Source organism: Desulfotomaculum sp. OF05-3, assembly GCF_003435535.1.
Taxonomy (GTDB): Bacteria; Bacillota; Clostridia; order Lachnospirales; family Lachnospiraceae; genus Pilosibacter; species Pilosibacter fragilis.
The window spans coordinates 57672-173014 of sequence record NZ_QWGO01000002.1 but is presented as its reverse complement, the minus strand read 5'-3'; the positions used below and the strand labels follow the sequence as shown (position 1 = coordinate 173014).

Below are 115343 nucleotides of genomic sequence, written 5' to 3'. Positions count from 1 at the left end.
AGCTTTAAGTTGACCTCATGGACTTTCGTCAGGTCAAAGGATTTTTCTCCGCTCACTGTAACAGCCCCTCTTTAATCACTTTTGCCATATAGTCGATCTTTTCGTCTGTCATTCCCGGATAAACGCCAACCCAGAAGGTGTCACTCATGATCCGGTCCGTATTTTCCAGGGATCCTACTACGCGGTAGCCCTTTTTCTCTGCTCTCATCTCGTCGAAGCACGGATGCTTGATGAGGTTTCCGGCAAACAGCATTCTCGTCTGGATACCTTTGCTCTCGATGTACTGGACGAGTTTATTTCTGTCAGTTCCCTCTTTACATGTGATCAGGAAGCCAAACCAGCTTGGTCTGGAATTCTCAGCCGGTACCGGAAGGATCAGACGGTCCTCTGTCTCAGCGAGAGCTGCTCTCAGGCGGTCGAAGTTGTGGCGTCTGCGCTCCACGAAGGTCGGGAATTTCTCGATCTGGGCACATCCGATGGCTGCCTGGAGGTCTGTGGCTTTCAGGTTATATCCGAAATGGGAATATACATATTTGTGGTCATAGCCAAGCGGAAGCTCACCGTACTGTCTGTCAAAGCGGTGTCCGCAGAGGTTGTCATGTCCGGACGGGCAGACACAGTCACGGCCCCAGTCGCGGAAGGAACGGATGATCTTGTTTAACAGCGGATTGTCCGTGTAAACGGCTCCGCCCTCACCCATGGTCATGTGGTGCGGCGGATAGAAGCTGGATGTTCCGATATCGCCTACGGTTCCGGTGAATTTCTCCTCACCGTTGATGGTGTATCTGGAGCCTAACGCGTCGCAGTTGTCCTCAACGAGCCACAGGTTATGTTTCTCACAGAATTCCTTCACTGCCTTTAAATCGAACGGGTTTCCGAGTGTATGGGCGATCATGACTGCCTTTGTCTTATCGGAAAGTGCCGCCTCTAACTTTGTGACATCGATATTGTACTGCGGGATCGTCACGTCAACGAACACCGGGACAGCGCCATACTGGATCGCCGGAGTTACGGTGGTCGGGAAACCTGCCGCAACAGTGATGATCTCGTCCCCGCGCTTTACACGGCGCCCGCCGAGAAGCGGGGATGTAAGTGTCATGAATGCGATCAGATTTGCGGAGGAACCGGAGTTTACGAGGGCGCAGTAGCGCACACGAAGGTACTCCGCGAGTTTTTTCTCGAACTCATCCGTGTAACGTCCGGATGTAAGCCAGAACTCCAGGGAGCTGTCCACAAGGTTTACCATCTCCCTGCTGTCGTACACACGGGACGCGTACGGAATACGGTCTCCCTCATGGAATTCCTTTTTCTGGTTATGGAATTTATCGGCATATTCGGCTACGAGGTCAAGGATCTCTTTTCTTGCCTCCGCCTCTGTCTTGTTTTCAAACATAACTTTTTCCTTTCCTGATGATACAGCAGACCAATTTCTGAACTCGTTCCTGCTGTATACAATGTTTCATTTGCCGGGAAGTTTCTGCACGCACCTCCAGGTTTCCTGTCTTTTTCAAATAGTGGACGATTTTCTTCTGTTCTACTGGAACATCTCCTTGATCTGTCTGTCCATGACAGCCACAACATCGCCGTTCTTCTCATACTCCTGGCACCACTCAACGGTGAGTCCGATGGCTTCCTTCACGCCATAACGCGGATGCCATCCAAATGTGGTCTTCAACTTGGAGCAGTCGAGTTTTAAGAAGTTTGCCTCGTGAGGACCTCCGTCGCTCTTGTTTTCCCAGGAAAGTCCATTTCCCCAGGCGCTGCAGAACATGTCCACAAGCTCACCCGTGGTCACGCAGTCCTTGTCATCCGGTCCCACGTTGTAGTATCCGGCGTATTTTCCGTCCTCATACTGGGCCTTCGCAACCATGAGATATGCCGCTAACGGCTCCAGCACATGCTGGTACGGGCGGGTAGAATGCGGATTGCGGACAACGATCGGCTTTTTCGCCATCGCCGCGCGGACGCAGTCCGGAACGATACGGTCATTCGCGAAGTCGCCGCCGCCGATGACATTTCCCGCACGGCAGGTTGAGATCGCGCAGTGTCCGTCCGCAAAGAAGGACTTCCTGTAGCTGTGTGTCACAAGCTCGGAACATGATTTGCTGTTGGAATACGGATCATAGCCGTCCAGGCGGTCCACCTCGCGGTAGCCGTACTCCCACTCCCTGTTCTCGTAGACCTTATCCGTCGTCACATTTAAGAAGGACTTCACGCACGGATTCAGGCGGACACACTCCAAAATATTGACGGTGCCAATGACGTTCGTCTCGTAGGTGTAGACCGGATCCTTATAGGAGTCCCGCACGATAGGCTGTGCCGCCAGATGTAAGACGATCTCCGGTTTTGTATCCTCGAATACCTGCTTTAAATGGGCGAGGTCCCTGATGTCACCGATGACAGAATTCATCTTACCCTCAAGACCTGCCATGTTGAACAGTGCCGGGTCTGTCGGCGGGTTTAAGGAATATCCTGTGACCTCCGCCCCCGCGTTTACAAGGATCCTGGAAAGCCAGGTTCCCTTAAAGCCGGTATGTCCGGTTACGAGGATCTTCTTTCCTTTATAAAAGTTAAATACTTCTTCCAAATTCATTTTCGTATCTCCATTTACGGATTTTTGCTCTCCGCGCAGCCGTTTTCTGCGATCCTCACAGCGGCTTCCGGAAAGCAGGCGTGTGAACCTATTCCCAGATCTTCCACGGCGCGTTTCCTGACTGCCACATCGCCTCTAACTGCTGTTTCTCGCGCTGGGTATCCATGCACTTCCAGAATCCCTCGTGGCGGTATGCCATGAGCTCGCCGTCCTTTGCGAGGTTTCTTAACGGTGCCTGCTCGAATACGGTGGAATCGCCCTCAATGTAGTCGAATACGCCCGGATTTAATACCATGTAACCGCCGTTGATCAGGCTGCCGTCATCGTCATTCTTCTCGCGGAAGGAATTGATCTTTCCGTTATCCTCGAGGTCGAGGACACCGAAGCGCTGTCCGATATTGACTGCCGTGATGGTTGCGAGCTTTCCATGGCTTCTGTGGAACTCTTCCAGTGCCTTTAAGTCGATGTTTGCGAGACCGTCGCCGTAGGTCAGCATAAACGGCTCATTTCCCACATACTCTTTGATCCTCTTTACGCGTCCGCCGGTCATGGTGTTGAGTCCTGTGTCGATCAGAGTCACCTTCCACGGCTCCGCATAGTTGTTGTGGACCTTCATGCTGTTGTTCGCAAGATCGAAGGTCACATCAGATGTGTGAAGGAAGTAATCCGCAAAGAACTCCTTTACCACATACTGTTTGTATCCCAGACAGATAATAAATTCGTTATACCCGAACTGGGAATAATATTTCATGATATGCCACATGATCGGCTTCTCACCGATCTCGATCATCGGCTTTGGTTTTAAATGACTCTCCTCGCTTATCCTTGTTCCGAATCCTCCTGCCAGGATTACTACTTTCATAGGTTTACCTCCATATATTCCAACCGTTTTCTTTGAGGACCGTAAGTGCTTCCCGGCATCCCGGTTTGTGATACTCCAGCGCGTCCTCCAGTGTTTTGTCTGACTCGTTTTCAAAATTTAATAAGATCTGTTTTACCTCGTCCCGGTTATGTTCTTTCCGGTACTTTCCGAAGCGGAATTCCTCCGCCGTCGTCATCACGTTTCCGATGAGGAACATGGCGGCGAGGGCGATCGATAATCTCTTTACCAGCTTTGGCAAAGGATCCTTTTCAGTCCTGCTGATATGCTGTGCCCCTTTCGGCTCTGTGCCTCTGCTTTCCCTGCATTCTTCCTTTTTACAGAATCCGCACTTCGCAGCCAGAGCGAACGTAAGAAAGATTCCGATCACACCGATCTGATACTGCAGCGCATACCGGGAACTCATCCCATACTTGTCATTCGGCATAAAGATATACCGGCTCACAAGCACCATCAGGTGGTTCATACCACCGCCTGCCAGGAGCATCAGCGGCAGGATCGTCTGTTTCTCGATCCGGTAATAAAAATTCATCCACAGCGCAAAGAAATACGCAAACAGGACGATCACGCCGACCGCGCACCAGACCTTCCCTGGAATCCCTGCAAAGCTCCTGTCAATCAATTCTACTCCAAAAACCATGGAAGCAAAAGACTTAAGAAGAAATTTAATAAAAAATTTCGGATCCTGTCGGAAAGCCGTAAAGAGCGGCACATTTACCGCTCCCGAATACTCGTAAACCGCCTGGGAGTTGCTCCAGAGGTAAATGAGAAACGGAATGACTGCCACTGCGATCAGGGCGATCACGCGGGCGGTTCCGATTCCGGCAAGATCATCTGAAATTACACCGATCACGCCAGCGTTTTCCCTGCCTTTGCCCGATACGTTTTTCCTATCCGTGCTGCTTAAATTCTGTCTGTCGGCCTTTGCCTGATATTTTCCAGATAAACTCTTTGCAATTACAATATCGCGCACGTAAATAAACAGGTACGCCATCACGATCGTTACCGTGTAGATCGCGCAGTACGGTCCCGCCGCCCCTATGGTGATCACAAACGGCAGTACAAAGAGAAGTACAAGCTCCGATTTCTTCGCGTTTCGGAATCCCTTTTCGTACACCTGATCCAGCAGGGCATAATTCCAGAAAAACAATCCGAATGCCAGGAAATGCGCCCATCCGGTTCCGTTGTACAGCATCTCCCACTTATTAAGGCTGAACATAACGATCATCATCGCCGCGTACCAGACCGGGCAGAGTTCCTTTTTCCTGCTGTACCGGCCGATGACCAGGGCGGAGAGTCCAAATCCGAGGATGCCCATGATCCGGTCCACAGTGACGCTGTATCCAAAGATCATGACATTCAGTCCGCGCTCTAAGAAGTTCACCGGAATTCTTGTGAGCAGATCCGCCACAAAAAACTTATCCGGGTTCCACACGTCCGGCAGATAGGAATTGATGAGCCGGATATAATCGGAATACACCATGTCAATGGCGGAGCGCCTGATATATGCCAGATAAAAAATCATCCCCAGAACTGGAAGTCCGATATAGACATAGCTTTTCTTATTCTTCATGATCTCCTCCGCCTGCTGCGGTTCTTCCTACGTTATTTCCTGCATGTTCCGCTGCCGGTCTTCTTTTCGGTCTGCGGCGGCGTCTCGCTGTCGGATCTGCTGCGCCTTCATTCTGTGTCTGCCTTGCTGCAATATTCCCCTGCGTCCGCTTTTCCGCTTCTCCACTCTTCCGCTTCAATTGCGGTGCTGTGTTCTTCTTTGACTTTTCTGACTTCACTGTCTCTTTCTTATCAGTTCCCGCTGTCCATCCGCCGGTTGGCTGACTGAGTGTCACGATCCTCATGGAAGTCTGGGGCTGTACCTGGCGCGGTTGGCGATCTGTCTCTTTCCCATGACACACAGTGCGTTTTTCTGTCGGCTTTACCGTTTTTTCTGTCGGCTCTGCTATTTTTTCTGTCGGCTTTGCTGCCTTACTCTGCGGTGCAGTCTCGCGAACCATTCCTGCTGCCTCAGCCTGCTCTCTGGCTGCTTTCGCGCGCTTTCTTCTCTGACGCCTCTTCGCGGAAGAACTCAGCTTCTCCGGCTGGGCATTCTCTGCGGTCTTCTCTACAATCTTTACTTCCCTGCTCTGCTGGGCTTTATTGACCGCTGTTTTTACTTCTCTCTTCTTCTGAGTTCTCTCCGACGTCTCATTCTTTCCAGCTGCCTTCCCATTGCTGCCGTTCTGCGGCTTTCTCAATGTCTGCTTATTCTCAGTGCTTTTCTGTTCCGCCGTTTTCTTTCCCTCGGTCTTCTGAACCACTCTCTGATTGCCGCTTACCTTTGCGTCCTGCCTCGCGTTCCCGCCACTGGTCTGCTTTCCGCCTTCACGCTTCCGGGCATGTCCCTGTCCGCTGTTCTTCGCCTGGCTTTTTCCTGCCTGACTCTGTCCTCCACTCTTTGACTGCCCCTGTCTGCGTCCTTTCATCTGTGCCACGGACGTCTTCTTCACGCTCGCCCCATGGCACCCCGTCTGGCTCTTTTTAACCGCCGGTCCTCTCTGTTTCCGCCGGTTTGCGTGGTGGTCAGCGACGATCCGCAGAACATCTTCCATATAATTGTACTGATTCCAGGCATCTTCCTTAGAAACATAGTTCTCATGAACCGCCTTGTTTCCGATCACGCGGATCTCGTTCAATTCCCACTTTCCGACCCGGTCCAGATACCCATTCTCGTCGAGCCACCATCCAAACTGCTGGAATGTCATGACTCTCTGACGCTTTCTCCCGTTCATCCGGTAAGTTTCGCGCTGTCCTCTTCCATCCGGACCGCTCTTGGCGTTCGCCATCGCCTGGGCAGAATTGTCGAGCTCGATCCCATTAAATTCCGCCACCAGCTTCAGAAACAGTTCCAGATTCTGGCGGCCCTTTACCATAGCCGCATTATACTCCCCGCGCCGCAGCCATTGCTTTTCCTTCTTGAGTTCCCGCTTTACGGGAGCAAGATGGGCAGTCATGTCCCTCTTCCTCAGGAAATACCCGAGTACAAGGAACAGGACCACAGCAACGGCAAAGCCCGCGCACATTGGAGCCCACTGCTGTCCATTCATTCTTCTGATTCTCCTTTTTTACTGTCGCAGCCTTCTCCGGCTGCCCTTTTGCAGAAAATTTCATTCCTGCGTTTTCCCGTTGGTCCGCAAAAATTTCTGCGGACCTGCCTCTTTTACTGGTCTACCACCTTCACGACCATCGCCAGATTTTCCTCCCCGCGGTGTTCCTTCGCCCCTTTCACATAGAAGTTGCAGGAAAATTCCACGGTAAATCTCTGATACGGCGCAGCCGGGATCTCGTAGTACATCGTGTTGTCCGTAAATACAAGATCAGCCATCTGCCGTCCGTTCACCTTGATCTTACAGGTCTCACCGCCTGTAAGCCTGCCCGGGTAGTAGCACTTTAAGGTCAGCTTGCTGCTCTCCCCGTTTGTCAGAACGATCTTCGCGTGCTCATCGATCCATCCGTCCGAATAGCTGCCGAAGGGCGTGTCGAACCTCTGCCTCTTCACGATCTCCGTCACATCGTTGTATGCGTTGTGCTCCGGATCCTCACACAGGAGCACCATGTCATCCGTGATCTCCTTGAGATCCATGTCACTGTCGATAAACTGGAGCTTCGGAACATTTGTTTTATCTTTTGCATATACTTTCAGGAATGTTTCAGCATTAAAATCACTGATCTCAAAATCCTTCCCGATGATGTAGATCTCCTTGTCGAAGATATCGTCCCCGTATGTTCCGTATGTCTTCTCCGCCAGGGAATTATACTGGCTCTGGGGCGCCCACAGATACAGGTTGTCCCAGTTGTCCCGGTAATATGTCTCCACCGGGAAGATCAGGCAGCCGTACAACAGCACCAGGATCCCCGCCTTCCCCATCACCCGTGACAGGTAGGCAAAGAACAGAAGCGCCGCCGCGTAAGCCACATAGACCCAGCGCATCTCCACACGGATCGTCACGCTGGAGCTGCCGATGCAGAGTGTGATAAACACAAGGAACAGCACCGCGTTCTTTAAATGGCAGACGATCTCATACCGCGCCCGGATCATACCGATCACAGCCGCCAGAACGCCGACACCCAGAATTGCCTCCGCCGCCAGGATTAGATTTTTGATTCTATCCGGGCTGTCCGCAAACGGTTCGATACAGAGGTGGAGCGGTCCGGAGTTTCTCCCAAACACGAGTCCCACCTGGTTCAGTGCCTGTCCAATGGCGTCCGTGAACTTAAAAGTATCTGCCACGTCAGTTCCGCCGGTTCCCGCCGGTGAAAGCGTTCCGATAGTGTAAAGGCGGATCATCTGGATCGCGCCGAACACGAAAAGCGTGATCACGAAAAGCAGGAGCTTCGGGAGATGGAAACCAACCTTCTCCTCAGCCGCTGCTGTGCGGGCCGCCGCCTCTTTTTTATTCTGCGCCCCGCGGCTCTGTCCTCTTCCGCGGCTTCGTCCCGGCTCCGCGGCGCGGTTCGGTTCACTATTTCTCCCTGTCTCCGCTGTCACAGTCTCCGGCGCCAGTCCCTTTCCAAATCCGAGGGCTACTGCCAGAAGCAACAATGGAAGAAGCGCCATATACCGTTCGTGAATGAAGCTGACCACGAAATACAGGAGGTTTGCCATGAGAAAGGCCCCCGTTTTTTTCTCATTCACATACCGGTACAGAAACCACAGTATCCCCAGCGCTGCCCAGAGCGCCAGGCTCTCCATCAGACCGTAAAACTGGCCGATCTGATAATATGCCATTCTGGATGACAGGTAGAGAATCCCCACAGCGAAGCTTATGATCCTTCGCCCGTCGCTGAATGACACCGCCATCCTGTAAATGCTGTATGCGATTCCCGTATTCAGGATGATGTTGAATGGAACCATCCATTCCACATGTCCCCCGATGAAGAAAAGCTCCAGCCAGGACGCCAGATAAAACAGGAAGCGGAAGCGGCTGCTGCCCATTGGGAATACATACTCCGTAAATGACTGGTTCCCGTAGCAGGACCAGAGATACAGGTCATCCATGTAAAGTCCCTTTAATTCCACTTCACGGTTGATCCAAAATCCAAATCCCAGAAAGATCGCAAAGATGAGGAGCTCCGGGCTCCACCTCCTCCACACTTTCAGGATCTTCTCCTGTAAATTCATGTCTTATCCCCTTACTGCTGTTCTCCGGGCCAGTATTTTTCAGTAAACTCCGCTAAAAGCGCCTCACTCTCCTCCTCGGTGAGGTTCTTCGGATCAGACGAGAATACCGCAAGCCCGTTTCCGTTTTCATACAGGAGATCCATAAGATACCCCTGTTTTAAGAGACCTGTCACGTTCCGGAATCCATCCGTTCCAGGCTTTAAGTATCCGCTTCCGAGATAGATGTAATCTACTCCCGCGAATGTAAAGAAGTCCGCCAGCGCCTCCGGGCTGGATGAGAGATTAAAGTTTCCACCGCTTCCCTCAATGTCCGTGTAACTCTGAGTGCTGCACGGGAACCTCAGCATTTCCGGCTGCTCACCGAATACGACGACGCGGGTTCTCGGGTTCTCCGCCAGGATATCCCATATCTTCTCATTTCCGTAGAAAGCAAGCAGTTCATGGGACTCTTCCATATGATCATAATATCCCTTGTGGATGAACTTCACCGGTGTCAGTCCCAGGGTTCCGCCCCAGTTGCTGACCGCCGTGATGGTCACATTAAAGAGAATAAACGGCACCAGCATCCTGCATATGGACCCGCGCAGGAAACCGCTCTTTAATTTTCCTACCACAATCACCGCCATGATCGCTGACAGCGCATAGAGAAGCAGGAAATAGTTGCCGTCCACCTGCCATAACAGGTAAAGTGCCACAAGACTCATGAGTCCATTCGTCACAAATACCAATGCCAGGCAGATCACGGTATTTTTCTCTTTCTGCCTCGATCTTCTCACATCCGCCAGCACCGGCAGACAGACGAGAAGAAGAAAGAGCAGAAGCAGCGGTGTGCCCCAGGCAATCCGCACATGGGCCATGTCCTCGCCCACAGGGGCCATGAGGACACCATAAATTCTCTTTAAAATGTGCTTTAGTCCCTCGATTGAGATCAGGGACCCTCCGTTCGACGGCAGACTTTCAAACCGGTACGGGTACCTCACGGTAAATCCGAGGGCCGCCCAGATCGAGTTAAACACGGATGTCAGCGGAAGTCCCGTATGCAGCCATGTCCGGTACCAGATGAGAAGCCACATCGGGATCATATAGATACAGGAAGGAAGAAAACTTTCCTTCAGTCGAAATTTCAGCTGTCTCGTGAGCAGGATATAAAGCCCCGCCGTTCCAGCGGCCACCGTTGAAAATACAAGTGCCGTTGGCTTTAACACAAGCGTCATCAGGTAGGCGTCCACCGCCAGCACGAGATACGCGCTCCTCTGTCTGCGGATATAGAGCAGAAGAAACAGCAGCAGTACAAGCTGCATAAACACCGTCATGGAATCCGTCTTTGCCGTGATGGACATGTTCATGATTCCCGGAATGCAGGAGAGAAGTGTCATGCATCTCACCGCATACCTTCTTCCGACAAACAGCTCCACGATCTGTCCCGCCGCGATCAGAGTGCCGACAGTCATCCAAATCTGGAAGCTCAGGAAAAATCCGTAGGACGGCAGCCCGGAGATCGGTAAAAGCAATGTCTCAAGGCCTTTCGAATAGGTGTACACCACATTGACCATTCCGAGATTTTCATAGATTCCGCCGCCGTTGTCCAGAACATACTCATTCCGCAGTCCGTAATGGAGGGAATCGTAGTCGGCACAGATATTCATTCGTCCCGCCTGCAAAAGGATCATGGCGAACATGAGCGCGATACAGATGGACATCTCCAGGGAGATCCTGGTTCTCTGCGGCACGCGTTTCCACGGCATTCCGCTATCTCCCGCCGCCCTCAATTCCATCATCCGGTACCCAGCCAGAAGTCCAGCGATGACCACTGTGAGAAACCGGAAGCTTGTGATCCCACATCCGAAAAACAGGGATCCCAGGCAGAACAGGCATATCATAAATCCACTTCCAAGAAGGAAGTCCGCCAGCCCTGTGATCACATGGTACTCCCTCCATCTGTGCTCACGGTCCATCCCTCTGCGGATCCGTGCGCCGAGCATCAAAAGCACCAGCACATACGCGCCTGACAGGATCATCGCCGTGAATGCCTGATGGATCCAGAGAAATCCGGCTGTGATGAGAAGTACCGCACCTGTCCGGATCCGGTTCGATTCAATTTTCCAGATCGTGAACAGATATAAAAAGAACAGCACCGCGATCTCCGTCAGAAGGTCGATGGTCTCCGTTCTTCTGAGCCTGATCCCGTCTACGCCTGTCACATAAACCTGTCCGATGGCAACTAACAGTGCGGGTACCGCCGCCAATGCCAGAATAATTAACGAGGCACATTCCCGTCTCTTCATAATTTTCCCCCGGTTGCGGTTCTTCTCCGGCATGATTCCTGCTGTCTGCCCATTCGCACATCCGGATATCGTCCGCAGGCATTCATAGGATTTTTCAACATCATGCAGACATGTATTATCATATCGGTACTATTCCGCATAAAATCTGTCTTCCAGCATCAGGCAGAGCGCATGGTAGATCGGCAGGTGGAGTTCCTGGATCTTATAGGTCTCCTGCTCCGGCACGATAATAGCGACATCTGCGAGCTTTGCGAGCTTTCCGCCTGTCTTTCCCGTAAGACCGACAACTTTAAGTCCCTTTGCCTTTGCGGTCACAGCGGCATACATCACATTCTCAGAGTTTCCGGAGGTGCTGATTCCGAGGAACACATCCCCTGCTTTTCCGTAGCCGTTTAACTGCTGTGCGTAAGAGAGCATTCCATCCACATCGTTTGCGAATGCTGAGGAGAGAGCCGCATGGTTTGTGAGGGCGATGGCCGGGAGCCCGCCCTGAAGCTTTTTCGCCAGTTCTTCCCCTCTCTCCGGGTCTGTCTGCTTTAACGCCTCGGCGAGTTCCGCAGATACCGGGCGACGCTTTACAAAACCTTTCATCAGCTCCCCGACGATATGGTCAGAGTCTGCGGCACTTCCGCCGTTTCCGGCGATCAGAAGCTTTCCTCCGTCCTCATAGCATGTCTCCAAGATCTTGTATGCATCCTCGATCTGCCCCTTTACGGATTCCAGAACCGGGTATCTCTTTACTAATTCTTCAATCATTTCTTTCTCCTTTTTGTCCCGCCCGATCATTGATACGCATAATGGGCAGGCAATGCCATTTTCATGCTATCCATTTTAACACATAAGCGCCTGTCTTTCCACCGCCAAATTACTTACAATCGCCCCAAAATGAAAAGAATGTGCCTTAGCACATTCTCGCGCCTCGCGCGGCCGCTTGCGACAATCTACATCTTTGCGCGAGTGTGCATCTTTGGCACGTCAGTGCCTTTTTATGTAACGGGGAATTCCTCGGAATTTCCTGTTACATGAAAAAATCCGCAGGAAGTCATCTTCCTGCGGATCAAAACATTCAAAGTATAAAAGTTGATTACTTAAGAGTAATCTTAGCGCCTTCAGCCTCAAGTTTTGTCTTGATGTCGTTAGCTTCGTCTTTGGATGCACCCTGCTTAAGAACCTTCGGAGCGCCGTCTACAACGTCCTTAGCTTCCTTGAGGCCAAGACCTGTTACTTCACGAACAACTTTGATAACTTTAACCTTGTTCGGGCCTACTTCTGTAAGCTCAACGTCGAACTCAGTCTTCTCTTCCTCTGCTGCTGCGCCAGCGCCTGCTGCTGCAACTACTACGCCTGCTGCTGCGGATACACCGAACTCTTCCTCACAAGCCTTTACTAATTCGTTTAACTCTAATACGGATAATTCCTTGATAGCTTCGATAAACTCAGCGGTTGTTAACTTTGCCATTATAATTTACCTCCATAATAATTTATATTTCACGTTTGTTTTTCACAACTTTTATACAGCATCTATGCTGCCTTTGACGGGATCACGCGATGCGTGTTTCCGCCTGCAGGACCGGGATGAGGATTAAGCCTCTGCCGGAGCTTCTGCGCCTTCGCCGTTCTTCTCTGCGATCTGGTTGAGAACGCGTGCGAAGTTTGTGATCGGGGACTGCATGCTTCCAAGAAGTCTTCCAAGAAGAACCTCTCTGGACGGGATGCTTGCGATCACACCGATACCTGCTGCATCGTAGTATGTTCCCTCTACAACGCCGCCTTTTAATTCAAGCTTGTCAGCTTTCTTTGCGAACTCAGCTAATACTCTGGCCGGAGCTGTTGCATCTTCTTTAGAAACAGCAAGTGCTGTCGGTCCTTCAAGATGCGGCTCAAGTGCTTCGAACTCAGTTCCCTTTGCAGCGAAGCGGATCATTGTGTTCTTATATACTTTATAAGAAACACCAGCTTCTCTTAACTGTTTACGAAGAGCAGTATCCTGCTCAACAGTTAATCCACGGTAGTCAACGACTACAGCAGACTTTGCTCCGTTGAGGACTTCAGCGATCTCAGCAACTACCGGCTGCTTTAATTCAACTTTTGCCATGAATGGTTTACCTCCTGTTTTATTTTAGTATTGGATTCGCCGTCACAGCATTTTATATCGCTTTTCGGAAAAAAACCTCTCCGTCCGCAGACAGAGAGGTTTACAAAATTCTGTGTGAGTTTTGTACGTTCCTCGGCAGGTGTTTTTACCTTACGCCTTACGGCACCTGCTGTCTTCGGCATTCAATACTCGAATACTTTATCATAATATATTCGGATTGTCAATCAATTTTTGCAAAAAAGTGTTGTCAAGCGACCATACAGACTGCGTGCTTGCACGCAAGGCTGAATGGGCATTTGACAACCAAGCCTGCATGAGTAAGCAGGGCGATAGCCCGGATTACGAATGCAGGCAACAACTGCGAGAGTGCCGCAGGCACGGAGCAGTTGTCTTTTTTATCAATAGGGGGATGTCACCGTCAGGTGACATTTCCGCTTAGTTTGTTAACTTAGCTACGTTTAACTTAACGCCCGGGCCCATTGTGGAAGTAAGAGTAACGCTCTTTAAGTAAGCGCCCTTTACTGTGCTCGGTTTTGCTTTGTTGATTGCATCCATAAGCGTCTGGAAGTTGTCCGCTAACTGTTCTTCTGTGAAAGAAGCCTTACCTACTGGCACGTGAATGATGTTTGTCTTATCGAGTCTGTACTCAATCTTACCAGCTTTGATCTCTTTGATAGCTTTTGTAACGTCCATTGTTACTGTACCAGCCTTCGGGTTCGGCATTAAGCCCTTCGGTCCGAGTACACGGCCAAGACGTCCAACAACGCCCATCATATCCGGTGTAGCAACAACTACATCAAAATCTAACCAGCCTTCGTTCTGGATCTTCGGAATTAAATCCTCTGCTCCAACGAAGTCAGCGCCTGCAGCCTGAGCCTCATCAGCCTTCGGTCCTTTTGCGAATACAAGGATACGAACAGTCTTACCTGTTCCGTGCGGCAGAACTACTGCACCACGGATCTGCTGATCAGCATGACGGCCATCACAGCCTGTTCTTAAGTGAGCCTCGATTGTTTCATCAAATTTAGCAACAGCAGACTTTTTAACTAATGCGATTGCATCTGCTGTATCATAAAGAGTAGCGCGGTCGATAGCTTTTGCCGCTTCTACGTATCTTTTTCCTCTTTTCATTATAAAAAACCTCCTGTGGTAGTGTCGGGAGTCCTCCCTCCCACGTGATTGTTGCTGTATATGGAGGTCCGTCCTCCATTCAGTTGCTTACGATCAGTCTGTTACGGTGATACCCATGGAACGAGCAGTACCAGCGATCATGCTTGTAGCAGCCTCGATGCTTGCAGCGTTTAAGTCTGGCATCTTGAGCTCAGCGATCTTCTGTACTTCAGCTCTTGTAAGAGTAGCTACCTTTGCTTTGTTCGGTGTTGCGGAACCGGATTTGATCTTTGCAGCCTTCTTTAATAATACAGCAGCCGGCGGAGTCTTTGTGATGAAGCTGAAGCTTCTGTCAGCGTAAACTGTGATAACAACCGGGATGATCATATCGCCCTGGTCAGCAGTTTTAGCGTTGAACTCCTTTGTGAACTGTACGATGTTTACACCGTGCTGTCCAAGAGCCGGTCCAACTGGCGGAGCCGGTGTTGCCTTGCCGGCAGGAATCTGTAATTTAATATAACCTGTAACTTTCTTTGCCATAATTAGGCACCTCCTAAATAATGTGGTAATGTCGGGGATTTCCCTCCCACGCGGGCACAAAGTCCGTTTTCCTAAAAAGGTACGGACGACCGGTCCGGATCTTAGTCCGTTTACGGTCACATCTTCTTGATTTCAGAAAAGCTCAGTTCCACCGGTGTTTCACGGCCGAACATCTCGACGTTGATTGTAATGGACTGCTTGGACTCATTGACGGTTCTAATGACACCGACGGTATCCTTCCATGCGCCGGCCGTAACAACGACGGTATCTCCGACGGCGAAATCTACAACGACATCCGGTGCCTTAAAGCCAAGACTCATCATCTCTTCTTCTGAAAGCGGCACCGGCTTGGATCCCGGTCCTACGAATCCGGTCACACCTCTGGTGTTCCGTACAACGTACCATGTATCATCATTCATGATCATATGAATCAGCACATAGCCCGGGAACATCTTACGCTCGACCTGCTTCTGAGCACCGTTTTTAAGCTCGATGACTTCTTCCAGCGGGACGGAGACCTCTAAGATCTGATCCTGAAGACCTCTGTTTTCGATTGTTTTCTCAATGTCAACCTTTACCTTATTCTCATATCCGGAATAAGTGTGTACAACATACCATTGTGCTTCTGACATATCTTCACCTCATCCTTAACCAAGTACAATATTGAGACCAAATTTGATGATCAGGTCAAGGGCTGCGATAACAATCCCCAGAATTACTGTTGATACGACTACTACAACGGTCTCTTTCGTAAGCGTATCCTTATCCGGCCAGATGATCTTATTGAATTCAGCTTTTAAGCCTTTGATAAAGTCCGTTTTAGGGGCTTTCTCATTACTTGCCGTTTCTCCCATAAATTCACGTCCTTCTTGCAAACCGGATTACTTAGTTTCTTTGTGCATCGTATGTCTCTTGCAGAATCTGCAGTACTTCTTTGTCTCCATGCGGTCCGGATGAGTCTTCTTATCCTTCGTCATGTTGTAGTTGCGCTGTTTGCATTCTGTGCATGCCAGTGTAATCTTAGTGCGCACGACTTCCACCTCCGTTTAATTTCTTTGTAAGGCGGCCTTTTCTCTATTCATTGCTATCGTTTTTTGAGCATAAAAAAAAGACCTATATCTTCCATTCGCCCGAACATTGTAACATAAGAATTGCGGCGCGTCAAGCATTTCCTTGAGAAATAAGAGTTTTCGTGGAGTTTTAGTTGATTGGCGGGGCAGGGAACTTTCAGAAAGCAGTGCTTGTGGGATTCAGGGAAGGTTCCTCTAGGCTTGCGGGCGACTGCTAGGGACGAAAAAAAGATGATGCAACTCGCTTCGCTCAGACAAGCATCATCTTTTTTTCCAACGCATTCACCTGCGAGCCAAGAGGAACCAGATCCCTGTATCCAGGCACTGCTTTCTGAAAGTTCCCTGCTGCTGTGTAGTTGGCACGCCAAGGAGAAGGGGCACTATTGAGAACAAGATTTTGCGCAAGAGCGGACTTTGGTCAGTTGTCGCGTAAATAAAAAAAGCCTCTCGTTTCCATCTTTCAGGCAACAAGAAGCTTTTCATTATTTAATATTTACAGGACCTTCGATAAAAATTCCTTTGTTCTCTCATTCTTCGGATGCGCGAAGAATTCTTCCGGTGGAGCTTCTTCGAGAATTTTTCCCTGATCCATAAACAGCACGCGGTTTGCAACCTCTCTCGCAAAGCCCATCTCGTGGGTTACAACGACCATGGTCATTCCTTCGTTTGCAAGCTCCTTCATGAGATCCAGTACCTCACCTACCATCTCCGGATCGAGAGCACTCGTCGGTTCATCGAAGAGGATCACATCCGGCTTCATCGCCAGAGCGCGGACGATGGCCACACGCTGCTTCTGTCCGCCGGAAAGAGTGGACGGGTAAACGTCTGCTTTATCCTCAAGACCGATGCGGCGTAACAGCCCAAGGGCTTCCTCTCTCGCCTGTGCCTTGATCTCCGCCTTTGTCTTCGGCGCATCAGGTGCCAGCGTTCCTTTTCTCTTTGCCTTCTTTAACTCTTTACAGCGCACATAGACCGGCGCCATCATGATATTCTCGATCACAGTCATATTGTTGAACAGGTTGAAGTGCTGGAATACCATGCCCATATGGCGGCGGTGGATATTGATGTCCACGCGCATATCGGCGATATCTACGCCGTTAAAAATGATGCTGCCGGAGGTCGGATCCTCCATACAGTTCAGGCATCTTAAAAATGTACTTTTTCCGGAGCCGGACGGGCCAATGACTACAACGATGTCACCTTTATTGATGGTCACATTGATTCCCTTCAGGACTTCCAGATCACCAAATGTTTTTTTCAGATCAATGACGTCTATCACTCTTCTTCAGGCTCCTTTCCATCAGTTTTACAAGAATTGAGATCACCAGCACGAGAACGATGTAGATCGCCGCCATGACAAGATACGGGACCATAAACTCGTAGCTGTTGCTTCCGATATAGTTGAAGGCAACGTAAAGATCCGCCGCGCCGACGAAGCTGACAACGGAGGTTTCCTTGATCAGGGCAATAAACTCATTGCCCAGAGTCGGAAGAATATTTTTCACTGCCTGCGGGATTACGATCCGGATCATCGCAGGACCAAAGCCAAGACCAACTGCACGTCCCGCCTCAAGCTGTCCCGGATCAACGGACTGGATACCGCTTCGCATGATCTCGGAAATATACGCACCGCTATTTAATCCAAAGACCACCATGGCAACACGGACACCCGGCAGCTTGATCCCCATAAGCGGCAGCATAACGTAGTAGAAGATCAGAAGCTGCACGACCATCGGGGTTCCGCGGAAGAGACCTACGTAGAAGCTGCAGACCGCGTTCAGCGCCCGCGGAAGTGTCTTATATTTCGGCAGGACGCGGACCGTCGCGATGATGGTACCGATCAAAACACCGATGAGCATGCCGACTACCGCGATCAGAAGCGTATTCTGAAGTCCCTGCACGACCTTGACGTAACCGTTTTTCTCAATAAATATCTGTACAAACTTGTTCCATTTGTTCCCGAAGTTTCCCATAATACCTCCAGATAGCAAAAACACAGCGTTTCCTGCCATGTTCCAGTACAGTCAAAAAGCGGGAGCGAACCGTATCTTGCCCCCGCTTTTCTGACCGGTGTTTCCAATATTTTTACTGCATTGCGTTGATCGCCTTTGTGATGCTTTCCGCCGGAGCCGCATCAATGATCACGTACTTCACGTTGCCGTTGATCATATCCTGAACTGCAAGAGATGCACTCTTATACGGTACCCACTCTGCCGGAAGTCCTTCAAAGCCCCAGTCATCACTGCCCTCAACAAAGTACTGTGCTGTGGTTCCCTGCTGTCCGCCAATCTTGTCGCTCGCGCTTAAGCCCTTAAGAACCTCTTCTACGGAAGCTGCATCCTTACAGTCATCAAAAGCCGTATCATCTGCCAGTGTAACCAGTCTCTGGGATGCTTTATAATACGGATCGGAGAAGGTTACATATTCTTCTCTCTCCTCGTTGATCGTTAAGCCGGCCATTGCGATGTCGCATTTGTGCTGACCAACAGATAAGCATACTGCATCAAAGTCCATGTTTTCAATTACAAGCTCCTTGCCAAGCTCCTGTGCGAACAAAGCTGCGATTTCCATATCGATTCCCTTGTAGCTGTCGCCGTCAACATACTCAAACGGCTCAAAGGACGCGTTTGTCGCAACAACCAGCTGATCCTTAGAAGCATCATACTCTGCGGATTCTACTGCAGCCGGCTCGCCGTCGCTGAAATACTTATCGCAGATCTCATTGAAGGTTCCGTCCTCCTGGATCTTTGCGATAAATGCATTTACCTGCTCAAGCAGCTCCGGCTGGTCTTTATCCACGCCGAATGCATACTGCTCATCTGTAAGATCATATTCGATCACCTTAACAACCCCAGCTGCCTCATCTTTCTTTTCTGCCGCAGCCTCACCTGCTGTTGTCTCTGTCTTGTTCTCTGCTGCTGCCGTTGTCTCTGTAGTCTTGCCGCCGCAGCCTGTAAGAAGTGATGCTGCCATCGCAGCAGTTAAACATAATGCAATCGCCTTTTTCATAATATGTTCCTCCTCTAACCCAATACGGATTTGCAACTTTTTCGATGAGACCCACTATACCACAGGCCTATACAAAAAGCAAGTGTTTATGCATGTATTTTTGCATGTTTATGCAGTCTCTCTCATTCTATAACCTGTATGCATATCACTTTTTTCCTGTCCTATCTGCCCCCGGTCATGCAGATCACAACGAAATAAACCCGGCTGATTCCCGATGCCCGCAGGGCTCTCGCACACGCCTCGATGGTGCTGCCTGTTGTATAAATATCATCCACAAGGATTACGCTCCTGATCCCCTCCGGGATCGCCCCCGCCGCAAAGGCACCGGAAAGGTTCTTAAGCCGCTCTGCCGCCGAGAGATCCTTCTGCGGCAGCGTCTTCTTATTTCTCACCAGCATTTCCGGTATCACCGGAATCCCCAGCTTCTTTCCGATGACCCGTGCCAGGATCTCTGCCTGATTGAATCCCCGGGTCTTTTTCCTCGTGGCATGGACCGGCACCGGAACCAGGGCATCTGCCTGCATCCGGCGGATCGTCCGTCCGTACCGTGCCGTCAGGGCTGTCCCGTAAAAATCCAGGTACTCTCTCTTATTATTGTACTTGATCTGCGCCATGGAATGCCTCGCCGTCTCATCGTAATTTAACAGGGCGATCCCGTACTCAAAGGCACGTGGATGGCGCATGCAGTCCGGACAGAACTCCAGACTCCCGTCTTCAATCTCTTTTCCGCATTTTTTACATACCGGCGATCTTACAAACGATAGTTTATGAAGGCAGTCCGGGCAGATCATCCGCCCGAAGCCGCCTGTGATATCCCCGCATACAGGACAGCGGCGGGGATATAGAACATCAAGAATTTTATTAAATTTCATATTAAATATAAATATTCGAACAAATAGTGCAGGTCTATTTCTGCATCATAGATGTATCAATCTCCAGAATCCGGTCCTTCAGCCCCGAGTACCGTTTCTGCTCCACCTCATTGTCCACCATCGCCTGGAACACCTCCGGGATCCCGACCAGGCAGACACACGATTTTGCTCTCGTGACCGCTGTATAGATCAGGTTTCTCGTCATCAACATCCTCGGACCGGAATGGACCGGGATCACCACTGCCGGATACTCGCTTCCCTGGGACTTGTGGATCGTGATCGCATAGGCAAGTTCCAGCTCCTCCAGCTGCTTAAAACTGTACTCCACCATCTTCCGCTCATCGAACTCCACCTCCAGAGTTTCCGCAAAGCTGTTGATGGACCGGATGATCCCCGTGTCTCCATTAAAGACGCCTTCCCCTTTTTCCACCGGGATCCCGTACCTGTTGCGGACCTCCCACTCGATCTGGTAATTGTTTTTGATCTGCATGACCTTATCGCCGACCCGGAAGATCGTTCCGCCGGACTCCTTTTCCGCTTTCTGCGGTGCAGGCGGATTAAACTTCTCCTGAAGCTGCTTATTTAATGCCTCGACTCCGAGAGCGCCTTTCCGCATCGGCGTCATGATCTGGATATCTGACATCTCGGCATGGACATAGTTCGGAAGCTTGTCCTGCACAAGGACCATCATATCCTTCACGATGTCCGCCGGATAGTCACGGCGAATAAAAAGGAAATCACGGCTCTTCTTATTTAAGGGAACCACCTCTCCGTCATTGATCTTATGGGCATTGACAATAATGTCACTCTGGGCCGCCTGGCGGAAGATCTTTGTAAGTTTTACAACAGGGAACGCCTCAGACGCGATCATATCCCGCAGGACATTTCCCGGTCCGACGCTCGGAAGCTGGTTAACATCTCCCACAAGGATCAGCCTCGTCCCCACATTTACTGCCTTTAAGAGCGAGTGGATCAGGCTGATGTCGACCATCGACATCTCATCGATGATGATCACATCCGCGTCGAGAGGATTTTCCTCGTTCCGCTCAAAATGCATGCCCTCCAGCCGGTTCTCGCCGGAATTGCCGTTGTTTTTCGGATCCGCGACAGGCGCTCCGGTCAGCTCCAGAAGGCGATGGATCGTCTTTGCCTCATATCCGGTCGCCTCCGTCATGCGCTTTGCCGCACGCCCCGTCGGGGCCGCCAGAAGGATCTCCATATCTTCCTGGTCAAAATAGTGGATGATCGTGTTGATCGTCGTTGTTTTACCAGTTCCAGGTCCTCCGGTGATAATAAGGAGACCATTGCTCACCGCCTCCATCACCGCCTGCTCCTGGAGCTCATCCAGCTCGATCTTCTCCGCCTCCGTGATCTTTTTGAGCCGTTTTTTCACGTCCTCCTCATTGATCTTCGAGTGAATATTCAGATCATGCAGCATTCTCGCCGTATTGAGTTCCATATAGTAGAACTGTGCCGGATAGACGATCCGCTTTCCGTCCTTTTCTTTCACCACCAGCTTCTTCTCCATCTGGAGATCCACCAGATGTTTTTCCATGTGCTCCGGTTCCACATTTAAGAGTGCCGATGCGTTGGCAAACAGCTCCTCCTCCGGCAGATATGTATGGCCATTTCCCGTCGCCTGGAGCAGTGCATAGAAGAGTCCGCTGCGGATCCGGTAATCGGAATCCGTAAAGATACCGACTTTCGCCGCGATCTCATCCGCGATCTTAAAGCCTACGCCCTGGATATCATCCGCGAGCTGATAAGGATTTTCCTGGATGACCGAGTACATCTTCGGACCGTAATGCTGGTAGATCTTCACCGCAAGGTTCATGGAAATCCCGTACTGCTGAAGGAAGACCATCGCCTGGCGCATATCCCGTTTTTCCTCCACCTGGCTGCAGATCTCCATCGCCATGCGCTCGCTGACGCCTTTGACCTCTGCGAGGCGCTCCGGCTCTTCTTCCATGATCCGGAATGTATCCGCCTTGAACTTTTTCACGATCCTTTTAGCTAAAGCAGCTCCGATGCCTTTGATAGCACCGGAGCCGAGATACCGTTCAATTGCCAGTGTGTCCTCGGGAGCCTTTATCTCATAGCTCTCCACCGCAAGCTGTTCACCGTAGATGGAGTGTTCCACCATCCGGCCCGTCGCCTCGATCCGCTCTCCCTCACTGATGTAGGGAAATGTGCCAACGAGGATATATTCTTCTCCCCCGTCCGCCACGCTTAAGACCGAGTAACCGTTATCCTCATTGCGGTATTTGATTCTTTCCACATAGCCTGTTACAGTTGCCATTTTTTATTTTTCTGCGCCTTTTCCGCCGTGTGCGAACTCGATAAACTTACCGGTTCCGATCGCAACCGCTGTAAGCGGCTCCTCCGCGATCATCGTCGTGATTCCTGTCTTCTCCTCGATCAGAGCGTCAAGTCCTGAGATCAGGGATCCGCCGCCGGTGAGAACGATTCCGCGGTCAAAGATATCTGCCGCAAGTTCCGGCGGTGTGCGCTCCAGTACGTTGTGTACGGCGTCAACGATCTGCATCGCCGGCTCTCTTAACGCCTCGAGTGTCTCGTCGGATGTGACAACGATGGTCTTCGGGAGACCGGTCACAAGGTTTCTTCCGCGGACTTCCATCGTCACAAGCTCCGGACGGCGGTAAGCCGCGCCGATATTGATCTTGATCTCCTCGGCGGTTCTCTCACCGATCAGAAGATTATGTTTCTTTCTCATATAGCGGACGAGAGCTTCATCGAAGTCATCTCCGGCAGTCTTGATAGAAGTACTTACGACCGTACCGCCGAGGGAGATCACCGCGATATCCGCAGTACCGCCTCCGATATCTACGATCATGTTTCCGCATGCCTTGGAAATATCGATTCCGGCACCGATCGCTGCGGCAACCGGCTCCTCGATAATGCAGACCTCGCGGGCACCTGCCTGGTATGTTGCATCCTCAACGGCCTTTCTCTCAACCTCTGTCGCTCCGCTCGGGATGCAGACAGCGATACGCGGTTTTCTTAAGGTTCTCTTTCCGACCGCCTTGTTAATGAAATATTTTAACATTTTTTCGGTTACGGTATAATCGGAAATTACACCTTTACGGAGCGGTCTTACCGCAACGATATTACCCGGAGTACGTCCGATCATCAGACGCGCCTCCTCACCGAAGGTAATTACTTTATTCGTCTCCCTGTCCAGTGCTACTACGGACGGCTCCTTTAAAACAACGCCTTTTCCCTTAATGTATACAAGGATGCTGGCGGTACCTAAGTCAATTCCAATGTCGTTGGACATCATCATTGTCGTCTTCCTCCTGTCTCTCTAACTGAAAATCTCCTGAATCCATTTCCACATCCCATCGGTGGGATGTGCCTCGCTTATCTCTCTATCAGAAAACCCTGCTTTATTCAGGGCGCGAAATATCAGTTTTTATTATATACGAAAGACCTTTGTTTTTAAAGGGGTTTTTGAAATTTTTATTCTACTGCACCCAGACGCCATTTTTATCAACATAATACTGTCCGCCGATCATCTGGCTCGTGAGCATCGCGCCGTCAGCTCCGCAGTAGTACCATGCGCCGTTGGTCTGTACCCACTGGCTCTTGACCAGCGCGCCGGACACTCCGCAGTAATACCACCGGTTGTTGTTCATTACCCACTGGTTCTCTGTCATATATCCGGACTGGTTGAAATAATACCATACGTTGTTGATCAGCTTCCAGTTCGCCACTGGGTAAGTCTTATCCGGGTTGCACCACCACCAGCCGTTGCCGTCGCGGAGCCATGCGCCGTCTGCGGTGCTGGAGGAGCTGGAGCTTGTCTGATTGTTTGATCCTGAGGAACCGCTGCCGTAATACTTCGCTGCTGCTGTGCGGTTCGCGTAGATTGCGGATGCCTCGCTGCTGTTTACATCTTTGGAGTCAGACTCCTGCCAGCTGGTCTCGTTGTTTCCCCGGATCGCTTTTACCTTAAATGTATAACTTCCACTTTTTGTGAAGGAACCACAGAAGTTGTAGTAATCATTCGTTGTCGTATATGTGGAGCCCACTGCGCTTCCGTCCCTATATAAACGAACCTGATATTTCTTTGCGGAATCAGATCCCTCCCAGCATGCAACTCCACCGTAGCTGTCATCCCAGAAAAGATCATATACTTCCAAATCATCATCAGAATCATAGTCCGTGTCGATATCTTCGATCTTCGGGAGTGTCACATAGACAGACAGCTTTGAAGTACTTCTCGAAACAGATGTCACCGTCTGATCATCATTTCCGAGATATACATCGGATCTACCGAGTCCGGTGGAGAACGTATATCCGCTCTCCGCGCCAAGAGTAACTTTTACCTTCGGCTTTGTGCTGTCGTTCCAGTCTCCGCTCGGTGTATTTGTGACTGTCACCTCATCCACATAACAGCCGTCATCCGACACTTCCGCCTCAACTTCAAGGTTGTCGGAATCTGTCAGGACTGCACTGATATCGATCGTGACCTCCTCGATTCTTTCCGATGCCATAACCGGAAATGCCAGCATTGCTGTCATAAGAAACGCTGCGGGTACTAATATCATTTTTTCTTTCTTCATTGTGAACCTCCCCGTTTTCTTTTTCTCTTATCTCAAGATGTTGGGATCAAAAGCTTTTGGCCTCTCTGATACCAATTTATTATATAGTATATCAGATATTTATGGACAATTTATGTTCAAATTTCCTGCCAAACTTCGGCAAAAATGCGGCAGATCTCCGGGAAATCCTCGGCGCAGGATTTGTTGTCTGTCTCTGTGCCAATTTTCGCCATATTTCGATACGGCTCTTCATTATTCGTTAAGTAATTTTACTTTCTTTTAATTTTTTACTCACAGTTTAGACACATTTTGTCTATATAATATAATTACGTTATCCGAAAGGATAACCTGCCTTTGTTTCAAGTGTTACACTTGAACACACAAAGCTTTTTCATACTCATACCTGTCGGAGGCAACTCTGGCAGGTCCCCCTAAAAAATTGATACTTTCCATACTCCCCTTAGGGACTGCAGGAACGGCTGCGGTCCCTATTTTTTGCTCTGCCAGCTTGCCAAAGTTCTTTTTTCCTATATCCTTGTTTTTAACTTTTATTTCCGGACATAATTGTTTCAATTTCAAATTCCGGCATTTTCCCCTTTTCACCAGTTTTACGTCCCTTTCCATTGACTTCTATTCCGCCTCACGGTATAGTAAATATATGAACATTGCCAACAGTGCGGAGGAATTATTTTCAGGAATCAATGCTCCGCAAAAAATGGCTCATTCCACAAAGGGGAAATCTTATGAATTCACTGAAGCGCATCGCAGCTGCCGCGCTGTCCGCAGCGCTCTGCTTTTCCATTGCCGTTCCGGCCTACGCCGACCACTACCAGACTCCAAAGTCCATCAAGGGCGTTCTGATCAATGAACATGCCCAGATCCCGGACGTTCTCGAGGTCGGTGCTTCTCAGGTCGTTTTAAATTTTCCGATGTCCTGGGCATTCAGCAGCCAGTTGTCTGTCTGCCAGGATCTCTACACAAAGCTTGACCAGGCAGGCGTCACTGTGACGCTGATCGTCTTAAACGACTGGGCAGCAGCGAGCTACAGCCCGTCTCTTCTTCCGGTATCCCAGCCAACCGGCGCAAGCTACTACGCGTTCAACACCTTAAACGATGCCGGCGTCCAGGCCACAAGAGAGGCCGCGAAGCGCGTCACAGAGGCATTCAGGGATTGTGTCTCCAACTGGGTCATCGGCAATGAGATCAATGATGGACAGGCGTGGAACTATATCGGGCAGATGGATATTGACACCTACTGTTCCAACTACGCGACCGGATTCCGCACCTGGTACGACACCATCAAAGGTTCCAACAAGCTGGCAAACGTCTATATTCCGTTCGACTTCCGCTGGAACTGCGGACAGGTCGAGGGCTTCAAGTACGGCGCTATGGACATGATCCCGCGGTTAAACAGCCGCCTGAAAGATACCGACTACGGTATCGCATGGCACGCATATCCGGAGACCTTCGAGGATCCGGTCTTCTCCGATGACAAATATACACTGGAAAAAGCAGATACTTATATCATCAACCTGAAGAATCTTCATATTCTGACCGATTATATGCAGCAGGCCGACATGCTTTCCCCGTCCGGAAAGGTCCGCCACCTGATCCTCTCCGAGCAGGGATTCACTTCTGATTCCCCGGTCCACGGCGGTCAGTGCCTCGATCTCCAGGCCCAGTGCATTAAGGAAGCTTATGAGACCGCAAAGGCAAATCCATACGTTGAGGCATTCCTGTTGAACCGCATGAAGGATGAGCAGGGACTTCTGGGTGCGCATTATGCGTTCGGTCTCATCGATGTGAACGGAAATAAGAAGCCAAGCTTTGAGGTTTATAAAACCCTTCAGTAATTTTTCCAATGCCTGACCGTCCGTGTTAAGAATACAGCAGACAACCAGATATTTTTACAATAAATCAATTGACAAAACAGCCGCCCCGGTCATATCCAGGCGGCTGTTTTCACATCTGTTTTCTTTTTCCAGGCCTGTTCTTTCGTTACACCTTGTTATTTCCCTGTTCCTGTCGTATGATATGGATAAACTGAATTTACAACCGAGAGGAGACTTATGTATACTTACACCTGGTATCAATGGCTTACGTTTTTTTATCTATACTGTTTCTTTGGATGGATCTTCGAGTCCACCTATGTTTCCTTAAAACAGAAGCGATTCGTGAACCGAGGCTTTCTGCGGCTACCGATGCTGCCGTTATACGGAAGCGGCGCAGTCATGATGTTATGGGTATCTCTCCCGTTTCAGGACAGCCTGATCCTCACCTATATCTCCGGCGTTATCGGTGCCACGGCTCTGGAGTACGTGACTGGATATGTGATGGAGCGGCTTTTCAAAGTCCGCTACTGGGATTACAGCAACCAGCCCTTTAATCTCCACGGTTATATCTGTCTCAGCTCCTCCATCGCCTGGGGATTTCTGACGATCTTTATGACACACCTGATCCATAAGCCTATTGCGCGGGCCGTCCTCGCGATGCCGCTCTACTGGGATCTGTTTTTTGTATTTTTTGTGACTGTGCTCTTTGTTTACGATTCCATCGTCTGCACGAAGGAAGCGCTTGCCTTCGGAAAGTCCCTGGAAGCTATGCAGAAGCTCCGTGCGGAACTTGACAATCTTCAAGTACAGCGTGCGCTCCTCAAGATGAATACCGAAGACCGCTTACAGGCCGCCAAAGAAGAACTGCTGGATCAGATCGAGGCAAAGAAAGTTCAGGCTGCGGCTCTCACCGGAATGAGTATGGAAGAATTCCGGGAAAAAGCCAGTACAAAACTGGGATCCATCAAGGAAAAACCGGCTGCCGGTATGTCCATGCTTCGCGAAAAGGCCGGATCCGCCGCAGATTCCATCCGCGATCTCTCCAATGTCAGCCTTGAGGAATTAAAGGCAAAGGCCGGAGGAAAGCTCGACAGTCTGAAGGACCTTACCGGAATCCATCTGGAAGCGCTCCGCGGGAAATCTGCGGAACAGCTTGCCGAGATGTTAAAGGAACGGGAATCCCGCCTCGCTGCACTCCGAAAGGAACGCCGCCGTTTCCGCAAAGAAAGGATCCACTCCAACCCAACCGCAGTTTCCCCGAAGTATGCGCGGGAATTTGAAGAATTGAAAAAGTACTTCGAGGACGAAGGAAGAAATGCAACGCCGCAGTAAAAACAGGAAGTTTCTTCCCGGCTCACCCAAAAAAGAATGTGCCTTGGCACATTCTCGCGCCTCGCGCAGTCGCTTGCGACAATCTGCATCTTCGCACGAGTGCGCGTCTTTGGCACGTTAGTGCCTTTTTATGTAACAGGGAATTCCTCAGAATTTCCTGTTACATAAAAAAGAGGTTCATCTCCACATAATCGGAAATGAACCTCTTTCTTTTCTGTTTTTCAGGTCTTACGCCTCCGGTTTTTCAACCTGAACGATCGCCTGTTTCTGCATCGGGATACGGCAGTTCTTATTGTTGCCAAACTCAACGATAACGGTATCGTCTGTCATATCAATGATCACTCCGTAGAATCCGCTGGATGTCAGCACGCTGTCACCGACTGCGATGCTTGCCATCAGTTCCTGCATTTTTTTCTTTTCCTTCTGCTGCGGTCTGATCGCAATGAAGTACATGAAAGCAAAGATTAAAACAATATATCCAATCCAAAATGCCGGGCTGTTAGTCATATCCGTTGCACCTCCTTTTCTTATACCTTGTCTTTATAGTTCCCTGTCACGCCCTCCAACTTTTTCTCTTTGTACTCGGCGTAGCAGTGGTTCTCGATAGCTTCCCTGATCTCCGTCATCATTGTGTTGTAGAAGTAAAGATTGTGGAGCACGCATAAGCGCATTCCAAGCATCTCTTTTGCCTTCAGGAGATGGCGGATATAGGCCCTGCTGTATGAGCGGCAGGCCGGACACTGGCATCCATCTTCGATGGGGCGCATATCCTTTGAAAACTGCTCATTAAACAGGTTGATCTTTCCGTGGTTTGTATATACATGACCATGACGGCCATTTCTTGTCGGGTAAACGCAGTCGAAGAAATCGACGCCGCGGTCCACCGCTTCAAGGATGTTCGCCGGGGTTCCGACACCCATCAGGTAAGTCGGTTTCTCTTCCGGCAGATGCGGAACCACCGCATCGAGGATGCGGTACATCTCCTCGTGACTCTCACCGACCGCAAGTCCGCCGACCGCGTAGCCGTCGCAGTTCATCTTCGAGATCGTATCCGCATGCGCGATCCGGATATCCTCGAAGGTTCCGCCCTGATTGATGCCGAACAGAAGCTGTTCCTTATTGACGGTATCCGGCAGGGAGTTTAATCTCGCCATCTCCGCCTGGCATCTCGCCAGCCATCTTGTAGTTCTCGCGACAGAATTCTCCATGTATTCTCTGGTACACGGATGCGGAGCGCACTCATCGAATGCCATCGCAATCGTGGAACCAAGGTTTGACTGGATCTGCATGCTCTCCTCCGGTCCCATGAAGATCTTATGACCATCGATATGGGAGTTGAAGTAGACGCCCTCTTCCTTGATCTTTCTGAGTCCGGCGAGGGAAAATACCTGAAATCCGCCGGAATCGGTGAGGATCGGACGATCCCAGTTCATAAACCTGTGGAGACCGCCGAGCTCCTTGATCAGCTTGTCGCCGGTCCGGACATGAAGATGGTAGGTGTTGGAAAGCTCCACCTGTGTCCCGATCCCGCGAAGGTCATCGGTGGACACAGCGCCCTTGATCGCGGCGACAGTTCCTACATTCATGAATACCGGCGTGTGGATCGTGCCGTGGACTGTCTCTACGTCAGCCCGTTTGGCACGTCCGTCTTTTGCCAGAATCTTATATTTCATATTTTTCTTGCCTTATAAATTAGTCCCGAAAATTATTTTCCGGATTTCTTCGCTTCCTTTGCTGCCTTCTCAGCATCCTTCTTTGCCTGTTTTTCAACCGCATCCTTCTTCTGCTTCTTTGTGGTCATTACATACCACATAGCGCCTGTCAGGCATACGGAAGAGTAGGTGCCACAGATGATACCTGCCATTAACGGGAGTGCGAACTCACGGATGGAAGATACGCCCATGATGAACAGAACAAATACCATGACAAAGGTCGTCAAGGATGTATTGATGCTTCGTGTGAAGGTCTGGGTGATACTTGTATTTACGATATCAACGGTGGATGCCTTCGGTCCCATGAGCTTGATGTTCTCACGGATACGGTCGAAGATAACGATCGTCGCGTTGATGGAGTATCCGACGATGGTAAGCAGGCAGGCGATCGCTGTGGAACCAACGGACCACTTTGCGAGGGCGTAGCATGCAACTACAACCAATACGTCATGGACCAGAGCTAAAACAGCACTTGCAGCGAAGCGGATATCCTTGAATCGTACCCAGATATAGAGAAGCATAAATACAGTAGCGATCGCTGTAGCCATAACCGCGTCGCGCTTCATCTCAGCACTTACCGCACCAGAGATGCTCTCTGCAGTGATCTTGGACTCATCAACGCCGAAGTTCTCAACAAGTGCCTCGTCTAATGCCTGACGCTCTTCCACGCTTAAGGTTCTTGTCTTGATGATCACTTCGTTTGTTCCTGCAACCTTCTGTGTCTGCGTATCCGCACTGTTAGTGATGGATTCGACTACCGGAACGACCTCACTTGAGATTCTCTCCAGAGACATGTCCTCATTGAAGGTCACGCTTGTGGAGGTACCGCCCTGGAAGTCAAGGGAGTAATTGAACGCGTTTCCGATGGAGGACTTGTTCATTCCCATTCCCGCAACGCCTGCGAGGATCATAACAGCAGAGATGATAAAGCAGATATTTCTCTTTCCGAGGAAATTGAGCGCCTTCTTCTCTTTTCTGATGCCGTAGAACTTCTGATCCTGGAATCCAAGGTTATACAGGGTGTTCAGTGTGAACTTTGTAACGAAAAGTGCTGTGAACATGGAAAGAACGATACCAAGGGCAAGTGTTGTAGCGAAGCCCTTAACTGTACCGGAGCCTCTCCAGTAAAGAACAGCCGCTGCGATCAGTGTTGTCACGTTACCATCGACGATGGCGGATAACGCTTTCGCAAAACCTGTCTTGATTGCGGAATGAACGGTCTTTCCGAGACCGATCTCCTCCTTGATACGGGTGAAGATGATGACGTTCGCATCAACCGCCATACCGATGGAAAGGATGATACCGGCAATACCCGGAAGTGTTAATGTAACCTCAAAGGCCGCGAGCAGAATCAGCATCAATGCCACATAGAGGCAGAGTGCAAGGGATGCCGCAAGACCCGGGATGAGGTAAACTACGATCATGAATACGCATACGATTCCGAAACCGATCGCGCCGGCCTTTAAGCTTGTCGTGATCGCTTCCTGACCAAGTTTCGCGCCTACCACGTTGGAACGGAGTTCCTCCAGTTCCAGGGAAAGGGAACCGATACGGATCGTGGACGCAAGATTCTCAGCCTCTTCATAGGAAGTCATGCCGGAGATAGAGGCCTGTCCTCCTGTGATCGCCTGCTGTACGGTCGGGTTAGAGTACATCACATTATCGTAAACGATCGCGATCTTCTTGCCGACGTTCGCTGCAGTCACATCTGCGAATTTCTTAGTACCTTCATCGGTAAATGTAAGCGCTACTTCATAGTTATTGTTTCCTGTCTGCTGGTCTTTATAGATCACAGCTTTCGCAGAAGCTACATCGGTTCCTTCCAGTACAACATTCCAGTTCTCATCATAGAACTGTAAGGATCCCGGCTTACCGAGCTCTTCCAGGATCTTGTTCGCGTCTGTGACACCCGGAATATCAACATTGATACGGTTTCCGCCTTCCTGATAAACCTCTGCCTCAGAGCTGTAGTTCTGTACTCTCTGCTGCAGCTTGTACTGGGTATCGGACATATCCTCGGCGCTCGGATTCTCTTCCTTCGCCTGGTAGGTAATGCTGACACCGCCTGCCAGATCCAGACCGAGCTTGATTCCGCCATTCTGGGAAGTTACCCCGTTCTCATCGGTGACCAGCTTACTCTTCTGAAGAGTATCATAGCCGAAAAATCCGAAGATACCGAGCACAACGAGCAGTCCCAGGAGGCCGAGCAGTCCCTTTCCTTTGTTGCTCTTCATGATAAAATCTCCTTCTTGATATGATTTCGAGGTTCAAAAGGCTTTTTGTCCCTCTTGATTCCGGAGTCTGCCGTAATCACCGCCTCCGTCATCCTTACAATAACAGTCCGGGGTTTTCTGCCCCTGACCGCTATGATCGATTTAGTTGTTTTCCTCGTCCTCTGCTAAAGCAGCACGGATCATGATCGCACACTCGATACGTTTTTTCTGCATCTCACAGCCGATATCGTAGGCATCCGTAATACTGCCGTGGAAATTGAAGGAATTTGCCGCACATCCGCCGCTGCAGTAGAATCTCGCAAAACAGTTTTTGCATTTCTCTTTCGCGTATACGTTGCAGAGCTTGAATTCATCGCGCACCTTCGTGTTGACCACGCCGGTATCCACGTTTCCAAGCAGGAACTCTTCATTTCCAACGAACTGATGGCACGGATATAAGTCTCCCCACGGAGTTACTGCAAGATACTCGCTTCCTGAACCGCAGCCGGACAGACGTTTCGCAACACACGGTCCCTGACTTAAATCAAGCATGAAGTGGAAGAATTTGAATCCTCTTCCCTCTTTCTGACGTTTTACAAACTCTTTTGCGAGTCTGTCATACTCATCCATGATCTGCGGAAGGTCTTCCTCACGGATGGAGTACGGCTCTTCCGGAGCTGCAACTACCGGCTCCATGGAAAGCTTCTCAAAGCCGAGGTCCGCATAGTGGAGGACATCATTTCCGAAATCCAGATTGTTTCTTGTGAAGGTTCCGCGAACGAAATAATCCTTCTCGCCGCGTGATTTCGCGAATTTCTGGAATTTCGGAACAATAAGTTCATAGCTTCCCTTACCGTTTCTGAACGGACGCATCCGGTCGTTGACCTCCGGACGTCCGTCAAGGCTTAAGACCACGTTGCTCATTTCCCTGTTGCAGAACTCCATGATCTCATCGTTTAAGAGTACGCCGTTTGTTGTCAGCGTGAAACGGAACTTCTTATTGTGCTCCTTCTCCTGGGAACGTCCGTATTCCACAAGCTGTTTTACAACGTTCCAGTTCATAAGCGGCTCGCCGCCGAAGAAATCAACCTCAAGGTTGATGCGGTTTCCGGAGTTTGCGATCAGGAAATCCAGCGCCTTCTTTCCGACCTCAAAGCTCATGAGGGCGCGGCGTCCATGGTACTCGCCTTCCTCTGCGAAGCAGTACTTGCAGGCAAGGTTGCAGTCATGGGCAATATGAAGGCAGAGTGCCTTCACGACCGTCTGGCGTTTCTTGAAATCGATCACATAATCTTTGTAAATATCCGCAGCAAACAGTTCCTCCGCGTCGATGAGCTCCTGAATATCAGAGAGCGCATCCTCAATATCTTCTGCAGAGTACTTACAGACCAGCGCTTCTCTCACTGCTTTTTTCTGGTCATCCGTGAGGGGCATCGGTTTTTCCATATCCGGGACGATCTTTGCCAGAACCTCCACGGCATCGTAGAGCAGCGCGTCTACAGAATGAACCGATCCGCTGTTTACGTCCAAAACAATGTGGTATCCATTATTTATATACTGATGTATCAAAGCTAACTTCTCCTACTGTCTTAATTTTCAGGTGACTGTTCCGTCTCTTCCCGATTACAGTCACGATCTGGTGGTCTCATGACTTCTTTCTTACCTGCCCTTTGTGGTCTGTCAGTGGCGGCTTTCCCGGCATCGCTGTCCGGGAAACCCGTCACCGGCAGATTCTTTGATCAGACAAGAAATAGCCCCTACAATCATACGACCGTAGGGGTCTCTTTAAAAACTTCCGTTTATTCGAAGCCCCGCATTAGCGGTTGCTGTTTTCACAGCTCTGGTTTCCTACTGTGCAGGATGTTTTGCACGCAGACTGGCAGGATGTCTGGCATTCGCCGCAGCCGCCCTTCTTCATGCTGTTCTTTAAAGTGTTGGAACTTAAAGTCTTTACATGCTTCATGGTATCATTTCCTCCTGTTCTCTTATCGTGGGCATAATACCCCGAATTTAAATGAAATTATACCATACGATTTTCTATTATGCAACGGATTTTATTGCCGTGATGCAGGAAAATCCGGTACAAATATCCACTTTTTGTCCGCATAACATGCCGCAGGCAGCTTCCAAATTGTATCCGGCAGCCGCAAAGAAAAAATATCCGGGGCGTTTTTTTCAGCCAAACAGATTCACCGCTTACAAGATCAGCCGCGCAATGCATATGCATGACCTTTCCCCACATATCCTGTATAAAGCAAATGTCCACATCATGATGTCCTCTCAGAATCTTTCTGTACCTGGTTTTATGAGCCCCGGAAAGACTTCTGGAGTACATCCTTCAAGAAAGGAGTTTTCTCATGCAGACAAACCCGGTATGGCGCATGGTACGCGCCCTGATCGCAACTTATATCCTCTCCGGAATTCTTCTGGTGGTACTGTCCTTCGCCCTCTTTAAGTTCCGTCTCCCGGAAAATCAGGTCAATCTCGCCGTCTGCGCAGTCTATATCCTCTCCTGCTTTTTCGGCGGTATTATCGCCGGAAAAACAATGAGGACCAGGCGCTTTTTCTGGGGCCTGGTCCTCGGAAGCTTATATTTTCTGTTTTTATACCTCATGTCCCTCGCCCAGAAGGACGGTGTCACGGAAGATTCCAAAAGACTTCTCTCTGTCCTCGCCATGTGCACATTGAGCGGAATGGCGGGCGGGATGGTGAGCTAACGGTCTCCCACCTTCGTGAGGAGATAAACAACGAGCGCCAGGATCCCCATCACAACGAAGATTCCAAGCATTCCCTTCCACATGATCCCTAAAGCAAGCATTATATTTACATTCATAGTCCAGACCTCCTACATAAAGAATCCAAGGATGATTCCGCCGGCAACTGCAGATGCGACCTGACCGGATACGTTCGCTCCGATAGCATGCATCAGAAGATGGTTTGTTTTGTCCTCCGCAATTCCCATCTTCTCAATGACACGGGCAGACATCGGGAATGCGGAGATTCCTGCTGCTCCGACCATCGGGTTCACTTTGTTCTTGCTGAACAGATTTAAGAATTTCGCAAACACGACGCCGCCGATGGAGTCAAAAATAAAAGCGAAAAGTCCAAGTCCCATGATCATCAGTGTCTGTAAGCTTACGAACTGATCCGCTTTCATGGAGAAAGAGATCGTGATTCCGAGAACAAGTGTGATCAGGTTCGCGAGTGTCGTCTGCGCTGTTTCGGAAAGGCTGTTTAAGCAGCCGCATTCACGGATCAGATTTCCGAACATCAGGAATCCTACAAGAGCAACAGACGCCGGAGCGACAAGTCCTGCGACAAATGTTACAATGATCGGAAAAGCGATTCTTGTGAACCGGCTTACTTTTCCCGGCTCATACGGCATGCGGATCATGCGTTCTTTCTTTGTCGTAACTGCTTTGATCGCCATCGGCTGGATGATCGGCACAAGTGCCATATAGGAATATGCCGCCACCGCGATCGCTCCGATGTAGTTTGACTTTAACACCTGAGATACCAAGATCGAAGTCGGACCATCTGCCGCTCCGATGATTCCGATAGAGGCAGCGTCCTTGATATCAAAGCCGAGAAGTGATGCCATAAAGATCGTAAAAAAGATGCCGAACTGGGACGCTGCACCAAAGAGGAACATCTTCGGGTTCGAAAGCAGCGGTCCAAAGTCGATCATAGCTCCGATACCGATAAAGAGCAGCAGCGGGAAAGCCTCCGATGCCTCAATGCCGGATTCAAAGAGCCACTGGATGATTCCATGAGTCTCACCGGCGCCCTCCATAAACTGGTTTAATACACCGCTGGCCGGGAGATTCACAAGGATCGCACCGAAGCCCATCGGCAGAAGAAGGGCCGGCTCATAATTTTTCTCAATTGCCAGGTAGATCAGTAAAAGCCCTACCACATACATGATGACCTGCTGCCAGGTGATCGATAGTAATCCACTCCATAAAAAGTCCATAAAAACTCCTCCTTGAAAATAGTATGCGCAGGTTTTTCTCTTTCCCTGCCAATGGATTCCATGAAATTTTACAGACCGTCTTTTTTTGACGCCATATCGGATCGCTCTCGGATCCTCAGAGCAACAAAAAAAGACTTTCTGCAGAAATTTCTCTCTGCAAAAAGTCTCGTTACCATTTTACCGGTATGCACCACCAGACGTTTCCGCCGCGATTGTTGACAGTGCATTTCAACTACTCCCCTTTTGGATAGTTTCATATTAATTGGTTTGAAAAAAATTGTCAAGACCGAAAGCTGTACATTTTTCGCTAATTTTGTCGCGGTTCAGTAACTTCACCGTTCGGGTTTGCTCTCCTGCTCACTTTCTTCGCTCTTCTGCGGCGCATCCAGAATATACAGATGCACCTTGTCAATCCGGTTTCTCTCCACCGTATCCACCACAAACCGGAGATTTCCGCTTGTGACTTCCTCCCCCGCCTGCGGGAGATGGTCTAAAAGGCCGATAATATAGCCGCCGACAGAGTCGTAATCTTCTGACTTGAGATCCAGACCAAGCTGGTCGTCGAGATCATCGAGTTTCATAGCGCCCTCGATCACATATTCCTTCGGATTGATCTTCCTGATGCTGTCTTCCTCATCCGCATCGTACTCGTCGCGGATCTCTCCGACGATCTCCTCAAGCATATCCTCCAATGTGATAAGCCCGGCCGTCGCGCCATACTCATCAAGAACGATGGCAACGCTGTTCATGGTCTTGCGGAGTTCCACCATAAGCTCCGTCGTCTTTTTAAACTCGTAGGTGTAATACGGCTCACGCAGGTAATCCCGCAGCTTAAATTCCTTGTCTTTCGGGATCAGGAACAGGTCCTTGATATTCACGATGCCAATGACATTGTCCGTCGTCTCCTCATAAACCGGATATCTCGTATACTTCTCCTGTCGGAAAATATCCATGATCTCCTGATAGCTGGCATTCACATCGAGGAATGTCATATCGATACGCGGAACCATAATATCCTTCGCGACAGAATCCCCAAAATCGAACACGTTGTAGATCATCTTCTTCTCGTCTGACTCGATCACACCCTCTTCGTGGCTGACCTCCACGATCGTGCGGAGCTCATCCTCTGTGATCGCGTCCTGTTTCTTGTTCGGATCCACATGGATCATCTTTAAAACGCCCTTGGAGAGGACATCAACGACCACGATCAGCGGTGTCAGGACCTGCATGATCAGGTAGATCGGTTTCGCGAACTTGAGTGACAGGGTCTCGGAATAGATCGTCGCGGAAGTCTTCGGTGTGATCTCACCAAAGATCAGGACTAACAGCGTCAAAACGCCGGTTCCGATACCGACATATTTATTTCCAAGCACGTCTGTGACCAGCACAGTCATCAGAGAAGACGCTGAAATATTGACAATATTGTTTCCTATTAAAATTGCGCTGAGCATTTTGGGCTGATTGCTTAAGATCTTCTCCAGCACAACGGCATGGCTGAGTCCCGCCTCCGCGAGATTCCGCACACGGATCTTATTTACCGTCATCATTGCCGTCTCCGCCGATGAGAAAAACGCGGATAACGCCAGAAGTCCAATTACGATCAGTCCCTGCAGGGCTTGCCCTGAATCCAAAAAAATCAACTCCTAAATCTTTATAAATTTGACGCCGCCCGGTTTCTTCCGGAGCTTCGTCCATGTTTTGTCTCCCCGCACGCTCCGCTCTGTGTCCGGACCGGTCGAAGATTTACGAATGATTGTACAATACTCTATATGCCGTGTCAATGGTTTCGGGGCATTTCCGCGGCGTTTTTTTAATGGCAGTTACAGTACACGGGCACTCCATGCCCGCGCACTGTAACTGGATTTTGCCGATGCTTCGCATTCCGAATCGGCAAAATCCGCGGTCATAACGGTATCATACGGAATTTTCAGTTCAGAAAATTCCTACCCATGAAAAGTAACTAATGGCACCGTTCCGTTCGTTCAGGCCTGTGATCTGCGGTCAGCGCGAAAGATCTTAATCATCCTCATTCTTTTCGATCAGACGCATCCCCGCCGTCTCTGTCACCGGCAGAGAGAAGACGATCGCCCCCGCCTTGCTTCCGATCCCGGCTTCCTTCATGATGCTCTGCATGATGCCGTTTTTATCCTTTGTCTTCGTGACCATAAAAATCATCTCTTTCTCCTGAGCAAGGGAAACGCCTAAAAACTTTTCCGCCTTCTCCATTCCCGTTCCCTTCGCATGGATCACGGTTCCGCCGGTAGCGTTGGCCTTTCGCGCCGCGTCCATGATCACATCCGTATAGCCCTGATTTGCGATCACTACAAGAAGCTCGTAGTCTGTTCCTTTCAAGCTGCTTTCCTCCTCTTTCTCAAATCCACGGTCCTCGGTCAAAAAGCGAAGCTGCCGCTTTCCGCCGATGCTGCTCAGGGGAGTCACAAAGGCGATCCCCGTTCCCGGAATATCGATCTTGATCTCCTGTTCCAGGCCCTTTTTTACCTTTTTCCATTCCGCCGCCGTCACTACTGCAAACTGGACGGCCTTTTCCGATGCCTCTAACCCGAAGGCGTCCAGCACCTCCGACGCCGCGGTTCCCCGGCCTAACGTCAGGAATGTGACGGAAATCCCATATTCTTTATAGAAGGCGAGGAATCTCCGGCTCTGGTTCCGGTCGCTGATCGTCGCCATCAAGTATAATTCGCTCATAAAACCTCCTACAATTCAATAATCGCGTCATCATCCAGCAGCTCAAACGCCGCGTATGCCCCGGACTGTCCATGAGCTGCGGACATCCCTTCCTGCACTCCGCGCTTCGCTCTTATTCTCGAAGCCAGCCCCATGACCTGGATCGTGATAAGCGGTGTCATGGCAACCATCGCGACCACACCAAAGGCATCTGTGACAATGTTTCCTCCAAGAGCGGAGCAGGCTCCCTGTGCCATCGGAAGCAGAAACGCTGCCGTCATCGGTCCCGATGCCACGCCGCCGGAGTCGAAGGCGATCGCTGTATAGATCTTCGGCACAAAAAACGAGATTCCCAACGCGATCGCGTATCCCGGAATGAGAAACCACAGGATCGAGATCCCTGTAAGTACCCGCACCATCGCAAGTCCGAGAGAAACCGCAACACCCAGGGAAAGTCCCATTCCCATGGCCTTCGAGGAGATCGCTCCGTCCGTAATCTCCTCAACCTGTTTATTGAGAACGTACACGGCCGGCTCTGCCTTTACGATGAAGTATCCCATGATCATTGCGATGGGAACAAGAAACAGCGGGTGGGCAGACTTCGCAAGCACCTGTCCGAGATAATTTCCCGCCGGCATGAAGCCCACGTTCACTCCCGTAAGGAAAAGCACCAGCCCCGCATATGTATAGACGAGACCGATCGCGATCTTCTTTAATTTTCTTATTGTTAATTTTAACATGAAAATCTGGAAAATCATGAAAAATAAGATAATAGGCAGTAAGGAGACCGCGATCTCCTTCATGTAGGCTGGAAGTTCCCTCGCAAAGAGCAGGAACAGTTCTTTTGAATCACCGATCTCCGGGATCACCGGCGGTGTGTAGGCGCTGCTGTCCGCCTTGAAGATCATGCTTAAGATCATGACTGCGAGGATCGGTCCGATGGAGCAGAGCGCTACGAGACCGAAGCTGTCGTCCGCCGCGTGGCGGTCGCTTCGCGTTGCAGAGATTCCGACACCGAGCGCCATGATAAACGGCACCGTCATCGGTCCCGTCGTAACGCCGCCGGAGTCAAAGGCCACGCTTAAAAAAGCCTTCGGCACGAACATCGCCAGTACAAACACCACGCCGTAAAAGACAAGCAGCAGCGGCGGAAGTGCCACGGAGAACAGCATTCGCATCAGTGCCACAACAAGAAATGCGCCGACTCCGCATGCTACGGACAAGATCAGCGTCATGTTCGGCACAGCCGGAACCTGATTCGCCAGAACCTGAAGATCCGGCTCCGAGATCGTAATGATGAAGCCTAAGAGAAAGGACAGCCCGATCACCACCGGAAGCTTCCTGCTCTTCGTCAGGCACGTTCCCACTCGCTCGCCCATCGGTGACATGGCAAGCTCTGCGCCAAGTGTAAAAAGCATCATTCCCGCAAGCAAAAGGACTGCTCCCAAAAGGAAACAGAGCAATATGCTGGAGGAGATGGGCGCGATCACAAAGCAGAGCACCAGCACGATCGCGATGATCGGCAGTACCGCCTGCAACGCCTCATTCCACTTCTCCCGCAGTTTTTTTGTCATTCCCAATATTCCACTCTCCTGTCTTTTTGAGGCGGACATTCCCATTCTCTCAAAATCCGCCCTGTTACTTGGTTTCTTTCCACATTCGTGTTCTCTCCGCCAGGTATTTCACGAACAGGGGATGCCGTTACAGGATCTGTGGGTTTGCAGCGCCACGATCCTGTAACCGGCGAATTATGTTTAGTATAACATGGGAATTGTGAGAAAAGTATGTTTTGAGAGGTTAAGATTCCGCTAAAAAAAGGCGGCTTTGTTCAGATAATTTACTATAAAAAAGATATCAGGCGGTTAAACAGCCCGGAGCTTTCCCTGCCCGCCTGCTCACAGGGAACATCAATAAACGTAAACCGACAATGCTATAAAAAATACCTGTAGGATCGTCATGATCAAAAACAGAGGTGTAATAAATTTATACCATCGCTCAAGCGGGATTCCCATCAGACCGCATTCCAATGAACAGTTCGTTGGCCAGAACATGTCCGAAAAGCCGTCACCAAAACAATATGCCAATACCGCTGTCTGGCGGCTTACGCCTACAATGTCAGCTACAGGTGCTATAATTGGCATAGTGATCGTAGCCTGACTGGAAGAACCATTAATGAAAATATTAATGATGCTCTGTAAAAACAACATTCCAATAGCAGAAATGACGGGATTCCCGATATCCAGAAGAGAAGAAAGGTAGTAAACGATTGTATCGGAAATAAGTGCTTCTTTCATGACAATAAGAATACCCCTGGTAAATCCAATCACAAGGATCGAGGATACCACACTCTTAGTTGACTCAATAAAAGTAAGACAGATCTCATTCAGACTGCTTCCTCCCACGACTCCCGCCACTACCATCATTGCTAAAAATAGTGAAGATATCTCATCGATATACCATCCAAGCATGCTCGTTCCGTAAAGCAGGATCCCTATCGTAGCAAAAAACAAAATCGTACACAATTTGCGGCGAAATGTAAAGTTCACCTCTTTATCATACTGCTTTTTGTCCGATCGTTCCACTTCATCACAGCCATATAAAACTGAAAGTTCAGGATTCTGCTTTACTTTTCTGGCATAGCGCATCACATACCAAATAGATACCATTTCAAATACTGCAAAAATCACCGCGCGATAGGCAACGCCGGAATTCAGCGGTACATCAGCGATGGTCTGGGCAATTCCTACTGAAAACGGATTTGTCATAGCTGCCGCAAATCCGGTAGCTACGCCAATATAAACGACGGCACCTCCTACAAGATTGTCATAGCCTAACGCCAGCATTATGCTTGCAAACAACGGCACAAGACCATAGGTTTCTTCAAATATACCCAATGTTGATCCGAGCATGCCAAACAGCAGCATTCCTACAGGTATCAACAATTCGGTACGTTTCCCCATTAATTTAAGCAGCGCAGACACCGCAGCATCCAGTGTGCCGTTGTCTTTCAATACATAAACAAAGCCATATGCAAAAACAATAAGAAACAAGATATCTGCAGCACTTACATAGCCACGAGACACCGAAAGAAAAATATCAAAGAAGTCTGGGCGGTTTCCTTCAACAAAATGGAAACTGTCAGGTAATACGATCGTTTTTCCATTCGCAGGATCAATTACCCGATCATATTCTCCTCCGGGAATGATATACGTCAATCCTACTACGACCAGTAAAATAATCGTTAAAATTACATATGTATGAGGTAATTTCCACCCGATAAACGACTTTTTACACTTTTCAGTCAAGTTCCTTTGTTTTTTTAACATTCCTGTTTTCCTTCAATAAAAACATGTTCTGCTTTCGCATGAATATCAAATGGATGATGACTCCAGATAACGAGATCCGCATCTTTTCCGCTGACAAGCGCACCTTTTCGATCATCGATACCCAAAATCTCTGCAGGATATGATGTTACTGCGCGCAATGCTTCCGCATCATCCATGCCAAAGCGAACAGCCATAGCAGCATAAATAGGCAAATAATACAACGGTGTTACATCATGATCGGCAGTGATGCAGACTTTAACACCTGCCCTATTGAGGATGCCGGCAGTCTCAAAGCTCTTATTCCAAACCTCCTGCTTGCTGCACGGGTTCATGCTTGGACCGACAATCGCAGGAAAACCGCTGGCTGCTATATGTTCAGCAATGTCAATCCCATCCGTGCAATGAACTATAACAATCCTGATATCGTACTCCTTGGCAATACGGATCGCTGTACAGATATCATCCGAACGGTGAGCGTGAATATGCAGCGGTATTTCTTTCCTCAGAACCATAGCCATATTTTCCTTGCCGGGATCGCATCGGAAATGATCACCATTCTTTTCCGCTTCTTCCTTCTCAAAAAGATATTCCTTCGTATCTTCCAGACACTTACGTAAGTGATAAGCAGTACCCATGCGTGAGGCGAATCCATGCTTAGCTGCCTTCGGGTTTTCTCCAAGGCTGCCTTTCACAGCAGCCTTGCGGGTCACGATCATCTCATCTGCAATCTTACCCGTTAACCGGATAACCGAAGCAACACCTCCGATAACACCATCGCTGCCCGGACAAACACAGGCACAGGTTACTCCTGCCCGGACAGATCGTTCCACTGCTCTGTCAAAAGGATACAGACCGTCCAGCACTTCTAACTGAGGGGTAATCGCATCCGAGTAATCGCAACAATCATCACCCACTTCTCCCATACCTTCTTCGCTGATACAAATATGACTGTGAGCATCAATGAAACCTGGCGTTATATATTTTCCCGCCGCATCTATCACTTCTTCATTTTCTTTTGGAGAAATATTGAAATCCACTTCCGTTATTTTCGTATTTTCGATACGAATATCCAATTTTTCAAAATCATTTGTACAAGTAGTAAACAAATATCCGTTTTTAATAAGCATCAGTGCTACCTCTAAATATAATATTTTTCATTCCTATATATGGGATATATGGGATCTGTTAATAACCAATCATTACAGCCGCCGTCATAAATACAAACTCCATAATAAACAGGATGCCAAACAACGGAGTAATAAATTTATACCATTTGTTAATCGGCACTCCCATCAGACCACAACAAAGAGCGCAGGAAGTCGGCCAGAATATATCTGCGAAGCTGTGTCCCAACTGGTATGCCAATACGGCAATTGAACGGCTCATACCAACCAGTTCGGCTGTTGGTGCCAAAATCGGCATTGTAATCGTTGCCGCACTTGTTGAACCATTGATAAAGAGTTTTACAATGTTCTCAATTATGATCATTCCGTAGGCAGAGAGGTATGTACTTGTATTTTTAAGCAGGCTCACCAGGCCGTATACGATCGTATCTGTGATCATGCCCTCTTTCATTAAAATCAAGATTCCTCTGGTAAATCCGACAATTAACATAGAAGAAACCATGCTCTTAGTAGACTCAATAAATGTCTTACAGATCTCAGTTGCAGAATAACCGCTGATAATACCTGCAACCACCATTGCCATTAAGAAAAATGCTGATATTTCATCTACATACCAGCCCAGGTTCAAAATAGCATAGAATAAAAATATAATGACTCCAAAGAAAAGGACTAAACATAATCCCTGACGGATATTCATGGATGCTGTCTGTAATTCATCCAAGGATTTTGCCTTGACTGCATCCAGCTCAGTGCCATAAACCACAGACTTTGTCGGATTTTTTTTGACTTTGCGGGCATAGTACATCACATAAGCAATGGCAATGATCTCTGTGACAACAAAAATAAGCCAGCGGAATCCCATTCCTGAGTAAAGTTCAACACCTGCAATATCCTGTGCAATAGCGATGGTATAAGGATTCGTGGTGCCTGCGGCATATCCGATCGATACGCCTAAAAAGATAACTGCGCCGCCTACGACAGCATCATAACCCAGGGCAACAAAGATTCCTACGAAAACCGGAAACAGTCCATAGACTTCCTCATAAATACCCATGGTAGATGCCATTAAACCAAGAATCAGCATTGTGATCGGAATCAATAGCTGGACACAATTGCCAATCTTCCGTACTAAAGTTCCCAGCGCAGCATCCATCGTTCCATTTTTGGTTAAAACATAAACAAAACCATACGCAAAAATAATGAGGAACATAATATCAGCAGCGTCCACATAACCAGCTTCCAGAGCCTGAAACAGACCAAACAGCCCCGGCGCCTCAGCATCTACATACGCGTAAGAGTCAGGCACAACGACCATCTTTCCTGTAACCGCATCCTCTACACGCTCATAAGATCCGGCAGGAATGATGTGTGTAAGAATCAGCACGATGAACATAATAGTGACAAGTATCACATATGTATGCGGCATCTTAAAGTTTTTGATCCTTTCCTTTAAAGTTCTCATAAGTACCTCCTTAGTTTATAATCTTTGTAGCAACACTGCATGTTTTCTGAATGCTTATCCATCACCTTGCAGCACCACACTATAATACACATTCAGTCCCTTCAGCATTGCCTTTTCTTATATTTAAATCCTTAAAGTTACTTGAATGTCAAGTGTGAAATTGTTATAATAATAACAGTTGCTTTTTGATCATTATCCACATTCACCGGAGTTCTAAAAATGGGCAAAAAAAATCTTACCATCGGAGAAATATCCGAGATATTGAACATTACCCCTTCAACCCTTCGTTTTTGGGAAAAGGAGAACCTCTTTCATGTCAGCAAAAAGAGTAATCACTACCGAACCTATACCAATACGGATTTAATCGACATAGCCGATATCCTGTATTATCGGAATCTTGGAGTACCGGTTAAAGACATCCGTGCATTTTCTTCTCTGGAATTATCTGAATATGATCAGTTCCTGGAAAATCAGGAACGGGAACTCAACAAAAAGATTGAAGAATATCAGCAGATGCTGCTAAGATCGCAAAGTCTGAAGAGGAACTATTATCGGTTGCTGAGACTGCTCGTCAATCCCTTTATCCTTGAGACTCCGGACTTTCATCACGTCATCTCATGGGATTTCCGTGAAAAAGAACGGATCCGGCAATACGTATCCGATCCTTCATACTACGTCTGGTGTAAGGATACCAACTCAGAAATTTCTGGACGTAAAGGACTCATTGTATCTGAAAACAGTTCTTATTCCCGCTCGGATCTCATATGGGAAAACAGACCCGGCAGCCGCTACATCAGTTTTCCCGTCAAAGCCATGATTGAAAATGATTATTCCGGACTTGAAGCGCCAAAGATCGTAGCTGAAGTACAGCGCCATACCACTACCGGTTATTTAATTACTCGTCACCTCTTAAACTGCAAGATCAATGGCGAAAATGTCGAATATCTGCAGGCTTATCTTGAAATCACTGGAGCGTGGGATGATTCATTTACGAAAAGATTAATGTTAGATTAATGTTTTGGTGAATATATCCTTTTTAGACAAATGAAATTATGCATGATTTTTCACAAAAAACACTCTTTAGATTTGTAAAATAACTCCCTTTTCGGAATTGTGTACCCATGGGAAATGAGTTTATAAATATACAATGCAAACAGCAGACATCTATTTTACAATCAAATATATAAAAACTAGTATTTATAGGGGGGTAAATCAGCATGAAATGTCCATATCGTGGTGAAGAAATGATGAGAGGATACCTGATGAGCTCACGAGACATTACTTTTACAATTGATAATCAGACAAAAGTTTTTCATACAAAAAAATCGGACGATTTGGAATTGAGTAAAAGTTCAGGAGGAATCCCTCATTGTGAAGCTTATCGTTGTAGTAGTTGTAAAAAGATTTTGATTGATTATGCAAATAGATAACTTCCAATCTTTCGGTGAGATTGAAACTCAGCGACAACTCGGAAGTTGTCGAACTGACACATTAGAAAGGGTTATATATGAGTGAATTGATTAAGGCTGATAATGAATATAAAGAGTGGATTACCGGAATATCTACTGATTTTAGAAAAAGCCAAATCAGAGCTTCTATGAAGATAAATGATGAGATGCTAAGGTTTTATTGGAAGCTTGGTAAGGGTATTTCATCTATGAGTGAACAGTTCGGATATGGAATGGGATTCTATAAAACGGTGAGTGATGATTTGAAATCCATTTTGCCAGATGTGAAATCATTTTCTCCAACTAATTTGAAATATATGAGATACTTTTATGAGATGTATTCTGATGCAGTATTTTGTCCTCAGGTTGAGGATGAATTGATTGCAGATGCAAATCGTCCCCAAGTTGGGGATGATTTACAAATCATTTTTAGAATTCCATGGGGACATAACAAAATAATACTCGATAAATGCAGAGGAAATTCTGCAAAGGCATTGTTTTATATCAGAAAGACTATTGAAAACAATTGGTCAAGAAATGTTTTACTAAACTTCTTAGGAACGGATTTGTATGAACGCCAGGGCAAAGCAATAACTAACTTTTCTAATACACTTCCGATAGAACAGAGCGATTTAGCGCAAGCAATTACGAAGGATCCATACAATTTTGATTTTTTGACTTTGCGTGAAAGGTATGATGAAAAGGAACTAAAGGATGCGCTTATAGAGAAAGTTAATAATTTTCTTATGGAGTTAGGTACTGGCTTTGCTTATATGGGCAGGGAAGTGAGAATTGAGGTAGGAGATACTGAAAAATTTATAGACATGTTATTTTACAATACTCAAAGGCATTGCTATGTAGTTGTAGAAATAAAGACAGGAAAATTTGATTCTTCCTATGCAGGTCAATTGGGAACTTATGTTGTAGCTGTTAATCATCAGATGAAAACAGAAGCTGATAATCCTACTTTGGGACTTCTGATTTGTAAAGATATGGATAAAGTAGAAGCCCAGTATGCATTAGAATCAACTAGCCAGCCACTTGGTATTTCTAGTTATGAATTATCAAAACTTATACCAGAAGAGTTCAGAGGTAGTATGCCTACCATTGAAGAGATTGAGGCTGAATTAAATGAATAACTTCCAGGTTGTCGAGCTGATAACTTATATCCTCGAAAGGCAGAAGAAACAGAGCTAAAGCATTTTGGTAAAATGTTTTTTGAAGTAAGGACTCAATAAAAGCACATGACCTTGACGGAGGCTGGTATTGTCCAAATTGCAAGAAGGTAATTGTGCTTTGGAAGCAAACGAGCAAAGGCAACTCCCAATTTATCGAACCCATACAAACGGGGAGTTGGAGGAGGTATCTATGATAAAGCGATTTGATAAAGTTGATGGCAGTTATGTTGAAAAAATATATGGGCAAGATAGATATGGCTATTCCAAGAGTGATACGATAGATTTCTATGATTTAGTCGAGTTAGCAAAGGAAGGAATTAGTAGAGGATCGGTTGTACTTATCTATGATTTCGAAAAAGGGAAGGTATACACTCCATTTGAAAAGCAGAATAATATTGTTTATGGAGATCCGGTATATGTAGAAAAATTCATATATTTTTTGCAGTGTGATTATAACAAGAAAAGAATTTCTTTATATCGCTATTTACCAGAGAAAATACTGGAAAAAGTTGCAGAATTAAACCTCGATGATTTGAATCCATATAATTTGCATATTGTAGGTAATCCACTATATATCATAAGTCAGGAAGCTGGAGAAGGATTTCGATGTTATTATCCAACGGAATTTTTCTTCCCATTAAAGCACAATGAATCGGTGATTTTTATAGAGGATGGCAAGGTCTATATTGAAGCTTGGATAGAAGAAGGTTGGGATGACGAAAACAACTGTGCAACAGATGATTATAAATATTACGACAAAATCATAGTAAAAGATTTTGCAGGTAATAAAATTTCCGAAGAGGTAGGTTGTTTGAACAAAGGTCCTGATGGAAATTGGTGGATTTCATAAATACAAACAACTCGATTGGTCGGAAACTGGTGAATGATAATGGCGATAAATGTAGAGCAGACAAAAAAGTATTATAAGGATATTAAGCAAGAGGATTTGTGCGACTGTAATTACTGTAAGAATTATTATTTGCAAGTAAAAGATGCATATCCTAAGGTAGCAGAGTTTTTGGACAGCATAGGAATAGATATTGAAAAGCCATTTGAAACAAGCCCATTAGAGCCTGATGAGCATGGGATGCTGGAGTATTGTATATGCCAGTATATAGTAATTGGTTCCGCTCCAAGTGAATTATCAAAAGAAATAGAAAATGTGAAGATTGATATTTCAGAATCGCATCCGAGTACAGATCTGATTCAGGAACATTTTGTGATAGACATTTATCCAATCTGTTTAAAATGGATTCTGTAATGCGGGCAAATTCCAGTTTGATGAAATAAAGAAATTATTGGAGAGGGAAAATATGGTTGGAAGTATTTCGATTTCAGAGCAGATGGATTTGGGAAAAGCAGAGCGTTTTATTTCAGAGACCCGGATGGAATCATTCTTGAGATGATGCAACCGTTATAAAAGGAGACTAATCAGAATTTGTAGTATGATTTGTGAATCAAAGTGACAATGATGATAATTTCCAAAATAACTTGACATGATAAGAAGTCAGAGGTATTATTGAAACCGTTAAAGGGAATGAAGTTCTCCCTTGGGAAACCTAAACCGCTTTTTAAGCTGATGACTTCTGCGATTATCTGTTCGCAGAAAGGCATCAGCTTTTTTGCGTCCAAAGGAGGAGAATTTTATGTTAACATCACTGGCTTTCATTTTTCTTGTTGGTCTGTTCATGGCTGCAATTTGTCAACGGCTCAAGCTGCCCCGCATTATTGGTATGCTGATTACGGGTATTGTGCTGGGACCTTATGTCCTTGACCTGCTCGATCCCTCTATCCTGTCCATTTCCGCTGACCTACGGCAAATGGCTCTTATCATCATTCTGCTCAAAGCAGGGCTATCCCTCAATCTGGCTGATTTGAAAAGGGTAGGACGACCCGCCATTATGATGTCCTGTGTCCCGGCAAGCTGTGAAATATTAGCGTTCTTTCTGTTTGCGCCTGGCATTTTAGGCGTTACCAGAATAGAGGCCGCTGTCATGGGCGCTGTCCTCGGCGCAGTTTCTCCGGCAGTCGTTGTGCCACGCATGGTTCAGTTGATGGACTCAAAATACGGCACAGACAAAAGTATTCCCCAGCTTATTCTGGTAGGGGCGTCCTGCGACGATATTTTCGTTATTGTGCTGTTCTCTACCTTTCTCGGCATGGCACAGGGCGGTCATGCAAATTTGATGGATTTTATCAATATCCCGGTTTCCATCGTCCTCGGCATTGCCTTGGGCGCAATCACCGGGTATCTGCTCAGTTTGTTTTTTGAAACTGCCTACACACATAACCACTGCGTCCGAAACAGCATGAAAGTAATCGTTGTTTTGGGCGTATCGTTCCTGCTCATGGCGATTGAAACATGGTTGAAGGAGAGTATATCTGTCTCCGGTCTGTTGGCCGTAGTAAGCATGGCTTGCGTTCTCAAAATCAAAAGTGTTACCTTTGTATCAAAACGATTGTCTGAAAAATTCGGAAAACTCTGGCTGGCGGCGGAAGTGCTCCTGTTTGTGCTGGTCGGTGCGGCGGTGGATATTCGTTATACACTGAACGCTGGCATTGCGGCGATATTGATGATCTTCCTCGCCCTTATTTTCCGTTCTGCGGGTGTTGCTCTTTGTTTAGTCGGCACACCTTTGACATGGAAAGAGCGTCTTTTCTGTATGATTGCCTATCTACCCAAAGCCACTGTACAGGCAGCAATTGGTTCTGTGCCACTTGCAGCAGGTCTTGCATGTGGGAAAATCGTTTTATCAGTTGCCGTTATGGCAATTGTTACTGCTGCTCCTGTGGGTGCTTTTGGAATGGATGTCTTGTATAAGAAATTATTAAATAGAGATTTAACAGATTGATATATCGAGTATAAATCCAAGTTTGAAGAACCGTTAGGTAAGTTCAGGTTCAATAAACCCATGTGTAAATATGCATATTACTTAGAATTTTAAGTAAGGGGAACACTTTTCCGAAATGGGAGTAAAATAATACTTTTTATGAGCTATCTATTGCATCACATACACTAAGAGCAGCGGATAGCATTCCGCTGCTCGTAATAGCTTCTTCTTTTATTGGAATATCGTTTTAAAAACCGGCTGCATGGACGAGATTCATGTATTCTCTTCCGCATTATAATACTTTGTATCTGCATTTACCGCAAACGGAATTCCTGCATCACTCAATGCTTTCGTCATAAATCCTGCAAATACTGTCTGTTCTTCTACACTATATGTATTTCCTTTATTATAGTTTCCCGGCATCCAGGCTCCAACCCATGTCGGAATCCCCGTCTGCTGCTGCCATGCAAGCGCCGTCTGGATCTTATCTGTAATCAGCTTCTTCTCAGCATCCGTTCCCGTAGTCCACAGCTTCTTTTCATTTGCCTTATCCGGCCCGGATGCGTAAAAGTGCCATTCTGCCATAAGATATCCATTGTGTGCACTTGGAATTTTCAGCTCTGACAAATAATTAGGGGCTGACCGCCAGAAGCACAGAAGCTGCCAGGCCCAAATAAATTCTTTTCAATCTTGTTTCCTCCACTTATTGCCCGGAAGAAAGAAGATCATCAATCTGTTTCCAAATGCTATTGATCTCTTTCAGCATTTCCAGACGTTTTTCCTTTTCTTTTTCTGCTTCTTTTAATTTTAGGATTGCTGTGTCAAAATCTTTGTTCTCGGCAGCCGCTTTCGCTTCTGCGCGAAGATTCTTTACCTGGGAATCCCCGTTTTCCTCACGGATCATCTTTATTTTCCCACGAAGTGTTTTTGCCTCTTTCCACACACTCTTATCGACCGGAAGCTCTCCTGTCTCCTTTTTGTTCAGATGAATATTCTTGAAATGTTCCTTGATAGTTTTATTGGATTCCCTGAGAACATCCATCTGCTCCTCCATCACTTTCATCTCAGTACGGATCGGTTCCGCTTCCGCCCTATATTCTTTTCTTGTCTCAGCCGCAAACGCAGAGAAGGACATGATTGCAGTAAGCGATAACGCCGCGCATAAAATTTTTAAACTCTTCTTCATCTTGTTACCTCCATCAGTAAATTATTTTATGTGTTTATCATACCGTTATCCCTATGTGCATTACCAGTTCACCTGTGTGGCAAGAATGTGGCAATCATTTACGGTTTTAAACTTTCATGTTAATATGAAAACATAAATACAAACGAGGTAATTTATCATGTCAAAACTGATCTATGTAGTAGATGATGAGTCAAATATCCGTACAATGATGCAGCTATTTCTTGAAAATGAAGGCTTTACAGTAGAGACGTTTAAAGATGGTCAGGAAGCCTGTCAGGCCTTTTCCGCAAAAGAACCCGATATGCTGATCCTCGATATCATGATGCCCGGAATCGACGGTCTCAGTCTATGTACCTATTTCCGTCGTCAAAGCCACGTTCCCATTATTTTTGTATCTGCCAAAGATACGCCGCTCGACCGTGTTATGGGAATCACTCTCGGAAGCGATGACTATATTACAAAGCCCTTTCTTCCATTAGAGTTCGTTGCGCGGGTAAAGGCATTATTCCGCCGGTCTGATCCACACTTTTACGATGCCGGCATGACCGATCCTGTCACTCGGTTTGTATGTGGAAATCTGGTTCTTTTTCCTGTCAGCCACAGAGTCACAATTCAGGAACATGATCTCAATGTAACACCGACAGAATTTGATTTTCTGCTGTATATGATACAACGGGCAGATAACGCTGTTTCTAAAAAAGAATTAGCCGAACAGGTCTGGCATTTTCAAGGTCCTGATCCGGAAGCAGATATGCCGGAGGATTTTATTAAACGACTTCGAAAAAAACTACTTTCGTTCGGATCTACTGCCCTGATCGAGACGGTATGGGGCTTTGGTTATCGAATGAGCGAACGAAGGCCAGAAGGGATCGAATCAATATGATTGGAAAGAGTATCCAGACACGTTTATTTTCTGCAGTTTTTCTCGTGATTTTTATGATGACTTTCGGAGTCGGAATCACCTTTTTCCTTTCTTCCCGTTGGTATGTACAGTACACTGCCAGGAAAGAAACAGAGCATCTGATCGGGATGGTTCAGTCGGAGTCGGATCGTTTGAGCACTGACCCGGCTTACACTTCTTCAGATTCTAAGGAAAATACGCGCGAATCTTCAAAAGCTTTGCTTCGTTCTGTCCGGCTGCAGCTTAGAGATCAGCCTTATAATGGTATATTTTTGATTTTTAATTCCAAGCAAAAACTTGTCTTCCCTAAATCCAGTAATGACCGGAATATTTATCCGGTATCTGCTTTGGAGGAACAGTGCCGCCGGATGATCCAGTCAGGGGAACTGATTTCCGGAAAAACGTCCCGCATTTTACTTTCTGAAGACTTCTGGTACATCAGTATGTATGTGTTTCCGTCCAGTACACCTGTACGGGCAAAGTATTTTGTTTCGGTTGTCCAAATTCCGGATTCATCTGTTTTCTGGAATTATACATGGAAATTGTATCTTGCGATTTTAATCGCTTCTGTGTTTTTATCATCTTTTTTAGTATGGGGAATTGCAAGAACCATCTCTGTCCCGCTCCGGCATCTTTGTCTCCAGATCCAGAGGATCAATGGAGAAACAGACGCACAGATCCATGATTCCTATTCTTTAAATGAACTGGAATCTTTAAAACGATCCTATAACCAGATGGAAGAAACGATCCGAAGATCCGAGGAAGAAAAAAGACAGTTTTTTCAAAACGCTTCCCATGATCTGAAAACGCCGCTTGCGTCTATCACCGGGTATTCCCAGGGGATCGTTTCCAATGTCATAAAGGATCATCAGAAAGCTGCCAGTATCATTCTTTCTGAAAGTCTGCGCATGACTGACCTTGTAGAAAGCATTCTTTCTCTCTCAAAAATGGACAGTCACACATTTGACCTGCATCCGACAGATCTGGAAGTCATGGAATTTCTTGATGAGTGTGTGGATATCATGAGTACGATCCGAAGGGACTGCGTGATACATCTTGAAGCTGCACGTCCACTAATGATCCACACGGATCCGGAATTGTTGAAGCGGGTGATACAAAATATTCTTTCAAACTGTCTGCGATATGCCGATCACGAGATTCTGATCCGTATGAGTACAGATGGTAACTCGCTGATCCTTCTGATACAGGATGATGGTCCAGGATTCCTGGAAAAAGAGCTCCCTCATATTTTTGAACGTTTTTATAAGGGTGATGGTGGAAAAAATGGAATTGGTCTTTCGATTGTATGGACCGGCATCCACTATCTTGGCGGATCCATTACCGCCGGAAACCGCGCTGTGCCGGAACACGGGGCTTATTATCGGCTTTTATTGCCTCTGTCTTTTTAACCGAATCAAGTAAGTCCTAGCTTCAATTGCGAAAAGCAATAAGCAGTGGGTGGAGACTTACTTGTATCAGGAGGAGTGCAAGTTCCTTCTGATAAACTGCGGAGCAGTTATCCGGTTATGAGCAAGCAGCGAAACGGATTGCGAATATCCGCTTGACAATTGCCAATCTCTCGTGCAAACACAGGCTTTAACTCGGTACCCACGTATGTACGCAAAAAGACCGGCATATCAAATTTCTTCTTGATACACCGGTCTTTTTATTGCTATTCGGCCTTTTTATCCGTTAATGGTAATTTTTACCATTTCTGTTGCTTTTACAGGTTTCTCTCAACCAGATTCTTTAAGGTTCCCTCGAACGGCTTGAACGGAATCTCCTTGTCGTAGTTTAAGAAATCTTTCACGTATCCAAGTGCTGCTGCAACACCGTAGATCATACCGCGCTCATCCACATCGAATTCCGGTGTGTGATGGTTTGCACCGGTTCCGGCCTCCTCGCTCTGGATGCCTGTGAAGGTGATGATACCCGGCCAGAGCTTTAAGCATGCCTGCATGCTCTCAGATGCCATCCACGGCTGTGCAACCGTAACAGCATCCTCACCGATATATTTTCTTACTGCGTTCTTCGCGATCTCGCTGCAGACTGCGTTGTTCTGGCATTCGAACAGCGGATCCGGCATATGAAGGATTTCATATGTACACTGGCAGAGCTCGCACTCTTTCTCGACTACATCCATCAGCTGTTTTACAAACGGTGCGCCTGCGCCGTCAACATTGAAGGTACGGATCGTACCGCCGAAGGTCAGCTCGTCCGGAATAATGTTGCGGACGGTTCCGCAGTTTACGAAACCAACGGAGCAGGTCAGGATATCCGTCGGAGCCACATATTTCATGCGGATCATATTGATATGGTTATAGATATTGTTGAAGCAGTCTAAAACACTGTGGGCAAGATCCGGACGGGATCCGTGACCGGCCTGGCCGTGAAGCTTGATGATAAATCCGTATGCACCGGAAAATACCGCGCCTGGCTCCGCGGAGATCGTTCCTGTCGGAACATCCCATTTTACATGTGTTGCCATACAGGTATCGATCTTTAATTTCATTGTCTCAACGGCATACGGAAGTAGATTTCTGATATTTCCGCCGGCTTCCTCGCCGCGCTCAAAGAGGAGGACGATATTGCCGTTTAAGTCTTCCTTATTCTCGTTTAAGATCTTTGCCTCAGCGAGAAGCATCGCTGTGTGGGCGTCATGTCCGCAGGCGTGGGAGATTCCATCGTTCTTAGAGATGCAGACCTTTTCCTTTGTGAGGTTTGTCTTGCTCTCCTTGATTGGAAGTGCGTCCATATCGGCACGAAGAAGAACGGTTTTTCCAGGTTTTCCGCCGTGGATCTGTCCGATAATACCACCTTCCGGAACGACTACATACTCGATTCCCAGCGCATCGAGCTCAGAGGCAATATATTTTACTGTCTCGTACTCAACACCGCTGTTTTCCGGATACTCGTGCATATGTCTTCTGATCCTTACCATGTAGTCGAAATTTTTCTTCGCTTCGTTTAAAATATCCATATTTTCTCCATTCCGGCGGAACCGCTTCGCCATTTACCGACAGCGCAGTTTGTCCGTCTCTTCAGTTTTGGATTTTCAATAACTGCTGATATCTTCACAGTCATGATCTGAAAATATCCGTTTCCAGATATCTCTATATTAACACGCGCAGGGAACTAAATCCAGTCCCCTGCGCAGCTTATTTTTTTAGTCCCTATTTACATTTGTGTGTCTGATGTATCAACAGTATAATGATACATTTCACGAATTGCATATGCAATCAGAAAATCAAGTAGTCCAAATTCCATAAAATGAGATTTTAGGGCAAATTACAGACATTGACTTGGCTGTAGTATTTTTAAACAACGTGTGTTAGACTACTGTTATACAAATCGAAATTTATAAAGGAGAATATTGATGAAATTATTTTTATGTTCGCACTTTTCAAGTGTAGGAAGTCTGATAAAGGAAGAAATTGAAAATAAGAAAGTCGCATTTATTCCAACAGCTTCACTGCGTGAAGGCTACACCGGTTATGTCGGCTCGGCTCGAAAATTATTCAAAAAGTTGGGAGCGATCGTAACTGAAATTGATATTTCAACGGAGGCTTATTCAACGATACAGTCTGTTTTTGAAGAAGCAGATGTGATATATTTTACCGGCGGAAATTCTTTCTTTCTTATGGACCAGCTCCGTAAAACGGGAACTGATGGACTGCTGAAAAAGGAATTGGCAAATGGAAAATTGATGATCGGCGAGTCGGCAGGCGCAATTATATGCGCTCCAAGCATCCAATATATCGAGCAAATGGATGAAAAGCCGGAGGACTACTCACAAGAAGATGATGCAGGGATTGATTTGATTGATTTCTATGTTCTTCCGCATTATCTTACAGCACCATTTAAGAAAGTTACCGAGAAAATAATGACTGAGTTTTCGGATTTGAATCTATGCCCAATTAACAACCGTCAGGGAATTGTAATTGATGGTGAAGATTCAAAGGTTATTTGCAAAGACTAATTTGAAAATTCCAGTTTGTCAATTACAAGTGACATTGAAAGAGTCAGCCCATTCAAGGTGCTGGCTCTTTCAAAAATTCCATTCTAATAAATTGCATGATAACTTAGAGTAAAAATGAATACCCATTAGCCGGAAATGAATAGAAAATGAATAAAAGTGTGGTGTTTCGTATAATTATGAGTTAGTATGCATCAGACACACTTTTGTAAAAAGGGAGTTTTTTTATTTAACGTTACAGTACACGGGCACTCCATGCCCGCGCACTGTAACAGGATTTTGCTGATACTTCGCATTCCGAATCGGCAAAATCCGCGGTCATAACGATATCATACGGAATTTTCAGTTCAGAAAATTCCTCCCATGAAAAGTAACTATTTGACTACAACGCGTCTGAAGTTCTTCTTACCGCGCTTTACAACGATTCCTTCACCGGAAAGCTGCTCTTTCGTGTATACAGCCTTAATATCCTTCACGATCTCACCGTCTACGGAAACGCCGCCCTGCTCTACGTTTCTTCTCGCCTCAGAGCGGGATGCGCAGAGACCGGATTTCTGTACGATGGAAAGGAGGTCGATCGAACCATCAGAAAGATCTGCGTCGGAAAGTTCTGCTGTCGGCATTTCTGCCGCAGCGCCGCCTGTGAATAATGCACGTGCGCTCTCCTGTGCTTTCTTTGCTTCCTCCTCGCCGTGAACAAGGCTTGTAAGCTCGTATGCAAGGATCTCCTTCGCCTGATTTAACTGGCTGCCTTCCCATTTGTCCATCTCATCGATCTGCTCAAGCGGAAGGAATGTGAGCATGCGCAGGCACTTTAATACGTCTGCGTCACCGACGTTTCTCCAGTACTGGTAGAACTCAAACGGAGTCGTCTTATTCGGATCAAGCCATACAGCGCCGGACTGGGTCTTACCCATCTTCTTGCCCTCAGAGTTTAAGAGCAGTGTGATCGTCATTGCGTGCGCGTCCTTGCCGAGTTTTCTTCTGATCAGCTCTGTACCGCCGAGCATGTTGCTCCACTGGTCATCGCCGCCGAACTGCATGTTGCAGCCGTATCTCTGGAACAGCTCGTAGAAGTCGTAGCTCTGCATTAACATGTAGTTGAACTCTAAGAAGCTTAAGCCCTTCTCCATTCTCTGCTTGTAGCACTCCGCGCGGAGCATGTTGTTGACGGAAAAGTGCGGTCCGATCTCTCTTAAGAAATCAATGTAATTTAAGTTCATGAGCCACTCAGCGTTGTTTACCATCATGGCTTTTCCTTCGGAGAAGTCGATGAAACGGCTCATCTGCTTCTTAAAGCAGTCACAGTTGTGCTGAATTGTCTCAACCGTCATCATAGTTCTCATATCGGTACGTCCGGACGGATCTCCGACCATTCCGGTGCCGCCGCCGATCAGCGCGATCGGCTTGTTTCCAGCCATCTGCAAACGTTTCATTAAGCAGAGTGCCATGAAATGTCCCACATGAAGGCTGTCCGCAGTCGGGTCAAAGCCGATGTAGAATACGGCTTTTCCTTCATTGACCATTTTGCGGATCTCTTCTTCGTTTGTGACCTGCGCGATCAAGCCGCGGGCCTGTAACTCTTCGTAAACTCCCATTTTGTTTACTCCTTTTCTGTAATTTTCTGCGGATGTTCGTTTCTTCCGCCTGTGTTGGTCTTTATATGAAGACCTGCTATCCGGACGAAGCGTTCTTTCTCCTGCTGCCTGACTCTTTCAGTCTCAGTCCAGTCCGGCAACTCCGGCACTGAACATTCTCATTGCAGGTACAAAAAAGCCCCGTCCCTTGTTTCCCAAAAGGACGAGGCATACGCTCGTGTTACCACCTGATGTTCCCGAAACGCTCACACGCTCCGGCTCATGGAGTCCTCATCATAAAAGACCCCGGCATTTCTAACGGGTGCCAGTTCCGTCACAGCCTACTCACATTCTCCGGATATCTCCGTTCACGCTTTCGGTGTGCAGCTCCGGGATGTATTCAGAAAAAGAAGTCCGCGCGCCTCTCATCCACCGGCAGCTTTCTGTGCGGAGCAGGTCATTTCCCTACTTGTTCCCTTCATCGCTTTTCCATTATATACCGCATGCTTTAACGCGGCTATATGGGTCATTATATGGAGATTCCAAAGCTTTGTCAAGAGCGGAAGCCCAGAAATTCGTTAACTTCATATCCTTTCCTGCAATTTCCCCCTGATTTTTTCTGGACAAATAACAGGAATGTGATAGAATAGAAAAAATGCCTGAAACCGGGAACGTCCGGCGCAGGCGCAAGTACTAAAAAACCAATTATTCTCAAGGAGGTCCCGTATGGAAAGCCATAAGATCATTCAGGTGGACGAAAAGGTTCCCTTTAACCTTCTGATCCCCCTGAGCATCCAGCACATGTTCGCCATGTTCGGCGCATCCGTTCTCGTTCCGTTCTTATTCGGAATCAATCCCGCGATCGTTCTTTTCATGAACGGTGTCGGAACTCTCATGTTTATCTTTATCACAAAGGGAAAAGCTCCCGCCTATCTCGGTTCCAGTTTCGCATTTCTCGCCCCGGCCGGCATCGTGATCGCAAAATTCGGTTATGAATATGCCCTCGGCGGATTCGTTGCCGTCGGTTTCGTCGGATGTATCCTCGCATTCATCATTTATAAGATCGGATATAAATGGATCGACGTCGTTCTCCCGCCTGCTGCCATGGGGCCGGTCGTAGCCCTGATCGGATTGGAGCTCTCTTCCAGCGCGGCAAGCAATGCGGGACTCTTGGACGAGACCATTGATCCGAAGAATCTGATCGTGTTCCTCGTAACACTTGGCTTTGCCGTTTTCGGTTCTGTCCTGTTCCGGGGATTTTTATCTGTTATCCCGATCCTGATCGCCGTGATTGCCGGATATGTCGCTGCCGTTGCATGTGGGATCGTTGATTTCTCTGCGGTTGCCGCTGCCCCGATCTTTGCGATCCCGAACTTCACCGCTCCAAAATTTAATATGGAAGCGATCATGATCATCATGCCGGTCATCCTGGTCATCACCTCCGAGCATATCGGACATCAAGTTGTAACAAGTAAGATCGTCGGCCGCGACCTCTTAAAGGATCCGGGACTTCACCGCAGCATCTTCGGTGACAACTTCTCCACCATGGTCTCCGGACTCATCGGTTCCGTACCGACGACCACCTACGGTGAGAACATCGGCGTTATGGCTGTCACAAAGGTTTACAGTGTTCAGGTCATCGCCGGAGCAGCCGTGATCTCCATCATCTGCTCCTTTATCGGGAAATTATCGACCCTGATCCAGACGATCCCGGGACCGGTCATCGGCGGAATCTCCTTCCTGCTCTACGGTATGATCGGAACCTCCGGTCTCCGTATTCTGGTCGACTCCAAGGTCGACTACGGCAAAAACAGAAACCAGGCCCTGACTGCCGTGATCTTTGTAACCGGCCTCTCCGGGATCAAGGTGAATTTCGGCAATGTGCAGCTCACAGGTATGGTCCTTGCATGTGTTGTCGGCATGATCTTAAGCCTGATTTTCTATATTTTTGATAAGATGAAGTTTACAAATGATCAGTAAAAGTAACTAAGTGTAACCATCTGGAATAAAACGTAAACTTGCAGGTTCTGCTCTGGTATGCGGTTCATCTCCGCTATCGTTTCAGAACCTGCTTTTTATTTTTTCTACAGCCTGTCCCGCACACATTTCCCCGTCCTTTTTATTTTTTACTCCCGGCTCATTCAAACCGATACTTTTTTCCTGCCCTCTTTTTCCTTTTGTTCTCTGACGATATTTCCTATATAAACTATATTTACAGAATTATTAGTTTTCTCTGTTTTATTTACAAATTTTCTTTTCCGCGCTATGATATTTCTATCATATACAAATCGAAAGGATGGTTCCCACATGAAAGAAGCGATTCAGACACTTATAACGTCCGACAAGATGGCTCACGCCTTCGAATACCTGAAACAGGATGAAGCGCACACCATCGACCAGCAGATCGAGCTTGTTCAGATCTCCTCCTTCAGCCCATTTGAGGAGAAGTGCGCGATCCGTTTTAAAGAGCTTCTGACCGAGGCAGGTCTCGATCCGGTGATGGATGAGGTCCACAACGTATACGCCCATATCCATGGAACCGGTAATGGTCCGACCCTCTATGTCTCCGCTCATCTGGACACCGTATTCCCGCCGGAAACTCCGCTCCCGGTGAAACGCGAAGGAACAAAGATCTACGCGCCCGGAATCGGCGATGATACCCGCGGACTGGCTGAGATCCTTACACTGGCAAGAGCCATCAAAGAATCCGGCTTAAAACCGGTCGGTGATATCATCATCGGAGGCAACGTCGGCGAGGAAGGTCTCGGAGACCTCCGCGGCATGCGCCACTTCTTCTCACAAAATGCCGACAAGGTTGACGGTTTTATCTCCGTTGATGGAGCAGGCTGTCTGATCTGCCACGGCGGCACCGGAAGCCACCGCTACGAGGTAACCTTCCGCGGACCGGGTGGACATTCCTTCGGTGCCTTCGGTCTTGTCAATCCGATCTTTGCCATGGGGCGTGCTATCTCCTATATCTCCGAGCTCCGCACCCCGAGAGAACCGAAGACTACCTTCTCCGTCGGTGTCGTAAACGGCGGAACCTCCATCAATTCCATCGCGTATGAGTGCTCTATGCTTGTCGATATCCGTTCCAACGGCTTGAAGGAGCTTGAAGAGCTTGATGCAAAGCTTCAGGAGTGCATCAAACGTGCAGTTGAGGATGAAAATAACCGTTGGGAAACCGAGCGTTCCTACGAAGAATCTAAGGACAGCTTTGATCACAACGGACGTATCACTGTGGAAGTAAAACAGATCGGAAACCGTCCGGCGGGAAGCCAGCCGAAGGACTGTGAGATCGTGAGCGCGGCGGCAGCAGCTTTTGAGGCATGCAATGAGACTGTAGAATATGAAAGCGCAGGAAGTACGGATGCAAATATCCCGATCAGCCTTGGAATCCCTGCGATCTGCGTCGGCGGAGGCGGAAAAGGCGGTGCCTGCCATTCCGTTGACGAGTGGTATGACAGCAAAGATGCCTATAAAGGCTCCCAGAGAGTTCTGGCTGCGATCTTCGCGCTTGTGGGACTTGATGGGGTAAGTGAGCCGCTGCTTTCCAGGCGGAAAAAATAAGCTCCGCGCCAAAATACCTTTTGTCTCCAACATCATAATATAAAACAGCATGCCGGAAAGTCTCCTGTAAGTCCTGCTTACAAGCGTTCTTCCCGACATGCTGTTTTATTTTCCACTGCGTTTCACAGTTCTATCTTTAGTTTCCATCCACCAGCGACAGTCTCACCAGCGCCCGCTTCAAAGCGGCTTCAGCGCGATCAATATCGGTCTGTGGATTCTTTTCCGCCAGACGTCTCTCTGCGCGGATCCTGGCCTCGTTGGCTCTCTTTCCATCAATATTCTCCGGCCACTCGCAGGCTTCTGCGAGGATCGTCACCTTCTCTGGCAGGATCTGTAAAAATCCGGAAAGCAGCGCCGCTTTTTTCACGCCGTCTGCCCCGTGGATCTTAAGAACACCCGGCGCAACCGCGACAACCATCGGGATATGCTTCGGATAGATTCCGGTTTCCCCGTCTGCCGTGTTGAGCTCCACCATCGAAACCTCTCCGTCGAAAAACGCCTCATCCGGCGTAACGATCTGAAGTCTCATCATTTCCGCCATGTCCACACCCCCTATTTCACGCGGGCGAGAACATCATCAATATTTCCTGCGTTGAGGAACAGATTCTCCGGAATATCGTCATGTTTGCCTTCGAGGATCTCCTTGAAGCCCTGGATCGTCTCGGAAAGCGGAACATATCGGCCTTCCAGACCGGTAAACTGTCCGGCTACAAAGAACGGCTGGGATAAGAATCTCTGGATCTTTCTCGCACGGGATACGGTAAGCTTATCTTCCTCGGAAAGCTCATCCATACCGAGCATTGCGATAATATCCTGAAGCTCCTTATATCTCTGCAGCACTTCCTGTACGCCGCGGGCAACCTTGTAATGTTCCTCACCAACAATACGCGGATCAAGGATACGGGACGTAGACTCAAGCGGATCTACAGCCGGGTAAATACCAAGCTCTACGATAGAACGGCTGAGTACGGTCGTCGCGTCCAGATGGGTAAAGGTATTTGCCGGAGCCGGGTCTGTTAAGTCATCAGCCGGAACGTAAACTGCCTGTACAGATGTGATGGAACCGTTCTTTGTGGAGGTGATCCGCTCCTGAAGGGCGCCCATCTCTGTCTGTAAGGTCGGCTGGTAACCTACGGCTGACGGCATACGTCCGAGCAGCGCTGATACCTCGGAACCGGCCTGACTGAAACGGAAGATATTGTCGATGAATAACAGCACATCTTTTCCGCCTTCGTCACGGAAATACTCTGCCATGGTAAGACCGGTAAGGCCCACACGCATACGGGATCCCGGCGGTTCGTTCATCTGGCCGAACACCATGGTCGTCTTATTGATAACGCCCGAATCGGACATCTCATAGTAAAGGTCATTTCCCTCACGGGTACGCTCACCAACGCCTGTAAATACGGAATATCCGCCGTGCTCTGTCGCAATATTTCGGATCAGCTCCTGAATCAGAACTGTCTTACCTACACCGGCACCGCCAAACAGACCGATCTTTCCACCCTTCTGGTACGGGCAGAGGAGATCAACGACCTTGATACCTGTCTCAAGGATCTCTGTCTCTGTGGACTGTTCCTCAAAGCTCGGGGCTTTGCGGTGGATCGGGAGCTTTTTCTCCGTCTTCGGAGCTTCTTTATTGTCGATCGGCTGTCCCAGAACATTGAAAATTCTTCCAAGTGTCTGCTCACCGACCGGCACCATGATCGGTCCACCGGTCGCTACGGCATCCATGCCGCGGACAAGACCGTCGGTGGGACCGAGAGCGATGCATCTTACCGTATCATCACCGAGATGCTGGGCAACCTCAACCGTGAGGATCCCGCCATCCTTTGTGGTGATCTCAATGGCGTCATTGATCTCAGGCAGCCCGCCCTGGGGAAATTTGATATCCAGAACGGCACTGATGACCTGAGTAATTTTACCAATGTTTTTCTCTGCCATCTCACTTCTCCTTGTCTCTATCATAACTATTCAGCCACTCAGGCCAGCGGTAAAAATCCATTCCAGCACATTATGCTGACTGATTTCTGTCTCCTGTATGCTGTCTTTTACCTTCAGCACCGCAAGTACACAAGTTTGCCAAATAATTACTCATATTTCTTTTTAACCATCGATGGCATTCGCGCCCGCGATGATCTCTGTCAACTCCTGAGTGATGGAGCCCTGACGCGCGCGGTTATACTGCAGCGACAGTTTTCCGATCATCTCTTCCGCGTTGTTCGTAGCCGAATCCATTGCAGTCATTCGCGCACCGTTCTCACTGGCAACGGCCTCTAAGAATGCCCCGTAGATCAGGCTGCTCACATACTTCGGAATAATTGCATCCAGAACTTCGTCCTCGTCCGGCTCATAGTTCATAATGAGAAGATCCGATTTTTCTTCTTTTACTTCGCCCTTTGGCCCTGCTGCCGCAAGATCCACCGGCAGAAGCTTTAAGAACGTCGGGATCTGGCTTACGGTATTTTTGAACGCCGTGTACGCCAGATAGATCTCTCCGATTTCATTCTTCTCAAACATGGCTAAAAGCTCTTTTGAGATCTGCTGCGCGTCGGAGTAGAGCGGCTCGTCGATCACGTCGGAGTAATCCGCTTTGATCTCATAGCCTTTCCTTGCGAGTCCGTCGCGTCCTTTCCGCCCGATCGCAAAGATGAGGGCGTCCTCTTTCGGGATCCCGCTCTCCGTCACGAGACGGATGATGTTGGAGTTATATCCGCCGGCAAGTCCGCGATTGGAAGAAATGACGATAACTGCCTTTTTCTTCGAATCCCCGCTCTTTAAATAGCGGTGCCGGATCCCGGTGGATTTCTTCAGCATCTCCTGAATCGTCTGGTACATCAGATTGAAGTACAGTCTCGAATTTTCCGCCTTCGTTCTGGATTTCTGGAGTTTTACAGTGGCAACAAGTTTCATGGCTTTGGTAATCTGCTCGGTACTCTCAATACTGGATTTCCTTCGTTTAATATCTCTCATGGTTGCCATGATACATCACCTGCCTTATCTTGCTGCCTTGCACTCTTCAATAGCTTTTTTCAGCAATTCTTCAGTCTCCGGTGTCATCTGCTTCGCCTCGCGGATGCTTGCCGGGATCTCCGGATACTTTGTATCGATAAACTTAAACAGTTCCTTCTCGAACTCAAGAACCTGATTTGTCGGAATATCGAGGAGATATTTCTTTGTCGCCGCATAGATAATGATGACCTGATACTCGACCGGCATCGGCTGATACTGCGGCTGCTTTAAAACTTCACGGATGCGTTCGCCCTGGGCTAGCTGTTCCTTCGTGCTGGCATCAAGTTCGGAACCGAACTGGGCGAAGGAAGCGAGCTCGCGGTACTGGGCAAGCTCCACACGGATCGGAGCAGCGATCTTCTTCATCGCCTTGATCTGTGCCGCGCCGCCAACTCGGGATACAGAAAGACCCGCATTGATCGCCGGGCGGAAACCGGAGTTGAACATCTCGGTCTCTAAGTAGATCTGTCCGTCTGTGATGGAGATGACGTTTGTCGGAATGTAGGCCGATACGTCACCCGCCTGCGTCTCAATGATCGGAAGTGCGGTAAGGGAACCGCCGCCAAGGTCATCGGAAAGTCTGGACGCACGCTCTAACAGTCTGGAATGCAGATAGAAAACATCGCCCGGATATGCCTCACGTCCCGGCGGTCTCTTAAGAAGCAGGGACAGGGTACGGTATGCCGCCGCATGCTTACTTAAGTCATCGTAAACGACAAGAACATCCTCGCCGTTCTCCATCCACTCTTCACCGATCGCGCAGCCGGAATACGGGGCAATATACTGTAACGGGGCAAGGTCGGAAGCTGTTGATACGACAAGCGTCGTGTAATCCATCGCACCGAACTCCTCAAGAGTTTTCACGATTGTCGCAACTGTTGATGCTTTCTGTCCAATTGCAACATAAATACAGTGAACTCCCTGTCCCTTCTGGTTAATAATCGTATCGATCGCGATCGCCGTCTTACCAGTCTGACGGTCGCCGATAATAAGCTCACGCTGTCCGCGTCCGATCGGAACCATGGCATCGATCGCCTTGATACCTGTCTGAAGCGGGGTATCTACGGATTTTCTCTCGATAACACCGTGGGCAACACGCTCGATCTTTCTGAATTTATCCGTAAGGATCGGACCTTTTCCATCGATAGGCTGTCCTAAGGCATTCACGACACGTCCTGTCAGGGCATCGCCCACAGGAACCTCAACGACACGTCCTGTCGTCTTTACGGTGTCTCCCTCACTGATGCTTGAGGAATCACCGAGCAGAACCGCTCCGACGTTGTCCTCCTCAAGGTTTAACACCATGCCGTAAACCTCTCCCGGAAATTCCAGAAGTTCTCCCTGCATGGCATTCTCAAGACCGTGGATTCGTGTAATGCCGTCCGCTACCTGGATGACAGTACCCACGTCAGAGACTTCCAGCTTCGTCGAATATCTTTCGATCTGCTCCTTGATGACCGAGCTGATCTCTTCTGGTTTTAAATTCATTTGAGGTCTGCACCTTCTTTCTTTTTCCATTTCATCACGTAACTGTTCAGTATTATTTCTGCTGCCGGACTGCTGTTTCCAGTCCTGGATCCGCCGGGATCACGCCAGCTGCAGCTTCATTAAGTCTCTCCGGATCTCTCCAAGTCTTGTCCTGATGCTGTTGTCCACCACGCGGTCACCGATCCTGATCACGAGTCCTCCGAGGATCGCAGGATCAACGCTATAGGTAACCTCCAGACTCACAAAAGCTGTTGTCTCCAAAAGCTTCGCCTCCGTATGGGCCTTCTGCTCCGCGGAGAGTTCCACCGCACTTGTGACAGTTACGATACCGATCTTTTTATATTCCTTTACACGATTCACAAAATAGTCGAGGATCTTCGGGAGCTCCTTCTGCCGTCCCTTTTCGATCACGGTCTCAAGAAATCCCATCAGGTCATCAGAAACTCTTCCTTTAAAGATATTTTCCACAACCTTTAACTTCTCTTCTTTTATGATCTGCGGATGGTTCAAAAATTGTACAAGGTCTGCATTCTCCATGAGGATCGTCTGCAGTGACTGTACTTCCTCATATACGGGCGACAGCATATCCCGCTCCATGGCAGCTTCAAACAGCGCGTCGCCGTAGACCTTTGACACTAACTTTGCCATGTGCTCTCACCCATTTCCTTTAAAGTCTCCTCGATCAGGGAATCCTGGATCTTTACATCCATGGAAGCGGCAACCGCCTTCTCTGCCATCAGGGACGCAATGGAAACGATCTCCGTCTTCATGTCCTCAAGCGCTTTCTTCTTCTCCAGCTCGATCTCCCGGTTTGCCCGGTCAACGATGCGGTTTGCTTCCTCTCTCGCTTCCGATAAGATATCAGCTTCCTGCTTTTTCGCTTTTTTCCTCGCTGCGTCGAGAATTTCTTGCGCCTCTTTGTCGATGGACTTTATTTTATCCTCATACTCCGCTTTCAGCGCGAGCGCGTCTTCGCGGCTCGTCTTTGCCGTTTCCAGATCGCCTGCGATCCGCTTTCTTCTTTTTTCCAGTACTTCACGCGCCGGATTAAAGAGGAAATACGACATTACAAAGAACAGGATAAAAATATTGATTCCCGTGATCACAATGTCGTTGATCCATTGAGGGTCAAAATTTATTAACCGTTCCAAGGTCTCATCTCGCCTCCTTTACAAACTTCCGCGCATACCCGGAAGTTTTTTTCTGTTCCCATATCCGGATCAACCGAACGGCTTAACGAACATAAGGATAATGGCAACAACAAGACCATAAAGACCGGTCGTCTCGGCAACGGCCTGTCCAAGAAGCATGGTCGATGTGATATCAGATTTCGCGCCCGGGTTGCGGCCGACTGCAGATGCGCCGAAACCAGCGGCGATACCCTGTCCGACACCAGGTCCGATACCGGCGATCATCGCGATACCGGCGCCGATTGCTGAGCAAGCATGGATCAAATCCTGTCCTGTAATATTCATAGATAAAACCTCCTGTAAAAAAATTTTATAGCTGTCATTCGCAGCTACAGGCAAAATCCTTTCCGATCGACTGCGTCGATGGGGTCCTGCCTTCCCTGTTCCGCCCTGCGTTCCTACAGTTTATCATTTACATAGACCATAGTCAGCATGCAGAATACGTATGTCTGGATGCACCCGGAAAACAGGTCGCAATACACATGAAGTGCGGCCGGAATACCGATTTTTAATAAGACCGGCATCATTCCGTACCAGAGACCCATGATAATAACTCCGGACAGCATGTTCGCGAACAGACGAAGGGAGATCGAGATCGGATTCGCAAATTCACCGATCAGATTGATCGGGAACAGCACCGGGAGAGGTTGAAACAGTCCCGTAAAGTGTCCGACACCATGATTTTTGATTCCCTGGTACTGTACGATCGCAAACGTAACCAGACCAAGAAGGAACGTAACACCAAAGTCGGCAGTAACCGTTCTCAGGCCGAACAGACCACTCAGGTTGCAGAACAGAATAAACAGAAAAATTGTTCCGATATAGTTCGCAAACCGGTTCGCTGAACTGCCAAGAATCCCTGTGGTCATATTTTCCAGCATTTCCATACCGAATTCGATGATATTCTGGAATGTTCCAGGTACATCCGTCGCATGTTTTAATGCACGGTTCGCGGCTATCACCAGAATCAGCAGAACGATCGTAACGATCGTCATTCCGACCGTTGTTGTCGTCAGCCAGAGTTCATGACCGAAGAGATGGTATTTCACGATCCCGTGGATCATGAAATCAGCACCACTGCCACCATTCATCCTTTTTCCTCCTTTCCTTAAGACTCCTGAAAGACTGCTGTCTGTTCCACAACAGCAGCGTATAAGGCTCTATCCGTCAAGCCTGAAGCTCAGGCCATACGGTCGGTTCGTTTCTGAAGTACCGGATACACATAAGCTCCGGTCTTCAAGCCCAGTGCGCCGAGAACGACTGCCAGAAGGTTGATCGTCGTAAATTTCCATAAAAGGCACACCAGTATTACCGCGCACAGGCTGCGGATCAGCGAATGGATCACCATCTTTTTGCTGCTGTACGCCCCATCAGCCGATTCCACACAGAGTTCCGTGGATCTCGCGATACTGATGAGCAGTACCTCCGCCGCCGCGGCTCCGATCAGCACTCCGGCGATCACCGGAACGGTTCGAAAAAAAATAAGGCAGATGAGAAGCAAGATCATATTATGGATCAGAATCCCGATGCTCATTCCCACTACCTGTCTCTTTGTCTTATCACTCACGATTGTTCCACCCTTTCAATTACCCTACCGAGGCTGTCTTTTGCCGGACAGTTCACTGCTGCTTCATATTCCGCTTTCGTTTATGGGTACCGTCTTCTTTGCCGTCCCTTCGGCCGTCACCGCCATCTTTTGGGACGGTCAGCACCGTCTCCGGTTCCGAAACGGCTCTCCCACTGCTTTACCTGCTCTTTCTTTTCCCTGTCTTCGTCTTCTTTCTCTCTGTCTATGATATGCTTCGCCATCTTATATGCACTCAGGCCGCCCGAGAGAACACCCAGGATCAGGAAGATCAGAACGGTATGAAGTCCGGTCTTTTTATCGATCCAGCTTCCGAGAAGCACACAGATAAGGACCGGTGTCACAACATTGAGTCCGAGCTGGGTGATCAGCACCAGGTTTTCAAGTCCGTTTTTTTTCTGACGCATTTTCTCCCACCTCACTTACCGCGTAACGCATACCGCCATTATACTAAATATTTGCGGATTTGTCCATTTCTACGCATCGACTTTACAGATATTTCATGAATTCTTTTGTCAATAATTTGCTATATTTGGACACAGTTGGATGATTGTCCAAAAATCGCCGAATGATTTTCCGGGTAAATCCAGATCTGATTCATATTTCTTCTATATTTATATATAGAAAAAAGAGACACAGTTACTTCCATGTCCCTTCATTTTTTCTTCAGACTTTATTTTCTTATGTAGAGGATCCATCGGTCCGCCCATGATTTTCAGTAATTCATTCCTGTGATCGCAAGTTCTCCGTCCACGGTAATGCCGAGGATGATATTCGGAACACCGTCGCCCAGAACGATTCCTGCCATAACCGGTTCAAGGGTATCAACATCCACCTTTCCGATCGCTGCCTCCATCTCATCGGAAAAGATCTCCGCCGGGTCCAGTTTCATGAAATCTTCCTTTGTATCCACCATTCCGCCGTTTGTCTTCACACAGGAGATAAACGCCGGAAAATCAATATGGTCCGCAAGGCCTTCCATATCCTTATTCTTCACGATCTCGACAAGCTCCTTTGCGTAAGACTTGTAATCCGTTTTTTCAAGCTTTGCAGCCACCTCACTCTGGAGCTTCGCCAGCTCCTCACCGGAGATCTCCTCCACCTGTACACCTTCAGAGCTCTCATCTGTCTCGAACGCTCCCGGACCTTCCGCCATCTTCGGATCCACATTGGAAAGATCCGGTTTTGTCGTGTCCGCCGCTTTCGTTTCCGCATCGGCAGCTTCTGTCGTTGTCTTTGCTGCGTTTTCCTGTGTCTGTGTATGTTTTGATCCGCATGCGGTCGCCATCACCGCTGTCATGCAGAGCGCCGCCGACAGTAAAACGTGTTTCTTCATGATTAAAAGTTCCTCCTCTGATCTTATATGTGCTCCCGGATTCTTCTTTTATATGTGCTCCAGGAATCATCTGCTTTTCCGGTATCTGCCCCGCAGACATCTCCCCGGGTACTCAGGGGATTTTCCGGCATACAGCCACCTGTTATACTGCATCAGAACTATACCACGGCTCCTTTTTCATGACAATAAACAAATTCTAAAGAAATGGTTATTTTTTCGTTAGAAAATCTCCACTTATTTTATTTTCCTTTTAGAGTTTCTCCATACTTCCGTCACATTCTTCCTGTATACTTTGTATCATAAAAGATACCAATCAGCAAAAACATCACGAAGCGTTTTATAAAAACGAAAGACGAGGCGTGTAGCGCCTGATCAGGTATATATAAAAATGGGGCCGGCAGGTAAATGAAATGCGCGCACATTTATGCCGGACTCGACTAAACATAATTCTCGGATCCACAAGGATCCGGAATTGACATATATTCGATACTCATACATCCCCCTTTTTTAGTATTTGTGTGAAAAAACTCCGGTATGCCAGAACCGGAGTTTTTTCATGTCTGAAAATCAATCGACGTGTCCTCTCACCCAGCACAGGTATTTGCTACAATCTGCATCTTCACGCGAATGCGCATCTTAGGGCACGTTAGTGCCTTTTTTATCTGGTCGTTCCATCGTAATCTCCTGTTAAACTAAAAAAGAATGTGCCTTGGCACATTCTCGCGCCTCGCGCGGTCGCTTGCGACAGTCTACATCTTCGCGCGAGTGCGCATCTTTGGCACGTCAGTGCCTTTTTATGTAACAGGAAATTCCTCGGAATTTCCTGTTACATAAAAAACAGAGCAGCCCTTTTATCGGCTGCCCTGTAATCTATTTGCCTTCTTTTTATATATTCCGCAAATCTTATTCTATTATTCATTAGTGTGTCATCAGATCCAGAACAAGCTCCGCGCACTTATTGAGGTTCTCGATCTTCAGCGTCTCGCCCGTAGTATGTACCTTCGTCATACCGGTAGAGAGAACGATCGGCTTGATTCCGTGAAGGGCCATTACGTTCGCGTCGCTTCCGCCGCCGCCCTTTGCAGTCATCGGTTCGCAGCCGATGCGCTTGCAGGACTCGAACACTCTCTGTACCATCGGATCGTCGTTCGCAACATTGAAGCTTACATAGTTTGTCTTTAACTCGATCTCAAGCTTTGCGCCCATCTCGTCACAGGCATCCTGTAAACATTTCTGCATATGGGCAGCCTGCGCGTTTAATTTATCGAGGTTGCGGCTTCTCACCTCTGCCACGAACTCAGCCTTTTCCGGAACGATATTGGTTGCGTACTCAGCCTTTAAGGTACCGATATTGCAGGTCGTCTCCTCATCAATGCGGAGCAGGTTCATCTTTGCGATTCCCTTTGCCGCTACCTGAATCGCACTGATTCCCTCTTCCGGAGCAAGTCCTGCATGGGAGGAACGTCCGATGATCGTCGCGAAGATCTTGATCTGGCCAGGTCCGCAGGTTAAGATCTTTCCAACATCACCGCTGGCATCGAATACCATTGCCTCTTTGCCTTTGATCATGGACAGATCCATATTTTTAACGCCGTTCATTCCGCCCTCTTCACCGATGGTGAATAAGATCTCTGTGTTGCGGCACGGAAGATTCTGCTCTTTGATCACCTTGACAGCCTCCATGATCGCCGCGATTCCGGACTTGTCATCACCGGAAAGGATCGTAGATCCGTCTGTATGGATAATTCCGTCATCGATCAACGGTTTGATCCCGTTACCCGGAGTCACGGTATCCATGTGCGCACACATAATCGTCGGCTCACCCGGAATCGTTCCCGGAAGATATGCGCATACGTTAAATCCGTTGGATCCGAACCCCTCTCCGGCCTTATCGGTCTTTACTTCCAGACCGAGTGTCTTCAGATCCTCAACTAACTTTTCCCCCATCGCTTTCTCATTCTTTGTCTCGCTGTCGATCATCGCGTAGCCAATGAATGTGTCGAGCAGTCTCTTTTCGTTAATCATCTGCTAACCCCTCCTGTTTTTCCTGCTGCAAAGACCTCTTTTCCGGGCCCTGCATCGCAAATCTTACTCAATCATCTTAACATGGATCTGCCATCTCCGCAAGAAAATACCTCAGCTTTATCCGGTTTCCTGACCGGATCTCTCTGGATCCATTTTGTTTTTGTCTGAATTTTCTAATTTATTTGAATTGTATTAATAATATGAGCTGTAAAAACATTTGACTAAATAAAAAAGGTATGGACAGTTATTTACAAAAGATATATAATCGTTTTATAAAAAGTTAATATTTTTCATTCTTAGCAAAGAATTAACTTTTTACTTCATCGGCGAAATTGCTGGAAATCTTCCTGTTTTTTCAGTTATTTCGTACTTTTACTATCACAGGAGGTTTCTGTATGAGCGAAAACACCAATACTGCAACAAAGCAGACCTGGCTCGACAAGGCATTGACCGTAGTCGAAAACGTATGTAACAAACTTCCCGATCCGGTAATCCTGTTCTGCTGGCTCTTCCTTTTCACAGCGATCATCGGTACGATCGCAACCGTAGCCGGTGTAAGCCTGATCAACCCGGCATCCGGAGAGGCCGTTGTTTCCCAGAACTTCTTCTCGGCAGACGGACTTGACTGGTTCCTTAATAATATGGTAAAGAACTTTACTGGTTTCGCACCGCTTGGTCTGGTAATCACCATGACACTCGGTATCGGTCTCTGTGAGGAGTCCGGACTGATAATGTCCCTCTTAAAGGGATGTCTGAGCGATGTTCCTCCGGCTCTTATTCCGTACCTCATCGCATTCGTCGGTACGATTGGAAATATTGCTTCCGATACCGCAAACATCATCGTTCCTCCGCTTGCTGCGCTCCTCTATATCGGTGCAGGAAAACATCCGGTCGTTGGTATGATCTGTGGATACGCAGGCGCGAACGCCGGCTTTACTGCAAACTTGATGGTTGCCGGTACCGACTCCCTGCTTCAGGGGCTTACAAACGATGCAATCAAGGGCTTTTTACCGGATACAACTTTCCAGGTAGATGTTACCTGTAACTGGTTCTTCATGATTGCTTCTACATTCCTCTGCTCGATCGTGATCGGTTTTGTTTGTACAAAGGTTGTAGAGCCGCGTTTCGGAAAATACGAAGGCAATACTGATGAAAAGATTGAAAAGCTGACAAGCGAAGAAAGCAAAGGACTCCGTGCCGCTGCAATCACAGCCATCGTGTATATCATTCTCCTCGTAATCGGCTTCTTTACCGGTCCGTTAGCCGCTGAGAACGGTGCCTTCGTTGGATCTCCGCTCTTAAAGGGTCTGATCCCGATCCTGTTTGTATTCTTCTCCGTTTGTGCGATCGCATATGGCTTCGCTTCCGGTAAATTCAAAAAATCCGGCGACATCAGTAAAGCAATGAACAAGCAGATGGCAGCAATGGGCTCCTACGTTTCCTTCTGTTTCTTCTGCGGACAGTTCCAGGGCTTATTCAACTGGACAAAGCTTGGTACACTCCTTGCGATCGGCGGTGCTGATCTTATTCAGTCCGCAGGCTTCACAGGTATCCCGTTATTCATCTGCTTTATCTTCGTTGTAACCTGTGTAAACATTTTCATGTCCTCCGGTTCCGCAAAATGGGCGATCTTCGCACCGATCTTCGTTCCGATGTTCATGCTCCTTGGCTACCATCCGGGCTTTACACAGTTACTTTACAGACTTGGCGATTCCCCGACAAACGCAGTTACTCCGATGTCTGCGTATATCTGGATGATTCTTGCAACCGCACAGACAAAGTACATGAAGGATATAAAGATCGGTACTCTTATTTCCAACCTTCTTCCGATCGCTGTTATCCTTGAAGTGATCTGGGTGATCTTCTTCATCATCTGGTATCTCATCGGTCTTCCGATCGGACCGGGTGTTGGTTCCACTCTTCCGGTTGGTATCCTTTAAAACTTTCGGCAGTACATAACAGATTTGTCAAAAAACGGGCAACTCCATTCCGGAACTGCCCGTTTTATTCATCTTCCGTTTTCCTATTTTGCAAGTTCTTTTATAATAGAAGAAACCTTATCGTAATCGTACTGGACTTCTTTTACACCCGACTGTTTTTTATACCAGCTCTTTAATTCCTGATACGTTGTGGAGAAAGAACCATATCCGAGATACAGCTCCGGAGTCTGGAAGTTGTCCGCGAATACGACCATCGGCATCACCTTCAGGCTCTGAACTCCGTTTTCTTCCATCACCTTTGTGATCTCCGCCGCGCCTTTTTTCAGCTCCAGAAGCGGATTTTCAAACTCCTCTTTTCTCTTTGCGTCCTCTCTCCGCCACATTGCTCCGTCCGGAGTTCCGTATATCTTAATTCCCCAGCCGTAAGTTCTTACAAGGTAAACGCCTCTCTTATCCATAAGGACCACATCAAACGTCATTTTTCCTTCCGGCAGATTTAAAGTCGCGTTCTTTAAAACCTCACCGGGCTTTCCGCAGATCTTCTTCAGCCGTCCGGAAACCTTTTCCACTGCCTTCTCGTGGTTCCGCTGTTTGTTCATGTGTTTCGCGATCAGCCAGAACACCAGCACACCGGCCAGTATGTAGGCAAAGAACATAAAGTAGTCCTGCGCCGAATGAAGTTTCCATGTCTGAAAGTTTCCACCAAACATATTATATCCTCCCAGGTATTCAATTAACCGCACATTGGCACTTGCTGCCACTGACAGTCTTTTTTGAATCCGTCAGGCAGGATTCCTTTATTATCTGTCATCACGTTTCATGCACGATACTTTATCTTAACATGAAACCACTATAAACGCAATAATCTTCTCATAATCGCCATTTCCTGATTTGTGCATTTTTACCAAATATTTATCATTCCATTTGGCGAAATCTCCGGCTTTTTTTTCAGTTTTCTAATCTAAAAATAAAAATTATAAACACTTTATAAAAAACATATAGCTTTTTTGAACCATTTATAGTATAATATCCATGCAAGCGGGATCTCGGGGGTTTAGGTCCCGTAAATTAAGTTTACAGGAGGTTTTTCAAATGAGTGAAAACACTACCGCTAAGAAAACCGGCGTGGACAAACTGATTGATGGTATCGAAAAAGTTTGTAACAAATTGCCGCCGCCAGCGATTCTGTTCTGCTGGCTCTTCCTTATCACAGCCATCATCGGCTGCATCTTCAGTGTAATGGGCGTTGCCCTTACAAACCCGGCTTCCGGAGAGGTCGTAACATCTGCGAACCTGTTCTCCAAAGACGGCGTTGACTGGATCTTAGGCAACATGGTAAAGAACTTCACAGGCTTCGCTCCGTTAGGTCTGGTTATCACCATGACACTCGGTATTGGTCTCTGTGAGGAGTCCGGAATGCTGATCTCCATGCTGAACAGTTCCTTAAAGAACGTTCCTGCAGCTATGATCCCGTACGTAATCGCATTCGTTGGTACCGTTGGTAACATCGCTTCCGATACCGCTATGGTCGTTATCCCGCCGATGGCTGCCATCGTTTACATGGGCGTAGGCAAGCACCCGGTAGTTGGTATGATGGTTGGTTACGCAGGTGCTCAGGCCGGTTTCACAGCAAACCTGATGGTTGCCGGTACTGATACTCTGTTACAGGGTCTTACAAACGATGCGATCAAGGCATTCATCCCGGATACAACATTCCAGGTTGACCCGACCTGTAACTGGTTCTTCATGATCTTCTCCACCTTCCTCTGTGCAGCAGTTATCGGATTCTGTTCCGTACATATGATCGAGCCGCGTTTCGGAAAATACGAGGGTGCCGGAGAAGCAAAACTTGAAGAAGTTACTCCGCAGCAGAAGAAAGGTCTTAATGCTGCAGCTCTTACCGCGATCATCTACATCATCATCATTGCAATCGGATTCTTCACCGGTCTTCTTTCCGGCGAGAACGGTGCGTTTATCGGATCCCCGCTCTTAAAGGGCCTGATCCCGATCCTGTTCGTTCTGTTCTGCCTCTGCGGTCTTGCATACGGCTTCACTGCAGGCACATTCAAGAACGCTGTTGATGTCAACAAGGCAATGTCAAAGCAGATGGCCGGTATGGGTTCCTACGTTCTGTTCTGCTTCTTCTGTGGACAGTTCCAGGGCTTATTCAACTGGACAAAGCTTGGTACACTCCTTGCGATCGCAGGTGCTGACGGACTCGAGGCTGCTGGCTTCACAGGCATTCCGCTCTGTGTAGCTTTCATCCTTCTCTGCTCCTTCGTCAACATCTTCGTATCCTCCGGTTCCGCGAAGTGGGCTATTTTCGCTCCGATCTTCGTTCCGATGTTCATGCTCCTCGGTTATCATCCGGGCTTCACACAGTTACTTTACAGAATTGGTGACTCCCCGTTCAACTGCTGGACACCGATGTCCGCATATATCTGGATGATCTTAAGTGTTGCTCAGACAAAGTACGTTCCGGATCTCAAGATCGGTACTCTGATCTCCAATATGATCCCGATGTCCATCGTTCTTCAGATCGCATGGATCATCGTAGTTGTTATCTGGATGATGATCGGACTTCCGTTCGGACCGGGCGTAGGCGTTGCTCTTCCGGCTGGAATCCTCTAATTCAGAGTATAGCAGCTTACAAAGCTTATTGTGTAAAATATAACGGCAGAATGACCCGTCGCTTTTGCGGCGGGTCATTTTTTGTTGCCATAATGATACCTCAGAGATGCGTTCTTTTCTTCTCAAGATCGGAAATTCAATTCTATTTCTGTAGTTCTTCCAAGTGTCTCTCCAGAATATCCGCTGCACAGGCTGCAAGCTCTGCACATGGGCGCTTTTTATAGTAGCTCTCCGTTCTCGCCTCCGGAACCGGAGTTGTATCCGAATTGATCCCCGATAAAAGTTCCCTGCAGATATAGCTGCCGTTCTCGTCTTTAAACGTCGTTACAAGCTTCTGAATCCTTTTATAGTGATCCTGCTTCTCCGCCGCCGCTTTCGGGTCTGTATAGCCTTCCAGAGCCCCACAGACCAGTGCCATTCCGCTGACACAGCCACATACCTCCCGAAGTCTTCCGAGGCCGCCGCCAAACGAGGACGCCAGGCCTGCCGCCATCTCTCTGCTGATTCCGCGCGTCTCCAGTTCATCCGCAAACGCCAGTGTCACCGCCTGAGAGCAGTTGTAACCTTCCCGGAACAATTCTCTCGCCAGCTCACCTCTCGATTTTAAACAGGCTGATCCTTTTTTTTCTGTGTTTTCCACAACCTCTGCTGTTTTTTCCTCTGTCATTGCTATACTCCTTTCCTGTCAAACCATAGTTAAAGTTCTGCCATGCGCTTTCTTATCCAGATCAGCATATGGCGAACCAGATGGCAAGTCGCCAATCCTCTGCTTGTTTTTTTTTCAGTCTTATGATAGAATACTATTGTTATGGCAATGGGCCATCGCCAAGCGGTAAGGCACAGGACTTTGACTCCTGCACTCGAGGGTTCGAATCCCGCTGGCCCAGCGGAAAAAGGCTGAATTTCTATTATAGAAATTCAGCTTTCTTCATTTTCATTGAGTTCATTTTCTATTTCCTGAATCATCTTCAGAATGCTTTCCCGACAATGTTCCACCGCATCCGCGCACACGTCCAGGTCTTCCTTCGTCACCTCAACACTCTCATCTCCCGGATATCTCTCTGTAAAATAATATCCGTTAATGATCTGCGTTTCCACTTTCACTTCACGATCAAATTTCACATCTAACCTTTCGTAAAATGCAAAAAAGCCCCGGGAACTGCTTCCCAGGGAAATACGGGTGGATACAGGGATTCGAACCCTGGGCCTCCAGAGCCACAATCTGGCGCGCTAACCAGCTGCGCTATACCCACCATAATATAAAATTCGAAATCACACTTGATTTCAAATGAGCCTGAAGGGATTCGAACCCCCGACCCACGGCTTAGAAGGCCGTTGCTCTATCCAACTGAGCTACAGACTCATTATGCTTTTTCGCAAAAGCAAAGCGGGTGATGGGAATCGAACCCACGTATCCAGCTTGGAAGGCTGGTGTTCTACCATTGAACTACACCCGCAGGAAAATTTTTCTTTTTTCGCTGACCAGTAGATTATATCTCATATTCACTCATTTGTCAACAAGTTTTTTATCTTTTTTTCGATAAAAATCGGGGTGACAGGATTCGAACCTGCGACTTCCTGGTCCCAAACCAGGCGCTCTAGCCAAGCTGAGCCACACCCCGGGGATTTCGCAAAGCATTTAAAAACAAAAGTTCACTAAATGCGTTTAAAATTATACCGTAGATAGGTTGGATTGTCAACCACTTTTTTTATTTATTCGAGGCTTTATTCGAGGCTGAATCCTCCACTATCTCTGTTCCGGCGGCATTTCTTCTACAATTGGCTGCATACGCACTTTCTGCGCAGGCAGCTATCTGATTTCATACAAAAAGCAGTTCCGAACTTATTCTTCGAAAACTGCTTTCTGATTTTATCTGTTTTGTGCCAATTATTTCCGGTCCCGCCTAGTAAAGTCCCGACGGAATATCCCTGTCCTGATCCACATAACAGACCGTATAATGTGCCTCACCGTTCCGATCAAGCTCCATCAGCATGTAGGACGGCTTTCTTCCGTCCTGTCTCGGATAGGAGAGACTTCCCGGGTTCAATACAACAAGCCCGTCCTCACAGTACTCCAGATGCGGCTTGTGGGTATGTCCGAACATGACGATATCGGCTTTTCTGGCTCTCGCCTCTTCCTTGATCGTCTCCAGCTCGAAAGATACGCCGTACATATGGCCATGGGTCAGAAATGCCCGGTATTTTCCGATCGAGATCTCCTTCTCCCTGTCTGTCTGGGAGAAGAAGTCATTATTTCCGCGCACCACGCGGATCACGCAGTTATCATTATTTACCCATTCCTTAAAATATGCCTCGCTGCCCTCGGTATCGCCCAGGTGGATCAGCATATCGAACGGGGACTGTTTCTCAATAATTTCCCTGAGATTTCCATCTCTTCTGTGGGTATCGCTCACGATCAGAATTTTCATACTTTATTCTCCGATCTCTTCTGCAAGACGTTTCTTCATCGCCCGAAGCGCTTTTCCGCGGTGACTGATGGCATTCTTCTCATCCATGGTGATCTCCGCCGATGTCTTTCCGTACTCCGGCAGCATCAGGATCGGGTCATAGCCGAATCCGCCTGCGCCAGCCGGTTCATGGGCGATCACACCCTCCATGGTTCCCTCCGCTGTCAGGGTTCTTCCATCCGGGAGAACTGCCGCGATCACGCAGACGAAACGCGCCGTGCGCTTTTTCTCCGGAACACCATCAAGGCGGTGGATCAGGTTCCAGTTTTTAATTTCATAGGAAGTCTTCTCTCCCATGTAGCGCGCGGAGTAAACGCCCGGCTCCCCGTTCAACGCATCGATCACAAGACCGGAGTCATCTGCCAGAACGATCCCGCCTGTCTTCTCCCACACGGCTTTTGCCTTAATTAACGCATTTGCCGCGAATGTATCTCCATCCTCAACAATATCAATATCCACACCGGCTTCCTTCATGGACAGGATCTCCGCCCCGAGGTCTTTTAAAATCTCGCGGATCTCCCGCATTTTTCCGGCATTTGATGTTGCAAAAACAATTTTATGTTCCATGTATCTCTCACTTTCCAATTTTCCGGCTGTAGGCCTTCAGGCACACGTTGCATCTCTTGGATGTCTCCGTCCGTTCCCACAAAGAGCCGTCGAAACTAATATACCCCTCGCCGTCGCCTATGTCAATATTTCCGGTCCGTCCGCCCCCAGCATACTCCACCGCCACCGGCTGCGTCGTCCCAGGCGTGCGGATCCTTACCGCCACAACGAACATTTCGCCTGCATCCAGTTCCTGGGACTTTGCCAGGTTCACTGTATAAAATCCCGTATCCAGCAGTGTCCCGGATGCCAGGACTTTTCCACTGTCCGTCTGGAATTTCACATTATTTTCCACATGTTCACGGAAGCTGTCCCCGTCAAACACATACACTTCATACTCCGTGTCCGGTGCCGTAGCGTAGAAGCCCACCGCCTCCAGCGTCTCGTCTGACTCCGCTGTATACGCGTTCGCCATCCAGGCCTCCGGCTCGCCGAATCCCATCTGCCCGGTCCAGCCGCAGAGGTCGCTCTGGTAATTCCTGTCGAAATTGTCCGCCGGTCCGATGCCGCAGGAGGAGATTCCGCTCTCCGCGATCCAGCTGTCCTCGTAGGACACATGGAAAAAGCCGCCGTCTCCGAAGTTCTCTCCCCAGCTGTTCACGCAGAGGAACGCTCCGTCCGATTCCGGGTTCGATGCAAATTTTTCTTTCGGATAATTGTCATCCCATCCGATGATCACCGCGTCATGGTTCGGTTCTTCGCTGCCTTTGTAGCAGACATCCTCATCACTCACCCGGTTTTCTGACGGGAGGTAGAGGGACGTCTGGACACCGCCATATAAATACACCGCCCGTTTTACCGCGTCGTAATTCCGTTCCGGCAGGATCCGGATCTCCTGGACGTGGCAGACAGGTGCAAGGTCGTCCGGCGAAGTGCTGTCCCCATAGGGATCATCCTCCTCGGAGACAGGTCCCTGCCAGGCTAAAAGATACGCCATCGCCATACTGTAATCGCCGCCGGAATTCTGACTGATCCCAAAACTGTTGTGGATCGACATGTGGTCCGCCGAGAGCGGCACCGCCATGGACTCCGGCATAGAGGTCTCCACCGCCTTTAACGCCGCGAACGCCCAGCATGTGCCAAGATCTCCCTGGTCGGAGACGGAGACAGTTCGATGCTCACGGATGTCATAGGATGAGGGGAGTTCTATGGCTTCCGGATCCGAATTTCCGCTGCCGGAAGCCTCCGTTCCTGCATCTGTATTCTTCTGGTCAGGATCAGCTCCCGCTTCATCTGTTTCTGCCAGATCCACGCCGCCATCTGTCAGCGTTTCCTTACCCCCGTCCGTGCTTTCCACACGCTCCGCAATATCCTGGTCAGATTCTTTCTCTCCGCCTTCCTGTTTCGGATCCAGCACAAAGGCGATCTCTGTGGTTACCAGATCCAGGATCTCTGTCCTCGCTGTAAAGACAGCCCCGGCTGCCAGCACCGCGATCCCACAGATCCACAGGCCGTCTCTGTTTCTGCGCCCTTTTCTTCTTCGACTTCTCATATCCGCTTACCTGCGTTTCTGCCTGCAATCGGCTTTTTTGTCATCTCTATGTGTCTGCTGCCGGTCTGTTATCTCTCTTCTCTTCTGTCCTCACGCTTTCTCGGCGGTTTCGGTCCTAAGAACTGGTAGAAGTAGGTCTTCATCATACCATTGTAGATCTTCCGATTCTTATCCGCCTTGCGGCCGAAATACCGCTCGGTGTCTTCGTAAGCCGTAATGATATAGGCAGACCAGGAGTCCAGCTCCGCGAAGCGCTCGCCGATGGTCTTATATAACTCCGGCAGATTCTTTTTATCTTCAATTCGCTCACCGTACGGCGGGTTCGTGATCAGGAAGCCGTACTTTTTCGGGTGGCTCAGGTCGCTGACGGATCTCTGCTGGAAATGGATCAGCTCATCGACTCCTGCTGCCTTCGCGTTCGCTCTCGCCGCACGGACGATATCACCGTCGATATCATATCCTTGAATATCCGTCTGGACGGAGAGGTCCACGAGATCGTTCGCCTCGTCCATGGCGTCATACCAGCATTTTCTGGGGATCAGGTGCTTCCAGTCCTCGGACAGGAACTCACGATTCATTCCCGGTGCCATATTTGCCGCGATCATCGCCGCCTCGATGGGGAAGGTGCCGCTTCCGCAGAACGGGTCCACGAGGATCCGGTCGCTCTTCCACGGGGTCAGCATGATGAGCGCCGCCGCCAGCGTCTCCGTGATCGGTGCTTTACTCGTCAGTGTGCGGTAGCCGCGCTTATGCAGGGACTCACCGGTGGTGTCGAGAGCCACTGTCACCGTGTCCTTGTGAAGGAAGACACGGAGCGGGAAGCTCGCGCCGTTTTCCGGGAACCACTCGATCCCGTACGCCTTTTTCATCCGCTCCACCATGGCTTTTTTCATGATGGACTGGATGTCAGACGGGCTGAAAAGCTTACTCTTGATGGAGGACGCCTTTGCGACCCAGAATTTCGCGTCCTTCGGGAGATATTCCTCCCACGGGATCGCGCGGGTTCCCTGGAACAGATCCTCGAAGGTCTCCGCGTGGAAGCTGCCGACTTTTAAGAGCACGCGCTCTGTCGTTCTGAGGAAAATATTGGCGCGGCAGATCGCCTCCGCATCGCCGATAAACGTCACACGGCCATCCTCCACCTGGCTGACCTCATATCCGAGATCCAGGATCTCCTTTTTCATGACTGCCTCCAGGCCGAAATGGCATGGGACGATTAATTCAAATGTATTCAATCTGATTTTCTCCGTTCTGATGTGTCATGTAACTGCCTGGTATCTTAGCAGTTACTGTATTTTCATAGTTTCACGCCATCCATGACTTACGCCAAATGGTCATATTCCATTTAATTTTAAGGGTTTGCAGCGTCCCTGTCAATCCCTGCCGAACCTCAAAACAGACCTACATTCCGCATTTTTTCCGAACTGCTTATACAATAAGCCTGGCTCCCGGATGCAGCTTATCACTGATAACCGCGTTCGGTGCAAGAATGTGCTACTCTTTACATCTCACATAATACTTCCCTCTATAATAATGAAGTCCCCCAAGTGCATTCACCGCGTCATACCCGCACCCTGCAAGCTTCCTCGCCGCAAGCAGGCTCTGGCCCCCGTAGGCGCAGTAGATGACCACAGGGCGGTCTTTCGGAATCTCCGCCTCCACTTCATCCAGCCGCTCATAAGGCAGGTTCACAGCCCCCAGGAGATGTCCTGCCTCATATTCCCTCTGCTCCCGCACATCCAACAAGGTGAATGTCCGCTCCCCGTCCAGAAGATACTCCAACTGCTGCACCGAAATCGTCCGAAACATATACCTTCTCCTGAAACATATCCTTAATGTAAGGTATGCCGGGCGGTCCGGACAGGTTCTATGTACACTATTACACAAAAAATGTGCCTTGGCACATTCTCGCACCTCGCGCGGTCGCTTGCGACAATCTGCATCCTCGCGCGAGTGCGCATCTTTGGCGTGTTAGTGCCTTTTTATGTAACAGGGAATTCCCAGGAATTCCCTGTTACATAAAAACAGCGGCAGGTTCTGCTCCTGCCGCCGCTTTCATCATATTCTGCGAATGTGTGCTGTCTTCACATCCGCATCTTTTTATCTCTTGCAGTTTCTGCCATTATCCATAGAGTCCCTGGAACTGTTTCTTGTGCGATTCTGGCTGCTGTTTTCAGAACGGTTCTGGCTGTTTCTGCTCTGATTCTTTGTCTTATCGTAGGTCTCAGACTCGCTGCTCTTCATGTTGTCGTCCATATCATAGCTGTTTCTTGCCATTTTTTCGTACCTCCTAGAGTGGTTTTCAAGCCGCGGACATTTTCCGCCGCTGCATCCTCTAGTATGGTCCGTTCCCGAACGATTATGCAGCTTCCCCGAAAAGAACTTTTAATTTTTTCATACAGTGGAAGAACGCCGGGATCAGGAAAGCATCCGCGAAGATCCACGCTAACGGGCTTGCAAAGCATGCCGGAAGGAAGCCGAATACCGGAACGAGGCAGAAGCCCACGAGAGATCGCGCCGCCATCTCGCAGACACCCGCGAGGATCGCGAATGTGGAGAATCCCATTCCCTGGATCGTAAAACGCACCACATTAACAAAGGTAAGCGGTATGTAGAACATGCTGTTTCCGATAAGGAACATCGCCACGCGCCCGATGATCTCCGTCTGGTCCGCGTCCATGAAGAGCAGCGCGATATACTTTCCACCGAAGAACAGGATCACAAATGCGATCACAGAGTAAATGATTCCGATCAGACTCGCCGCCTTTAGTCCCTCTTTCACGCGGTCAAGCTTCTTCGCACCCACGTTCTGTCCCGCGTAAGTCGCCATGGTTCCACCCAGTGCGTCAAACGGACAGCAGAAGAACATGCTGACCTTGCTTCCTGTGGATACCGCCGCAACCGCCATGGAACCTAAGGAGTTTACCGCAGTCTGGAGCACAACGCTGCCGATGGCCGTGATGGAATACTGGAGTCCCATAGGGATTCCCATACTGCAGAGGGTGCCGAGCATTCTTCCGTCTGGCTTCCACTCGCCGTTTTTCATATGAAGGATCGGGTAATGCCTGATCATGTAGATCAGGCACAGTACCGCGGAGATTCCCTGGGAGATGACCGTCGCCAGAGCCGGTCCGCCAACGCCCATGCCAAGGACCAGGATCGTAAAAAAGTCGAGACCGATGTTCATGAGGGAGGACAGGAGCAGGAAGTAGACCGGTGTCTTGCTGTCGCCCAGACTTCGGATGATGCCCGCCAGCATGTTATAGAGGTATGTGACCGGGATTCCAAGGAAGATCACAAAAATGTAATCATAGGCGCCCTGGATAATGTCCTCCGGCGTATTCATCCACTGTAAAATGTTCATGCAGAGCAGTCCGACGATCGTCGTCATGACCACCGCAAACACCGCTGAGAGCCATCCGGCGTTCGCCACGAACTTCCTCATTCCCGTATAATCACCCGCGCCGAACTTCTGCGCCACCGGGATCGCAAATCCGCTGCAGGCACCGGTACAGAAACCGATGATCATAAAGTTGATGGAACCCGTCGAACCAACTGCCGCCAGGGACGATACCCCCAGGCATTTTCCGACAATGATCGTGTCTACCATGTTATAAAACTGCTGAAAAAGAAATCCCAGCAGCATCGGAACTGCAAAGCTTAAGATCAGCTTCATTGGCGATCCGACTGTCAGATCCTTTACCTCACTTTTCTGCATATGTAACTCTCCTGTGTCATTTTACTCAGTTTTTATGTTCTGTAAATCATGGTTCCGGTTGAATCTTCCTGACTCTCTGACATACGTTTCCCATGGTCTACATGTTTCAAACGAACTTGCTGTATTATAAATCAGTGTTTTCAAAAAGTATATATATCAAAACACCGAAATTACGTAAATTTTTTCCACATTCTTTCGTCAAAAAAGCTTTTCGGCCGTATCGTTTCGACCCACCTGCGTTTTCCGGGTACATGTTCCGTCTGATTTTCGCCTTTCTTCCGTTTTTTCCTTATTTCACCCTTTACATTCCGCACCATTCATGATACTGTAATTGCATCAGGGGCGCTGACCGCCCTGAAAATCAAACAAACATGCAGAGTAGACGTGTGCGCGTCAAGTGCCCGCCAGACAGGGAGTTGCTGGCAGGACGAAGGGAATTTCCCGCGGTGCACATATCGCATCCCGCTGCATCAGAAGATAGCTCCGTCTATTATCTCCTGTTGTGGTCCGAGAATCTGCAAAGGAGGTATTTTTTATGCAAAAAAGCTCGAACGACCTCTTTTCCAGGATTTTTGAATCATCCCGTGAATTCAAGAAGGTCACCACTATCACTACCTGTGCCATGTTCGGCGCGCTGTCCGTTGTACTTGGATACTACTCTTTTAAGATCACACCAAACTTAAAGATCGGCTTCGGTTCGATCCCAAATATGCTGGTGGATTATCTGTTCGGCCCGGTCGTCGGCGGATTATTCGGCGGCGCTATGGATGTGATCAAGTTTATGTTAAAGCCGGACGGCGGATTTATGCCGGGCTTTACGTTCAACGCGATGCTTGCGGCGTTTATCTACGGCCTGTTCTTCTATAAAAAGAACCTTTCCCTGCCGCGGATCCTCACGGCAAAGCTCGTGGTGATCGTTCTCTGCAACATCGTCCTCGGCACTTACTGGTTGACGCTCTTAAACGGAAAGGGATTTTTAGCAATTCTGCCAGCCCGCGCCATCAAGAACCTGATCCAGTGGCCGGTGGACTCCCTGATCTTCTTCCTCGTGGCGAAAACCTTGGAACAGGCAGGAGTGTTTAAGCTTATTCTTCATGCTGGGAACCGTCAGAGAAGATAGTATAAATCTGCTGCTGACGACCTCTTTCGAATGCATCGCAGTAAAAAAATGCTCTCTGCAGCAATCCTAACGATCTGCTGTAAAGAGCACTTTTTTAATCCTTTTTATCCTTTATCCAATTTTCAGGTTAATCGCCAAGTACATTTACGATTCTCACCGGTGTGCGGTAGTTCCATCTGGAAACCTTGATTCCGGTTCTCTCTGTGGAGGCATGTACGATCTGTCCGTTTCCGATGTAGAGAGCAACATGGTTGATCCTCTTTCCGGATCCGTAGCAGATAATATCGCCCGGGCGCATCTCGGAGCTGCTTACCTGGCGGCCCATACGAGACTGTCCGCCGGAAGAATGCGGAAGTTCAACTTCTGCTGCGTGACGCATTACATAGGAGGTAAATCCAGAACAGTCAACACCAGTATTCGGGTTTGTTCCGCCGTATTTGTAGCGGTTTCCTACGAACTGGAGCGCATATGTAACAATTTCGGAACGGAGATCATTCTCAACTTCGATAGCTGCCTCAAGTTCTGCCTCTGCCTCGTCGGCTTCTGCCTCAGCCGCTTCCTCCTCATCGGAGTCTGCCTCATCAGCATTTGCTTCTTCTTTATCTGTCGTCTCTTCAGAACTCTCTGTTTCTTCTGTCGCTGTCTGCTTGTCCTCTTCCAACAGGTTTCCGTTTTCATCGAGGTGGATGATTCTTACGACCATCTTGTCCTCTTTTACAGCTGCCGTTGTCTCGTCCGCGAAGGAAACGATCGGAAGGGCTGCCGTTAAGGCCATACATAAGCAGGTGATTTTTAAAGTTCTGAAAAGTTTTTTTGTCATTGATGTCCTCTTATCTTAAGCTTTAATGATTTGTAATGTTTGTTACAAATATGTTAAATCTTGTTACGAACAAATTATATTTCTCACAGCCACTTTTGTCAATACATATGAAGGAATTCATAAACTCTTAATAATTTAGGCAAAAACCGCCAAAAATGTGGCAAAAATGCGGCGTTCCCCCGCAGAGAGCGCCGCACATGTTTACATAACTTATTTCAATTGTAACATCCTGTAATCTGTTGATTTTTTCAGTAAAATCAGGGTTTTTCGGACATTTTCGTCTTTAAATCCATGAACTGATCCGCCATTTTCTGTGCCTGTATCTGCAGCTCGCATTCACGGTCGCCTGTTCATTTCTTCTTAATATCTGTTTTATTACCTGCCACGGAAGTTCTTAACAAGCCAATAAATAATAAGGCACATTAAGATCGGTCCAGAGAACCGGATCAGAAGATAGAACACGCCGCCCATAATGCTGAACACAACAGAGATCACAAGGAACAGGAGCACAACAAGGGCTAATTTCCAGTACCACTTATTCAGATCGAAATAATGGATATTCGGCGTGGAGCCGTTCTGATAACTTTCCTGGCTGTAAGTGCTTCTTCTGTCATCGCCCCGCGGGGACGCGTCCTCAAAACTTCCGTAACCGTCTCCGGTCTCTCCCGCCGCCTCAGCGGAATCGATGATCGTTCGGGCCACGATATTCGGCTCGCCGATCTCCTCAATAATTTCATCCATGGTACGGCCTTTTCCCAACTCCTGGGAAAGATAATCCGCGTAATAATTCAGGTTGTCGCGGATGACCGACGCCGGGACCTCACCCGAGAGTGCTTCCTCCAGGCGTCTTAAAAATTCGTCCTTGTTCATGTAATTTTACTCCAGTTTTTCTTTAATGATGCCGCCGCGGTACACTGCCACGAGCTCCTTGAGGTCCGCGATCTTCGCCGCAAGCTCTTTTCCTGTATCCGTGTCCGCAACCATCACACGCTTTTTCATCTTCTCTACGATCATGACTTTCGGCGTGTTTTCATGGTTCCGGTCAAAAGGCTTGTGCTCCGCCAGGGCGAGGTGGTGGGAATTGAAGATCAGGGTGTAGCCCGCAATTCCCGTCTTAGGCTGGTAAGACTTCGAAAGTCCGCCGTCAATGACGAAGAGCTTTCCATTTCCCTTGATCGGACTCTCGCCGTCCTTTAATTTTACCGGGACATGGCCGTTGATAATGTGGGAGCCTTCGATCGGGAGTCCGAATTCCTTGAGGATCTTATTACAGAATTCCTCTTTTTCGCACAATTTATAATACGGGTTCATGTTTTCTTTCGCGGCTGCCTTGTCAGCGACAAAGTAATTCTCAAAGGTCGCCATATTGTCTTTTCCGTATACCGGAGACTTCGGACCGCACCATAAATACCACATAAAATCACGGTACCAGTCCTTCGTCGGATCATCATCCGGCAGGAAGTATGCCATCTTCACCGCATCCTCGATATAGTCAAGCAGACGTTTTCCGGAGTAGATGATCCCCTTGAGCTTCAGCTCCTCGAAGGTTCCATCCTCTTTCATCGGGATACAGCCGTGATATAAAAGGTTCGAGTTGCACCGCTTGTACATCGCGCCGTGGGAATACACGAAACGGATATGGCGGTGAAGCGTCTCGCTGTGATGGAAGGAAAGTGCCAGGCTGTTGATCAGTTCCTGCTCTTCCTTCGTGAGCTTTAACGGGTCCTTCGGGTCGATCGTCGGGAAGTTCATATCCAGCATCTTGTAGTCTTTTCCGTGGATATTTACGGTTCCTTTTTCAAAGTTGATATGTTCCAGATGGATCCGGTCGTTGATCTGGTAATCCGGGTGGCGCTTCGTGATCTGGCCTTCCACCTTAAACTGGATCACTGTGATCGCCTTGTGCATCTTCGCCGCAAGTCCCGGGTCTACCGCATCATAGATATTTTCATCCAGGATCTTCGGAAGGAACCGCTCACACGGGTCATCCCGGTAGACCTTCGCCGCAAACATGGACAGCGGGCGGAGATTGATTCCGTAACCGTCCTCAAGAACGTCAAATCCGTTGTAGCGGATCGCAATCCGGAGCACATTACAGATGCAGGCCAGATTACCTGTGGCTGCGCCCATCCAGGAGATATCGTGGTTGCCCCACTGGATATCTACATCGTGGAAGTGCATGAGCTCGTCCATGATAATGTCCGCGCGCGGTCCACGGTCGAAGATATCGCCGATGATATGCAGACTGTCCACAGTCAGGTTCTGGATCAGGTTGCAGAGCGCCCTGATGAACTGGTCCCCCATCTCGATGTCGATGATGGAGTGAATGATCTCATCGTAGTAAACTTTCTTGTTGTCATCGTTGTAGTCCACATGAAGAAGTTCGTCGATGATATATGCGAATGCCGGTGGCATTTTTTTACGCACCTTCGATCGTGTAAACTTCGAGGATACTTCTTTACAGATGCGCACCAGGCGGTAGATCGTGATCCTCTGCCAGTCCTCTGTGAATTTTCCCTCTTTCTGGATCTGGCGGATGTTCCGTTCCGGATAGTAGATCAGATTCGCTAAGGCGATCTCCTCCTCGTCCGAGATCACATAGCCGAAGGTCTCCGATATTTTTTCACGGATAATACCGGATGCGCTGCGAAGCAGATGGATAAATGCTTCGTACTCGCCGTGCAGGTCACTGAAGAAATACTCGGTTCCCTTCGGAAGTCCGCGGATCGCCATCAGATTGATGATCTCACTGGATGCCGCTTTCACTGTCGGATACTCTTTTGCAAGCAGCTTCAAGTAGTCCAAATCTCTCATTGTCTTTGTTTTCCTCCCTGCGTTTTTCCAGGCGCGTAAATTTTCTCCTGCCGTTCCTGGTCCCGTTTTTCCCGCATTTTTGCTGGGTTTTTCGCCGGATCTTTCCGCCTTGCCGGTTAAAAATTTAACCGCCTGGGAATTGCTTTTCCATTTATTTTATAGTAACATATTCATATTCAAAACTCAACAAAAGAATGGATGACACCGGGGACTGGACCTTCACTTTGGTTACTGTTCACGCTTTGCGCAAACAGTAACTGATTTTGCCGATGCTTCGCATTCCGAATCGGCAAAATCCACTACCACCACTGTATTGTACGGAATTTTCAGTTCAGAAAATTCCTACCCGTGTACAGTAACCCACTTTGGATTGCCCAGGAAGCAGATTCTGCGCAGTCAATGTACTCTTCAGAAGGGAGATTTTTCTTATGAACAGCGAACTTCTCTACGTTTTTGGGACCGGAAACGCGACGGTCACAAATCTTTACAATACATGCTTCGCCCTCAGAGACGGGGATGAATATTTCATGGTGGATGCCGGCGGCGGAAACGGGATCTTAAAGATCCTGGACAACATGCAGGTTCCGTTAGAGCACATCCACCACATTTTTGTGACCCACGCCCACACGGACCATGTTTTAGGCATCGTCTGGATGGTCCGCATGATCGCCACAAAGATGAAAAAGGACCAGTATGTCGGAGATACCTATATCTACTGCCATTCAGAACTTATCGAGACGATCAGGACGCTCTGCCGCCTGACGATCCAGGATAAATTTTACAACATGATCGGCGACCGGATCCATTTAGAGGAAGTAAAGGACGGCGAGACCCGCCATATTTTAAGCTACGACGTGACATTCTTCGATATCCACTCCACGAAGTTAAAACAGTTCGGATTCACGCTGACATTAAATAATGGAAGAAAGCTCACCTGCGCCGGGGATGAACCGTACAATCCGGTCTGTGAGAAGTATGTCCGCGGCAGCGACTGGCTGCTCCACGAGGCATTCTGCCTCTATGCGGAGCGGGATATCTGGAAGCCGTACGAGAAGCACCACAGCACCGTGAAGGATGCCTGTGAACTGGCGGAGTCCCTGGGGATCCCGAACCTCGTACTCTGGCACACGGAGGACAGCAATGTTGCCGGTCGGGAACGGCTTTATAAGAGTGAGGGAAAACGCTATTACAGCGGAAATATTTATGTGCCGGATGATGAAAGTTTAATCGCTTTATAGTGAGACTGATCGCAGTATGGTACTCTGTTCTCCGTCATCTTTTGTCTGCCTGGGCATTTTGCCGGTTCGGCAATTCGTTAAATTGGTCTGTCCTCTTGCGCAGGCTGGATTTTAGGTTATATTTGTCCTGATTTAGGAGGAAAAGGTTATGTCTATTAAACCGTGGATCTGCAACGGATCCAGGACGATCGTAAAGGACCGCTGGATCGATCTTCACGCCGATGACTGCGCACTGCCGGATGGCACGAAGATCTCTCCGTTTTATGTAAATGATGTGCCGGATTTTGTTGTCGTGGTCGCCGTCACCGTTGACGGGGACTTCGTTTTCGTGCGCCAGTACCGCCATGGAACGAGACAGATCCTTTTGGAGCTTCCTGCCGGATGCATGGAGCCGACAGATGCGAATCCCGCAGCCGGGGCTGCAAGGGAACTCTTCGAGGAGACCGGCTATGCCGGAAGTGAGCCGGTATTTCTCTGCAAGGTCGCGCCGAACGCGGCGTGTATCAGCAATTTTGCCCACTGTTATCTGATCAGGGACTGCAAAAAAGTCAGCAGCCAGCATCTGGACGCCACCGAGGACCTGGAGATCGTTGTGATGTCTGCCGAGGAGACGAAAAAGCTGATGGCGGAAGGCGGACTCGTGCAGGCGGTGCATGTGGCGGCGATGTATTATGCGGAAAAAATTTTAAATAAGTAGATGTCTCCACTGCTATTTATTTTTGCTGGCTGGCATTTTCCAGTGCTAAGCACAGCAGTAACGCAGCACTGTCAATCAAGCTCTATTGATCATTAATGATTTTGTTACAGTTCAGCCATTACATCTTCTTGTTTTCATATTCATGAAAACAAGAAGCTTGGTGGTTCCACCATATGCTGATTTGGATGAAAAAGTGCTTATGCAAGCAAGCTTGCAACACACTTTCTCATTCAAACCAGCGCATGGCTGAACTGTAACATGATTTTCTATCCAGCCATACTTTCATTTTCTATTGCTTTTACAGCTAAACGGATGATACTTTATGGCTGGGATTTGTTTGAAAAGGATACATATTATGAATAAACGTGAAATTTCAGAAATTAAGAAACAGTTTAAGAAGGACAACAACGCCATCACCCGCATCTGCGGATGCTACGTTGATGCCGAAAAGCAGATCAAAACGACCTTAAAGGAGGCGTTCTTCGCCCTGTCCGAGGAAGAGATCTTCAAATATTATGAGATCTTCAAGAAATCCCTGTCCGGCGGAATCGGAAAGAACCTCCACAACCTGGAGTACTCCATCCATGACGAGGGTCCGGACAGCGCCCACGAGCTTCTCATGAAGCTCCGCGACGAAAAGCTCGCCGCCGATGAGACCGTGGATACCTTTTATAATAAGGTAATCGAAAATTACGAATATGGTGAAAACTACTATATTATCCTGATCCACAGCGCCTACGATGTACCGGGAAAGGCGTCCGACAATGAGGAAATGTTCGACGCATCCGAGGAAGTCTACAACCACGTCCTCTGCTGCATCTGCCCGGTAAAGCTCTCCGAGCCGGGTCTCTCCTACAATGAGGCGACCAACGCCATCGAGGAGCGTCCCCGGGACTGGTGGGTACAGGCTCCGATGACCGGATTCCTGTTCCCAGCCTTCAATGACCGCAGCAGCGATATCCATGGTGTCCTGTATTTCTCCAAGAATCCGGAGGAGCTTCACTCCGAGTTCATTGATGCCTGCCTCGGCGCGCCGACACCGATCTCCTTCAAATCCCAGAAAGAGGCGTTCCAGGAGATCCTGACGGATACTCTCGGCGAAGAGTGCGACTATGAGACTGTCCGCCAGATCCATGAGAATCTCACGGAGCTTGCGGAGGAACATAAAGAGGATGAGATTCCGTTAACGCTCACAAAGCCGGAAGTCAAAGATCTTTTGGAAAAGAGCGGCGTGGAGCCGGAGCGCCTGGAGCACTTCGATAAAGTCTACGAGGAAGCCGCTGGGGAGAACACCGCGATCCTCGTTCCGGCGATCACCGGAACCGGAAAATTTGCCGTGAAGACACCGGATGTGGATATTAAGGTCAACCCGGACCGTCTCGATCTCGTAGAAACCAAGTTCATCGGTGGACGCCGCTGTCTTGTAATTGCCGTTGAGGACAACGTGGAAGTCAACGGCATGCCGGTGAAGATGTGGGAGGAGCAGAAGGAGGTGCAGTAACATGGCACCATCCGCCCGTTTTACTGAAGATTTCGCATACGAGGTCCTGTCCGTAGTCGGGGAGATTCCCGAGGGAACCGTCGCCACCTACGGCCAGATCGCCCGCCTCATCGGCAGGGACAAAAACTCCCGCCTCGTGGCCCGGGTCCTCTCCCACGCCTCAAACTACGGAGACTTCCCCTGCCACCGTGTCGTAAACCACTCCGGCCGCCTTGTCCCCGGCTGGCCGGAACAGGCATTTCTGCTACGGCAGGAAGGCGTAGAGCTGAAGGACGCGATGCATGTGGATCTCAAGAAATATCAATGGGAATGCTGATTTGACAAATTTCTCCATTTTTGCTATAATTTCTTCGTAATAGTTTTGTAATATTTGAAATAATTCCCGCAATATAACCGGGACATTCAACTGATATGAGGAGATTTGGCATGAGAAAATTACAGAATCTGATTTCTGACTTTTCAAAGAAGTTTCTTTTAAAAGCGGCCGCTGCCGCGTCTGTCCTGTTCCTTTCCACTGCACTTTTAACTCTTCCATCTTTCGCCGCATCCGCCTACGACAATCTTGCCGTGGCAAATGTGACAAGTGAACCGTTAAATATGCGGACGAAACCGTCCACGGACGGAGAGATCGTCGGAAAGTGCTACCGTGGAGCGGGCGGAACCGTATTAGAGAAGAAAGATGGCTGGACGAAGGTCCGTTCCGGAAAAATTGAGGGATGGATGAGTGACAAATATCTGCTCTTTGGGACAGATATCGAGCCATTGGCGAAGGAACTCGGTCTTCTATCCGCGAAGATCACCGCGACGACCTTGAACGTCCGCGAGATTCCGTCCACAGATTCCGCAATCTTAAAACAGGCGGCCGAAGGGGATTCCTTCCCTGTCTTAAGTGAATCCGACGGCTGGACAAAGGTCCAGCTCTCCGCCGACACAAACGGCTATATTTCCAGTCAATATGCCTCCATCGGCCCGGTTCCTGCTGCCGCTGTCGACGCAAAGGAAGAGTCAGCGGCGCTGAGCGCATCCGGAAACGAAACCTCTGCGGCACCGTCCTATGTAATCTCCGCCACCGAAGATGAGATCTACCTGATGGCAGCCTGCGTCGCCATGGAGGCCGGTGACGATTCCTATGAAGATAAGCTCGCTGTAGCAAGCTGTATTGTAAACCGTGTAAAATCCGGAAAATGGGGCAAAACGATCTCCGACGTGATCTACGCCGATGGCCAGTTCCCCGGCGCGTCCTCCGGTCTGTTGGACAAATACCTGGCAAAAGGTCCGTCCAAGTCCTGCATCAAAGCCACCAAAGATGCTCTGTCAGGTTCCAACAATATCGGCGACTATCTCTACTTCAAATCCGCCAAACACGCCTCAACAGGCAGCTACTCTTCCTACAAGATCGTTGGCGGGAACTGTTTCTACAAAAAATAATATTTTATCTGCAAGACTTACCATCGGCAGCTTCTTTCAGATGCATTGCAGCAAAAAAACAGGGAAAGCCTACCTTCTCCGAAGGTGCTTTCCCTGTTTCCGTACACATACCCCATTTCCTTTAATAACGCTTCAACTAAAAATGCTCTTCTTAAAAATCAACACCACTCTCCTACACTTCTGTTACAATCCATTTCTTAACCCCGTCTGTACTGAATCCAACGATTTCGGCAATCTCTTCAACCGAAATTCCCTTTTCGCTCATTCGAACCGCCGTATCCTTAGCTTGGCTTTCACGCCCTCCCGCATAGCTCTCATTTCTCAGGTCTTCCATCGCCTTACACATTTCTCTCACTCCTCTCTATTCTTCGATCTCCCTGCATCTCACCGCCGCCCGCGCTTTCCCCTTATTCGTGCAGGTAAACAGTGTCAGGTCCCAGTCCCCGGCTTCCATCTTTTCGATGTCATAGCCGCCAACCGTCTCGATCTCCGCCACTTCATAGGAAAATATATTTCCGTCCGCATCTGTGAATACTACGGAATCGCCCGGATTCAGGCGCTTGATGCCAGAAAAATGGGTGCGGTAATTATGTCCGGCAATGATCATGTTCTTTAAATACGCGGAGCCACTGTACCGGCAAGGGGCTTTCTTGAGCTTCGCGTCGCTCCACTCGCTGATGACCGGAAGCTTGAGCCCCAGCGCCGGAATCTCGATCATCCCCACACATTCCTGTCCATTTACCTCCACTGTCGGCATTTCCATCTCCGGATTCTTCTTATATTCCGGCACCAGTTCCTTTTTCTCCGTCTCCAGCCGCTCCGGCAGAGCTGCTGTCAGTGACTCCATCCGGACCACCATCTCCTCTGACTCTGCTCCGGCCCGGTCTGATTCTCTTATATTATAAACAGTAAGAAGAAGAGCCGCCGCGATCAGCAGCAAACCCACGCCTGTTAAAAGCTTCCCTTTCATAGTCTTACTATCCCGTCCTCCATATTGCATATGCTGTCTGTGTTTTTTTCAATTGTATTGTTTTTCTGTTCTGCAAGAACTCTAAAAAAGGATGTACCTTGGCACATTCTCGCGCCTCGTGCGGTCACTTGCGACAATCTACATCTTCGCGCGAGTGCGCATCATTGGCACGTTAGTGCCTGGCAGAATTCATCCGTCTCGAAATCTCAATTTTTCTCAGTCCTTAAATATCTCCTTCAGCCTCTTCAGCAGCCCTTCCTCATCATTCTTCCCGATCACCATCGGTGCCCGTCTCCGCACATTCTCCGGCGCATTTCCCATCGCCGCGCCAAATCCTGCCGCATGCATCATGGAAAGATCGCTCTCACCGTCACCGAAGGCCGCTGCCTCTTCCGGGGAAATTCCGAGTTTTCCACAGAGGGTCTTCAAACCTTCCGACTTTTCCACGCCCGCTGCCGTGATCTCCAGATATTCCGGGTTGGATGCCGCAGACTGGAGTTCGGAGAAATCTCTTGCCAGAACCGCCGCCAGCTTTGTCATCACGTCCGGATCTCCCATGAGAAGAAATTTATGAATTCCGCCTTCTTTTTCAAATATATCTTTAATAGCTCCAATTTCAGCCGGAAATCCCACGATTTTCTCTTCCCGCTGCTCTCTCCAATCGTCCCGGTCATCCACGATCCACTTCTCGCCGCCGAAGGTATTACAGGCAACAGCCGGAAAATCCTTGTCCAGCATCGCCTTCAGTTCCAGTGCCCGTTTTAACGGAATCATCTTACTGTAGATCTCATTTCCGTCATCATCAAGGATCAGCCCGCCGCAGAACGCAATGATCGGTGCATGATTCCCCAGCATTCTCTTAATGACCCGCACGCCTTCCGGTGACCGCGCGGAAGTCAGGATAAACGGGATCCCCTTATTCTCAAGATTCAGGATCATCTCCTTCGTTCCCTCCGTGATCTGTCCGTCCGACGTCAGCAGCGTGCCGTCGATGTCACTGAATACGATTTTGCAAGTTTTTTCTTTTTCCATCTTTATCTCCATATTTTTGATGTTTATTCGTTGTATTTCCACACCAGTACGACCGCCTGACGCAGTCCGCAGTTTCTCGCGAATGCGCCTTCTCCTATCCCCGCTGCAAAATACTCCTCTCGTTCTCCCGCACTTTCCGTGCCAGCAGCGTATACTGTCTGATCTCTTCCTCTGTAAAATTTCCAAACTTCGCCTGATAGTAATCGTTCTCCGCCGCCTCAAGATCCGGGATCACAACTTCTGATGCCGGAAGAAGTTCCAGTCGGATCTTTCGTTCTGTTCCCCGCCTTCTCGGGAGCTCCGTTATCTCCACCATCTTTTTCGCGGACAACCGCTGGACCGCCACCGCAAGGTCTCCGCGGCTAAGATCCATAAGATCCGCAAGATTCTTTCTGCTCAGTTCATGGCTTGTATCCTTCAGATATAAAAGCAGAGAAAGTTCCTCCATTGTCATATCATGCTTCAATGCCGCCGACTCCAGATATCTCTCCAAAAGTTTCCGGTCCCGGTATTTATCCACAATGATCCCCTCATCGGAGATCACCTCCTGCAGCGCACTGCTCCGCTCCTCTCCGAGCTTCCGGTTTCCGGGGATCGATGCCGGGAAAACAAAGCCGTCCTTCGCTGCATCCACCAGAAAATGGTACACCTGAAGCCGGTTTTTCTCATAATCCTCTTCGTCCAGCACATGCTTATAAAAGTTGTTGTAGTACTCAAACATCATAAGCTTCATCTTCACAGTCTTCGTGATGCTGATCTTCTGGTTCACCAGCGAACCTTTTGTCTTTACATAATAATACACCGGTGTCCTCAGCGCATAGAATGTCTCTGCATAGCGGACATACTCCAGATTGAACATGAAATCCTCACACCAGCTGATCTCCGCATCCATCCGGATCCCGAAGCGGTTTACGAGATCGCGCCGGTACAGCTTATTCCACAGCACTCCATAGTAATAATCCGCCGGATTCTCCATCATAAACGACGCGAATTCCTCCCGGTCGATCACGCAGTCTGACTCGATGTCCCCTTTTCTGGATACCATATCCCCAACGACGCGGTAAAAATCGGAGATCACCATATCACAGCCATGTTCCTCTGCCGCCCGGACCATAAGCTTTGTCGCATCCGGCGTCAGCCAGTCATCACTGTCCACAAACTGGAGATATGTTCCCTTTGCCCTTTCAATTCCCTGATTTCTCGTATCTGAAACCCCGGAATTTTCTTTGTGGATCACCACCACACGCTCATCCGTCTTCGCATACGCATCACAGATCGAGCCTGACATATCTCTGCTCCCATCATCTACGAGGATCAGTTCAAAATCTCTATATTCCTGTCCGAGAATACTGTCCACACAGCGGTTCAGAAATTTTTCCGCATTGTAGACAGGAACAATTATACTGACGGTCGGTTTCATTCTCCTCCTCCATTCTCTATAATAACCTGTTGGAATATCTCCTATGAAATAAATTTACTATACGATCTATCATATCATATTTTTCTCACAATACGCGATTTATTTTTTTAAATTCTCTTGACTTTTGAAAATCTGTGACTATAATAAAGGGCAGTTTTAAATATTCCTTGCGATGATGGGAACGCTCTTAACGAAGGTCTTTCAGAGAGCAGCTGGCTGGTGAAAAGCTGCAGACACCGCGTTACAGACAATCCTCCCGGAGCTAACCACTGAAAGTGTTCCAAGTAGGCTGGTTCGGTTTACACCCGTTAACGTGTTGCCTGTTAATTTTTCATATTTGAAAAACGACGGGATCGAGAGGCTGTTTTTTGACAGCAACAAGAGTGGTACCGCAGAAGTTTCGCTTCTGTCTCTTAAAAATAAGAGACAGGAGTTTTTTTTTGCCCCGAAAGTGTTGTCAGGCGGACAGACAGACCGCGTGCTTGCACGCAGAGCTGTCTGTACATCTGACAACCAAGCCAGCATGAGTAAGCAGGGCGACAGCCCGGATTACGAATGCCGGCTGAGATTGCGGGAGCACGCAGTGCGGAGCAATCTCCTTTCGCGCACTTTGCCAACACCACCATCAATTCCTTAGTTTCTTACCTGCGAGGGGCAGTTAAGATATATACTTATAATCAATCTATTCTTAAAAGACTTTAGGAGGTCATTATGAAAAAAAGTGCAAAATTATTATCCGCCGTTATGGCAGGCGCTATGGTTCTTTCCATGGCAGGCTGTGGCTCTTCCAGCAATTCCACAGAGACAACTGCTACTGCCGCTGAGACAACAGCCGCTGCCGCTGATTCTTCCGCTGCTGAGAGCAAGGAAGCGACTTCAAACACAGACGCAACCGTAATAAAGCTTGGTACGACCGTAAACGAGCAGGATAGTTTCCAGGTATGCGCTGAGAAATTCGCTGAGCTCGTAAAAGAGCGCACAAACGGCGCCTACGAGATCGAGATCCATCCGAACGGAGCTCTCGGCGACGAGCGTACCATGCTTGAGAGCATGCAGATGGGTACTCTTGATATGGGTATCATCACAAGCGGTCCGTTCGTAAACTTCTCCAGCGCTATGGGTGTTCTCGATATGCCGTTCCTGTTCGCAAACAACGAGGAAGCTTACAAAGTCCTCGACGGTGAGATCGGTAAAGAGCTCCTTGGAACACTCGAGGATGCTGACTTAAAGGGTCTCGCATACGCAGAGCGGGGTTTCCGTAACATCACAAACAGCAAGAAGCCGATCACAAACGCGGCTGACGTTGCAGGCTTAAAGCTCCGTGTCATGGAGAACGACGTTTACACAGCTACCTTCAAGGCTCTTGATGTAAACGCGGTTCCGATGGCATGGTCCGACGCTTTAACAGCTCTTCAGCAGGGCACCATCGATGGCGAGGAGAACCCGATCAACGTTATCTACTCCTACAAGCTCTGGGAGTCCCAGAAGTATGTAACCCTTGACCGTCATTCCTACTCCACAGCGATCATCACAATGAGCAACGACCTCTTCAAGTCCTTACCGGAAGATGTTCAGAAGATCTTCGAGGAATCCGCACAGGAAGCTGCTGAGTACGAGCGCCAGTGGGTTGCAGATCAGGAAGCTGACCAGCTCCAGGAGATCAAGGATCATGGTATGGAAGTCGTCGAGAACCCGGATGTAGACAGCTTCCGTGCAGCTGTTCAGAGCGTATATGACGCTTACCCGGATTACGCTGATTACATCAAAAGAATCCAGGACGCATTAAAGTAATTTCGCAGCTGTTTGATTTTAAAGTTCGGTGCTAAAATCCGTTAACATTGCCCCGGCAATGGGATTTTTAAAGCAGGTTCTTCGGCTGCCCAGGGAAACCCGGGCAGCCGGAACTGTTACCACTGATGTATTGTATGGAATTTTCAGTTCAGAAAATTCCTACTCGCGTACTGTAAATCAGAACCGCTTTAGCACTTTCCATGTAATTGTTTCGGTTTTCAAAGGAGGAAACACCGTTGGCTTTCGTTAAGGGATTTCACAAACTCAGCGATGTTCTGGACACCATCTGTTCCTACATCATCGTTGTCATGCTCGGCGCCATGGTCGTTATCACCGGCGCACAGATCGTCTGCCGTATGGCATTCACCGCACTCTCCTGGAGTGAGGAAGCGACCCGTTACCTTTTAGTCTGGTCATCATTTTTAGGCGCAAGCTGTGTATACAAGCACAGCGGCCATATCTCCATCACATTCGTTCAGGATATGGTTCCGGCCGCATTAAGCAAAGTCTTAAAACTTCTCGTCCATGTGGTCTGCACAGTTCTTTTTGTTGTCGTGATCATCTATGGTATGAAATACTTCGGAAAACAGGGAAACCAGCTGTCTGCAGCGATGCGTCTTCCCATGAAATATATTTACCTCTGCATTCCGGTAGGATGCGGATTCATGCTCGTACACGCGGTTGACGCGGTTCTTGGACTTTTATTTGGAAAGGAGGAGGCATAACATGGCAGCATTATTATTCATTTCCTTTATCGTTCTGCTTCTGATCGGCGTTCCGGTCGCATTCGCGATCGCGGCAGCAGCTCTCCTCGTCCTCTTAAAAGGCGATGTAAAGCTCCTGATCCTCGTGCAGCGTATGTTCGCCAGCACCGATTCCTTCTCCCTGATTGCGGTTCCGTTCTTCATCTTTGCCGGCGACCTTCTCGCAAAGGGAAAAGTTTCCAAGGTGCTCGTTGAGTTCGCCGAGTCCTTACTTGGTATGTTAAAGGGTGGTCTTTCCATCGTATCCGTCCTCGCCGGCATGTTCTTCGCGGCGATCTCCGGTTCCGGTGCCGCCACAACAGCCGCTGTCGGTGCAACACTGATCCCGGAGTTAAAGAAACGTGGATACCGTGAAGATTCCGCCGCTGCCCTGATCGCAGCTGCCGGGACCATCGGTGTCGTTATCCCGCCGTCCGTTCCGATGGTATTATACGCCGTTATCTCTGAGGACAGCGTAAACACACTTTTCAAAAATGGATTTGTCCCGGGAATTTTAATGGGCGTGATCCTCGTTGCGATCTCCCTCTATCAGGCACGCAAGTTCAACTACCCGAAGGGAAAAGCGTTCTCTGTCGGAAACGTGCTCCACACCTTCAAGGAAGCGATCTGGGGAATCTTAATGCCGCTGATCATCCTCGGCGGAATCTTCTCCGGTTACTTCACACCGTCTGAGGCGGCTGCCGTAGCAGTCATCTACGCGATCTTCGTCTCCTTCTTTATCTACCGCGACCTTGATTTCAAGGGTCTCGTTGAGATCATGAAGGGAAGTGCAAAGACATCTGCCGTTATCATGATCATCATCGCATGCAGCGGTCCGTTCGGCTGGGTTCTCGCAAACTACAAGATCCCGGAGGCCATTGCGTCCGGAGTATTGGGAATCTCCACAAACAAGTATGTGATCATGTTCCTGATCTCCCTGATCATCCTGCTCGCAGGAGTCTTCATGGAGACCTCCTCCGCGATCATCATTCTTTCCCCGGTGTTCCTGCCGCTTGTCAAGGCCATGGGCATCAGCACCGTACATTTTGGAATCCTCTTCGTAGTTGGTATCGCCATCGGCATGATCACACCGCCGGTTGCCATCAACCTGTTCGTTGCTTCCGGTATCACGGGACTTCCGATCGAGCGGATCTCCAAATCTGTTATCCCGTACCTGATCGGACTGATCATCGTATTCTTCATGATCGTATATGTTCCGCTTCTGATCCCGGGACTTATGTAATCGTATAAGAGATCATAATACGCGAAAAAAGTCCGCCGAATCTTTTCACGATTCGGCGGACTTTCTATTTCCCCATTCACAAGCCGCTCTCTGCGGCTATATCTTTTTGCAGGACCTGCGTCAGGCTGTCACTCCGGACAAGTTTCCCGGAAAACTAAACTGCCTGCGCTTCCTCCAGTGTGGTTGTCTCGTACTTGTCGAGGATCACTCTCTGGATCATGTCCCGTGTTCCGGAATTGATCGGATGGGCGATATCGCGGTATTCGCCATCAGCAGCTTTTCTGCTCGGCATCGCGATAAACAGGCCTTTCTCCCCTTCAATGACCTTGATATCGTGGATCACGAACTCGTTGTCCAGTGTGATGGACACGATCGCCTTCATTTTTCCCTCTTTCTCAATTCTTCTCACACGTACATCTGTTACCTGCATAATAACCTCCCCCATCTGCGCTCCCCGCAGATTTTATGTAATCACCGGCCAGTCAATATTTGAATGCCTGTCTTTCAGCCTTTGCCGCACCGTCCGGAATATCCCGTCTCCGAACTGCGGCACCCTTTTTACAGGGTATATCTCTCGTTCTTCTCGATCACGATCTTCACATCGTCCGGCTTTCCGATATACGTCGTATTCGCCCGGATCGTATCACGGCTCTCAACGATGCAGTTCTCGATAACGGTATTATCCCCAATATACACGTCATTTAAGATGATCGAATTCTTGATGATACAGTTGTTTCCGATATAGACCTTCTTAAACAGAACTGAATTCTCTACCGTTCCGTTTAAGATACAGCCGCTGGATACCAAGCTGTTCTTCACAACTGCGCCCGGATTGTATTTTGCCGGCGGAAGGTCATCCACCTTGGAGTAGATATCCGGATACTCTTTGAAGAAGTAATTGCGCACTTCCGGTTTTAAGAAGTCCATATTTGTCTGGTAGTAAGCATCGACAGAAGCGATGTTGCTCCAGTATGTATTTAACTTGTACGCATAGACCCGCTTGAGACCTTTGTAGCGCACCAGAATGTCCTGTACGAAGTCATATCTGTCCTCGTTCGCGCAGCGCTCGATAAGTTCGATAAGCTGACGGCGGCGGACAACATAGATACCGCAGGAGATCGTGTGGGAATCAGCCACCATCGGCTTCTCCTCAAACTCAACGATCCGTCCGTCGGCATTCGTCTTCACCATACCGAAACGTGTCACATCCACATCACCCGGCATGTCCTTGCAGACAACCGTGATATCGGCTTTCTTTTCGATATGATATTCCAGGACCTTATTGTAGTCCAGCTTATAGATACCGTCTCCGGCAGCGATCACTACATATGGTTCGTGGCTTTTCTTTAAAAAGTCCAGATTCTGGTAGAGCGCGTCTGCTGTTCCGCGGTACCAGTCGCTGTGCTCCGCCGTGATCGTCGGAGTAAATACATACATTCCGCCCTGTTTTCTTCCGAAATCCCACCATTTGGAAGAGCTTAAATGTTCATTTAAGGAGCGGGAGTTATACTGTGTCAGTACGGCAACGCTCTGGATATGAGAGTTGCTCATATTGCTTAACGCAAAATCCACGCTTCGGAAACTGCCCGCGATCGGCATCGCCGCGATCGCTCTCTTATTGGAAAGTTCGCGCATCCGCTTGCTGTTTCCGCCTGCTAAAACAATACCGATTGCTCTCATACGATTCCACCTGCCTTTACAATGTAGCCGCCGCTCTCAAGCGCTCCGTCCGGATAATCCTCCGCGGTCGTCACACCTGAAATTGCTGTATTCTTGCCGATCTTTACGTTCTCCGGGATCACAGAGTGTTCGCCGATCGTCACAAGATCAAACTGGTATACTTTCTGGTCATATTTGCTCGGCGCATATTCGCCAACACCAAGGTGCGCCCCGGCGCCGACCTTTACGTCCTCGGCCACGATCGCTTTTTCTATCACCGCGCCTTCACCGATCACGCTGTCCTGCATGATGATGGAGTCTTTGACTACAGCGCCTTTCTCGATCGTTACGCCGGATCCGATCACAGAGTTCGTTACCTCTCCGTAGATCTCGGAACCTTCGCCGATGATACACTTTGTGATCTTCGCGTCCGCGGAAATATACTGCGGCGGGATCCGGTCGCTCTTTGTATAGATCTTCCAGTATTCCTCATACAGGTTGAATTCCGGAATAATGTCGATGAGCTCCATATTTGCTTCCCAGTAGGAGCCGAGAGTTCCGACATCTTTCCAGTAACCATTGTACTCATATGCAAAGATCCGTTTGCCCTGCTCGAAGCAATACGGGATCACATGTTTTCCGAAATCACAGCCCGGCTCCTCGGAAAGCTTGATGAGCGCTTCCTTCAGTGCCTTCCAGCTGAAGATATAGATACCCATGGAAGCGAGGTTGCTTCTCGGGTTCGCCGGTTTTTCCTCAAATTCCGTGATCTTATTGTTGTCATCCGTGATCAGGATTCCGAAACGGCTTGCTTCCTCGATCGGCACCGGCATAGCGGCAATCGTGACATCCGCATTATTCGCTTTGTGATATTCCAGCATGACCTCATAATCCATTTTGTAGATGTGGTCGCCGGAAAGGATCAGAACGTATTCCGGATTGTAGGACTCCATGTACTCCAGATTCTGGTAAATTGCGTTCGCGGTTCCTGTATACCAGTCGCTGCCTTTACTTCTCTCGTAAGGGGGCAGGATCGTAACGCCGCCGACGTTGCGGTCTAAGTCCCACGGAATACCGATTCCAATGTGCGCGTTTAAACGTAAGGGCTGGTACTGGGTCAATACTCCCACAGTATCAACACCAGAGTTGATGCAGTTGCTGAGCGGGAAATCAATAATTCTGTACTTTCCGCCGAAGGAGACGGCCGGTTTTGCCACTTTCTGTGTTAATACACCGAGGCGGCTTCCCTGTCCTCCTGCCAACAGCATCGCTATCATCTCTTTTTTTACCATGATATCACCTCTTGCTGCTCTTTTTGTCCCATACATTAGTTTCTTAGATGGTGACTCTATTATAACATACTTTTTAGAAGATGTGAACAAACTTTTCATCCTTTCAATCCCAATTTTGTGTATATTCTGACATTTTTTTCTTTTTGTATGATACGCAATACAATACCTATGTTCCTGATTGGTTACATAAGTACCAAAAATGCTGATTCGAAATTGTATAAACCTATTAATAGTTACTGTTCACGCCTTGCGCAAACAGTAACTGATTTTGCCGATGCTTCGCATTCCGAATCGGCAAAATCCACTGCCACCACTGTATTGTACGGAATTTTCAGTTCAGAAAATTCCTACCCCTGTACAGCAACTATTAATATGTAGGATTAAAGGAAAAGAGTAATGACGTATCACAGAATTTATGTTAATATAGTAGATACACTACCTGTGCGGGGGATTTCACAGGCAGAGAATACAATTATGGGGGGATAAGCCATGGAGAAAAAAAAGGGCTTCCAGATGCCGCACACTTACATCATCATTTTTGGTGTCATTCTGTTCGCGGCTCTGCTCACCGTATTTATCCCGTTGGGTAAATACGACACAAAAGAAATCACGTATATGCAGAACGGCGTGGAAAAAACAAGAACCGTTCTGGATCCGGAAAGCTTCCAGTATATTCTGGATGAAAACGGAAACAAAGTGACCAAAGCAGCTCCGCTCTTCGGAACCGAGGACTTTGGCGGTCAGGGAATTTTAAACTATGTATTCGAGGGTATGACCGTCGGCGATAAGAATGGTACCGCTGTCGGAATCATCGCCTTCATTCTGGTCGTAGGCGGTGCCTTCGGTATCGTTCTCCGGACAGGCGCGATAGAAAGCGGCATTATGCGGGTCATCGCTTTGACAAATGGACGCGAGATCCTTCTGATCCCGATCCTCGTAGTCCTGTTCTCCCTCGGAGGCGCAGTCTTCGGCATGGGTGAGGAGGCAATTCCGTTCGTTATGATCCTCGTACCGATGTTTATCGCAATGGGATATGACGCAGTTGTCGGAATTATGTGCTCCTACGTATCTACACAGATCGGCTTCGGTTCTTCCTGGCAGAATCCGTTCGGACTGGCTGTTGCCCAGGGTGTTGCCGGTATTCCGGTCATGTCCGGTGCATGGTTCCGTATCCCGTTATGGATCTTCTTCACAGGACTTACGATCGTCTTCACGATGCGCTACGCGGTAAAGATCAAGAAAGATCCGAAGCTCTCCGTTGCATATGAGTCTGATGAGGAATACAGAAAAGAATTCGCAAAGAACGGCAAAGAGATGCCGCCGTTCACTCTCGGCCACAAGCTTGTTCTCCTCACGGTCGCTGCCTGCATGGTATGGACGATCTGGGGTGTTATAAGCGAGGGCTACTATATCCCGGAGATCGCTTCCCAGTTCTTCGTGATGGGTCTCGTTTCCGGTATCATCGGCGTTGTATTCAAGCTGAATGACATGAAAGTAAATGATATCGCAAAATCCTTCGACCACGGTGCTGCCGATCTTTTAGGCGCTGCAATGTGTGTCGGAATGGCGCAGGGTATCATCATCATCCTTGGTGGCACAAGTGCAACCGACGGTACAGTCTTAAATACGATCCTTCACAGCATCAGCGACGGAATGCAGAATTTCCCGCCGGTGATCTCCGCATGGTTTATGTATATCTTCCAGTCCGTGTTCAACTTCTTCGTTGTATCCGGTTCCGGACAGGCTGCCCTTACCATGCCGATCATGGCTCCTCTCGCCGATCTTGTCGGTGTCGAGAGACAGGTTGCTGTTGTTGCGTACCAGCTTGGTGACGCCTTCACAAACTTCATCGTTCCAACCTCCGGCTGCCTCTTAGGCGCGCTGGCTGCGGCAAAGCTCGACTGGGGCAAATGGGCAAAGTTCCAGATCAAATTCCAGGCTGTCCTGTTTACATTCGGATCCATCGCTGTGATCCTTGCCGTTTTGATCGGTCTCTCATAAAAACCGGTCTGCCTTTGGGCTCAGCCATCTGAAGTTCATTCATGCATAACACAAACTCCGTATCATCCGCGTGACTCGATCGCGGATAATACGGGGTTTTTTTGAACGCTTCCCGATGATATCTGAAGAGGGAGCTAACCGGAGCAAAAAGACTTTCTCCCTTGGGAAAAATATGATAGAATTTACTGAATACAATAGCACCGGTCGCGATACCGTAGAAAGGAGCTTTTAATGATCGAATCCAGCACGCCTGCCATGAAGGGGGAAAAAACAAAATACCGTCTCGCCGCAGCCATGAAGGAATGCATGAAGACAACTCCGGTCGATGCGATCACTGTCCGCCAGATCACAGAGCGCTGCGGCGTCACCCGCCAGACCTTTTACCGGAATTTTCTTGATAAATATGACCTGATCAACTGGTATTTCGACAAGCTCCTCGCCCGCTCCTTTGAACATATGGGACGCGGGACCATGGTCCTTGACAGCCTGGAGAAAAAATTTACATATATTCAGGAGGAAAAGGCGTTTTTTGCCGCCGCATTCCGCTATGACAGGCAGAATTCCCTGCGGGAGCATGATTTTAAGCTGATCCTCGCCTTTTATGAAAATCTGATCCGGGAAAAAAGCGGCAGACCGGCCAGCCCTGAGATCCATTTTCTTCTGGAAATGTACTGTCAGGGCTCGATCACCATGACCGTAAAGTGGGTTCTCGGTGGCATGGACCTAACCCCGTCCCAGTTTGCCGGGCTTCTCGTCCGCGCGATGCCGGCAGCATTGCGGGATCTGTTTCTTGAGCTTCATCTGCTGTCCTGATCTATTGTTATTTTGCACAATTTTCTATGTCTTTCTTTTGCAATATGTCGATTTTCCTTAAAGTGTTACACTTGACCTTTTCTGTAACTTTCTTTTTGCCCTTCAAGTTTGTTAATATAATAACAAAAGCACAGAAAGCTTTTGAGAGCAAGTATTCATGGAAGGAGTTTTTTATCATGGCAAATCGTATTATGTTAAATCAGACATCTTATCACGGAGCAGGCGCGATTCAGGAGATCGCGAACGAGGCGAAAGCCCACGGCTTTAAAAAGGCGTTCGTATGTTCCGACCCGGATCTCGTAAAATTCAAGGTTACCGCCAAAGTAACCGACATTCTGACCGCAAACGGTCTTGACTACGAGCTCTACTCCGATATTAAAGCAAACCCGACGATCCAGAATGTCCAGCACGGTGTTGAAGCATTTAAGGCATCCGGCGCTGACTACCTGATCGCCATCGGCGGCGGCTCCTCCATGGATACCTCCAAAGCGATCGGCATCATCATCGCAAACCCGGAATTTGAGGATGTAAGAAGTCTTGAGGGTGTTGCACCGACGAAAAAACCGTGTGTTCCGATCATCGCCGTTCCGACAACAGCCGGTACTGCTGCCGAGGTTACGATCAACTATGTTATCACCGATATCGAAAGAAAGCGTAAATTTGTATGCGTTGACCCGCATGACATGCCGATCATTGCTGTTGTTGACCCGGATATGATGTCCTCCATGCCAAAGGGACTTACCGCTTCCACCGGTATGGATGCCCTGACCCATGCCATCGAAGGCTACACAACAAAAGCTGCCTGGGAAATGACCGATATGTTCCATCTGAAAGCCATCGAGATCATCTCAAAATCCCTGCGCGGTGCTGTGGCAAACACAAAGGAAGGCCGCGAGGGAATGGCTCTCGGTCAGTACATTGCCGGTATGGGCTTCTCCAACGTTGGTCTTGGCATCGCCCACTCCATGGCACACACACTCGGTGCTGTCTATGATACCCCGCACGGTGTTGCCTGCGCAATGATGCTTCCGATCGTTATGGAATATAATCAGGAATGCACCGGCGAAAAATATCGTGAGATCGCGCGTGCAATGGGCGTTGCAAATGTTGATTCCATGTCTCAGGACGAATACCGGAAGGCTGCTGTTGACGCTGTCAAGAAGCTTTCCGCGGATGTCGGAATTCCATCTGTCCTTGAGGCGATCAAAGAGGAAGACCTTCCGTTCCTTGCAGAGTCCGCACATGCAGATGCCTGCGCGCCGGGCAACCCGAAGGATGCCAGCGTAGAGGACCTGAAAGACCTGTTCCGCAAGATCATGGCATAAAAGTGCCTTCTCGCATTTATGAAAAGAGCTCCGGCAAATTGGCCGGAGCTCTTTTTATCTGTCGCTTTTTATCGCATGCACTTCTCACCCATTAGTGCATAATGTCATAAACCACACCGCAGAAGATCTTCACCGCATTCGGAAGAACCTGCTCGTCGATATCGAAGATACGGCTGTGACCCGGGCCGGCTTCGTGGGTGAGGACGCGCATGAAGGTCGCCTGTCCGCCCTGTTCCTGGACGCGGTTCATCATATAGGAGACATCCTCGCTGCCGCCGTTTTTGCTGCTCATTTCCTTCGCAACCGGCAGATGGAGATCTTCCTCGCAGACTCTCTTCACCCGCTCCATCAGCGCCTCACTGCTCGCCAGGGAGTTTGCCGCGCCCATAAGCTTCATCTCACAGGTGCATCCGTGCATTTTTGCCGCGCTCTCGATAATGTTCACTGCGTAATTTTTCATGTACTCGTTGATCTCGGTGGTCTCACCGCGGACCTCGATCTCCATCTTCGCCTCGTCCGCGATAACATTCCGTCCGCTTCCGGCGACAACGGTTCCCACATTTACTCTGGACACGCCGCCGGAGTGACGCGGGATCGCATAAAGGTTTAAGATCGCCGTTCCGACTGCCAGCATGACATTCCGTCCAACCTCCGGTGATCCGCCCGCATGGGCAGATTTTCCGTGGAAGATCACATCATATTTTGTCGTTGCGAGAGAGCCATAGCTTCCCGGAATTACCACTGCCGGATCATCCTCTTTCTTATTTGTCACATGAGAGCCGATCAGGTAATCCACACCGTCAAGGTGTCCGTTATCAACGATGGATTTCGCGCCGCGGACGCCCTCTTCCGCCGGCTGGAAGATCAGCTTTACTGTTCCGTGAAGCTGGTCCTTTATAGACATCAGAACTTTCGCCACACCGAGACCGATGGTGGCATGTCCGTCATGTCCGCAGGCATGCATGAAGCCTTCATTTACGGAGTTAAATCCCTCCTTCGCCGGTCTGTGGCTCGGATCATGTTCCTCGAATACGCCGAGGGCATCGATATCAAACCGCATGGCAACCGTCGGGCCCTCGCCGCAGCGCAGGATTCCGATCACGCCGGTCATTCCTCCCTTTGTGTACTTAACAAACTCCGGATCCGCTCCCTGAGCAATGGCACGCTCATACTGTTCCTCTAACTTTTCCTCAGACGGAACGCCCATTCTGGAATCCTTTTTGCAGACCTGATCTCCGACAAGCACTTCATATCCGAGCTCTGTCAGTTTCCGAGCAATAATGGACGACGTCCTCATCTCGAACCAGCCCGGCTCCGCGTACTTATGAAAGTCACGTCTCTGCGCTGTAAGGTCACCCGCCATCTCATCGCTCATAGTCTTGATCCGATCATAAATATTCATTCGTTTGCCCTCCCGTATGCTATTTTATTATTATTATAGTCGATATTCCGGAATTTTTCTATAAAAATATATTTTTCTATCCCTATTTTACTTACAAATCTTGATGGACTCTGTAATTTCTGCCCGGGAGGCCTTTAAAAAACTCCCGAAAACCCCCGTGTTATGCCCATTTCACCTTGAATCCCCATAAAAAATACGCTATACTAATACCAGATTGCACATTTATCTAAGAAGAGAGATATAAGGAGAAGGAAAAATCATGCAGTTGACAACAGTGAAAGAGCTCTTTAAAGAGCGTGACAAATATTTAAACCAGGAGATCCAGGTCGGCGGTTGGATCCGCAGCATCCGTGATTCCAAGGCATTCGGCTTTATCGTATTAAACGATGGTACAAGCTTCGATACCTTACAGATCGTTTACCATGATACAATGGCAAACTTCGCTGAAGTTTCCAAGTTAAACGTCGGCGCTTCCATTATCGTAAAAGGTACTCTCGTTGCAACACCGGAGGCAAAGCAGCCGTTTGAGATCCAGGCAACAGAAGTTACCGTTGAGGGGGCTTCCAGCGCAGACTACCCGCTCCAGAAAAAGCGCCATACATTCGAATATCTTCGTACGATCCCGCACCTCCGCGCACGTACAAATACATTCCAGGCTGTATTCCGTGTGCGTTCCTTGATCGCTTACGCGATCCATCAGTACTTCCAGGAACAGGGCTTCGTCTATGTCCACACTCCGCTAATCACCTCCAGTGACTGTGAGGGTGCCGGTGAGATGTTCCAGGTAACGACTCTCGATCTTGATAACGTTCCGAAGACTGAGGACGGCGCAGTTGATTACAGCAAGGACTTCTTCGGAAAGCACACAAGCCTTACCGTAAGCGGACAGTTAAACGCTGAGACCTACGCAATGGCATTCCGCAATGTTTACACCTTCGGACCGACCTTCCGTGCTGAGAATTCCAACACGACCCGTCATGCTGCCGAGTTCTGGATGATCGAGCCGGAAATGGCATTCGCAGATCTCGATGACAATATGGCTGTCGCTGAAGGCATGTTAAAGTATGTCATCCGTTACGTTCTCGAGAACGCTCCATCCGAGATGAACTTCTTCAACCAGTTCGTCGACAAGGGACTTCTCGACCGCTTAAACAACGTATTAAATTCCGAATTCGGCCACGTTACCTACACAGAGGCTGTAAAGCTCCTTGAAGAGCACAACGATGAGTTCGATTACAAGGTATTCTGGGGCTGCGATCTCCAGACGGAGCATGAGCGCTATCTGACTGAGAAGATCTTCAAGAGACCGGTATTTGTTACCGACTACCCGAAGGAGATCAAGGCGTTCTACATGAAATTAAATCCGGACGGAAAGACCGTTGCCGCTGTGGACTGTCTCGTTCCGGGTATCGGCGAGATCATCGGCGGAAGCCAGCGTGAGGACGATTACGAGAAGCTCCTTGCCCGAATGAACGAGCTCGGATTAAAGCCGGAAGACTACGGTTTCTATCTTGATCTGAGAAAATACGGCAGCGTCCGCCACTCCGGTTTCGGTCTCGGCTTCGAGCGCTGCGTAATGTACCTCACAGGAATGGGCAATATCCGCGACGTAGTTCCGTTCCCGCGTACCGTTAATAACTGCGAATTATAAAGAAACAGCAGCCCGCCGCGTCCTTTCGATGCAAGGCAGCCGCAAGGGAGCGCACAGAGATCTGTTGCGCTCCTTTTCACATTTACGCGACAGCAATCCTCTGGTGACCGAACTGCCGCGGTAACCTGAGAAACACGTTTTTGCGGACTTTCACAGTCCACTACCTTGATACTGGAGCGCAGTGTATCTGCAATCCATACACCATGGAGGAATGTATGAAATTTATTCACACCGCCGATATCCACTGGGGCATGATCCCGGACAGCGATAAGCCCTGGGGCAAAAAGCGGGAACAGGCGATCCGTCTGACGTTCCAGCGGATCATCGAAGATGCCAGGGACTCCCGCGCGGACCTTCTTCTGATCTCCGGTGACTTATTCCACCGCCAGCCCTTAGCGCGGGATCTGAAAGAGGTCAACTACCTGTTCTCCACGATTCCGGGAACCCGCGTTGTCATCATCGCCGGGAACCATGACCGGATCCGGAAGAGTTCCGCCCTCTTGAGCTTCACCTGGGCGCCGAACGTCACATTTCTGATGGACGAGAACCTCTCTTCCGTCTATTTCGAGGAACTGAACACGGAGGTCTACGGCTTCAGCTACCACACGGCCGAGATCACCGAGGCGAAAGCCGACAATATTTCCCTGCCGGCCTCGAGACGCACCAGAATTCTCATGCTCCACGGCGGTGACGCGAAACATGTCCCATTTGATCGGAATGCGCTGGCAGCATCCCCGTTCTCCTACATCGCCCTGGGACATATCCACAAACCGGAGATTCTTCTGGAAAACCGCATGGCCTACGCCGGTTCCCCGGAACCGCTTGACATGACGGAGACCGGACCTCACGGATATTTTATCGGCGAGATCGACACCACCAGCGGACATGTGACCTCCCTGCAGTTTAAGGAAGTCTGCCAGGCCCAGTATATCCCGCTCGTGGTCAATGTGACGCCCCAGACGACAAACACCGAGCTTTCCCAGATCATCGCCGACGAGATCCGCAAGCGCGGTGCCAACAATATCTACCGCTTCCGGATCCGCGGTATGCGAGACCCGGATATCAGCTTTGACCTGGATTTTCTCTCCGGTCAGTGGAATATTATCGAGATCCTGGACGAGTCGGAGCCACAGTATGATTTCCACGCACTGTTCGCGGAACATCCAAGCGACATGATCGGCTTTTATATCCAGGCACTCATGAAGGATGATATGAGTCCGGTGGAGAAGAAAGCCCTGTACTATGGAATTCATGCCCTGCTTATGACAAAAGATGAAAGGAGCCAGCCATGAGATTACTCGAATTACATATCGACGGTTTCGGAAAATTTCATGACCGGACCATCTCCTTCAACGACGGGATCAACATTATCTACGGAAAGAACGAAGCCGGAAAATCCACGCTTCACACCTTCATCCGCGGCATGCTCTTCGGCATCGAGCGCGGGCGCGGACGGGCGGCAAAGAATGATCTGTATACAAAGTACGAGCCCTGGGAGAACAGCGGAACCTACGAGGGATGGCTGAGACTGGAAAAGGACGGAACCATCTACCGCATCGAGCGCCGGTTCCGGAAGGAAAATAAGTCTTTAAAGATCATCAATGAGACGAAAGGACTGGAGGAAGAGGCGACACCTGCATTTGTCTCCAGCCTGCTTGACGGTCTCACCGAGACCATGTACAACAACACCATCAGTATTGGTCAGTTAAAGAGTGCCACCGAAGACGGGATGGTGACGGAATTAAAGAATTATATTGCCAACATGAACACCACCGGCAATATTTCCTTAAATATCACAAAAGCGACTGCGTTTTTGAGAAACCAGAAACGTTCCCTCGAGGCGGGTCTGATCCCAGAGGCGAGCCGGGAGTTTACCTCTCTTCTCGCGGAGATCCGGAATGTGGAGGCGGAGATCGCCGGTCCGGAGTACGAGAACCAGCTCGCCGCCTACCAGAATATGCGGACCCAGGTCAAGGGCCTGATCGACAACACCCAGACACAGAAAAAGGATCTGGACGAGAAACTGGCAAATGGGAAAAAGGTGCTGTCTGACAACGGCTTTACAGACCGGGCATCCGTGGATGCCATGTCTTCCGACGCGGAGAGGCTTTACAGCGAATATAATACTCTGAATGGGGAGTGTAACAAGAAGTCCAGGAAGGTTCTTTCCGGTCTCACAGCGGTTCTCGGAGTCGCAGGACTGGGGGCTGCAGCGACACTTGGATATTTCAACCTCACCGCCTATCTTCCGGTCTGTGGCGCGGCAGCCACGGCGGCTGTGATCTTCTTTATCATCTCCCTGTTCATCCTCCAGAAAGATAAAGAATACCACAGATTGTTCGACAATACTTCCTCTGAACTTGGCGCGCTTCTCGCGAGACATCTCGGAGATTCCGCAGTGTCTGAGGATGCCATGAACGCGTTCCGGGCGAGAATGGGCGAATTCTCAAAGCTCTGCGATATGGTTACCCAGTCTGAGGCAGAGATCAGGAAGTTCTTAGAAGATTTAAGCAATCTCCAGACGAAACAGGCCGGCTGCAGCGAGATGATCGAGAAACAGCAGCGGACCCAGTGGGAGCTTGAGAAGAAATTAGAGCATTTGAGCAACTGTAAAAATAAGGCGAAGGCATTGAAGCGGACACTGGCGGAAAACGACAGGATCCACGATGAGATCGTCGCCATCGATCTTGCCCAGGAGACTATGGCAGATCTCTCCTCCTCGATCCGTGATTCCTTCGGACTCTACCTGAATAAAGAAGCGTCCCAGTACATTACCGGAATCACCGGCGGGATCTATGACAGCATGAGCATCGACGAGAATCTGAATGTCTTCTTAAACACGAAGACAAAGCTGGTTCCCCTCGAGAACGTCAGCAGCGGAACCATGGACCAGGTCTATCTCGCCCTGCGTCTCGCCGCCGCAAAGCTTCTCCAGGGATCCGGCTCCGGCTTCCCGCTGATCTTCGATGACAGCTTTACACAGTATGATGATGAGCGCCTGAAGACGGCACTGGAATGGCTCGCCTCCGCCTATGGCGGCCAGATCATTATTTTCACATGCCATCGCCGGGAAGCACAGATGCTGCGGGCCAGACAGGTGGAGTTTCAGTTGATTGAGATGTAAAAAAACGGCCGACAGTTTTTTCGCTGTCGACCGTTTTTATGTTGTTATTCAAATATGAAGTACTTTCGTAACTGTTCAGTAGGTCTGCGCACTTGCTGCGCTGACCGTAAGAAAACATAGGCTGGAAAGCAAAAATCCCATCAGCGAAGCTGATCTGGAATGGATTTTTGCACGTAACTATGAAGGTACTGAATAGTTACGTACTTTCTTAAAAAGCCCTCTTTTACTTATATGAATTCGGGCTCTGAACGAAAGCTTTCGCTGCCTCTGCTGCTTACTTTCATTCTCGGATTTTCCCACTTTTCCACGTATGATTTCCTCTTAAGCGTACTTTTCCACAATCGCCTTAAATTCATCCTCATGCCCCACGATCCATGTCTCCCAGTTCATGTTCCGGCTGGCAACGGCTTTTCCAAGGTCCACGAAGAATTTCGGCAGATCGCGCTCTAAGATCACAGCTCCGGCCTCGCCGAACTTTGCGGCACCCAGCTTATCGCTTCCGCCTACAAACATCTTAAACGCGGACTCCGGCTTTCCGTCAACAGACTTTGCCGCTCCCTGGAAACCGATGGCTGCCGCCTGGTGTCCGGAACAGCTGGACGGGCATCCGGAAATACAGATCCTCGGAAGCGCTCCGTCCGGGATCCCGGCCTCACGGACTGCCTCCACAGCCGCTCTGAGCGCCGCCTGACTGTCTCTTACACCCTGCTGGCAGATTGCAGCACCGATACAGGCTACACTGTTCTCAAAAGTGCTCTGAGCGCCGTCGTTTGTCGCTTCAAGGACTTTCTTCGCCTCGTCAGCAGTGAGGTTGATGATGTAGATCGTCTCATACGGAGCGATCCGGCACTCTGCGTCCGGGATCTCTCTTACAAGAGTAAGAAGCTCCGCAGGTTTTCCTGCCGGAAGACATCCACCAATCGGGTGGTATGCCACCGCATAGAGTCCCGGCTGTTTCTGTGCGACTACACGCTTTCCGGAAATCTCGCCGCTGCCTTTCTTTGTTACCGGCTTTGCTTCCACATGAAGGTCAAGACCGCCTTTTTCTTTTACCTTTGCCACATTCTCAAGGAACGCTGCCTTTAAACCGTCAACGCCCATAGTCTCCTGCATAAAGCGGGTGCGGGCTTTCGCGCGGTTCTCATAATTTCCATGCTGGCAGAATGTCTCGATCATGGCACGGATGTAGGAAAGGATCTCCGTCGTCTGGACATGTTCATCCACAAGGATTCCCATCTTATAGCCGC

Annotated in this window: 105 protein-coding genes, 5 tRNA genes, 1 pseudogene, 2 riboswitches and 2 other annotated features (2 of these 115 cut by a window edge); of the genes and pseudogenes, 32 read left to right on the top strand and 79 right to left on the bottom strand. The window is 48.7% G+C overall.

What is annotated here, in order from left to right; genetic code table 11:
* From DXA87_RS02385 to DXA87_RS02270, 24 genes are all read right to left on the bottom strand, one after another.
* Positions 1-56, bottom strand: partial view of a LicD family protein gene (locus tag DXA87_RS02385; RefSeq protein ID WP_117503151.1) — the start only. Its footprint begins 793 nt before the window's first position; the window shows 56 of its 849 coding nt (coding positions 1-56); the start codon lies at positions 54-56; its stop codon lies beyond the left edge, outside the window.
* Positions 53-1393 carry a lipopolysaccharide biosynthesis protein RfbH gene (gene rfbH, locus DXA87_RS02380; RefSeq protein WP_117503150.1) on the bottom strand — a complete coding sequence of 447 codons (1341 nt, stop codon included), beginning with the start codon at positions 1391-1393 and terminating at the stop codon, positions 53-55. Before rfbH ends, DXA87_RS02385 begins: the two co-directional genes overlap by 4 nt.
* 141 nt (positions 1394-1534) lie before the next feature.
* Positions 1535-2593, bottom strand: a complete 1059-nt coding sequence (gene rfbG / locus DXA87_RS02375; protein ID WP_117503149.1) for a CDP-glucose 4,6-dehydratase — start codon at positions 2591-2593, stop codon at positions 1535-1537.
* 88 nt (positions 2594-2681) lie between these two features.
* The gene (rfbF, locus tag DXA87_RS02370; RefSeq protein WP_117469084.1) at positions 2682-3455 is read right to left on the bottom strand and encodes a glucose-1-phosphate cytidylyltransferase; all 774 of its coding nucleotides are present in this window, start codon (positions 3453-3455) and stop codon (positions 2682-2684) included.
* A gap of 4 nt (positions 3456-3459) precedes the next feature.
* A complete protein-coding gene (locus DXA87_RS02365) occupies positions 3460-5046 on the bottom strand; it encodes a hypothetical protein (RefSeq protein ID WP_117503148.1) in 1587 nt (528 codons plus the stop codon).
* The gene (locus tag DXA87_RS02360) at positions 5036-6574 is read right to left on the bottom strand and encodes a hypothetical protein (RefSeq protein ID WP_117503147.1); all 1539 of its coding nucleotides are present in this window, start codon (positions 6572-6574) and stop codon (positions 5036-5038) included. The genes DXA87_RS02365 and DXA87_RS02360 overlap by 11 nt, the downstream gene beginning before the upstream one ends.
* Positions 6575-6687: 113 nt before the next feature.
* On the bottom strand, positions 6688-8649 hold the full coding sequence (locus DXA87_RS02355) for a hypothetical protein (RefSeq protein ID WP_117503146.1): 1962 nt from the start codon (positions 8647-8649) through the stop codon (positions 6688-6690).
* A gap of 11 nt (positions 8650-8660) precedes the next feature.
* Positions 8661-10934: a hypothetical protein gene (locus DXA87_RS02350; RefSeq protein WP_147326505.1), complete on the bottom strand. Its 2274-nt coding sequence runs from the start codon at positions 10932-10934 to the stop codon at positions 8661-8663.
* 129 nt (positions 10935-11063) lie between these two features.
* Entirely contained in the window at positions 11064-11690 is a 627-nt protein-coding gene (locus DXA87_RS02345; protein ID WP_015553101.1) for an SIS domain-containing protein, read from the bottom strand.
* Between the two features lie 328 nt (positions 11691-12018).
* Positions 12019-12393, bottom strand: coding sequence for a 50S ribosomal protein L7/L12 (gene rplL, locus DXA87_RS02340; RefSeq protein WP_015553100.1), 375 nt, complete (start codon positions 12391-12393; stop codon positions 12019-12021).
* Between the two features lie 123 nt (positions 12394-12516).
* Positions 12517-13029, bottom strand: coding sequence for a 50S ribosomal protein L10 (gene rplJ, locus DXA87_RS02335; RefSeq protein WP_015553099.1), 513 nt, complete (start codon positions 13027-13029; stop codon positions 12517-12519).
* A 60-nt stretch (positions 13030-13089) separates the two neighbouring features.
* Positions 13090-13226 (bottom strand) — a sequence feature (ribosomal protein L10 leader region).
* A 238-nt stretch (positions 13227-13464) separates the two neighbouring features.
* Positions 13465-14160, bottom strand: coding sequence for a 50S ribosomal protein L1 (gene rplA, locus DXA87_RS02330; RefSeq protein ID WP_015553098.1), 696 nt, complete (start codon positions 14158-14160; stop codon positions 13465-13467).
* 93 nt (positions 14161-14253) lie between these two features.
* Positions 14254-14679: a 50S ribosomal protein L11 gene (gene rplK / locus DXA87_RS02325; RefSeq protein ID WP_117469078.1), complete on the bottom strand. Its 426-nt coding sequence runs from the start codon at positions 14677-14679 to the stop codon at positions 14254-14256.
* A 116-nt stretch (positions 14680-14795) separates the two neighbouring features.
* Positions 14796-15311 carry a transcription termination/antitermination protein NusG gene (gene nusG / locus DXA87_RS02320; RefSeq protein ID WP_015553096.1) on the bottom strand — a complete coding sequence of 172 codons (516 nt, stop codon included), beginning with the start codon at positions 15309-15311 and terminating at the stop codon, positions 14796-14798.
* 15 nt (positions 15312-15326) lie between these two features.
* A complete protein-coding gene (secE, locus tag DXA87_RS02315) occupies positions 15327-15533 on the bottom strand; it encodes a preprotein translocase subunit SecE (protein ID WP_015553095.1) in 207 nt (68 codons plus the stop codon).
* A 27-nt stretch (positions 15534-15560) separates the two neighbouring features.
* Entirely contained in the window at positions 15561-15710 is a 150-nt protein-coding gene (gene rpmG, locus DXA87_RS02310; RefSeq protein WP_008726232.1) for a 50S ribosomal protein L33, read from the bottom strand.
* 532 nt (positions 15711-16242) lie between these two features.
* On the bottom strand, positions 16243-17028 hold the full coding sequence (locus tag DXA87_RS02305) for an amino acid ABC transporter ATP-binding protein (RefSeq protein ID WP_117503143.1): 786 nt from the start codon (positions 17026-17028) through the stop codon (positions 16243-16245).
* A complete protein-coding gene (locus tag DXA87_RS02300) occupies positions 17012-17722 on the bottom strand; it encodes an amino acid ABC transporter permease (RefSeq protein ID WP_015553094.1) in 711 nt (236 codons plus the stop codon). The genes DXA87_RS02305 and DXA87_RS02300 overlap by 17 nt, the downstream gene beginning before the upstream one ends.
* Positions 17723-17834: 112 nt before the next feature.
* The gene (locus DXA87_RS02295) at positions 17835-18758 is read right to left on the bottom strand and encodes an ABC transporter substrate-binding protein (protein WP_117503142.1); all 924 of its coding nucleotides are present in this window, start codon (positions 18756-18758) and stop codon (positions 17835-17837) included.
* 161 nt (positions 18759-18919) lie between these two features.
* A complete protein-coding gene (locus tag DXA87_RS02290; RefSeq protein ID WP_117503141.1) occupies positions 18920-19630 on the bottom strand; it encodes a ComF family protein in 711 nt (236 codons plus the stop codon).
* A gap of 34 nt (positions 19631-19664) precedes the next feature.
* A complete protein-coding gene (locus DXA87_RS02285; RefSeq protein WP_117503140.1) occupies positions 19665-21929 on the bottom strand; it encodes an ATP-dependent RecD-like DNA helicase in 2265 nt (754 codons plus the stop codon).
* Positions 21930-21932: 3 nt separating this feature from the next.
* On the bottom strand, positions 21933-22931 hold the full coding sequence (locus DXA87_RS02280; protein ID WP_330579494.1) for a rod shape-determining protein: 999 nt from the start codon (positions 22929-22931) through the stop codon (positions 21933-21935).
* Positions 22932-23115: 184 nt separating this feature from the next.
* On the bottom strand, positions 23116-24216 hold the full coding sequence (locus DXA87_RS02275; RefSeq protein WP_117484023.1) for a hypothetical protein: 1101 nt from the start codon (positions 24214-24216) through the stop codon (positions 23116-23118).
* Between the two features lie 345 nt (positions 24217-24561).
* Entirely contained in the window at positions 24562-24819 is a 258-nt protein-coding gene (locus DXA87_RS02270) for a hypothetical protein (protein ID WP_117469071.1), read from the bottom strand.
* 119 nt (positions 24820-24938) lie between these two features.
* On the opposite strand from DXA87_RS02270, the gene DXA87_RS02265 reads away from it, so the two are divergent.
* On the top strand, positions 24939-26048 hold the full coding sequence (locus tag DXA87_RS02265; RefSeq protein WP_117469070.1) for a DUF5722 domain-containing protein: 1110 nt from the start codon (positions 24939-24941) through the stop codon (positions 26046-26048).
* Positions 26049-26264: 216 nt separating this feature from the next.
* Positions 26265-27359 carry a hypothetical protein gene (locus DXA87_RS02260; RefSeq protein ID WP_117503139.1) on the top strand — a complete coding sequence of 365 codons (1095 nt, stop codon included), beginning with the start codon at positions 26265-26267 and terminating at the stop codon, positions 27357-27359.
* Between the two features lie 228 nt (positions 27360-27587).
* On the opposite strand, the gene yajC is transcribed toward DXA87_RS02260, so the two are convergent.
* The 5 genes from yajC to scfA form a co-directional block, all read right to left on the bottom strand.
* Positions 27588-27866, bottom strand: coding sequence for a preprotein translocase subunit YajC (gene yajC / locus DXA87_RS02255; protein WP_015553085.1), 279 nt, complete (start codon positions 27864-27866; stop codon positions 27588-27590).
* 20 nt (positions 27867-27886) lie between these two features.
* On the bottom strand, positions 27887-29032 hold the full coding sequence (gene tgt, locus DXA87_RS02250; protein ID WP_117503138.1) for a tRNA guanosine(34) transglycosylase Tgt: 1146 nt from the start codon (positions 29030-29032) through the stop codon (positions 27887-27889).
* Positions 29033-29064: 32 nt separating this feature from the next.
* On the bottom strand, positions 29065-31305 hold the full coding sequence (secD, locus tag DXA87_RS02245; protein WP_117503137.1) for a protein translocase subunit SecD: 2241 nt from the start codon (positions 31303-31305) through the stop codon (positions 29065-29067).
* Positions 31306-31446: 141 nt separating this feature from the next.
* A complete protein-coding gene (gene scfB / locus DXA87_RS02240; protein WP_117503136.1) occupies positions 31447-32853 on the bottom strand; it encodes a thioether cross-link-forming SCIFF peptide maturase in 1407 nt (468 codons plus the stop codon).
* Positions 32854-33100: 247 nt separating this feature from the next.
* Positions 33101-33247: a six-cysteine ranthipeptide SCIFF gene (scfA, locus tag DXA87_RS02235; RefSeq protein WP_015553081.1), complete on the bottom strand. Its 147-nt coding sequence runs from the start codon at positions 33245-33247 to the stop codon at positions 33101-33103.
* A 394-nt stretch (positions 33248-33641) separates the two neighbouring features.
* Between scfA and DXA87_RS02230 the strand changes: the two genes are divergently transcribed.
* The gene (locus tag DXA87_RS02230) at positions 33642-34001 is read left to right on the top strand and encodes a TIGR04086 family membrane protein (RefSeq protein ID WP_117503135.1); all 360 of its coding nucleotides are present in this window, start codon (positions 33642-33644) and stop codon (positions 33999-34001) included.
* Here DXA87_RS02230 and DXA87_RS02225 read toward each other — a convergent pair.
* The 8 genes from DXA87_RS02225 to DXA87_RS02190 all read right to left on the bottom strand — a co-directional run bounded on the left by DXA87_RS02225 (position 33998) and on the right by DXA87_RS02190 (position 43854).
* Positions 33998-34117: a hypothetical protein gene (locus DXA87_RS02225; RefSeq protein ID WP_015553078.1), complete on the bottom strand. Its 120-nt coding sequence runs from the start codon at positions 34115-34117 to the stop codon at positions 33998-34000. The two genes, DXA87_RS02230 and DXA87_RS02225, sit on opposite strands and share 4 nt — an antisense overlap.
* A gap of 12 nt (positions 34118-34129) precedes the next feature.
* Positions 34130-35257, bottom strand: a complete 1128-nt coding sequence (locus DXA87_RS02220) for a sodium ion-translocating decarboxylase subunit beta (RefSeq protein WP_117503134.1) — start codon at positions 35255-35257, stop codon at positions 34130-34132.
* 332 nt (positions 35258-35589) lie between these two features.
* A complete protein-coding gene (locus DXA87_RS02215; RefSeq protein WP_117469063.1) occupies positions 35590-36888 on the bottom strand; it encodes a hemolysin family protein in 1299 nt (432 codons plus the stop codon).
* 385 nt (positions 36889-37273) lie between these two features.
* Positions 37274-37963, bottom strand: coding sequence for a P-II family nitrogen regulator (locus tag DXA87_RS02210; RefSeq protein ID WP_015553074.1), 690 nt, complete (start codon positions 37961-37963; stop codon positions 37274-37276).
* Positions 37964-37971: 8 nt separating this feature from the next.
* On the bottom strand, positions 37972-39516 hold the full coding sequence (locus DXA87_RS02205; protein ID WP_117469293.1) for a DUF1538 domain-containing protein: 1545 nt from the start codon (positions 39514-39516) through the stop codon (positions 37972-37974).
* Positions 39517-39849: 333 nt separating this feature from the next.
* A complete protein-coding gene (locus tag DXA87_RS02200; RefSeq protein WP_117503133.1) occupies positions 39850-41268 on the bottom strand; it encodes a TIGR00366 family protein in 1419 nt (472 codons plus the stop codon).
* Positions 41262-42395, bottom strand: a complete 1134-nt coding sequence (locus tag DXA87_RS02195; RefSeq protein ID WP_117484032.1) for an amidohydrolase — start codon at positions 42393-42395, stop codon at positions 41262-41264. Before DXA87_RS02195 ends, DXA87_RS02200 begins: the two co-directional genes overlap by 7 nt.
* A gap of 58 nt (positions 42396-42453) precedes the next feature.
* Positions 42454-43854, bottom strand: a complete 1401-nt coding sequence (locus DXA87_RS02190; protein ID WP_117484033.1) for an AbgT family transporter — start codon at positions 43852-43854, stop codon at positions 42454-42456.
* A 219-nt stretch (positions 43855-44073) separates the two neighbouring features.
* Between DXA87_RS02190 and DXA87_RS02185 the strand changes: the two genes are divergently transcribed.
* The 6 genes and pseudogenes from DXA87_RS02185 to DXA87_RS02160 all read left to right on the top strand — a co-directional run bounded on the left by DXA87_RS02185 (position 44074) and on the right by DXA87_RS02160 (position 49332).
* Entirely contained in the window at positions 44074-44868 is a 795-nt protein-coding gene (locus tag DXA87_RS02185) for a MerR family transcriptional regulator (RefSeq protein WP_117503132.1), read from the top strand.
* Positions 44869-45361: 493 nt separating this feature from the next.
* A complete protein-coding gene (locus tag DXA87_RS02180; protein WP_117503131.1) occupies positions 45362-46441 on the top strand; it encodes a PDDEXK nuclease domain-containing protein in 1080 nt (359 codons plus the stop codon).
* A 229-nt stretch (positions 46442-46670) separates the two neighbouring features.
* Positions 46671-47330 carry a hypothetical protein gene (locus tag DXA87_RS02175; RefSeq protein WP_117503130.1) on the top strand — a complete coding sequence of 220 codons (660 nt, stop codon included), beginning with the start codon at positions 46671-46673 and terminating at the stop codon, positions 47328-47330.
* 33 nt (positions 47331-47363) lie between these two features.
* Positions 47364-47741: a hypothetical protein gene (locus tag DXA87_RS02170; protein WP_117503129.1), complete on the top strand. Its 378-nt coding sequence runs from the start codon at positions 47364-47366 to the stop codon at positions 47739-47741.
* Positions 47742-47801: 60 nt separating this feature from the next.
* Positions 47802-47900, top strand: a pseudogene (locus DXA87_RS18680) (VOC family protein); the annotation flags it as partial.
* 104 nt (positions 47901-48004) lie between these two features.
* Positions 48005-48076: riboswitch (Fluoride riboswitch) on the top strand.
* Between the two features lie 50 nt (positions 48077-48126).
* On the top strand, positions 48127-49332 hold the full coding sequence (locus DXA87_RS02160) for a cation:proton antiporter (RefSeq protein ID WP_117503128.1): 1206 nt from the start codon (positions 48127-48129) through the stop codon (positions 49330-49332).
* Positions 49333-49584: 252 nt separating this feature from the next.
* On the opposite strand, the gene DXA87_RS02155 is transcribed toward DXA87_RS02160, so the two are convergent.
* Positions 49585-49896, bottom strand: a complete 312-nt coding sequence (locus DXA87_RS02155; protein ID WP_117503127.1) for a hypothetical protein — start codon at positions 49894-49896, stop codon at positions 49585-49587.
* 118 nt (positions 49897-50014) lie between these two features.
* Positions 50015-50497, bottom strand: coding sequence for a hypothetical protein (locus DXA87_RS02150; protein WP_117503126.1), 483 nt, complete (start codon positions 50495-50497; stop codon positions 50015-50017).
* A gap of 157 nt (positions 50498-50654) precedes the next feature.
* Between DXA87_RS02150 and DXA87_RS02145 the strand changes: the two genes are divergently transcribed.
* A complete protein-coding gene (locus DXA87_RS02145; protein WP_117503125.1) occupies positions 50655-51380 on the top strand; it encodes a response regulator transcription factor in 726 nt (241 codons plus the stop codon).
* A 560-nt stretch (positions 51381-51940) separates the two neighbouring features.
* Complete coding sequence (locus DXA87_RS17870; RefSeq protein WP_158552995.1) at positions 51941-52807, top strand: HAMP domain-containing sensor histidine kinase; 867 nt, start codon at positions 51941-51943, stop codon at positions 52805-52807.
* Positions 52808-53121: 314 nt separating this feature from the next.
* On the opposite strand, the gene DXA87_RS02135 is transcribed toward DXA87_RS17870, so the two are convergent.
* Positions 53122-54378: an amidohydrolase gene (locus DXA87_RS02135; RefSeq protein ID WP_242998003.1), complete on the bottom strand. Its 1257-nt coding sequence runs from the start codon at positions 54376-54378 to the stop codon at positions 53122-53124.
* 396 nt (positions 54379-54774) lie between these two features.
* On the opposite strand from DXA87_RS02135, the gene DXA87_RS02130 reads away from it, so the two are divergent.
* The gene (locus DXA87_RS02130; protein WP_007888235.1) at positions 54775-55377 is read left to right on the top strand and encodes a Type 1 glutamine amidotransferase-like domain-containing protein; all 603 of its coding nucleotides are present in this window, start codon (positions 54775-54777) and stop codon (positions 55375-55377) included.
* A 371-nt stretch (positions 55378-55748) separates the two neighbouring features.
* Here the strand turns inward: DXA87_RS02130 and tyrS are convergent, their stop codons facing one another.
* Positions 55749-56972 carry a tyrosine--tRNA ligase gene (gene tyrS / locus DXA87_RS02125; RefSeq protein WP_117503122.1) on the bottom strand — a complete coding sequence of 408 codons (1224 nt, stop codon included), beginning with the start codon at positions 56970-56972 and terminating at the stop codon, positions 55749-55751.
* Between the two features lie 705 nt (positions 56973-57677).
* Here tyrS and uraA point away from each other — a divergent pair.
* Both uraA and DXA87_RS02115 read left to right on the top strand, forming a co-directional pair.
* Positions 57678-58931, top strand: a complete 1254-nt coding sequence (gene uraA, locus DXA87_RS02120) for a uracil permease (RefSeq protein WP_117503121.1) — start codon at positions 57678-57680, stop codon at positions 58929-58931.
* 327 nt (positions 58932-59258) lie between these two features.
* Entirely contained in the window at positions 59259-60521 is a 1263-nt protein-coding gene (locus DXA87_RS02115; RefSeq protein WP_158552994.1) for a M20/M25/M40 family metallo-hydrolase, read from the top strand.
* A 136-nt stretch (positions 60522-60657) separates the two neighbouring features.
* On the opposite strand, the gene atpC is transcribed toward DXA87_RS02115, so the two are convergent.
* The 12 genes from atpC to DXA87_RS02055 form a co-directional block, all read right to left on the bottom strand.
* Positions 60658-61062: an ATP synthase F1 subunit epsilon gene (atpC, locus tag DXA87_RS02110; protein WP_117503119.1), complete on the bottom strand. Its 405-nt coding sequence runs from the start codon at positions 61060-61062 to the stop codon at positions 60658-60660.
* A gap of 11 nt (positions 61063-61073) precedes the next feature.
* Positions 61074-62465 carry a F0F1 ATP synthase subunit beta gene (gene atpD / locus DXA87_RS02105; RefSeq protein ID WP_117469054.1) on the bottom strand — a complete coding sequence of 464 codons (1392 nt, stop codon included), beginning with the start codon at positions 62463-62465 and terminating at the stop codon, positions 61074-61076.
* Between the two features lie 162 nt (positions 62466-62627).
* Positions 62628-63503: an ATP synthase F1 subunit gamma gene (gene atpG / locus DXA87_RS02100; RefSeq protein ID WP_117483488.1), complete on the bottom strand. Its 876-nt coding sequence runs from the start codon at positions 63501-63503 to the stop codon at positions 62628-62630.
* 15 nt (positions 63504-63518) lie between these two features.
* The gene (atpA, locus tag DXA87_RS02095; RefSeq protein WP_117483489.1) at positions 63519-65021 is read right to left on the bottom strand and encodes a F0F1 ATP synthase subunit alpha; all 1503 of its coding nucleotides are present in this window, start codon (positions 65019-65021) and stop codon (positions 63519-63521) included.
* A gap of 99 nt (positions 65022-65120) precedes the next feature.
* Positions 65121-65669 (bottom strand): ATP synthase F1 subunit delta, encoded by a 549-nt coding sequence (gene atpH, locus DXA87_RS02090; RefSeq protein WP_117503118.1) that lies wholly within the window; start codon positions 65667-65669, stop codon positions 65121-65123.
* Positions 65657-66172, bottom strand: coding sequence for a F0F1 ATP synthase subunit B (atpF, locus tag DXA87_RS02085; protein ID WP_117483491.1), 516 nt, complete (start codon positions 66170-66172; stop codon positions 65657-65659). The genes atpH and atpF overlap by 13 nt, the downstream gene beginning before the upstream one ends.
* A 69-nt stretch (positions 66173-66241) precedes the next feature.
* Entirely contained in the window at positions 66242-66496 is a 255-nt protein-coding gene (gene atpE, locus DXA87_RS02080) for an ATP synthase F0 subunit C (RefSeq protein WP_015553054.1), read from the bottom strand.
* A gap of 113 nt (positions 66497-66609) precedes the next feature.
* Positions 66610-67302, bottom strand: coding sequence for a F0F1 ATP synthase subunit A (atpB, locus tag DXA87_RS02075; RefSeq protein ID WP_117483492.1), 693 nt, complete (start codon positions 67300-67302; stop codon positions 66610-66612).
* A gap of 89 nt (positions 67303-67391) precedes the next feature.
* Entirely contained in the window at positions 67392-67778 is a 387-nt protein-coding gene (locus tag DXA87_RS02070; protein ID WP_021904589.1) for a hypothetical protein, read from the bottom strand.
* 116 nt (positions 67779-67894) lie between these two features.
* Positions 67895-68203, bottom strand: a complete 309-nt coding sequence (locus DXA87_RS02065) for an AtpZ/AtpI family protein (RefSeq protein ID WP_117503117.1) — start codon at positions 68201-68203, stop codon at positions 67895-67897.
* Positions 68204-68511: 308 nt separating this feature from the next.
* Complete coding sequence (locus DXA87_RS02060) at positions 68512-69132, bottom strand: hypothetical protein (protein WP_117483494.1); 621 nt, start codon at positions 69130-69132, stop codon at positions 68512-68514.
* 918 nt (positions 69133-70050) lie between these two features.
* Positions 70051-71157, bottom strand: coding sequence for a M20/M25/M40 family metallo-hydrolase (locus DXA87_RS02055; RefSeq protein ID WP_117503116.1), 1107 nt, complete (start codon positions 71155-71157; stop codon positions 70051-70053).
* Positions 71158-71552: 395 nt separating this feature from the next.
* Between DXA87_RS02055 and DXA87_RS02050 the strand changes: the two genes are divergently transcribed.
* Positions 71553-73097: an AbgT family transporter gene (locus DXA87_RS02050; protein ID WP_117469047.1), complete on the top strand. Its 1545-nt coding sequence runs from the start codon at positions 71553-71555 to the stop codon at positions 73095-73097.
* An 83-nt stretch (positions 73098-73180) separates the two neighbouring features.
* Here DXA87_RS02050 and DXA87_RS02045 read toward each other — a convergent pair whose 3' ends face one another.
* Positions 73181-73807 carry a nuclease-related domain-containing protein gene (locus DXA87_RS02045; RefSeq protein WP_117503115.1) on the bottom strand — a complete coding sequence of 209 codons (627 nt, stop codon included), beginning with the start codon at positions 73805-73807 and terminating at the stop codon, positions 73181-73183.
* Between the two features lie 382 nt (positions 73808-74189).
* On the opposite strand from DXA87_RS02045, the gene DXA87_RS02040 reads away from it, so the two are divergent.
* Positions 74190-75728 (top strand): AbgT family transporter, encoded by a 1539-nt coding sequence (locus DXA87_RS02040; RefSeq protein WP_015553046.1) that lies wholly within the window; start codon positions 74190-74192, stop codon positions 75726-75728.
* Between the two features lie 142 nt (positions 75729-75870).
* Here the strand turns inward: DXA87_RS02040 and DXA87_RS02035 are convergent, their stop codons facing one another.
* Positions 75871-76395, bottom strand: coding sequence for a C-GCAxxG-C-C family protein (locus tag DXA87_RS02035; RefSeq protein WP_117503114.1), 525 nt, complete (start codon positions 76393-76395; stop codon positions 75871-75873).
* 148 nt (positions 76396-76543) lie between these two features.
* Between DXA87_RS02035 and DXA87_RS02030 the strand changes: the two genes are divergently transcribed.
* Positions 76544-76615: transfer RNA gene (locus DXA87_RS02030), tRNA-Gln, on the top strand.
* Between the two features lie 31 nt (positions 76616-76646).
* Here DXA87_RS02030 and DXA87_RS02025 read toward each other — a convergent pair.
* From DXA87_RS02025 to DXA87_RS01975, 12 genes are all read right to left on the bottom strand, one after another.
* Positions 76647-76850, bottom strand: coding sequence for a hypothetical protein (locus DXA87_RS02025; RefSeq protein ID WP_117503113.1), 204 nt, complete (start codon positions 76848-76850; stop codon positions 76647-76649).
* A gap of 57 nt (positions 76851-76907) precedes the next feature.
* Positions 76908-76981, bottom strand: a tRNA-His gene (locus DXA87_RS02020).
* 36 nt (positions 76982-77017) lie between these two features.
* A tRNA-Arg gene (locus tag DXA87_RS02015) sits at positions 77018-77091 on the bottom strand.
* 23 nt (positions 77092-77114) lie between these two features.
* Positions 77115-77185, bottom strand: a tRNA-Gly gene (locus DXA87_RS02010).
* A 90-nt stretch (positions 77186-77275) separates the two neighbouring features.
* A tRNA-Pro gene (locus DXA87_RS02005) sits at positions 77276-77350 on the bottom strand.
* Between the two features lie 282 nt (positions 77351-77632).
* Positions 77633-78157: a metallophosphoesterase gene (locus DXA87_RS02000; RefSeq protein WP_015553044.1), complete on the bottom strand. Its 525-nt coding sequence runs from the start codon at positions 78155-78157 to the stop codon at positions 77633-77635.
* 3 nt (positions 78158-78160) lie between these two features.
* The gene (locus tag DXA87_RS01995; protein ID WP_015553043.1) at positions 78161-78763 is read right to left on the bottom strand and encodes an XTP/dITP diphosphatase; all 603 of its coding nucleotides are present in this window, start codon (positions 78761-78763) and stop codon (positions 78161-78163) included.
* A 7-nt stretch (positions 78764-78770) separates the two neighbouring features.
* Positions 78771-80294: a lectin like domain-containing protein gene (locus DXA87_RS01990; RefSeq protein WP_117503112.1), complete on the bottom strand. Its 1524-nt coding sequence runs from the start codon at positions 80292-80294 to the stop codon at positions 78771-78773.
* Positions 80295-80362: 68 nt separating this feature from the next.
* The gene (locus DXA87_RS01985) at positions 80363-81529 is read right to left on the bottom strand and encodes a class I SAM-dependent RNA methyltransferase (protein WP_117469041.1); all 1167 of its coding nucleotides are present in this window, start codon (positions 81527-81529) and stop codon (positions 80363-80365) included.
* A gap of 259 nt (positions 81530-81788) precedes the next feature.
* Positions 81789-82103 carry a rhodanese-like domain-containing protein gene (locus DXA87_RS01980; protein ID WP_015553041.1) on the bottom strand — a complete coding sequence of 105 codons (315 nt, stop codon included), beginning with the start codon at positions 82101-82103 and terminating at the stop codon, positions 81789-81791.
* A 291-nt stretch (positions 82104-82394) separates the two neighbouring features.
* Positions 82395-82571, bottom strand: a complete 177-nt coding sequence (locus tag DXA87_RS18090) for a hypothetical protein (RefSeq protein ID WP_015553040.1) — start codon at positions 82569-82571, stop codon at positions 82395-82397.
* Between the two features lie 82 nt (positions 82572-82653).
* Positions 82654-84012, bottom strand: a complete 1359-nt coding sequence (locus DXA87_RS01975; protein WP_015553039.1) for an MATE family efflux transporter — start codon at positions 84010-84012, stop codon at positions 82654-82656.
* 372 nt (positions 84013-84384) lie between these two features.
* A riboswitch (THF riboswitch) is annotated at positions 84385-84482 on the top strand.
* A gap of 65 nt (positions 84483-84547) precedes the next feature.
* On the opposite strand from DXA87_RS01975, the gene DXA87_RS01970 reads away from it, so the two are divergent.
* Positions 84548-85132 carry a folate family ECF transporter S component gene (locus DXA87_RS01970; RefSeq protein WP_117483501.1) on the top strand — a complete coding sequence of 195 codons (585 nt, stop codon included), beginning with the start codon at positions 84548-84550 and terminating at the stop codon, positions 85130-85132.
* A gap of 127 nt (positions 85133-85259) precedes the next feature.
* Here DXA87_RS01970 and DXA87_RS01965 read toward each other — a convergent pair whose 3' ends face one another.
* From DXA87_RS01965 to DXA87_RS01955, 3 genes are all read right to left on the bottom strand, one after another.
* On the bottom strand, positions 85260-85952 hold the full coding sequence (locus DXA87_RS01965; RefSeq protein WP_117483502.1) for a C40 family peptidase: 693 nt from the start codon (positions 85950-85952) through the stop codon (positions 85260-85262).
* A 375-nt stretch (positions 85953-86327) separates the two neighbouring features.
* Entirely contained in the window at positions 86328-86822 is a 495-nt protein-coding gene (locus DXA87_RS01960) for a DUF1700 domain-containing protein (RefSeq protein WP_117483503.1), read from the bottom strand.
* 6 nt (positions 86823-86828) lie between these two features.
* On the bottom strand, positions 86829-88766 hold the full coding sequence (locus DXA87_RS01955) for a fructose-1,6-bisphosphatase (protein ID WP_117483504.1): 1938 nt from the start codon (positions 88764-88766) through the stop codon (positions 86829-86831).
* 428 nt (positions 88767-89194) lie between these two features.
* Here DXA87_RS01955 and DXA87_RS01950 point away from each other — a divergent pair, with 428 nt between their 5' ends.
* The 5 genes from DXA87_RS01950 to DXA87_RS01930 all read left to right on the top strand — a co-directional run bounded on the left by DXA87_RS01950 (position 89195) and on the right by DXA87_RS01930 (position 93630).
* Positions 89195-90004, top strand: a complete 810-nt coding sequence (locus DXA87_RS01950; RefSeq protein WP_117483505.1) for an MBL fold metallo-hydrolase — start codon at positions 89195-89197, stop codon at positions 90002-90004.
* Positions 90005-90152: 148 nt separating this feature from the next.
* Positions 90153-90701, top strand: a complete 549-nt coding sequence (locus DXA87_RS01945) for an NUDIX hydrolase (protein WP_117503111.1) — start codon at positions 90153-90155, stop codon at positions 90699-90701.
* A 355-nt stretch (positions 90702-91056) separates the two neighbouring features.
* Positions 91057-92202, top strand: a complete 1146-nt coding sequence (locus DXA87_RS01940) for a DUF4317 domain-containing protein (RefSeq protein ID WP_117503110.1) — start codon at positions 91057-91059, stop codon at positions 92200-92202.
* Position 92203: 1 nt separating this feature from the next.
* A complete protein-coding gene (locus DXA87_RS01935; RefSeq protein ID WP_117503109.1) occupies positions 92204-92518 on the top strand; it encodes an MGMT family protein in 315 nt (104 codons plus the stop codon).
* A 110-nt stretch (positions 92519-92628) separates the two neighbouring features.
* Positions 92629-93630, top strand: coding sequence for an SH3 domain-containing protein (locus DXA87_RS01930; RefSeq protein WP_117503108.1), 1002 nt, complete (start codon positions 92629-92631; stop codon positions 93628-93630).
* A 172-nt stretch (positions 93631-93802) separates the two neighbouring features.
* Here the strand turns inward: DXA87_RS01930 and DXA87_RS17865 are convergent, their stop codons facing one another.
* The 4 genes from DXA87_RS17865 to DXA87_RS01915 all read right to left on the bottom strand — a co-directional run bounded on the left by DXA87_RS17865 (position 93803) and on the right by DXA87_RS01915 (position 97052).
* Entirely contained in the window at positions 93803-93976 is a 174-nt protein-coding gene (locus DXA87_RS17865; RefSeq protein ID WP_158552993.1) for a helix-turn-helix domain-containing protein, read from the bottom strand.
* A gap of 15 nt (positions 93977-93991) precedes the next feature.
* Positions 93992-94600, bottom strand: coding sequence for a sortase (locus tag DXA87_RS01925; RefSeq protein ID WP_158552992.1), 609 nt, complete (start codon positions 94598-94600; stop codon positions 93992-93994).
* 216 nt (positions 94601-94816) lie between these two features.
* Positions 94817-95632 (bottom strand): Cof-type HAD-IIB family hydrolase, encoded by an 816-nt coding sequence (locus DXA87_RS01920; protein ID WP_242998002.1) that lies wholly within the window; start codon positions 95630-95632, stop codon positions 94817-94819.
* 94 nt (positions 95633-95726) lie between these two features.
* Positions 95727-97052, bottom strand: a complete 1326-nt coding sequence (locus DXA87_RS01915) for a glycosyltransferase (protein ID WP_117503105.1) — start codon at positions 97050-97052, stop codon at positions 95727-95729.
* A gap of 163 nt (positions 97053-97215) precedes the next feature.
* Positions 97216-97469, top strand: a binding site (T-box leader).
* A gap of 294 nt (positions 97470-97763) precedes the next feature.
* Here DXA87_RS01915 and DXA87_RS01910 point away from each other — a divergent pair.
* From DXA87_RS01910 to DXA87_RS01900, 3 genes are all read left to right on the top strand, one after another.
* Positions 97764-98843 (top strand): TRAP transporter substrate-binding protein, encoded by a 1080-nt coding sequence (locus tag DXA87_RS01910; RefSeq protein ID WP_117503104.1) that lies wholly within the window; start codon positions 97764-97766, stop codon positions 98841-98843.
* 236 nt (positions 98844-99079) lie between these two features.
* Complete coding sequence (locus tag DXA87_RS01905; protein ID WP_117483514.1) at positions 99080-99568, top strand: TRAP transporter small permease; 489 nt, start codon at positions 99080-99082, stop codon at positions 99566-99568.
* 1 nt (position 99569) lies between these two features.
* Positions 99570-100829, top strand: a complete 1260-nt coding sequence (locus DXA87_RS01900) for a TRAP transporter large permease (RefSeq protein WP_015553024.1) — start codon at positions 99570-99572, stop codon at positions 100827-100829.
* Positions 100830-100983: 154 nt separating this feature from the next.
* Here the strand turns inward: DXA87_RS01900 and spoVG are convergent, their stop codons facing one another.
* From spoVG to DXA87_RS01885, 3 genes are all read right to left on the bottom strand, one after another.
* The gene (spoVG, locus tag DXA87_RS01895) at positions 100984-101259 is read right to left on the bottom strand and encodes a septation regulator SpoVG (protein WP_015553023.1); all 276 of its coding nucleotides are present in this window, start codon (positions 101257-101259) and stop codon (positions 100984-100986) included.
* A gap of 128 nt (positions 101260-101387) precedes the next feature.
* Positions 101388-102509, bottom strand: coding sequence for a glucose-1-phosphate adenylyltransferase subunit GlgD (gene glgD / locus DXA87_RS01890; protein ID WP_117469024.1), 1122 nt, complete (start codon positions 102507-102509; stop codon positions 101388-101390).
* On the bottom strand, positions 102506-103780 hold the full coding sequence (locus DXA87_RS01885) for a glucose-1-phosphate adenylyltransferase (protein ID WP_117503103.1): 1275 nt from the start codon (positions 103778-103780) through the stop codon (positions 102506-102508). The genes glgD and DXA87_RS01885 overlap by 4 nt, the downstream gene beginning before the upstream one ends.
* 489 nt (positions 103781-104269) lie before the next feature.
* Between DXA87_RS01885 and yfcC the strand changes: the two genes are divergently transcribed.
* The 3 genes from yfcC to fucO all read left to right on the top strand — a co-directional run bounded on the left by yfcC (position 104270) and on the right by fucO (position 107919).
* Positions 104270-105781, top strand: coding sequence for a putative basic amino acid antiporter YfcC (yfcC, locus tag DXA87_RS01880; RefSeq protein WP_117503102.1), 1512 nt, complete (start codon positions 104270-104272; stop codon positions 105779-105781).
* 231 nt (positions 105782-106012) lie between these two features.
* Positions 106013-106594 carry a TetR/AcrR family transcriptional regulator C-terminal domain-containing protein gene (locus tag DXA87_RS01875; protein WP_117503101.1) on the top strand — a complete coding sequence of 194 codons (582 nt, stop codon included), beginning with the start codon at positions 106013-106015 and terminating at the stop codon, positions 106592-106594.
* A 176-nt stretch (positions 106595-106770) separates the two neighbouring features.
* Positions 106771-107919 (top strand): lactaldehyde reductase, encoded by a 1149-nt coding sequence (gene fucO / locus DXA87_RS01870; protein ID WP_015553018.1) that lies wholly within the window; start codon positions 106771-106773, stop codon positions 107917-107919.
* A 91-nt stretch (positions 107920-108010) separates the two neighbouring features.
* On the opposite strand, the gene DXA87_RS01865 is transcribed toward fucO, so the two are convergent.
* A complete protein-coding gene (locus tag DXA87_RS01865; protein WP_117503100.1) occupies positions 108011-109321 on the bottom strand; it encodes an amidohydrolase in 1311 nt (436 codons plus the stop codon).
* Positions 109322-109580: 259 nt separating this feature from the next.
* Here DXA87_RS01865 and asnS point away from each other — a divergent pair, with 259 nt between their 5' ends.
* The 3 genes from asnS to DXA87_RS01850 all read left to right on the top strand — a co-directional run bounded on the left by asnS (position 109581) and on the right by DXA87_RS01850 (position 114096).
* The gene (asnS, locus tag DXA87_RS01860; protein ID WP_117503099.1) at positions 109581-110972 is read left to right on the top strand and encodes an asparagine--tRNA ligase; all 1392 of its coding nucleotides are present in this window, start codon (positions 109581-109583) and stop codon (positions 110970-110972) included.
* A 215-nt stretch (positions 110973-111187) separates the two neighbouring features.
* Positions 111188-112264, top strand: coding sequence for a DNA repair exonuclease (locus tag DXA87_RS01855; RefSeq protein ID WP_117503098.1), 1077 nt, complete (start codon positions 111188-111190; stop codon positions 112262-112264).
* A complete protein-coding gene (locus DXA87_RS01850) occupies positions 112261-114096 on the top strand; it encodes an AAA family ATPase (protein WP_117469017.1) in 1836 nt (611 codons plus the stop codon). Before DXA87_RS01855 ends, DXA87_RS01850 begins: the two co-directional genes overlap by 4 nt.
* 321 nt (positions 114097-114417) lie before the next feature.
* Here the strand turns inward: DXA87_RS01850 and DXA87_RS01845 are convergent, their stop codons facing one another.
* A protein-coding gene (locus DXA87_RS01845; RefSeq protein WP_117503097.1) for a nitrite/sulfite reductase crosses the window boundary here: on the bottom strand, positions 114418-115343 show its 3' portion. Its footprint extends 613 nt past the window's final position; 926 of the gene's 1539 nt are visible here — the last part of the coding sequence; the start codon falls outside the window, past its right edge — the gene reads right to left on this strand; its stop codon occupies positions 114418-114420.

Bases quoted from the DNA above. Each gene is read 5' to 3' on its own strand.
- yfcC (WP_117503102.1), top strand. From the start codon at position 104,270: ATGGAGAAAAAAAAGGGCTTCCAGATGCCGCACACTTACATCATCATT.
- atpA (WP_117483489.1), bottom strand. From the start codon at position 65,021: ATGAATTTAAAACCAGAAGAGATCAGCTCGGTCATCAAGGAGCAGATC.
- DXA87_RS01915 (WP_117503105.1), bottom strand. From the start codon at position 97,052: ATGAAACCGACCGTCAGTATAATTGTTCCTGTCTACAATGCGGAAAAA.
- DXA87_RS01910 (WP_117503104.1), top strand. From the start codon at position 97,764: ATGAAAAAAAGTGCAAAATTATTATCCGCCGTTATGGCAGGCGCTATG.
- DXA87_RS01900 (WP_015553024.1), top strand. From the start codon at position 99,570: ATGGCAGCATTATTATTCATTTCCTTTATCGTTCTGCTTCTGATCGGC.
- DXA87_RS02115 (WP_158552994.1), top strand. From the start codon at position 59,259: ATGAAAGAAGCGATTCAGACACTTATAACGTCCGACAAGATGGCTCAC.
- DXA87_RS02220 (WP_117503134.1), bottom strand. From the start codon at position 35,257: ATGGACTTTTTATGGAGTGGATTACTATCGATCACCTGGCAGCAGGTC.
- DXA87_RS02065 (WP_117503117.1), bottom strand. From the start codon at position 68,203: ATGCGTCAGAAAAAAAACGGACTTGAAAACCTGGTGCTGATCACCCAG.
- DXA87_RS02155 (WP_117503127.1), bottom strand. From the start codon at position 49,896: ATGGCAGAATGGCACTTTTACGCATCCGGGCCGGATAAGGCAAATGAA.
- DXA87_RS01930 (WP_117503108.1), top strand. From the start codon at position 92,629: ATGAGAAAATTACAGAATCTGATTTCTGACTTTTCAAAGAAGTTTCTT.
- secD (WP_117503137.1), bottom strand. From the start codon at position 31,305: ATGAAGAGCAACAAAGGAAAGGGACTGCTCGGCCTCCTGGGACTGCTC.
- DXA87_RS01965 (WP_117483502.1), bottom strand. From the start codon at position 85,952: ATGACAAAAAAACTTTTCAGAACTTTAAAAATCACCTGCTTATGTATG.
- DXA87_RS02200 (WP_117503133.1), bottom strand. From the start codon at position 41,268: ATGTTAAAAAAACAAAGGAACTTGACTGAAAAGTGTAAAAAGTCGTTT.
- DXA87_RS02195 (WP_117484032.1), bottom strand. From the start codon at position 42,395: ATGCTTATTAAAAACGGATATTTGTTTACTACTTGTACAAATGATTTT.
- DXA87_RS01925 (WP_158552992.1), bottom strand. From the start codon at position 94,600: ATGAAAGGGAAGCTTTTAACAGGCGTGGGTTTGCTGCTGATCGCGGCG.
- DXA87_RS01850 (WP_117469017.1), top strand. From the start codon at position 112,261: ATGAGATTACTCGAATTACATATCGACGGTTTCGGAAAATTTCATGAC.
- DXA87_RS02355 (WP_117503146.1), bottom strand. From the start codon at position 8,649: ATGAATTTACAGGAGAAGATCCTGAAAGTGTGGAGGAGGTGGAGCCCG.
- DXA87_RS02180 (WP_117503131.1), top strand. From the start codon at position 45,362: ATGAGTGAATTGATTAAGGCTGATAATGAATATAAAGAGTGGATTACC.
- DXA87_RS02285 (WP_117503140.1), bottom strand. From the start codon at position 21,929: ATGGCAACTGTAACAGGCTATGTGGAAAGAATCAAATACCGCAATGAG.
- DXA87_RS01980 (WP_015553041.1), bottom strand. From the start codon at position 82,103: ATGTTTCGGACGATTTCGGTGCAGCAGTTGGAGTATCTTCTGGACGGG.
- rfbF (WP_117469084.1), bottom strand. From the start codon at position 3,455: ATGAAAGTAGTAATCCTGGCAGGAGGATTCGGAACAAGGATAAGCGAG.
- DXA87_RS02190 (WP_117484033.1), bottom strand. From the start codon at position 43,854: ATGAGAACTTTAAAGGAAAGGATCAAAAACTTTAAGATGCCGCATACA.
- DXA87_RS02000 (WP_015553044.1), bottom strand. From the start codon at position 78,157: ATGAAAATTCTGATCGTGAGCGATACCCACAGAAGAGATGGAAATCTC.
- rplJ (WP_015553099.1), bottom strand. From the start codon at position 13,029: ATGGCAAAAGTTGAATTAAAGCAGCCGGTAGTTGCTGAGATCGCTGAA.
- DXA87_RS02275 (WP_117484023.1), bottom strand. From the start codon at position 24,216: ATGAAGAAAGAAAAAATGATATTAGTACCCGCAGCGTTTCTTATGACA.
- DXA87_RS01935 (WP_117503109.1), top strand. From the start codon at position 92,204: ATGGCACCATCCGCCCGTTTTACTGAAGATTTCGCATACGAGGTCCTG.
- DXA87_RS02045 (WP_117503115.1), bottom strand. From the start codon at position 73,807: ATGTTTGGTGGAAACTTTCAGACATGGAAACTTCATTCGGCGCAGGAC.
- DXA87_RS01990 (WP_117503112.1), bottom strand. From the start codon at position 80,294: ATGAGAAGTCGAAGAAGAAAAGGGCGCAGAAACAGAGACGGCCTGTGG.
- DXA87_RS02185 (WP_117503132.1), top strand. From the start codon at position 44,074: ATGGGCAAAAAAAATCTTACCATCGGAGAAATATCCGAGATATTGAAC.
- DXA87_RS02300 (WP_015553094.1), bottom strand. From the start codon at position 17,722: ATGGGAAACTTCGGGAACAAATGGAACAAGTTTGTACAGATATTTATT.
- rplL (WP_015553100.1), bottom strand. From the start codon at position 12,393: ATGGCAAAGTTAACAACCGCTGAGTTTATCGAAGCTATCAAGGAATTA.
- DXA87_RS02175 (WP_117503130.1), top strand. From the start codon at position 46,671: ATGATAAAGCGATTTGATAAAGTTGATGGCAGTTATGTTGAAAAAATA.
- DXA87_RS18090 (WP_015553040.1), bottom strand. From the start codon at position 82,571: ATGGCAAGAAACAGCTATGATATGGACGACAACATGAAGAGCAGCGAG.
- DXA87_RS01970 (WP_117483501.1), top strand. From the start codon at position 84,548: ATGCAAAAAAGCTCGAACGACCTCTTTTCCAGGATTTTTGAATCATCC.
- DXA87_RS02290 (WP_117503141.1), bottom strand. From the start codon at position 19,630: ATGAAATTTAATAAAATTCTTGATGTTCTATATCCCCGCCGCTGTCCT.
- DXA87_RS02350 (WP_147326505.1), bottom strand. From the start codon at position 10,934: ATGAAGAGACGGGAATGTGCCTCGTTAATTATTCTGGCATTGGCGGCG.
- DXA87_RS02035 (WP_117503114.1), bottom strand. From the start codon at position 76,395: ATGACAGAGGAAAAAACAGCAGAGGTTGTGGAAAACACAGAAAAAAAA.
- DXA87_RS02130 (WP_007888235.1), top strand. From the start codon at position 54,775: ATGAAATTATTTTTATGTTCGCACTTTTCAAGTGTAGGAAGTCTGATA.
- DXA87_RS02280 (WP_330579494.1), bottom strand. From the start codon at position 22,931: ATGATGTCCAACGACATTGGAATTGACTTAGGTACCGCCAGCATCCTT.
- atpB (WP_117483492.1), bottom strand. From the start codon at position 67,302: ATGAATGGTGGCAGTGGTGCTGATTTCATGATCCACGGGATCGTGAAA.
- tgt (WP_117503138.1), bottom strand. From the start codon at position 29,032: ATGAAATATAAGATTCTGGCAAAAGACGGACGTGCCAAACGGGCTGAC.
- DXA87_RS02060 (WP_117483494.1), bottom strand. From the start codon at position 69,132: ATGAAGAAACACGTTTTACTGTCGGCGGCGCTCTGCATGACAGCGGTG.
- DXA87_RS02225 (WP_015553078.1), bottom strand. From the start codon at position 34,117: ATGAATGTAAATATAATGCTTGCTTTAGGGATCATGTGGAAGGGAATG.
- rfbH (WP_117503150.1), bottom strand. From the start codon at position 1,393: ATGTTTGAAAACAAGACAGAGGCGGAGGCAAGAAAAGAGATCCTTGAC.
- DXA87_RS02295 (WP_117503142.1), bottom strand. From the start codon at position 18,758: ATGAAAAAGGCGATTGCATTATGTTTAACTGCTGCGATGGCAGCATCA.
- DXA87_RS02230 (WP_117503135.1), top strand. From the start codon at position 33,642: ATGCAGACAAACCCGGTATGGCGCATGGTACGCGCCCTGATCGCAACT.
- DXA87_RS01885 (WP_117503103.1), bottom strand. From the start codon at position 103,780: ATGGTAAAAAAAGAGATGATAGCGATGCTGTTGGCAGGAGGACAGGGA.
- DXA87_RS01975 (WP_015553039.1), bottom strand. From the start codon at position 84,012: ATGCAGAAAAGTGAGGTAAAGGATCTGACAGTCGGATCGCCAATGAAG.
- atpH (WP_117503118.1), bottom strand. From the start codon at position 65,669: ATGGCAAAGTTAGTGTCAAAGGTCTACGGCGACGCGCTGTTTGAAGCT.
- DXA87_RS02265 (WP_117469070.1), top strand. From the start codon at position 24,939: ATGAATTCACTGAAGCGCATCGCAGCTGCCGCGCTGTCCGCAGCGCTC.
- DXA87_RS01995 (WP_015553043.1), bottom strand. From the start codon at position 78,763: ATGGAACATAAAATTGTTTTTGCAACATCAAATGCCGGAAAAATGCGG.
- secE (WP_015553095.1), bottom strand. From the start codon at position 15,533: ATGGGAGAAACGGCAAGTAATGAGAAAGCCCCTAAAACGGACTTTATC.
- DXA87_RS02260 (WP_117503139.1), top strand. From the start codon at position 26,265: ATGTATACTTACACCTGGTATCAATGGCTTACGTTTTTTTATCTATAC.
- DXA87_RS02160 (WP_117503128.1), top strand. From the start codon at position 48,127: ATGTTAACATCACTGGCTTTCATTTTTCTTGTTGGTCTGTTCATGGCT.
- DXA87_RS02205 (WP_117469293.1), bottom strand. From the start codon at position 39,516: ATGACAAAAAAACTGCGGGAGAAGTGGAATGAGGCGTTGCAGGCGGTA.
- DXA87_RS02210 (WP_015553074.1), bottom strand. From the start codon at position 37,963: ATGAGCGAATTATACTTGATGGCGACGATCAGCGACCGGAACCAGAGC.
- DXA87_RS02050 (WP_117469047.1), top strand. From the start codon at position 71,553: ATGAGCGAAAACACCAATACTGCAACAAAGCAGACCTGGCTCGACAAG.
- DXA87_RS02270 (WP_117469071.1), bottom strand. From the start codon at position 24,819: ATGGAAAGGGACGTAAAACTGGTGAAAAGGGGAAAATGCCGGAATTTG.
- DXA87_RS02145 (WP_117503125.1), top strand. From the start codon at position 50,655: ATGTCAAAACTGATCTATGTAGTAGATGATGAGTCAAATATCCGTACA.
- yajC (WP_015553085.1), bottom strand. From the start codon at position 27,866: ATGACTAACAGCCCGGCATTTTGGATTGGATATATTGTTTTAATCTTT.
- DXA87_RS17865 (WP_158552993.1), bottom strand. From the start codon at position 93,976: ATGTGTAAGGCGATGGAAGACCTGAGAAATGAGAGCTATGCGGGAGGG.
- DXA87_RS02040 (WP_015553046.1), top strand. From the start codon at position 74,190: ATGAGTGAAAACACTACCGCTAAGAAAACCGGCGTGGACAAACTGATT.
- DXA87_RS01945 (WP_117503111.1), top strand. From the start codon at position 90,153: ATGTCTATTAAACCGTGGATCTGCAACGGATCCAGGACGATCGTAAAG.
- DXA87_RS02170 (WP_117503129.1), top strand. From the start codon at position 47,364: ATGATAATGGCGATAAATGTAGAGCAGACAAAAAAGTATTATAAGGAT.
- DXA87_RS01950 (WP_117483505.1), top strand. From the start codon at position 89,195: ATGAACAGCGAACTTCTCTACGTTTTTGGGACCGGAAACGCGACGGTC.
- uraA (WP_117503121.1), top strand. From the start codon at position 57,678: ATGGAAAGCCATAAGATCATTCAGGTGGACGAAAAGGTTCCCTTTAAC.
- DXA87_RS02055 (WP_117503116.1), bottom strand. From the start codon at position 71,157: ATGATTAACGAAAAGAGACTGCTCGACACATTCATTGGCTACGCGATG.
- fucO (WP_015553018.1), top strand. From the start codon at position 106,771: ATGGCAAATCGTATTATGTTAAATCAGACATCTTATCACGGAGCAGGC.
- DXA87_RS01960 (WP_117483503.1), bottom strand. From the start codon at position 86,822: ATGAACAAGGACGAATTTTTAAGACGCCTGGAGGAAGCACTCTCGGGT.
- DXA87_RS01940 (WP_117503110.1), top strand. From the start codon at position 91,057: ATGAATAAACGTGAAATTTCAGAAATTAAGAAACAGTTTAAGAAGGAC.
- DXA87_RS02365 (WP_117503148.1), bottom strand. From the start codon at position 5,046: ATGAAGAATAAGAAAAGCTATGTCTATATCGGACTTCCAGTTCTGGGG.
- rplK (WP_117469078.1), bottom strand. From the start codon at position 14,679: ATGGCAAAGAAAGTTACAGGTTATATTAAATTACAGATTCCTGCCGGC.
- atpD (WP_117469054.1), bottom strand. From the start codon at position 62,465: ATGGCAGAGAAAAACATTGGTAAAATTACTCAGGTCATCAGTGCCGTT.
- scfA (WP_015553081.1), bottom strand. From the start codon at position 33,247: ATGAAGCATGTAAAGACTTTAAGTTCCAACACTTTAAAGAACAGCATG.
- DXA87_RS01920 (WP_242998002.1), bottom strand. From the start codon at position 95,632: ATGGAAAAAGAAAAAACTTGCAAAATCGTATTCAGTGACATCGACGGC.
- atpC (WP_117503119.1), bottom strand. From the start codon at position 61,062: ATGGCGGAAATGATGAGACTTCAGATCGTTACGCCGGATGAGGCGTTT.
- glgD (WP_117469024.1), bottom strand. From the start codon at position 102,509: ATGAGAGCAATCGGTATTGTTTTAGCAGGCGGAAACAGCAAGCGGATG.
- spoVG (WP_015553023.1), bottom strand. From the start codon at position 101,259: ATGCAGGTAACAGATGTACGTGTGAGAAGAATTGAGAAAGAGGGAAAA.
- tyrS (WP_117503122.1), bottom strand. From the start codon at position 56,972: ATGGGAGTTTACGAAGAGTTACAGGCCCGCGGCTTGATCGCGCAGGTC.
- DXA87_RS02135 (WP_242998003.1), bottom strand. From the start codon at position 54,378: ATGGATATTTTAAACGAAGCGAAGAAAAATTTCGACTACATGGTAAGG.
- asnS (WP_117503099.1), top strand. From the start codon at position 109,581: ATGCAGTTGACAACAGTGAAAGAGCTCTTTAAAGAGCGTGACAAATAT.
- DXA87_RS01955 (WP_117483504.1), bottom strand. From the start codon at position 88,766: ATGAGAGATTTGGACTACTTGAAGCTGCTTGCAAAAGAGTATCCGACA.
- DXA87_RS01865 (WP_117503100.1), bottom strand. From the start codon at position 109,321: ATGAATATTTATGATCGGATCAAGACTATGAGCGATGAGATGGCGGGT.
- nusG (WP_015553096.1), bottom strand. From the start codon at position 15,311: ATGTCAGAAGCACAATGGTATGTTGTACACACTTATTCCGGATATGAG.
- DXA87_RS02345 (WP_015553101.1), bottom strand. From the start codon at position 11,690: ATGATTGAAGAATTAGTAAAGAGATACCCGGTTCTGGAATCCGTAAAG.
- DXA87_RS02150 (WP_117503126.1), bottom strand. From the start codon at position 50,497: ATGAAGAAGAGTTTAAAAATTTTATGCGCGGCGTTATCGCTTACTGCA.
- DXA87_RS01855 (WP_117503098.1), top strand. From the start codon at position 111,188: ATGAAATTTATTCACACCGCCGATATCCACTGGGGCATGATCCCGGAC.
- DXA87_RS01875 (WP_117503101.1), top strand. From the start codon at position 106,013: ATGATCGAATCCAGCACGCCTGCCATGAAGGGGGAAAAAACAAAATAC.
- atpE (WP_015553054.1), bottom strand. From the start codon at position 66,496: ATGAATATTACAGGACAGGATTTGATCCATGCTTGCTCAGCAATCGGC.
- rplA (WP_015553098.1), bottom strand. From the start codon at position 14,160: ATGAAAAGAGGAAAAAGATACGTAGAAGCGGCAAAAGCTATCGACCGC.
- DXA87_RS02360 (WP_117503147.1), bottom strand. From the start codon at position 6,574: ATGAATGGACAGCAGTGGGCTCCAATGTGCGCGGGCTTTGCCGTTGCT.
- rfbG (WP_117503149.1), bottom strand. From the start codon at position 2,593: ATGAATTTGGAAGAAGTATTTAACTTTTATAAAGGAAAGAAGATCCTC.
- atpG (WP_117483488.1), bottom strand. From the start codon at position 63,503: ATGGCAACCATGAGAGATATTAAACGAAGGAAATCCAGTATTGAGAGT.